This window comes from Pantoea sp. RG18 (assembly GCF_025910075.1).
Lineage (GTDB): Bacteria > Pseudomonadota > Gammaproteobacteria > Enterobacterales > Enterobacteriaceae > Pantoea > Pantoea agglomerans.
Map to the genome: position 1 here is coordinate 632,451 of NZ_JAPCIL010000002.1, position 113,340 is coordinate 745,790.

The window sequence follows — 113,340 nt, forward strand, 5'->3', positions numbered from 1 at the left end:
CGCGTAAACATCAATCGCCAGCGGCTGTGCCACATCTTCTGTCAGCGGGCGGTAACAGAGACCTGCCTGATTAAAGGTGCATTTTGACTGCGGCATCAGGGCGAACCCTTTTCCTCTGGCGATGTGCGACAGCATCAGCAGGGAATCGTCCGGCTCTCTCACCCGTTTCAGCGTGACGCTGAGCGTGGCGAAGTAGCGCTCGCATTTATCGTAAAACAGCGGATTGGCGCTGCGGGCAAACCAGAACAGCGGCAGATCGGCCAGCGCTTCCAGCGAGACCCGTTCCGCTACACTGGCAGGATGCGCCGACGGTATGGCTATCAGCAGCGGCTCACGGTAAACCCAGGCGTACTGAACGGTGTCTTCCGCATCCGACCCCTTTTCTCCGGTGAGTATTAAATCCAGACTGTTTTTGGCCAGGCTTTGCAAAAGCTGAGGGGAGGTCAGGCGGGGCATCTCCATCTCTTCGCTGGCATGAAAAGCGGCGAGCAGCCGGTTAAGTGGCGAAATCAGTTCAAAGTTCAGCGTGCGGGTCAGCCCGATGCGTAGTCGTGCCGCGGCGGGCTGCGCATCCTGCTTCAGGGCATTCAGCGCAGTCAGGATCGCTTCCGCCCTCGCGACCAGCGCACGGCCAGAATCGGTGAGCGTTACCTCATGGGTCGTGCGGTTGAACAGCGAGTGGCCCAGCAGATCTTCCAGACTCTGAATCTGACGGGTAAGCGGAGGTTGCGTCATGCTGAGACGTTCTGCGGCCCGGCGAAAATTCAGCTCATGCGCAACAGCCAGAAAGCACTGCAACTGTTTTATGGAGGGAAGGTGGCTGCTGATGAGGTGCGCGGCTACAGACATAACACCATCCTGCTGCGAAGATTTGGGGGATCAGAGCGGATATACGAATTCAGCAACGGAGAGGGAAACCCCTCTCCGTTTCAGAGATTACATGCGCTCGACGGTGTCGATGCCCAGCGTATCCAGACCTTGCTTCAGCGTCTTCGCGGTCAGCGCGGCCAGCTGCAGTCGGCTCAGACGGGTTGTGTCTGATTCTGCGGTGAGAATCGGGCAGTGCTCGTAGAATCCGGAGAACAGACCGGCCAGATCGTAGAGATAGGCACACATCACGTGTGGCGTGCCGTCACGAGCGACCTGCGTAATAACCTCTTCGAACTGCAGCAGACGGGTGGCCAGCTGCGCTTCACGCTCTTCGCTGATCACAATCTCTGCATCCAGCGAATCGGCATCAATGCCCGCCTTGCGGAACACGGAGAGTACGCGGGTATAGGCATACTGCATGTAAGGCGCGGTGTTGCCTTCGAACGCCAGCATGTTGTCCCAGTCGAAAATGTAATCGGTGGTACGGCTTTTTGACAGATCGGCGTATTTCACCGCGCTGATGCCAACCACTTCCGCCAGCGTTTTCACTTCCGCTTCGCTCATCTCCGGGTTCTTCTCACGCACCAGCGTGTAGGCACGCTGATAGGCTTCATCCAGCAGATCGGAGAGCTTGATGGTGCCGCCGCTGCGGGTTTTGAACGGACGGCCATCTTTGCCCAGCATCATGCCGAATGCATGGTGCTCCAGCGGCACTGATTCCGGCACATAACCCGCTTTACGGACGATAGTCCAGGCCTGAACCAGATGCTGATGCTGACGTGAGTCGATGTAATAGAGTACACGATCGGCTTTCAGCGTTTCGTAACGATATTTCGCACAGGCGATATCGGTGGTGGTGTAGAGGTAGCCGCCATCCTTTTTCTGGATGATGACGCCCATCGGTTCACCCTCTTTGTTCTGGAATTCATCCAGGAACACCACGGTCGCACCTTCACTCTCTACCGCTAAGCCTTTCTGTTTCAGATCGGAGACGATACCAGGCAGCATATCGTTATAGAGACTTTCACCCATAACATCGTTGCGCGTCAGCGTGACGTTCATGCGGTCATAGATTTTCTGGTTCTGACTCATGGTGATGTCGACCAGCTTCTTCCACATCTGGCGGCAATAGTCATCGCCGCCCTGTAATTTCACCACATAACTGCGCGCGCGCTCGGCAAACTCAGGATCTTCATCATAAGTGCGCTTGGCTTCACGGTAGAAGCCTTCGAGATCGGCCAGCGCCATCTCTGCATGATCTTCATTCTGCTGCTTTTCCAGGAACGCGATCAGCATACCGAACTGCGTTCCCCAGTCGCCAACGTGGTTCGCACGGATCACTTTATGCCCGAGAAACTCCAGCGTACGCACCGCCGCGTCACCAATGATGGTGGAGCGGACGTGGCCCACATGCATCTCTTTCGCAACGTTAGGCGCAGAGTAGTCGACGACGATAGTCTGGGGCTCGGCCAGTTGCACGCCAAGGCGCGGCAGACGCAGCGCTTCCCGGGCATGGCTGGCCAGCCAGTTGTGGTCAAGGAAGATATTGATGAAGCCCGGCCCGGCAATTTCGACTTTGCTGGCGATGCCGGTCAGGTCGAGGTGCTGAATCACCGTTTCCGCTAATTGTCGCGGTGCCTGTCCCAGCTTTTTCGCCACGGCCATAATGCCGTTGGCCTGATAGTCTCCAAACTGAACCCGGGCGGATTGACGAACCTGGGGTTCGCAATCGGCGGGTGCGCCGGCTAAAACCATTGCCTGACTGACTTTTGCGGAAAGAAGTGCCTGAATATTCACCGAGTTACCTTCATGTGCTGAGCAACGCCCGGACCAGAAAGCCGGGCTGTCATCATCTTGCCTGAGCGCATCGCGTCACGGAGAGGCAGAAACGGATGGGGCAGACAAAACGGAAAAAAATGAGGGGAAAAGTATACGTGAAATGTCAGTGGGCGTCAGCAGTTGGATGAAGCGGGGAAACAGAGCTGAATAAGATGTTTCCCTGAAGCATTAACGACGTCGCAGATGACGGCGTGGGTTCTTTACGCTTTTATCTTCACGCACCTTCCAATGGCGGGAGATTGCAAATCCCATCAGTGCGATCAGGACAGCGACAACGATGAGCATAGACATAGAGCCATTCCTTTTGGTTGTGTTAGGTCAAATTTATAGGAAGGCGGGGTGGGCTGCAATTGTTTGCCAGGTAAATGAGAGTTATCTTATTGTATTAAAGAAGTTGATAATAATCATGTATTTAACATGCTTTCATCAAGGAACTCATGGTCCTAAACAGGAGATAAATCCGAAATGAAAGATGTTATTATAAGGATTAGCGTTAAATTTCGGGCCAAATAAGATGAATCTTATCATTATGTGATGCTCAGCACGCGGCGCGCCAAAAGCCAGGCGGGTTATAAATGCTAAACAAATTGAGAGGAACTGGGGTAGTGACGAGAACTTTTCCGGCAGAATTGGATGATTTAAAGACAGATTTAGGACGTTTTGAAGAATCGTTGCAAAGTTTTGCGCAGCGGCTCGGTTTGCGTCTTACCGATCTGGAAGTGGACCATATCGCGGTGCGTTGCCATCAGGACACGACGGCGATGCGCTGGCAGCAAGGTTTGCAGCAGATTGGCACGCAGTTTTCGGCGGCGATGATCAACGGCAGACAGATTTGTCTGTTTAAACTCCATGACCCGCTGATTGTCGCAGGCAGGCAGATTGATGTGGTTGAACTGCCATGGCCGGGTGAAAAGCGTTATCGCCATGAAGGCTGGGAGCATATTGAGGTGGTGTTACGGGGCGATCATCAGACGCTGGGCGTGCGCGCGATGGCCTTGCTGTCAGATGAGGCGCTGACGCAGCCGGGTATTTCATTTAAAACCAGTTCACCGCAGGGCGAGAATGAGCGCCTGCCCAATCCGACCCTGGCGGTTACGGATGGGCAGACGACAATCAAGTTCCATCCGTGGCGACTGGAGGAGATTGTCGCCAGCGAACAGAACTAAAGGCGGGCAGCTAACGCACGCTTCAGGCGCGCAACGGCTTCGTCGAGCAGCGCGCGGGTACAGCCGAAATTGAGCCGGACAAACTGGTCATTGCCAAACTCACGTCCGGCGGTTAAGCCCAGCCCGTGCTTTTCAAAATAGAGCGCCGGGCTGGCCACACCCAGCGCGCTGGCGTCGATCCAGGCCAGGTAGGTCGCTTCCGGCGAGGCGAGTGACAGGCCGGTCATCTTATTGACCTGCGACACCAGCCAGTCACGGTTACTGCGCAGATAGGCATTCTGCGCATTCAGCCAGGGCTCACCCTCGCGCCATGCCGCTGCTGCTGCCGTGAGTGCCAGAATATCAACATCTGGCACAATGCCGCGTCGTACCCGGTTAAAGCGCGCGCGCAGCCCGGCATTGGGAATGATGGCGATGGAAGCTCCAAGACCGGCAATATTAAAGGACTTTGAGGGCGACATCAGCGTCACGCTACGCTGGGCTGCATCTTCGCTCAGTGAAGCAAAGGGTATGTGCTTAACGCCGGGTTCCAGCAGCAGATCGCTGTGGATCTCGTCGGAACAGACAATCAAATTGTGCTTCTGCGCAAATTCCAGCTGCGCCTGCAGTTCCTCGCGGCGATAGACGGTACCGCCCGGATTCTGCGGGTTGCACAGCATTAACAGCCGCGCTTTATCGTCCAGCTGACCTTCCGGCGCAGCCAGATCCAGCAGCCAGCGTCCCTCTTGCAGCGTCAGTGGCAGCGTGATCTGACCGCGCTCTGCCAGTTTTGCTGCACCGCGAAACGGCGGATAGATGGGTGTTGGCGCAATCGTCAGCTCGTCAGGCGCGGTGAAAGCGCGCACTGCCAGATTGAGCCCGCTTACGATACCCGGCAAAACCACAATCCATTCCGGATTAACGTGCCACTGATAGCGCGAGGCGAGCCAGGCTATCGCACTATCGATAAATTCAACTGGCGTGTCGCCATAGCCAAAAATCCCATGTTCGGCACGGGTTTTAATCGCATCGATGACGCAGTCAGGCGATCGGAAATCGGTGTCTGCCACCCACAACGGCAGAATGTCCTGGTCCGCATATTTGTTCCATTTAAGGCTATCGCTGTGACGACGGTCTATCCGTTGGTCGAAATTGAATGCCATAGTTAACTTTCCCGGTAAACTCATTCCAGCAGCCAGACTAACTGATGAATCTGCCTTGAACCAGAGTCATGTAAAGGAGAAGAGAATGACCACACTGGAAATTTGCTGCTATGGCGTGGATTGCGCTGTGACCGCACAACAGGCGGGCGCCGATCGGGTTGAACTCTGTGCCGCACCGCGTGAAGGCGGCCTGACCCCGTCGGCGGGGATGCTGAATGCCGCCCGGCAAGAAGTTTCGATTCCGGTTCATCCTATTGTCCGGCCACGTGGTGGCGATTTTTGTTACACCGCACGCGAATTTGAAGCGATGAAATCGGATGTGGCGTTAATCCGTGAACTCGGTTTTCCTGGTCTGGTGATTGGGATGCTGGATGAAGATGCTCACATTCATCATGGTCAGATGCGGCAGATTATGGCGCTGTGTGACGGCCTGGCCGTAACCTTTCATCGCGCCTTCGATCTCTGTCACAGCCCTAAGCGTGCGCTGGAAGAACTAACGGATTTGGGAGTGGCGCGTATTCTGACATCCGGTCAGCAGCAGAGCGCTGAAAACGGAATTGCATTACTCAGGGAACTAAATGAGGCCAGCACCGGTCCTATTATTATGGCGGGTGCCGGGGTACGTCTCAGCAACCTGCAAAAGTTTCTCGACATGGGGATTGATGAAGTTCACAGCTCGGCCAGCCGCCTTGTCGCGTCGCCGATGCGCTACCGCAAAGCGGGGGTCTCCATGTGTTCAGAAGCCGAGACTGACGAGTTCAGCCGCTACTGTGTAGACGGCGATGTGGTTGAGGCGATGAAAAGCGTGATGCAGATGAGCACCGTTCGGGTCGCCTGAACCACAACAGATTTTGCCGCGCAGCACGCCGATCATTGACGTGGTGTTTGCAAGTACCAAACCCCAGTATCCTTGCTGGGGTTCTTTTTGTGTAAAACACACTCCGTTCTGGCTAAATCGTTTTGCGCTTCTCTGGCATATTATTGATGTCAGAGGGATCTGAAATCTGGCTGCAGCGAAGTTATCACTCTTTCGCCTGGCTCGATAAAAATCACCTGCTCCTTATTAATCATTACATGTCATCCAGGACTTTCAGGCCCGGCAGCAACGTAATCACCCGCTTTATTCGTTATGCTGAAACCGTGTCGCCTCTCCGGTCCTTAAAACCTTAAAAGGCGATGCAGGCTGAAATCTTCACAGATTGCCGCTGTTCATCACCGCAGCGTTTACACTGAAAGCAACGTCGCCTGGAAAAGTATCCTATGAAACCCAATCCGATTGCTGCCCTGACTCTGATCCTGACTGCTCTCTGCAGTGGCAGCGCTGCGGCCAGCGCATGCAGCCCGAACAACGCTGCTGTGGCTAACAGCAATAACCTGATTTTGCTGGGCGGGAATGCGAAAGGCGCGGTGAAGCAGGTGGTTGCGGGTGAGTTTGGCAAAGATGTGAACTCGCAAAAGCGCGTACTGGGGCAGTTTGACGCCTGTGGCGATCTGACGGTTGCCGACGTCAGCTATGACAAAAGTGAGCGCAACGTTATTCTCAGTATGGAGCAACACATTGCCCGGGTGCAGGGCGGCTGGGTGGCGGAATATGCTTATCTGGTAAAAGTGCTGAAAGAGGGCAAAGAGGTGGTGGTCGATAACCGACAGGGGACGATTAACTGGCAGAAAGGTCAGCATGGCAACATTACCAGCGCCTCCGACAGGTTTACCAGCATGGGTAAAAGCGGCTTTACCGACACGACTTATCGCTATGATCGGCAGTTCCGGCTGGAGAAGAGCGTGGCGCGCGGCAGCGATCCCCTGACCAACGGTGAAAATCATTACCACTGGAATCCGCAGGGTCTGGTGACCCGCACCACATCGGCCCGCAGCACCGACAGTTATACCTACGATCCCCAATGGCGTGAAGTGCGGCTCAACGGCACGGCGACCACACCGCTGAGCACCATCCGGTCAGTAGATGAGTGTCAGTCCTGGGATCAGGTGGGTAACTGTACCCTGAGCTATCTGCACGAGACCGAAATCTTCACGCGCGGCACTATTGAGCGCCATCTCAGTTCCGCCTACAAATATGAGTACTGGGACCAGCCGGCGGCGGCGGAGTAAAAGGCGATCGGATGATCGCCTGTCGGGTGGTTATTTAACCGTCTGACTAAAGGCATCCAGCGCCAGCAGCGCGTTTGCAATATCTTCCGGTGAAAGGTTTGGATTAAGGTTTTTCAGCGTGTCGCCCTCACTGTTCGCCAGTGCACCCACTTTAACCAGATTCTCCCAGCTCTCATTTTCCAGATGCAGTTCCCGGAGCGTGGTCGGCATGTTGATCGAGCGATAGAAGCGGATATAGCGCGCAATGTCCTCATCCGGACGCTTCTCAAGCACCATCTGCGTCAGTGTGCCGTAGGCGACTTTCTCGCCATGGGTCAGATGGTGGATATCACCATCAATCGCGGTGAACCCATTATGAATAGCGTGCGCAGCTGCCAGCCCTCCGTTTTCAAAACCCAGCCCTGATAGCAGCGTATTCGCCTCAACCACCGCTTCCACGGCGGGCGTCACTCGTTTTTGGGTGACGGCAACATAGGCGCTGTAACCCCAGGTAAGCAGCGTTTCTTCACAGGCACGGGCAATCGCCAGTCCGGCAATTGTCGGATCACCATTGACCATCGATTTTGAATGCGAACGCGCCACCGCCTGCGCTTCAACCCAGGTCGCCAGGCCATCTGCAATGCCGGAGGCAAAGAGTCGTGCTGGCGCACTGGCGCAGACGGCGGTGTCCACCAGCACCAAATCAGGATTTTTGCTGTAGAAGCGATAGCTCTCAAATACGCCGCTATCAGAATAGATGACCGACAGCGCGCTACAGGGGGCGTCGGTGGAGGCGATCGTAGGCACGATGGCTACCGGCTGCTTCAGCTCATCCGCCACCGCTTTAACCGTATCCAGCGTTTTGCCGCCGCCCAGCCCGACAACCACGTTACAGCCCTGACTTTTCGCCAGCTGGCTCAGACGGGTGATCTCATTGCTCGACGCCTCGCCGTTGAACTGGTGCCAGTTGAAGGTAACGCCCGCCTTTTGCAGCGCCTGTTGGGCGCGTTCGCCAATCAATTTCCAGACGACATCATCCGCGACCAGGAAAGCGTTATCACCCAGTTCGGCCACGTAGGGACCCAGTTCATCCAGCACGCCCGCGCCCTGCACATATTTACGGGGTGAAGAGAAGATAAATTTACTCATAATCACAGCTCCTTAATATGAAGTTAAACCGCCCTTAGCCTGGCACACGCTGACGAACAGGGAGAGTGTTCAGGGTGAGATAATTCGACGGGCCTGTTACGCTGGCAGGACACCCATACGCTGCTGACCGGCTGTTACCTCCAGGGAGAACGCCATGACCACCACGCTGTTTTCATTTCTGTTTGCCATCACCATACTGACGCTGACGCCGGGCTTTGATACCGCGCTGGTGCTGCGCTCTGCAGTCGCTCAGGGCGCAAAGCGCGCCAGCGTGACGGCACTGGGTATCACGCTCGGCTGTCTGGTCTGGGGTGTTGCGGTGGGATTCGGTTTAGGCGCGCTGCTGCTGGCCTCCGAAATGGCCTATAACCTGCTTAAATGGCTGGGTGCCGCCTGGTTACTTTATCTGGGGCTGAAATTGTTGCTGAAACCCCGTCAGACAGCAATCGACACGCAACAACCGGCGCTGCAACAGGGCTATCTTGCCTGCTTCAGCCGCGGGCTGCTGGGCAATCTGCTAAACCCCAAAGTGGGGATCTTCTATGTGAGTTTTTTGCCACAGTTTATCCCGGCGGGGGCGTCGGTGGCGCTCTGGTGTAGTCTGATGGCGCTGGCACACATGCTGCTGGGGCTGATCTGGAATGCGGTACTGATTGGCGGCAGCCACTATTTCGCCGGTCATTTGCGCAAACCGCGGGTGCTGAAGGTGATGGATCGCCTGACCGGCTGTGTGTTTATAGGATTTGCGGCGAAACTGGCGTTGTCTCGCCGCTAGGGCATTACGGTTTGGTGGCGACCAGCACGGCGCGCAGAGGCGCCGGATAGCCCTCAACCGTTTTGCTGGGGTCATCGGGATCGAGGAATTCAGCCAGAGACTCGCTGGTCATCCAGTCGGTGCGGCGTTGCTCTTCAGTGGTAGTGAGGGCGAAATCGACAATCCGTACATCCACAAAGCCGCTTTTTTCCAGCCAGCTTTTCAGCGCTTCAGCTGACGGAATAAAGAAGACATTGCGCATCTGCGCATATCGCTCACCAGGCACCAGCACCTGATTTACATCGCCCTCAATCACCAGCGTCTCCAGCACCAGTTCGCCACCGCTGACCAGCTGATTCTTAAGCTGTAACAGGTGATCCAGCGGCGAACGGCGATGATAGAGCACGCCCATCGAGAACACGGTATCGAATGCCTGCAACACCGGTAACTGCTCAATGCCCAGCGGCAGCATATGCGCCCGGCGATCGTCGTTCAGCAGCTTACGCACCGCTTCGAACTGCACCAGGAACAGCTGCATTGGATCGATGCCAACCACCAGATGGGCACCCGCGCCAATCATCCGCCACATGTGATAGCCACTGCCGCAGCCCACATCGAGCACTGTGCGGCCGGCCAGTGGAGAGATGTGCGGTAGTACGCGCTCCCACTTCCAGTCCGAACGCCATTCGGTGTTGATGTGGGTGCCATAAAGGAAATAGGGCCCCTTGCGCCACGGCATCAGGTTGCGCAGTAATTTCTCAATACCCTGACGATGGCGATCGCTGATGTCATCGCGGTCGGCAGTAACGCTGTGCAGCAGGTCAAGCTTTTGAGGTTCCAGCAGCGGCAGATACTCCAGCGACTTGTACCAGTCGCGGAAGTGCCCATGCAGGTTTTCACGCTGCCACTCGCTGATTTGCGCCGGTAACACTTCCAGCCACTTCGCCAGCGGTCCCACCGCAATTTGCTGATAAAAACGGCCAAAGTCGATCATTTCAACGCCACCAGAGATCCAAAATTAAAGCACTGGAACCAGAGTTCGGCGTGCGAGAAACCGGCCTGTTTCAGACGGGCTTTATGAGCTTCAACGCTGTCAGTCAGCATCACATTTTCCAGCATGCTGCGTTTCTGGCTGATTTCCAGTTCGCTGTAGCCGTTGGCGCGCTTGAAGTCGTGATGCATGTTAAACAGCAGCTCACCGACTTCGGCATCTTCAAAACTGAATTTTTCTGACAGCACCAGCGCGCCGCCCGGTTTCAGTCCCTGCCAGATCTTTTCCAGCAGCGCCAGACGCGCAGGCGGTTCCAGAAACTGCAGCGTAAAGTTGAGTACCACCAGAGAGGCGTTCTCAATCTCAATGTCGCGGATATCCGCTTCCAGCACCGTTACCGGCGTGTCCGCGCGAAACGCATCAAGATGCCGACGACAGCGCTCCACCATCGCCGGGGAGTTATCCACTGCAATGATCTGGCAACCCGGCACCTGAATATTGCGGCGCACCGACAGGGTGGCCGCGCCCAGCGAGCAGCCCAGGTCATAAACCTTGCTGTCCGGGGTAACAAAACGTTCTGCCAGCATGCCAATCATCGAAATGATGTTGGAGTAGCCCGGCACCGAGCGCTGAATCATGTCAGGAAAGACTTCAGCTACACGCTCGTCAAAAGTCCAGTCGCCCAGTTTTGCAATGGGCGCTGAGAAGAGTTGATCGCGGTCAGACATATCGAAAATCCGAAGAGACGACGGAAAGGGCGCTATTCTCGCAGAAAGTGGGGCGGGCTGCACCCCTTAACCCAGGCCAGCTTAATGCAGCGTCAGCACCAGTTCCCACGGCATATAGATCAGGTTAAAAATCACCATGCCGCAGAGGGAAAACAGCGTCAGCAGCATGCCATATTTGCGGCCTGCCATTGCGCTGCTGCGCAAACCCCAGGCGTGCAGCAGGCGACTGATAAAGAACAGCAGACCCGTGAGATGCACCATCCAGATATCGGCGCCGTTCATCTCCATCATTACCAGCAGGAACAGCGCCAGCGGAATGGTTTCGATGGCGTTGCCGTGAATGCGAATCGCCATTTTCAGGTCATGGTAGCCGCCATCGCCATACGCCATACGGTAGAATCGGCGATAGCGGACCACGTCCAGCGTGAATTTCATCACCAGTAATGCACCCATCACCACATATAACGCGCTAACCATTGCCACCCCTGCGACTGTCCATAATGCTTCTATTCTAACGGGCGTGCAGCCCGCTGTCCTGGGCAGGAATCAAAACAGTGACGTCTGCTGCGGCCAGTCCGGTCCGCTACCTATGCCGGGATCGATCTGTTGTAGCTGCGGCCAGAGCGCCTGCACCAGCGGAAAGACCTGACCCATATCGGGCGTGTGCAGAAACAGCATGGCGTCGCCCTGTTGCTGCCAATCTGTCAGTTTGTCACGCCAGATCTGAAACAGCGGCACGCTCTCTTCCACACTGTCGCTGCCGATAAACCGCACCATCGGCTGCGAGCCGGTTCGCAATGCATGAGGCGGCACCCGGGGTTTTTGCGCGCGGGCCACCAGCGCGGCCGGACTTTGCGAGGTAGAGGCGTGAACCGGACGGCTGTCGAGCATCACGCGATTGATGCCGCGCGCCAGCAGGCCGCGATTCAGCGCCCGTTCAGCATCCCCTTTAGCGAAGAAAGCGGGATGGCGGACTTCGACGCCATAGTGAAAACGGCGCGGCAGGCTGTCGAGAAAGCACCACAGGTCGTCGAGCTGCGTCGGGGAGAAGCTGGCAGGCAGTTGCAGCCAGTACTGACCGATGCGATCGGCCAGCGGCTCCATCAGGCGCAGGAAATCGGTCAGCAGGTCGTCGCTGTGCTGCAGCGCCGCCTGATGGCTGATGGTATTAGGAAACTTAAAGCAGAAGCGAAACGCATCGTGCGTCATATCGCGCCAGCGCATCACCGTTTCCGGATTTGGCAGCGCATAGAGCGTGGTATTTCCCTCTACACAATGGAAATAGCGGGCATAGTCCGCCAGGCTTTCGATGCCCCAGCGTTTCCAGTGTGAATGCTGCCACTGGGGCAGGCCAATACGAAGTGTCACGCGCGCTCCTGGCTGCAGATTAAGATACCCCATTATCCGCTATGGTCAGGCTGGGGGGCAAATGCACAGAGGAAATCGGCGCTTTGGCGCGGATCTGCTTATCCTGTCTGGCTTTTTCCATTATAATGACCGCCATTTTTGCGACAGCATCGCAACAGGTAACGCGGCCGGATGCTGTCAGATGCAGCGGCGAAGTTAAAAGGATAGTGTTATGCGTACAGAATATTGCGGACAGCTCAATCTGTCTCATGTGGGTCAGCAAGTCACGCTTTGCGGCTGGGTAAACCGCCGTCGCGATCTGGGCAGTTTGATTTTTATCGATATGCGCGACCGTGAAGGCATCGTGCAGGTGTTTTTTGATCCCGATCGCCAGGACGCATTTAAGCTGGCTTCTGAACTGCGTAACGAATTCTGTATCCAGATCACCGGTACCGTACGTGCGCGTGATGAGAAGAACAAAAACAGCGACATGGCGACCGGTGAAGTGGAAGTGTTTGCCCAGGCACTGACCATTATTAACCGCTCTGAGCCACTGCCGCTGGACTCGAATCAGACCAACAGCGAAGAAGCGCGCCTGAAGTACCGCTATCTGGATCTGCGCCGCCCTGAGATGGTGACGCGTCTGAAAACCCGCGCAAAAATCACCAGCTTCGTTCGTCGCTTTATGGATGACGCAGGTTTCCTGGATATCGAAACCCCGATGCTGACCAAAGCGACGCCGGAAGGCGCGCGTGACTATCTGGTGCCAAGCCGGGTACATAAAGGCAAATTCTATGCGCTGCCGCAGTCACCTCAGCTGTTCAAACAGCTGCTGATGATGTCCGGTTTTGACCGCTACTATCAGATCGTTAAATGCTTCCGCGACGAAGATTTACGCGCCGATCGTCAGCCAGAATTTACCCAGATCGACGTGGAAACCTCCTTTATGACCGCGCCACAGGTGCGTGAAATCATGGAGCGTTTAATCCGCAATCTGTGGCAGGACGTGCAGGGCGTTGATCTCGGTGAGTTCCCGCAAATGACCTTTGCGGAAGCAATGCATCGCTACGGTTCAGATAAACCGGATCTGCGTAACCCGATGGAGCTGGTGGACGTCGGCGACCTGCTGAAAAACGTGGAGTTCCAGGTCTTCTCTGGCCCGGCTAACGATGAAAAGGGCCGTGTTGCCGCGCTGCGCGTACCGACCGGCGCACAGCTGAGCCGTAAGCAGATTGATGAATATGGCAAGTTCGTGGAGATTTACGGCGCCAAAGGTCTGGCGTGGATGAAGGTTAACGTCCGTGCTGACGGCCTGGAAGGCGTGCAGAGCCCGGTTGCCAAATTCCTGAATGCAGAGATCGTGGAAGGCATTCTGAGCCGCACCGGCGCTCAGGATGGCGACATTATCTTCTTTGGTGCCGATCGCGCCAAAGTGGTCGCGGATGCACTGGGTGCGCTGCGTCTGAAAGTGGGCCGCGAGCTGAACATCACTGATGAGAAAGCCTGGGCACCGCTGTGGGTAATCGACTTCCCGATGTTCGAAGAGGACGAAGAGGGCGGTCTGGCTGCGATGCACCATCCGTTCACGGCGCCAAAAGAGATGAGCGCAGAAGAGCTGGCCGCCGATCCAACCCGTGCCGTGGCGAATGCCTACGACATGGTGATCAACGGTTATGAAGTAGGCGGTGGTTCAGTGCGTATCCACAACGGCAAAATGCAGCAGACGGTGTTCAGCATTCTGGGTATCGAAGAGCATGAGCAGCGTGAGAAGTTTGGTTTCCTGCTGGATGCGCTGAAGTTCGGTACGCCACCGCATGCGGGCCTGGCCTTTGGTCTGGATCGTCTGACCATGCTGCTGACCGGCACCGATAACATTCGTGACGTCATTGCGTTCCCGAAAACCACGGCGGCCGCCTGCATGATGACCGAAGCGCCAAGCGAAGCCAATCCGGCTTCACTGCTGGAGCTCGGCATTCAGGTCGTTAAAAAAGAAAAGCCTGAGAATAAATAATGGGCTATAAACACCCGGTTTCAGTGCTGGTCGTCATTTCGGCGCGCGATACTGGCCGGGTGTTGATGCTGCAGCGGCGTGACGATCCCACGTTCTGGCAGTCGGTCACCGGCAGCCTGGAGGCGGGAGAGTCACCGCTGGCGACCGCGTGTCGTGAAGTGAATGAGGAAATCGGCATCGACGTGCTGGCCGAGCGGCTGGAGGTGGAGGATTGTCAGCGTCAGATCGACTTTGAAATCTTTCCCCATTTCCGCCATCGCTATGCCCCTGATGTCACCCATAATCACGAGCACTGGTTTCGCCTGCAACTGCCGACGGAGCGCGATGTGATGCTCACCGAGCATCTGGCGTTTCGCTGGCTGGCACCCGCTGACGCTGCAGCATTAACCCGATCATGGAGTAACCGCCAGGCAATTGAAGAATTTATCTGAATGCTCGCCATCGCCCGGTATTCCGGCGGCGGATAGATTAAATTTTATGAATCTGGTGAGTTTTAACAGGACTTCACCAACATATTGAACAGTCAGGCGTAATCGGCAACGTGAGGTTGTTCACCGCCCGCGCGATATCGTCAGCGTACGGTTGTACGTGAGGATGCTTCGCGAAGCTCGCCCTCGGGGCATTCAGGTTGTCAGTCACCTGTATGCGTACGGACGGTAAACAGGCTCGCAAGCAGGATAGCCTGCACCCTGTAAAAGATCGGAGAAAATTTAAAATGGCAGGACACAGTAAATGGGCAAACACCAAACACCGTAAAGCGGCGCAGGATGCCAAGCGCGGCAAAATCTTCACCAAAATCATTCGTGAGCTGGTGACGGCGGCCAAGCTGGGCGGCGGCGATCCGGGCTCAAACCCGCGTCTGCGTGCAGCAATGGATAAAGCGCTGGCGAACAATATGACGCGTGACACCATGGATCGCGCTATCGCGCGCGGTGTGGGCGGCGATGACAATGCCAACATGGAAACCATCATCTATGAAGGCTACGGTCCTGGCGGCTCGGCCATCATGATTGAATGCCTGAGTGACAACCGTAACCGTACCGTGGGCGAAGTGCGTCACGCCTTCACCAAAACCGGCGGGAATCTCGGCACCGACGGCTCCGTGGCTTACCTGTTCAACAAAAAAGGCGTGATCTCCTATGCGCCGGGTCAGGATGAAGATGCGGTGATGGAAGCGGCTCTGGAAGCGGGCGCAGAAGATGTGGTCAGCTATGACGACGGCGCGATTGATGTCTTCACCGCATGGGAAGAGATGGGCACGGTGCGTGATGCACTGGAAGCGCTCGGCCTGAAAGCGGACACTGCAGAAGTGGCCATGATTCCGACCACCAAAGCAGAGATGGATGCGGAAACCGCACCTAAACTGCTGCGTCTGATCGACATGCTGGAAGATTGCGACGATGTGCAGGAGGTCTATCACAACGGTGAAATCTCCGACGAGGTAGCGGAAACGCTGTAATGGCGTCTACCGTAATCACTTTAACCAAAGAGGCGTAATGTCGATTATCCTGGGTATTGATCCCGGCTCACGCATCACCGGTTATGGTGTTATTCGTCAGACTGGCCGCCAGCTCACTTATCTGGGCAGCGGCTGTATCCGCACTAATACCACCGAGTTGCCCGCCCGTCTGAAGCTGATTTATGCGGGCGTCTGTGAAATCATTACGCAGTTTTCACCCGACTTCTTCGCCATTGAACAGGTGTTCATGGCGAAGAATGCAGACTCCGCGCTGAAGCTGGGCCAGGCCCGCGGTGCCGCGATTGTTGCCGCGGTTAACCACGATCTGCCGGTGTTTGAGTATGCCGCCCGTCAGGTAAAACAGACCGTGGTTGGCATCGGCAGCGCCGAGAAAAGTCAGGTGCAGCACATGGTGCGAACCCTGCTGAAGCTGCCGGCGAACCCACAGGCAGATGCCGCCGATGCGCTGGCGATTGCCATTACGCACTGTCATGTGGCTCAGAATGCAGCTCGCATGAGTGACAGCAAGCTGGTGCTGACGCGCGGACGGTTACGCTCAGGTTAGCCGTCATCGCTCAGGTCTCACTCTCAGGCTGGATATTCATCCAGCCTTTTTTATGTTATAAAATCCGCCACATTCGTTAGTTAAGGAAGCGTTCAGGTGATAGGTCGTTTACGGGGCAATATTCTGGAAAAGCAGCCGCCACTGGTGCTGCTTGAGGCACACGGCGTCGGCTATGAAATTTATATGCCCATGACCTGTTTTTATGAGTTGCCTGAGCTTCAGCACGAAGCGGTGATTTTTACCCACTTCGTGGTGCGTGAAGATGCGCAGCTGCTGTTTGGTTTTAACAGCAAGCAGGAGCGCGCGCTGTTTCGCGAACTGATTAAGGTGAATGGCGTCGGACCTAAGCTGGCGCTGGCGATCCTCTCCGGCATGTCGGCGCAGCAGTTTGTGACCGCTGTTGAGAAAGAGGAGATCGCGTCACTGGTGAAACTGCCAGGCGTGGGCAAAAAGACGGCTGAGCGTCTGGTGGTCGAGATGAAGGACCGCTTCAAAGGAATGCACGGCGACCTGTTTGGCGGCGATTCTGCCTTTACGCTGACCACGCCGAGCGCCGAGCCGGAAACCAATGATGCGGAAGCCGAAGCTGTTGCAGCGCTGGTATCACTGGGTTATAAACCGCAGGAAGCGAGCCGTATGATCAGTAAAGTCGGTCGACCGGATGCGGATTGCGAAACCCTGATCCGCGAAGCGCTACGCGCCGCCATTTGAGGTAAGTCATGATAGAAGCCGACCGCCTGATCTCCGCTGCCAGTATCAGCGAAGAAGAGGTTATTGACCGCGCTATTCGCCCGAAGATGCTGACCGAGTATGTCGGTCAGCCGCAGGTGCGAGAGCAGATGGAGATTTTCATCAAGGCAGCGCAACTGCGCGGCGATGCGCTCGATCATCTGCTGATCTTCGGTCCGCCGGGACTGGGTAAAACCACCCTGGCGAACATCGTGGCCAACGAGATGGGCGTCAATCTTCGCACTACCTCAGGTCCGGTGCTGGAAAAGGCGGGCGACCTGGCGGCAATGCTGACCAACCTTGAACCGCATGACGTCCTGTTTATCGATGAAATCCATCGCCTCTCACCGGTGGTGGAAGAGATACTCTACCCGGCGATGGAAGATTATCAGCTGGATATCATGATTGGCGAAGGCCCGGCTGCGCGCTCAATCAAGCTCGATCTGCCGCCGTTTACCCTGATTGGCGCCACTACGCGTGCTGGCTCGCTGACCTCGCCGCTGCGCGATCGTTTTGGGATTGTGCAGCGGCTTGAGTTCTACCAGGTTAAAGATTTGCAGCACATCGTGGGCCGCAGCGCCGCCTGTCTGGGTCTGGCGCTGAGTGACGAAGGGGCGTTAGAGATCGCCCGTCGCGCCCGCGGCACACCGCGTATCGCCAACCGCCTGCTGCGCCGCGTTCGTGACTTCGCAGAGGTGCGGGCAAACGGTGACCTGAGCGGTGAAGTCTCCTGCAGCGCGCTGGATATGCTTAACGTAGATAGCGAAGGGTTCGATTATATGGACCGTAAACTGCTGCTGGCGATCATCGACAAATTTATGGGTGGGCCGGTGGGGCTGGATAACCTGGCTGCGGCCATTGGTGAAGAGCGGGAAACCATCGAAGATGTGATTGAACCCTTCCTGATTCAACAGGGCTTCATTCAGCGCACACCGCGTGGCCGGATGGCCACGCAGCACGCTTATCGTCACTTCGGCATTACGCGCGAAGAGTAACTAGACTGCTGGTTTCCGGACCATGCTGAAAATAAACAGGATGGCGGCGCAGAGCACCACTGACGGCCCGGCAGGGGTGTCGTAGAAGGCGGAGAAGGTCAGGCCGCCGGTGACGGCGAGCACCCCGATGACCACGGCGACGGCCGCCATGCCTTCCGGTGAACGCACAAAGCGACGAGCGGTTGCGGCAGGAATAATCAGCAGTGAGGTGATGATCAGCGCACCCACGAACTTCATTGCCACTCCGATAGTCAGCGCCGTGACCAGCATCAGAATCAGTCGGGTACGCTGGATATTGACGCCGTCCACCTGGGCCAGTTCCGGGCTGATGGTCATCGACAGCAGCGACCGCCACTGCCACGCCATCACCAGCAGCACGATCACCACGCCGCCACCCATCATCCAGAGGTCGTCTGGCGTCACCGCCAGCAGATCGCCAAACAGATAAGCCATCAGATCGACGCGAACGTTCTTCATCAGGCTGACCACCACCAGGCCCAGCGACAGCGCGCTGTGTGCCATAATCCCCAGCAGGGTATCGATAGCCAGATGTGGACGACGCTCCAGCCAGACCAGTCCCAGCGCCAGGCAGACCGTAACCAGAATCACCGCGTAGTAAGGATTCACGTTAAACAGCAGGCCAAAAGCCACGCCAAGCAGAGAGGCATGCGCCAGGGTATCGCCGAAATAGGACATCTTGCGCCAGACAACAAACGATCCCAGCGGACCGGCAGCCAGCGCTAACATCACACCGCCTATCCAGCCCGGTAATAACAACTCAATCATGATGGACCCTGTCCTTTGCGTAAAACGATACGTCCCTGAAGGTCGTGACGGTGATTATGATGATGACGATAAATCGCCAGCTCCTCCGCGCCGCGCGGACCAAACATGGCGATAAATTCCGGATGCTGCGATACCGCTTCCGGGGTGCCGGAACAACAGATGTGATGGTTAAGGCAGAGCACTTCGTCGGTTTTGGCCATCACCAGATGCAGATCGTGGGAGACCATCAGTACGCCGCAGTTCAGTTCAACGCGTAACTGATTGATAAGGTCATAGAGTGACACCTGACCATTCACATCCACACCCTGGGTAGGCTCATCGAGTACCAGCAACTGAGGCTGATTCAGCAGGGCGCGCGCCAGCAGCACACGCTGGGTTTCACCACCGGAAAGCTTTTGCAGCGGGGCGTTGAGCAGGTGACCCGCCTGCACGCGTTTCAGTGCCGGCAGGATCTCGGCGTTTTTGCTGCCACGAGTCAGACGCATAAAGCGTTCAACCGTCACCGGCAGGGTCGGGTCGATGTGCAGCTTCTGTGGCACATAGCCAATTCGCAGGCCGGGATCACGCTTAACGCTACCGGTGGTGGGAGCGAGCAGTCCCAGCACCACACGCACCAGCGTTGATTTTCCGGCACCGTTAGGACCCAGCAGGGTGAGGATGCGGCCAGGCTGCAGTGCCAGGCTGACACCGGATAACACATTGCGCTGGTTAAACTTTATCGAAACATTATCGAGTGTGACAAGTGAGGTCATAGTATTTACAGGTTGCACAGAATTTCGAATGTTATAATATCACATTCCACCTCATGGTCACGATGGAATGACGCAATATGTTACATAATAAAAAGGGCGCAATTTTCGCCTTAACTGCTTTCTCCGTTACAGCTTCGTTAACCCTTCCAGCTCAGGCGAATGTCGTGGCTTCACTCAAACCGGTAGGGTTTATCGCTGCGGCCATTGCCGATGGTGTCACACCGGTTGATGTTCTGCTACCGGACGGTGCCTCTGAACACGACTATTCCCTGCGGCCCTCAGATGCAAAACGCTTAAAAAACGCGGACTTAGTTGTATGGGTCGGGCCTGAAATGGAAGCCTTTATGGCGAAGTCTGCGGCTGAACTTCCGGCCCAAAAAAACCTCGCGATGGTGAACATCGACGGGGTAAAACCGTTATTGATTAGCGGTGGTGAAGATGAAGATGAACACACAGCGGAAAAATCCGAAGAACAGGAGGCCGATGCCCATCACCATCATCACGGCGAGTTTAATATGCACCTGTGGTTGTCGCCAGAGATTGCGCGCAAGACCGCGGTTGCAATCCATGGAAAATTATTGGAACTTATGCCGCAAGATAAAGCCAAACTTGACGCCAACCTCCAGCAGTTTGAGGTAGCTTTGGCGGACACGGACAAACGCGTTAGCGCACAACTCGCTCCGGTCAGAAATAAAGGATATTTCGTTTTTCACGACGCTTACACGTACTTTGAAAAACAATACGGTCTCTCGCCCACCGGGCACTTTACCGTCAATCCTGAAATTCAACCGGGCGCTCAGCGTTTACATCAGATACGAACACAGTTGGTTGAGCAAAAGGCGGTCTGCGTCTTTGCTGAGCCACAATTCAGGCCAGCAGTCATCGATGCTGTCGCCCGCGGAACGCAGGTGCGTAAAGGCACGCTCGATCCCCTGGGAACAGACATCAGCTTAGCCAAAGACAGCTATGTGAAATTCCTCTCACAACTGTCGAGCCAGTATGAAAGCTGCCTGAATGGAGCATGAGGAATAGGTAAAAGTGCAGCAGATAGCCCGCTCTGTCGCCCTCGCATTTAATAATTTGCCGCGCCCCCACCGCGTAATGCTGGGTTCTTTAACTGTAGTCACTCTGGCCGTCGCTGTCTGGCGGCCTTACGTTTATCATCCTTCGGATGATGTGACGCCCATCGTCAAAAACATTGAACTGGATAAGAACACCTTCCGCACGCTGTTGCCGGAAGCCAGTGAGCCTATCGATCAGAGCACACCGGAACCGGAAGAAGAATTGCCTGCGGACGATGTGGACACTGACGTGCCCGAAACGGCCGGTGTTCACGACTACACCGTTTCATCCGGCGATACCCTGAGCAGTGCCCTGAATCAGTATGGCATCGACATCAGTGACATTAATGCGCTGGTGATGAGCGATCGCGACCTGCGTAATCTGCAGGTTGGTCAGCAGCTGAGCTGGACGCTGGATGATGATGGCGGCCTGAAAACCCTGAGCTGGGAAATTTCCCGCCGTGAAACCCGCACCTATGAGCGCACCCCTAAAGGTGGCTTTAAGATGGATGCGGAGATGCAGAAGGGTGAATGGCGCAACAGCGTGATGCAGGGCGAAGTGCGCGGCAGTTTTGCCGCCAGCGCTCAGCGTGCCGGACTGAGCAGTGCCGAAGCCAGCGCCGTGATCAAAGCGCTGCAGTGGCAGATGGACTTCCGTAAGCTGCGTGCGGGTGACCAGTTCAGCGTACTGATGTCACGCGAAATGCTGGATGGCAAGAGTGCGCAAAGCCAGTTGCTGGGTGTGCGCCTGCGCAGCGGGGGTAAAGACTATTACGCTTTCCGCGCCGAAGATGGCAAGTTCTACGATCGCAGCGGCTCCGGTCTGGCGCGCGGCTTTATGCGCTTCCCGACGGTTAAGCAGTATCGTGTCTCCTCTAACTTTAATCCGCGTCGTCTCAACCCGGTTACCGGCCGCATAGCGCCTCATAAAGGCGTCGACTTTGCGCTGCCGATCGGTACGCCGGTGCTGGCAGTGGGTGATGGTGAAATAGTGGTGGCGAAGAACGGCGGTGCCGCGGGTAACTATGTCGCCATTCGTCATGGCCGTCAGTATATGACGCGCTATATGCACATGAAGAAAGTGCTGGTGAAGCCAGGTCAGAAAGTGAAGCGTGGCGACCGTATTGGACTGTCAGGCAACACCGGACGTTCCACCGGGCCGCATCTGCATTTTGAAATCTGGATCAATAATCAGGCGGTCAACCCATTAACGGCGAAACTGCCGCGGATGGAAGGCCTGACCGGTAAAGATCGCAGCGATTACATGGCACAGGTTAAATCCTGGTTGCCTCAGCTGGGTCTGAAGTAAGCGAATTTCGTCAAATCGCGCAAAAACCGACGGGTTTCCCGTCGGTTTTTTGCTATATGGCGCAGGATGATTGCAAATTTTCAGGTCGTCACTATCATTAGCCGGTCATTGCTTGAGGCGAGTGCATGGAAACCCGTAAAAAAAATAACACTGAATTTATTCCCGTTTTTGAACGTTCTTTTCTCAAACCTAAATACTGGGGCAGCTGGCTGGCGATTGGTGGTCTGGCCGCGATGGCGATGCTACCGCCGAAAGTACGCGATCCGCTGCTGGGTCGGTTAGGCAAATTCGCCGGTAAGCTGGCAAAGGGTGCACGGCGCCGTGCGCTGATTAACCTCTATTACTGTCTGCCGGAACTCAGCGAGGCGCAGCGTGCGACGCTGGTCGATGAGATGTTTGCGACTGCACCGCAGGCGATGGCAATGATGACCGAGCTGGTGCTGCGCGATCCGGCACGTATCCGTGAACGTGTAGAGTGGCATGGTCGTGAAATTATCGACCAGATGAAAGCGGAGCAGCAGAATGTGATTTTCCTGGTGCCGCACGGCTGGGCGGTGGATATCCCCGCCATGCTGCTGGCGTCAGAAGGTCAAAAGATGGCGGCGATGTTTCATAACCAGAGCGATCCGCTGATGGACTATGCCTGGAACACCGCACGCCGCGGTTATGGCGGACGGCTGCATGCGCGCAACGACGGTATCAAGCCCTTTATCAGCTCAATCCGCCAGGGCTACTGGGGCTACTACCTGCCCGATCAGGATCATGGCCCGGAGCAGAGTGAATTCGTCGATTTCTTTGCTACCTATAAAGCGACGCTGCCTGCGGTAGGACGACTGATGAAAGTGTGCCGCGCGCGTGTGGTGCCGCTGTTCCCGGTTTATAACAGCAAATCGCATAAGCTTGAGATTTATGTGCGTCCGCCGATGGACGATCTGCTGGAAGCCGACGATCACCAGCTGGCTCGCCAGATGAATGAAGAAGTGGAAGTGTTTGTCCGCCCGCATCCCGAGCAGTATACCTGGATCCTCAAGCTGCTGAAGACCCGTAAAGAGGGTGACATCGAGCCCTATTCGCGCAAAGATCTCTATCCGCGCAAATAGCAAAAAGGCCGCGAAAGCGGCCTTTTCTTATCACTTAATCGCTGGCTACAGGCGTATGCTCCCGTCGCTTTGAGCTTCTGAGCTGCCTGCTCAGGGCAAACCTGTGGCTGCGCTACCTGTTTATAACGCTTCCAGCCTGCTGCGACGTTTGCGCTCGCGCATAAACAGGATCACCAGGCCAAACCAGAGCACGCCGCTGATAAAGTTGACCAGGCAGAACCACAGCGTGCCGCCGCTGAAGTAGCCACTTTTCGCCAGCTCAATTCCCACCGCCAGCGTCATAATACTGATCATTCCCAGCATCGCTGCCACGCTGCCTTTGCCTTCGTTGCTGGCGTAGAGCGTCAGGCGATACAGTCCGGCATTGACCATGCCAGCACCAAAGGCGTAGAGACTCAGGCCAGCGGTTATCAGCAGATAACCGTGGCTGTTCATCAGGCTCGCCACCAGCGCCAGGCTCAGACCAATCAGAATCGGCCAGGCGGCGAACTTCACCGGCTGCTCAATCGGCACGCGTCCCGCCAGCTTACTCAGCGTCAGGTTACCGGCGATCATCGCCAGAAATACCGGCAGCTGCAACAGGGCGTACTGCATGCGTGACAGACCTTCGTCGTGCATCAGGATCACCGGCGAAAGAGCAACCCAGGTGAGGATCGGGATAAACACCAGCCCGATAGCGAAGGAACCAAACATCACCAGCCGGTCTTTCATCAGCCGGCCATAGTTGCGTGCAAGATTGGGCAGGGCGATGGAATGACTGCGGTCACCTGCGGTTTCGGGCATCACACGCCACAGCACCACAAAGGCGACCAGGCTGCAGGCGGCAAACAGCCAGAACATGCTGCGCCAGCTGCCAATGGTGAGCCAGGCTGCACCAGCAAGCGGACCCGCCAGCGGAGCCAGCAGCGCCACGTTGGCCATCAGCGCCATCATGCGCACCGCCAGCGCCTCATCGAAGGCTTCCTGAATTGCGGCATAGCCGACCGCGCCGATAAAGCAGAGGCTGATGCCCTGAATAAAGCGCAGGCTGACAAATTCCTCAATCGAGCTGACCCAGTGCATCAGCATGCAGGCGACGGCAAAAAACAGGATGCCGAAGAGCATCACCGGTCGCCGGCCAAACTTATCAGAGAGAGGACCCAGCAGCCATTGCAGCACCACGCCGCCAATCAGGTAAGCGGTCAGGGAGGTAGAGACCCATTCAGGGCCGACGGAAAATTCGCTGGTGACGATCAGCATGCCAGGCTGGATCATGTCATGAGCAATATAGGTGGCAAACTCGAACAGCACTAACGCCAGAGGAAAGAGTAAAATTCGGCCGGTAAGCTGGCTGATGGGGTGGAAACGGGCCATCTGGCCTCCTTGTCAGAAAAGAAAACGCGACTGCCAGGCAGTCGCGTCGTTTATTCTACACCGACAATGTAAACCCGGGCTCAATTAATCCACGCGCAGCACACGTGTGGTATTGGTGGTGCCGGTGGCGCCCATCACATCGCCCTGCGTCACAATGACCAGATCGCCAGAGACCAGGAAGCCTTTGTCGCGCAGCAGGTTAACCGCATCGTGTGCAGCAGCCACACCGTCGTTATTGCTGTCGAAGAACACTGGCGTCACGCCGCGATAGAGCGCGGTGAGATTCAGCGTGCGTTCATGGCGTGACATGGCAAAAATCGGCAGGCCTGAGGTGATACGTGAGGTCATCAGCGGGGTACGGCCCGACTCGGTCATGGTGATGATCGCGGTAACGCCCTGCAGGTGGTTCGCGGCGTACATGGATGACATAGCAATCGCTTCTTCGACATTGTCGAACTGCACGTCCAGACGATGCTTGGAGACGTTGACGCTCGGGATCTTCTCCGCGCCCAGGCAGACCTTCGCCATCGCTGAGACAGTTTCAGCCGGATACTGACCCGCTGCGGTTTCCGCAGAGAGCATCACAGCATCGGTGCCATCCAGCACGGCGTTCGCCACGTCCATCACTTCTGCGCGGGTCGGCATCGGGTTAGTGATCATCGACTCCATCATCTGCGTCGCGGTAATGATGGTGCGGTTAAGCTGGCGGGCACGACGAATCAATGCTTTCTGAATGCCGACCAGTTCCGGATCGCCAATCTCAACGCCCAGATCGCCACGCGCCACCATCACTACATCAGAGGCCAGAATGATGTCATCCATCGCTTCCTGGCTGGCGACCGCTTCGGCACGTTCCACTTTTGCGACCAGTTTGGCGTCACAACCTGCTTCGCGCGCCAGACGACGTGCCAGATTCATATCTTCACCACAGCGTGGGAAAGAGACGGCCAGATAGTCGACGCGGATTTTGGCGGCAGTGATGATATCCGCTTTATCTTTTTCGGTCAGCGCTTCAGCTGAAAGTCCGCCGCCCAGTTTGTTAATGCCTTTGTTGTTCGACAGCGGGCCACCCACGGTGACTTCGGTAAACACCTTCATGTCCTGAACTTCCAGCACTTTCAGCTGCACGCGACCATCATCCAGCAGCAGGATATCGCCCGGCACCACATCTGCCGGCAGGCCTTTGTAGTCGATCCCGACGCGCTCTTTATCGCCTTCGCCTTTACCCAGATTGGCATCCAGCAGGAAGCGGTCGCCGATATTCAGGAAAACTTTGCCTTCTTTGAAGGTTGAAACACGAATTTTTGGACCCTGGAGGTCACCGAGGATGGCCACGTGGCGACCCAGTTTTGCGGCAATCTCGCGCACTTTATCGGCACGGATCTGGTGATCTTCTGGCGTGCCGTGAGAGAAGTTGAGTCGTACAACGTTCGCGCCGGCAGCGATGATTTTTTCTAAATTATTATCACGATCGGTGGCCGGGCCGAGGGTTGTAACGATTTTGGTTCTTCTGAGACGTCTTGACATCGAGGACTCCGTAAACATTTAAGCGTGCCCTGGTCTGTGGACACAGCATGGTTATCTATTCTATATGATCGACGGGTTGTGATACGACTCACATTGTAAATGTGATGTTAATTTTTTTACTGATCATCCTTTTCCCGAATGGTGTGCTTTTCGTAACGCGACGCTTTCAACGCCTCTTTCACGCGTTTCAGGTTTTCCCGGAAGGGCGCACCCCGTTCCAGGGTGAAACCGGTCGCCAACACATCGATCACGGTCAACTGCGCCAGGCGCGATACCATCGGCAAATAGATATCCGTATCTTCCGGAACATCAAGCACTAAAGCTATCGCTGCTTCATGGGCAAGGGGAGAATCGGCAGAGGTGATGGCTATAACGGTGGAACCGTTTACACGGGCCAGGCGAGCCAGTTCTACCATATTTTTTGTGCGTCCAGTATGCGAAATGAGAACAAAAACGTCACCGGCTCGACTATTTATGCAACTCATGCGCTGGATCACAATATCGTCTGACCAGATGACCGGCAGATTAAAGCGCAGAAATTTGGTAAAGGCGTCATGCGCCACCACAGCGGAAGCCCCCAGCCCGAAAAAGGCAAGTTTGTCAGCCTGAGTAAGCAGGGTGACGGCCTGCTGCAGTTGGGCGCTATCCAGTTGATCCCGCACCCGCTGCAGCCCTGCCAGCGCCGAGTCAAAGATTTTGTGGCTGTAGTTCTCCACACTGTCATCGTCCTCCACGCCCCGGCTGACCCAGTTGCTGCTTTTCACCAGGCTCTGTGCCAGTTGCAGCTTAAAGTCGGGAAAGCCGCGCGCGCCCAGTCGATGACAGAAGCGATTTACCGTGGGTTCGCTGACGCACGCTTCGCGCGCCAGGGTCGCAATGCTGGAGTGCATCGCCGCCTGAGGCGCAGTCAGAATCTGCCGGGCGACTTTCTGTTCCGCATTGCTGAGCGCGGCGAACTGCGCGTCAATTTTTTCCAGCATATTCATAAGCCGATGACCATAATCACTTTTACCAATTTCAATTATCCCTGTCGTCAGAGTCGATTAACAGAGACTATATCGTGTCAGCACCTGCCAGGCGCAACGGCGGACAAGTCGATTGCCCTTTTTTTTGGGATACTTTGACCGGTGCCTGATTTTCCTGACACCAACAGACACAGAAAAAACCGGCAATACGCACGTGTCATCACACGCGCTTAGCACATCCGGTACAGAGTTAATGCGGTTGACCCGGCGAGTCGGTTTACCTGGCGCGGGGAAAAAAGTACATTGTGCTCAAAGAAAATAATAACCTGGACCCGGTGGCAGAGGATGCATCACCACCGGACTATCCTGCAACGAGGAGAGGAAAATGGCGGTAACACAAACAGCCCAGGCATGCGATCTGGTGATTTTCGGTGCCAAAGGCGATCTTGCACGCCGTAAACTGTTGCCTTCACTGTACCAGTTAGAGAAAGCGGGGCAGATCCACGAGGAAACCCGCATTATTGGTGTCGGCCGTGCCGAGTGGGATAAAGCGGGATACACCAAAGTGGTACGTGAAGCGCTGGAAACCTTCATGAAGGAGAAGATTGACGAAGCGCTGTGGGACAAACTCAGCAATCGTCTCGACTTCTGCAACCTCGATGTCAACGACACCACGCACTTCCCGAAACTGGGCAAGATGCTGGACCAGAAAAATCGCACCACCATCAACTACTTCGCCATGCCACCCAGCACCTTTGGCGCCATCTGTCAGGGTCTGGGCACCGCGAAGCTGAATGCTAAACCGGCGCGCGTAGTGATGGAGAAGCCGCTGGGTACCTCACTGGAAACCTCGCAGGAGATCAACGACAGCGTTGGTGAGTACTTTGATGAGAGCCAGGTGTTCCGTATTGACCACTATCTCGGCAAAGAGACCGTGCTTAACCTGCTGGCGCTGCGCTTTGCTAACTCTATCTTCGTGAATAACTGGGATAACCGCACCATCGACCATGTCCAGATTACCGTGGCCGAAGAAGTGGGTATCGAAGGCCGCTGGGGTTACTTCGATAAAGCGGGCCAGATGCGCGACATGATCCAGAACCACCTGCTGCAGATTCTGACCATGATCGCCATGTCGCCGCCGTCCGATCTCAGCGCCGACAGCATCCGTGACGAAAAAGTTAAAGTGCTGCGCTCGCTGCGCCGCATCGATCAGACCAACGTGCGTGAGAAAACCGTTCGCGGCCAGTACACCGCCGGCTTTGTGCAGGGCAAAAAAGTGCCTGGCTACCTGGAAGAAGAGGGTGCCAATAAGTCGAGCGCCACAGAGACCTTCGTGGCAATACGTGTCGATATCGACAACTGGCGCTGGGCGGGCGTGCCGTTCTACCTGCGCACCGGTAAGCGTTTGCCGACCAAGTGTTCAGAAGTCGTGGTCTACTTCAAAAACCCGGAAATGAACCTGTTTAAAGACTCCTACTCAGAGCTGCCGCAGAACAAGCTGACGATTCGTCTGCAGCCGGACGAAGGGGTTGATATCGAGATCCTGAACAAAGTGCCAGGCCTTGATCACAAGCACAAACTGCAGACCACCAAGCTGGATCTGAGCTACTCCGAGACCTTTAACCAGTCGCACCTTGCCGATGCTTACGAGCGTCTGCTGCTGGAGAGCATGCGTGGTATCCAGGCGCTGTTTGTGCGCCGCGATGAAGTGGAAGCCGCATGGACCTATGTCGATTCCATTATCGACGCCTGGGCTGCGGATGGTGACTCTTCCAAGCCGTATCAGGCGGGCACCTGGGGCCCGGTGGCCTCAGTGGCGATGATTACCCGCGATGGCCGTTCGTGGAACGAGTTCGAATAACGGAAGTGATGATGAAGCCCGCAACGCGGGCTTTTTTTTCGCCCTTAAACCGGGCCAGTCAACACGAATAAAATTGAACTGCCGTTTCAAAATGGTCGCAGGATGATAGACGCTCAGGAAGTTGATCATGTATGGTAGTGACGCAATTTACAGGGCAGGAGCCGATGCTCCATGACCGGGTCGCAATCCCGGTGTTATCAAGCAAGGGGAACTGATGAAAAACTGGAAAACGAGTGCAGAACAGATTCTGACCACCGGACCTGTGGTGCCGGTCATCGTTGTGAACAAACTGGAACACGCCGTGCCGATGGCAAAAGCGCTGGTGGCAGGCGGTGTCAGAGTGCTGGAAGTGACGCTGCGCACGCCAGTGGCGATGGATGCCTTACGTGCGATGATTAAAGAAGTGCCGGATGCGATCGTTGGTGCGGGAACGGTGATTAATCCGCAGCAGTTACAGGAAGTGACCGATGCCGGTGCGCAGTTTGTGATCAGCCCTGGCGTCACCGAGTCGCTGCTGAAAGCGGCCGTTGAAGGGCCGGTGCCATTGATTCCCGGCATCAGCACCGTTTCTGAGTTAATGACCGGTATGGACTACGGTCTGCGCGAGTTCAAGTTTTTCCCGGCAGAAGCAAACGGCGGCGTTAAAGCGCTGCAGGCGATTGGCGGACCCTTCCCGCAGGTGCGATTCTGCCCGACCGGCGGCATCTCTCCGGCGAACTACCGTGACTATCTGGCGCTGAAAAGCGTGCTGTGCATCGGCGGTTCCTGGCTGGTGCCCAACGACGCGCTGGAAGCGGGCGACTGGGATCGCATCACCCGCCTGGCACGCGAAGCTGTTGAAGGCGCGAAGTAAGTTATGGCGGTGAGCGTCTGCTCACCGCACACGTTTATCCCTGAACCGTGACCGCTGCTGCGCTGGCAACGGCACGCGCAATCGCCTGATCGGTGTTGTCACCGCTGGCGAGCGCCACGCCCAGACGACGCTGACCGCTGATTTCCGGCTTGCCGAACAGGCGCAGTTGCAGACCGGCACCCAGCGCCGCTTCGACATTCACAAACTGCACATTCTGGCTGGTGAGTTGCGGCAGAATAACGGCGGACGCTGACGGACCATACTGGCGAATCGCGCCAATCGGCAGACCGAGAAACGCCCGCACGTGCAGCGCAAACTCTGACAGATCCTGCGAAATCAGCGTCACCATGCCGGTGTCGTGAGGACGCGGCGAAACTTCGCTGAATACCACCTCATCACCGCAGACAAACAGCTCAACGCCAAACAAACCATAGCCTCCCAGCGCTTTAACCACCTGCGCGGCAACATCCTGTGCCCGTTGCAGCGCCACATCACTCATCTGCTGCGGCTGCCAGGATTCACGATAATCGCCATCCTCCTGACGGTGACCAATCGGCGCACAGAAATGAATGCCATCGACTGCGCTGATGGTGAGCAGGGTGATCTCGAAATCGAAGTCGACAACCCCTTCGACGATGACGCGTCCGGCACCCGCGCGGCCACCCTGTTGCGCATAGTCCCAGGCGTTATCGAGCTGGCTGGCATCACGGATAAAGCTCTGGCCTTTGCCGGATGAACTCATCACCGGCTTCACAATGCAGGGAAAGCCGATTTCGGTAGCCGCTTCATCAAAGCGCGCCTTGCTATCGGCAAAGCGATAGCGGGAGGTCGGCAGAGAGAGCTCTTCAGCCGCCAGCCGACGAATGCCTTCGCGGTTCATGGTCAGCCGGGCGGCACGGGCAGTCGGTACCACGCGCTGGCCTTGCTGCTCCAGTTCAACCAGCGTCTCCGTGGCGATAGCTTCGATTTCCGGTACGACAAAATCAGGCTTTTCTTCAGCAATCAGCGCAGCCAGTGCCGCGCCATCCAGCATGTTAATCACATGACTGCGATGGGCGACGTGCATCGCCGGGGCATCGGCGTAACGATCAACCGCGATCACTTCCACACCCAGACGCTGACACTCCAGCGCCACCTCTTTACCCAGTTCACCTGAACCCAATAGCATCACACGCGTTGCTGCCGGACGCAGCGCTGTTCCGAGAGTCGTCATACATTCACCTAAGCAGTCAAAATTCGCGCGCAAGTATAAACGAAAACGTTTGCGTTCTCATCTTTCGTCCATCTGACACGACCTTTTGCCTTACTTTTCCCGCTCTGACGTTTCCTGACATCCTTTTCGTCAGGATAGCGGACTGACATCTTAAAAGGAGTGGATGATGAATAACTGGTTGCAACAAATTCAGTCGGTACTGACGAAGAAGGGCGGTGAGGGCAAATCGGGCGGCGGCTTAAGCGACATGCTGGCGCCGGGTGCGCTGGGCGGCCTGGCCGGTATGCTGATTGCCAGTAAATCGTCGCGCAAACTGCTGACTAAATATGGCGGCAAGGCGCTGATTATCGGCGGTGGTGCGGCTGCGGGCGCGGTGCTATGGAACAAATACAAGCAGCGGGTCAGCGAAGCACACCAGAATGAACCTGACTTTGGCGTGGCGCAAACGCCGGTTAACCTGCGGGCCGAACGTCTGGTGACGGCGCTGGTGTTTGCCGCCAAAAGCGACGGGCACATTGACGATCAGGAACGTGCAGCGATTGAGCAGAATATTCATCAGTCTGGCTATGGTCAGGAAGCGGAACAGCTGATCCAGAAAGCGATGAACCGCCCGCTGGATCCGCAGTGGCTGGCCGCCGATGTGAAAAACGAGGAGGAGGCGCTGGAGCTCTACTTCCTGAGCTGTGCCGCCATCGACGTTGATCACTTCATGGAGCGCAGTTATCTCTCCGCGCTGGGCGACGCGCTGAAAATCCCCCAGGATGTTCGCGACGGTATCCAGCAGGATCTTGAGGCTGAGAAAGCCCGTTTACCCGCCAGTTAATCCCTCTGATATTCCGCTGGTGGGTCACAGGATGTGATCCGCCAGCGGCTGCTTCTCAACCTATACCTGGCTTCCCGCTGCTGAAGTGTTACGCTTACAGATCATTACGTTCACGGAGACGGATGGATGAAAGCACCCATCGCAAAAAAAATACCCCATGAGATGACGCTGCACGGCGAGACGCGCGTTGACGACTACTACTGGCTGCGCGACGACAAGCGCGAAAACAGCGAGGTCCTTGATTACCTGCGTGCCGAAAACAACTACGGCAAAAAAATCATGTCGTCACAGCAGCCACTGCAGGACCGGGTATTAAAAGAGATTATCGATCGGCTGCCGCCTGAAGATCACTCAGTGCCCTATGTGAAAAATGGCTACCGTTATCAGAGCCGTTATCAGAGCGGTAACGAATACCCGGCCTATTACCGCCAGCCCGCCGCGAGCGATGAGTCTGGCGAGTGGAGCCTGCTGCTGGATGCCAACCAGCGCGCCTCGCACAGTGATTTCTATACCATGGGCGCGCTGCATATCAGTCCGGATAACCGGGTCATGGCGCTGGCTGAAGATTTCCTGTCTCGCCGGCAATATGGCATCCGCTTCCGTAACCTGAAGAGTGGCAGCTGGTACCCTGAAGTGCTGAGCAACGCCTCTTCCAGCTTCGCGTGGGGTAATGATTCGCGCACCCTCTACTATGTGCGAAAACACCCGCAGACGCTGCTTTCTTATCAGGTGTGGCGACACGAACTGGGTACGCCGCAGTTCGACGACCAGCTGGTCTATGAAGAGCAGGATGACACTTATCATCTCAGCGTACATAAGACCACCTCCAAGCAGTTCATCATGATTGCCCTCTACAGCACCAACACCAGCGAAATTCAGCTGATTGATGCGAACTTCCCCGACGCGCAGCCCCATGTGTTTCTGCCGCGCCGCCGCGATCATGAGTACAGCATCGACCACTACGATCATCAGTTCTTCATTCGATCCAACCGGGAAGGCGAGAACTTCGGGCTGTACCGCAGCCGCTATCTGGACGAATCACGCTGGGAAACCCTGATCCCGGCACGGGAACAGGTGGTGATGGAAGATTTTCAGCTGTTTCGGGACTGGCTGGTGGTCGAGGAGCGCCAGCGCGGCTTGACCAGCCTGCGGCAGATCAACTGGGCCAGCGGTGAAACCAGCGGCATCGCCTTTGACGACCCGACCTATGTGACCTGGCTGGCCTACAATCCGACGCCGCGCACCAGCAAACTGCGCTACGGCTATTCATCGATGACCACGCCGACCACGCTGTTTGAACTGGATATGGATACCGGCGAACGCCGCATCCTCAAGCAGAGCGCGGTGAAAGGCTTTAACGCGGAAGATTACAAAAGCGAACACCACTGGATCAAAGTCAGCGATGGCACCGAAGTGCCGGTATCGCTGGTCTATCACCGCAAACACTATCAGCCCGGTCAGAATCCGATGCTGGTGTATGGCTACGGTGCCTACGGCAGTAGTATGGATGCCGATTTCAGCGTCAGCCGCCTGAGCCTGCTGGATCGCGGATTTGTCTATGCGCTGATACAGGTGCGCGGCGGCGGTGAGCTGGGGCAGCAATGGTATGACGGCGGTCGCCTGCTGAACAAAATGAACAGCTTCACCGATTTTATCGATGTCACTAACGCGCTGGTGGCGCGTGGCATCGGACACCCGGAACGACTCTATGCCATGGGTGGCAGCGCGGGTGGCTTACTCATGGGCGGGGTGATTAACCTGGCACCGCAGCGGTTCCACGGCGTGGTTGCCCAGGTGCCGTTTGTGGATGTGGTCACCACGATGCTGGATGAGTCGATTCCGCTGACCACCGGCGAGTATGACGAGTGGGGCAACCCCAACGATCCGGAGTACTATCGCTATATCCGCCAGTACAGCCCTTATGACAACATCGAGGCGAAAGCCTATCCCCACCTGCTGGTCACCACCGGCCTGCATGATTCGCAGGTGCAGTACTGGGAACCAGCCAAGTGGGTGGCGAAGCTGAGATCGATGAAAACCGACAATAACCTGCTGCTGCTCTGCACCGACATGGATGCGGGTCACGGCGGCAAGTCGGGGCGCTACAAAGCCTATGAAGGGATCGCGATGGAATACACCTTCCTGCTGGGGCTGGCGCAGGGCACCTTACCGCCAGCCCAGGATTACTGAGATTCGGTCAGGTACTTACGCAGCGCCTGCCGCAATGGCGGGCGCAGATCGCTGACGTTATCCAGCATCCACTTCAGATAGCCCGGATCCTTGCGCGCGACCACCGCGATCGCCTGGCCGCGGTATTTGCCAAAGGGCAGAACGTCGTCGCGCTGGGCTGCCGGTTGTGACCGCACAATCATCTCGGAGGCACTCCAGCCGGAGGTCTCCATAATACGAATCAGCAGTGCTGCCGTAACATAGCAGTCATAGAGCGCGCGGTGAGCATGCAGGTCGGCGGGCGGCGTGACATCCAGCTTCAGCGAATGACGCAGTGCCTGGTTGCCATATTTAATGCCCGGCCAGAGCTGACGCGCCAGCTGCATGGTGCAGATCCACTCTCCGTACATTTCCGGCAGCATCCGGCGATCAAAACTGGCGTTGTGCGCCACGTAAAAAGCACTGCCGTGATAGCGAGGGATCGCCTCTTCAATGGTCGGCTTACCGGCGACCATCGCTTCGGTGATGCGATGCACGGCCATCGCCTGACGGCTGATAGGGCGGTCGGGCAGGGTGAGATCGCTCATCGGATTCACAATCTGGCCGTTGACCACATCCACGGACGCCACTTCGACTACGCCACCCTGCAGACCGCAGGTTTCAGTATCAATAACGCGAAATATCATTGCTTCATCTTCGGTTCATAAGGAAGGCGCGACAGGCTGAGCGAGGCCTGGCGGTAGTGCATCAGACGCTGACGAAACCAGTCACGCAGCGCTTCGGGCTGCTCCTGCGCCACCATTTCGGCGACGATCGGCATGTTATAGCGCTCTTTAAACGCCACACCTGCTGCCGCCAAATCGACATTAATCTTGTCTTTCTCTTCCTGGGACAGCAGGGCAAGGTTATGGCTCATAATATTCTCCTGACGATAGCGGGCAAAAGTAATGTTTTCGGCGGTCTGAATCAAGGATAAAGGATCGCATCGCTGGCCTCGACAGTGCAAATACAGCAGCGTATCCTTTTGCCACGTTTATCGCCCTGGCGGCGGTTAAAAGGATGATCTTATGCATAAAAAACTGATTTCCCGCATGGTTATTGCGCTGGCGGCAGCCGGACTGATGACATTCAGTTCGCTGGCAGCGGCGCATGCGCATCTCCAGTCTTCAATCCCGGCGGCCAAAGCGCAGGTAACGACATCCACCGATGCGCTGACGCTGAACTTCAGTGAAGATATTGAAGCGGCATTCAGCGGCGTCACGCTGCTGGATAGTGAACAGAAGCCTGTCGCCACCGCTAAAGCCCGCGTTGAATCTGGCCAGAAAAACCGGCTGATTGTCGGCCTGTCTCAGCCGCTGCAAGCGGGCAGCTATCAGGTTAACTGGCATGTGCTGTCGGTGGATGGGCATAAAACCGCAGGAAGCTATCGCTTTAGCGTGAAGTAACTCCGGTGACCACCCTCTGGATCCTGTTACGCGCGCTGCATTTTGCCGCCGTGATGCTGCTGACCGGCAGCGCCTGTTACAGTGCGCTGCTGGCACCCAAACGCTATCGACCCCTGCTGGCGCTACGGTTAAACCCGCTGGTTAAAGGGAGCGCCTGGCTGGCGCTGCTGAGTGCGCTGGCGATGCTGGCCTGCCAGAATGTGTTGATGAGCGGCGACAGCACCAATCTGGCTGATGTCGATATCTGGCTGGCGGTGATTGGCACGCACTTCGGTGGCGTGTGGCTGTGGGAAATCCTGTTTAGCTTGCTGGCCGTTGCCGGTTTGTTACTGACCGGGCGGCTGCGTCAACCCGTGTTACTGCTGGCAGCCGTACTGCAACTGGCCTGCATGGCTCTGATAGGTCATGCCGCGATGCGCGATGGCTGGCCGGGATTGTTTCAGCAGCTCAATCATGCACTGCATCTGATTGCCGCGGCGTTCTGGACGGGCGGATTACTGCCTCTGTTGCTGTTGATGCGGGAGGCGCGCCAGATCGATCGCCGCACCGACGCTATCCGCACCATGATGCGCTTTTCGCGCTATGGTCATCTGGCGGTGGCGTTAACGCTGCTGAGCGGCCTGATAAACAGCGTGATGATCGTAGGCTGGCCGCTGACGTGGCAGGATTCACGCTACATTGTATTGTTGCTGTGTAAAGTGCTGCTGGTTGCCCTGATGGTGCTGGTGGCGCTGATTAACCGATACTGGCTGGTGCCGCGATTCCGCCTGGCTGGCAGCGGGACGCAGCAAAAATTTATTCGCATGACGCAGCTTGAACTGCTGCTGGCGTGTGGAGTGGTTGGGCTGGTCAGCGTATTTGCCACGCTGTCGCCAGCCTGAATGTGGTTTAAGAGAGAAAAGGGTAGTTATGTTGCTGAAGAAAGTGATCCCCGCAATCCTGTTGTTATCCGTATGCGGCCAGGCGCTGGCGGCACAAATCATTACCGTCAGCCGCTTTGAGATCGGTAAAGAGAAGTGGCCGTTTAACCGTGAAGAGGTGATGCTGACCTGCGAGAAAGATGGTGCGATGTTTGCCATCAATCCGAGCACGCTGATGACATACCCCCTGAACGATATCGCCGACACACTGTTCAAAAACAAACAGGTGAAAGCGCAGCCGATCAGCGTGATCCAGGCCGAAGATAAAGCGCATCCGGGCCAGATGATGAGTCTGCAGCCGATTGTTGAGCGCACCCAGGCGTTGTGCGGTAAATAAACCTGTCGGGTGCAGCACCGCGCTGCGCCCAACCCCTCTTTTTTGCCGTTGCGATCACAAACTGGTCCGGTTTATGCCCCTGCGCCTCCCGTTTGCTGGCAATTCCACCGCGCTGTTCTAATGTTAAATGGCAAGGCGACATCGCCTTCATAAATGCCAACTTTTAGCGCACGGCTCCTTGAGAGCCATTTCCCTGGACCGAATATAGGAATCGTATTCGGTCTTTTTTTGGTTGGTCATTAAAAACAGTAACTTATAGTAAAAACAATCAGTTAAACCCCTTCCTGTTACCTTCTGTGCTACTCTGCTGAACTCTGTGCCGCCACTTTGTCGCCACTCTCTAACCGCCAATGTTCGACATTAAACAGTGGCGTAACGTGCTTGAAATCATCTATTTTGAACTATAGTGGCGGCTATTTATTCTTGTAAGCGGTGCCTCTAACAACTTCACTTGTTGTCCAATACGAAGGCGCACTATTAGGATCGAGAACTACATATTGCGCGCCAGCTGTAGCAGCTTTATCTAATACTTCATTTAATGCATTTTGATAACCGGTATGCCTTGCTACCCCGGTCAGGGTAGAAGTGCCCGTTAAGTTAGCGACAAATTGATATTGTTTTGCATCTTCTGCGGAGATTATTTGCACGCGAGATGCTCTTTCCGACATGTTGGTAGCACAACCAGCCAGCATAGTAATGACTACCAAAACTGAACCTAACCTTCCAAGTTTCATTTAATCCCTTTTTTATCCTGAATAAACGTATGACCGATTATTCGCTCAGCAAATCAAATTTGCAATTGGGTTCAGCTTGATAGCGTCTTCGAGATGATCTGGCGCAAAGTGCGCATAACGCATTGTTACTCTGATATCTGAGTGTCCTAAGATGCGCTGCAGCACGATGATATTTCCCCCGGCCATCATAAAGTGACTGGCAAAGCTATGGCGCAGTACATGGCTCATCTGGCCTTCTGGTAATTCAATGCCGGCCAGGCGAATGACCCGATAGAACTGGCGATAGCACTCTGCAAAAAAACGGCCTTCTTTGTCTTTTAATTCGTTATAAAGGGCATTGCCGATGGGTACCGAACGGTTCTTTTTGCCTTTGGTATTGATGAAGGTAATTTTGTTTGGAGACAATTGTGAGGCTTTAAGATTCGCGGCTTCACTCCACCGGCACCCGGTTGAAAGGCAGATTTTGATAATCAGCGTCAGATCAGGGTTATCGTGAACTTTGCAGGCGGCAAACAGCTTTTGTATCTGGGCTTCAGTCAGCCATGCCATTTCTTTCTCTGGCTGATCAAATTCGCGTATATTTTTAAGTGGGTTGGGGTAGCTAATTTCGCCAAGCCGTTCCAGCTCATTAAAAAGAGCGCGAAGGAATGCATGCTCACAATTAATGGTACCCGGTGAGACCTTTAACGATTTATCACTGGTTTTGTATCCATTCTGTATGAGGCCCTGTAAACGTCGCTCCCGATAATGTGCCCAATCCTTCGAAGTGATAGAGGCAGCAACGGGGTTTCCCATGCCATTACAGATAATGTTGAGTTTGCCGAGTCGGCCTTTTCTGTCACTTAGCGAGCAACCGTGCAGTTTGTACCATAGCTCGATAAGTTCGCTAAGCTTGCGGTTATCCTCTTTCTCAGCCAGCCAGGGTTTAGCCTTCATTTCGTCCTGAGTGTATTGCTCAAAGGCAATGGCTTCAGCTCGGGTCCTGAACTGTCGTCTCACTCGTTTACCATCCCTTCCATTGAGATAGCACTCGCAGAGCCACTTACCTGTATTCAATTTCCTTATTGCCATGCAGCCCCCTTGATAAAAGGGGGTTAAATTACTGTATAAAAAACCAGTATTCAATGTTTGATTGTAGTTTTTCAAACATGAAAAAGCCCGTTGAGCGGGCTAAATTAGTGCAAAAGGGAAGGTTGCTGTTGGCTGGTGTAGAGTGGAACCTTATTGATTTGCCCAGGTGAGACAATCATTCCAGTAACGGTCTCATGCGTTTTGAATGTGCAGCTGCAATTAATATTCTGGCATTGGTGATAACGTTCTTTTGTTTCTTTTGAAACATAGCGGCTGCTTTTTGCGTGGGCTGCTGTCTGGCATAAAGGGCAGTGCATCATGATTATTATCCTCAAAAAAGGGCAGGGGAGAGTCACTTAGTTTGAATATGCAAATCGCGTTTTGCAAATTACACCCGAATTAAGCAGTTTCCGTTTCACCCTCTGTTTCTGACTGATATTCAATATCTGAAAGCAGCACTTCAAACTCAAGCGTGGTCGTATACCCGCTGCCGCTCAGGCTATGCGTCACTTTGCTGATAATCCACGGCTGCGCATCGATCACCGACTTAAAGCCGCTCACCCTGACCGGCGTCTCCGGGTACAGGTCGGCACGTCCCATCGCGAGCGTAAGCGAGAACTCAGCAACGCCGCGCTGCAGCTTATCCCACTTTGCTTTAGCTGCCCGCATCGCTGCCGCTTTCGTCGCATATACGGTCGTCAGCGTAAAAATGTTGTCTTCAGTCCCTGCGAGATAATCGCCCTCTCTGGCCTCCGGTGTTTTGGTCGCAGTCGTCTTTTTCTTTTTAGCGGCGGGGTGCTCCAGCGCGCGCAGGTGCTTTACCTTCGGTTTGCGCTTCACCTTAACTTTCTTTGGCTTCGGGTCTTTGGTATGCAGCCAGCTCGCAGAGACGCCCGTGTATGCGCCACGGTCGGCAATGCTGAAGCTGTGCCGGTCGCCATCCTGTCGCGTAATCGTCATCTGCGGGATTGGCTTGCCGCTGGCGGTGACGGCGTTACCGGGCCGGATAAACAGAAGCCGCCCGGCCTTTACTGCCGCAACAGCGCCATAAAGCGTGGCGAGCCGCGTCAGGAATTTAGCGTCAGTTTCCTGCGTCTGGTCGATGTGAGCCACGGCAATTCCGGCGAAGCCATCGGCCAGCATTGGCTTTAAGTTATTGCGCCCGGCTATCTGCGTCACAACTTCCCCCAGAGTGGTGTCGTGATAGGACACCTCCCGGCGGGAATTGAGCGAGCCACGGAAATCAGCGCTGCGGGCACGAATGGTCATGGTGTCCGGCGCGCCGTGGTGCTCTACCTCATCCACCGTGAAATTACCTTTTCCGAAAAGCGTCTGGCCTTTCCAGCCGAGAAACAGCGTTATCACTGCGCCGCGTACAGGCATAGCCAGCTGCCCGTCGGCGTCGTCCAGCTCAATATCCAGCTGGTCAGCCTCAAAGCCGCGATTGTCGGTCAGCGTCATCGAGATAAGGCGATCCCGGATATTGGTTGTGACGTCATTAGAGTTAACCTTCAGCATGAAATCCGGCGTCAACTGCGCCCCGGCCTGCACCGGCAGGCTGCTTATCCCGATCATCCGAGCAGCCCCCCTGCAGTTGAAATCAGGCTACCGGCCGCCGACTTCACGCCGTCAATTGCTGACGTGAGCTGCCCTGGCAGATTGCTTGAGCCGCTGATAAGCCCGTCAGCCTGTTTCTTCAGATCGCCAAACATAGAGGTAAGCGACTCATCCACGCGCTTAAGGCTCAGGGTAAACATGATTTTGCTGGCCGTTCCGTTGGGGTAGAACTCGCTGAAGGTGTTAGAAATACTCTCGATCACGTACATGCCGTAAATCATGCCACTGCCGCCAATCAGCGGCCACGCCATCCCCTCGTCGGCCATCAGGCGGACGGTCATCAGCGACACCGATCCGCCTGTGATTTCCGGGCGCAGCTCCCCGGATAGCGTGATTTTTTCATCGCCCGGCCCGATAAACTGCGCCGCCGGACGCTGCCCGAACCGGCTGTTAGTGGGCCAGCGGTAGTCGATATTCTGCTGCATATCCCCGTAAGGCAGGGTCTGTCGCATAAACGGCATCATGCCGTAAATCATCATCATCGTTTAATCCTCCCAGCCCATTTTGCTGCGGTTCTGCGCCTGGCGGTTGCGCTGCTCTTTTGCCTGGTGCTGCGCCATCAGCGCCATTGCGTCGTCTTTGGTCATACCCTCATGCATGTTGATTTCATACTGATAGGTATTCTGGCTGCGGTCGGTGAATCCGCCTCCGGCTGACGGGGCTGAAACCGGGCGGTAAGGCGCGCCACCATAGGCAATGTTGTATTGCAGCCCGCCGGTATCTGCGCCCGCACCGCCGGTCGCTACCGGGTCAGGAGACGGTACTTTGTCTTTCAGGCCATCGGATTTCGTGTCGATAATGCCGAGCTTATCCAGCACCCAGTTGATGCCACCCATAAGCTGATCAAGCGCATGGCTCGGAATTTTCAGCGCCTCGGCCAGCATGTTGCCGAACTTCTTACCCATATCTCCGGCGGCGGCAAGTTCGGTCTGTGTGGACTTCACCGGCTCCAGCAGTTTGCCGAACCAGTCCCAAAGCTCTTTGACCTTGCCACCTACCCACTCAAACACCGGCTTCAGCGAACCGAAGGAATCACTGATCGGCCCCATCGCTGCGGTAAACCCTTCGGCCATGCCTGCTATAAAGGCGCTGATAGGCTCCCAGTATTTGCGCACCAGTAGCGCCCCGGCCACGATTGCCGCCACGACGGCCACCACCGGCAGCGTGATAGCGCCGAGCGCGGCCGTAATAGCTCCGCCCGCGATGCTGAATGCCGTGCCGAGGAACCCCGCACCGGCAATCAGGGTATTCACGCCCGCAATCACCGGCCAGGCTACCAGCCCGATAGCGCCCAGCGCCCCGGCCAGCATCAGTCCGCCCATTACCACTTTTGCAATACCGCCTGCCAGCGCAGGGTTTGCTTTAATCCAGTTATCAACCGTCAGCAGCAGCGCCGCCGAGTCCTGGGTAAGTGCGCGCAGGCTGCCGTCGTTCTGATCAAAGAGATCGGTGCCAATAGCCTCATAAGCAGACTGCAGCTCTTTCAGGTCGCCGCCGAGGTTATCCTGCATGACCTGGACCAGCTCGGCCGTTTTACCATCAGAGGCTTTAAACGTGGCGGTCAGTTGATCGAGCTTACCGGTTGAGGCGGCGGTCATCAGCACGGCGGCCGATGAGCTGGCCTCCTCGCCGAAGATGGTTTTCATATACTCGGCGCGCTGGCCCGTTCCCAGCTTGTGACTATCAAAACTCGCCTGCATTTCTTTCAGGATGGTGAATATCGGGCGGGTATTTCCTTTGCCGTCAGCCGTTTTAATACCCAGCTCTTTGATAGCCTTGAATGATTCACCGGTAGGAGCCTGCAGCCTGCTCAGCACGGCGCGGCTTCCTGTACCTGCCATTGAGCCTGTGATTTTGGCATCGTGCAGAGCGCCGACCATTGCTGCCGCCTGTTCGATGCTGACGCCCGCGTTTTTTGCTACCGGGGCGACGTATGTCAGCGAGTCGCTAAGCCCGTCAAAGTCAGCGGCCGTTTTATTCATGGTCATCGACAGCACGTCGCCGATGTGTGCGACCTTATCGTTTGAGAGCTGGAAGGCTGATTTCATCCCCATCAGCAGCCCGGCGTTTTCCTCCATCGTGCGCTTGTTAGCCAGCGCCATGTTGAGCGTGACCGGCGTAACGGCCTGAACGGCAGCGGCATCGCCGCCGCCTTTGGCAATAACGATTTGCGCACCTGCCGCATCATCGGCAGAGGCGGCGGTTGTATCGCCCAGCTGACGCGCCTGCGCACGCAGGGCTTTCATTTCCTGCGATTCTTTTCCCACGCCGAGCACGGCCTGCAGCTCGGAGTTCTTCTGTGCGAAATCAAATCCCGGCATCAGCAGCGACGTAGCTGCCATGCCGCCAACCGTGGCGGCACCGATACCGGCCGCGCCCATGTTGCGCACCTTACCCGACAGCTCCTGCCCTTTGCGGTAGCGTTCGCTGGTCTGGTTCAGCCGCTCCTGCTGTGCATTCAGTCGCTGCAGCTCCATTTTCTGACGGCTCAGGCTGACCGTAGCCTGCGCCGAGGCGGATTTCAGGCGCTGCTGCTCGCTGCTCAGGCTTTTGGTGGAAATCCCCGCTGCGTTAAGTGCCTCGCGCTGCTGCTGCACCGAAAGGCGCAGGCTGTTGGACTTCGTCTGCAGCTCCGACGCTGCCTGGCGGGCCTTTTCCAGTGCGCGGGCCTGCTGTGTTGTCGGGCGCTCCGTGTTTTTAAACTGCACGGCCAGCGCCGCTACCTCCTGTTTTGCGTCTTTGAGGCTTTGCTGCGTGACGGCCAGCTGCGCACTGGCCTTGCGGAAGCCATCAATTTTCCCCGCCTGTGCATCCAGCTCCTTAATAGTCGTCTGCGTCTGGCGTATATCAGACGAAAGATTTTTGGCTGCGGTCTGTACGGTTTTGAAGGGGCGCGAGGCTTTGTCTACAGCATTCAGCAGCACCTGAACCTTGAGGTTATTGCTCATCCGGGGTTGCTCCGCTGCGGATAAAGGCTTTATGCCGCCAGCCCATCAGCTCGGCCAGCGGCATGTCGTACATCTCGGAAGGTTGCCAGTGAAATATCGTGGCAATGTCGGCCATCAGGTCATTGACTGTCAGGCCGTGCGGCCAGTCTATTCGTCCGACTTCGACTGCAAAAAACCAATCACCTTGCCGCCCAGCGCAATCAGGTCAACCGGATCGAGGGCGTTACATTCGGCCTTTGTCAGTGCTGGCAGGGTAATGCGGGGCAGCACGGTCAGCAGGGAATCAACATCCGACTGGCACAGATCAGCCAGGCGCACGCCGCGCAGACTACCGGCATTCGGCTTAATCAGCTCCACGCTTTTGATTTCGGTTTCGCCGCGCATCAGCGGGGTTTCAAACTCAACAACGTTATCTTTCTTTTCCATGATTATTCTCTGTTCACTGTAGTCATTTAAAGCCAGCGACGTGCGCTGGCGTCAGGGTTTATACCAGGCCGAGGTTTTTACGGCGCTGCTCAAGACGGTCAACACCGTTGACCTTCTCCACCATGTTGATGGTGTCGATTTCGATCAGCTCTTTGCCGTTAAAGGTCAGCTTGTAATAGGTATTTTTGGAGGTGATTTTGGTTTCGGTATCTTCACCCTGTTTGGCTTCGCCAAAATCAAACGACTGATGCTTACCGCGCACCTCAATCTCTACCGCGATTTCCTCGCCGGTATCGTCGCGCTGGTAAGAGCCGGTAAAGCGCAGGGGAACGTTGGAAGCCCCCCACTGCGTGAGAACCAGCTCATCCATACCTCCGATGCTCCATTCAACATCGAGCGCGTCATCTTCCAGACCGTTATCAATAAAGGCCGCGCCGCTCATGCCGCCCGCGCGGAACGGGTCGAGCTTGCGCGCCAGCTTCGGCAGGGTGACGGCGGTGACGACGCCCTGATAGCTGTTGGCGTCGTTAAAAAGGTTCATGCCCTTCAGTTTGCGTGGCAGTGCCATTTATACGGCTCCTCAGCTGTTTACGGATGCGGCGAAGTTCGCCAGATAGGTGTCGGTAATGCGCTGGCGCAGGGTTAAATCTTCCAGCGGCGGAACCGGCGTATAGTCGTAATCAATAAAGAGCTTGCCCGCCTTCAGGGTATCTTTATCGTTGGCGCTTTCGTCATACCAGGCAGACGCACCCAGCAAATAACCGGCGTTAACCAGCTCGCGGAATTTCGCATTGATGCCCGCGATAATCTCGCGCACCAGAACCGGCGTCAGCGGCTTATCAACCGCCCACATGTGCGCCTCGGCCATCGTGTCGGCCAGCACCTGCGCGGTGCGGGTGTAGTTCTCAAACTGAAACAGCGGGTCATCGCTGCAGGTGCGGTTACCCCAGAAGCGGAAACCGTCTTTACGGATCAGCGTCGTTACGTCGGCCTTGTTGAGCAGGTCGGCATCGGTGCCGGTCTGCTGCAGATCCCAGAACACTGATGCGGAAATGCCGGTCACGCCGTTAACGCCGACGTTGGACAGGGTTTTATGCCAGCCGGTGTCATTGTCGATTTTGGCGCGCAGGCCCAGCGCGCGGGCGGTCGCAAAGGCGGTATCGGATTTGCTGGTCGCAGTGTTCCAGGCGAGAAAGTCCGGCCAGATAACCATGATTTCGCGCTGGCTGAAGTTCTGACGGTAAAGGCGGGCTTCGGAAATGGTTTTGCATTCCCACGCTGAAACGTAGGCGAAGGCGCGCAGCTGCTGCGCAATGCTGGCAAGCGCGGTTGCCACCGCCAGTGAATCCAGCCCCGGCACGCCGAGAATGCGCGGCTTGACGTCGAGCTGGGTCTGCGCGGCGAGCAGCGCTTTCATGCCGGTATACTGGCCGTTTTCATCCGTGCCGCCGATGATATTGGACGTGGTTTCGGCTTCGTCGGCTCCTTCAGCGACGCGCACGACGACGGTCACGGGTTTTGACTGGTCAGCAATGGCCTGCAGCGCGGCAGCGAGCGTGCCTTTTTTACCGGCCTTGCCGACAGCGGCCTGCACGTTGGTGATAAGTACAGGCGTATTGAGCGGGAAAGTTGCCGCATCCGCATCCTGCGCGGTGCAGACCATGCCGACGATTGCAGTTGATACGGTTGTAATGGTGCGCGTGCCGTCGTTGACTTCGACGACGCGGACACCATGATGATAATCTGACATCTGATGCACTCCGTTTTGAGGGTGTGCCTAGATTGCTGTTACTTTTTAATAGATGCAGCTTTGGCTTGTTTGCTAAGATGTCATCAAACAGCTTTAAGGTAGTGCCAGAGCCCCTGGTCTTTTTAATCACAATTTCCTTTCAAAAAAAATTAAATCCATTAACATAACCGCACACTAAATTGCCCCCCAGCAGTCGATAATTTCGTCTTTTAATTCAAGGAAAGAAAAATGCGCAGATTCGTGGTTGTTATTTTATTTTTCATGACAGGATGCACATACCCTACTAGTTCCAGTAGCACTGAAATTACAAATAAAATTCCCGCATCAGAAAGCGGAAGTGCACAAGCAAAAGAAAATAGATCGCTTGAGGAATTGTATGATGGAATAAGAAACATATTCCAGGTGAAGCAAGATGCTAACATGAAAGAGATTTATAACTTAAAATTACAACTTATCGCACTGCAAAATAGCATAAACTACATGAGGTCTAAGGATATACCTACTTCTACATCTACTTCTATTCCTATTTCTGGCTCCACTGCTGCAGCAACTCCCGTGCAAAGAACGATTTACGAAAATGAAAATTTAAACTACAGGCTATTAGAAATAAATAATACATTGACCAATATAAGCAACACCCTTTTCAAACCTTATATGGAAAAAACAGTCGCCGATATTATAAAATCGATTCTGCCACCACTTGCAGCTATACTCATCTTTTTTTGGGGCCTTTTAAACTTAAGGATCACAGAGGCTCGAGCGAAAATGTCTTTTATATCCCCCTTAATTAACAAATCTTCTGACGCAATCACTGCGGCATATACGAAGAAAGAAAACTCGATCCCCTTGAATAATGGCGATATAACCCAAATAATAGAGCCCATTGTTCAAATAAAAGAGTTTCTAAATGAGGACGGTCTTGTAGAGTTGATCGTGGAATCTAATTATCAAACATTCAAACTAGCAATGATGAACATGCCTTCAAATATTATAACTGAAGTGAGAGGTCGAAATATACTCAACTCCTATTTAACTAGCGCTGCAGGTCAGCTCAACATTAACAATATACAGAGCATCTTAAATGATCAGTATAACGCGGCATTAAGTGAAGTTATTGAATACAAAAATAAAGGAGTAAGTTTAAACACATGGATCAAGCGCATTTCGATTATTGTAGCTTCCATTTCAATATTATCAGTATATATATACGTTAGCGCAGTATAACAATGCACTTCAAGGAGACGTGTTGCTTGATACGATTGAATCCGGTCTACAACCGACTCCTTTTATTGTCTATTTCTCTGAGAATGACTTTAACATCAGTAATTATAGCCGCATGTTCAGCAGGAAGGATTTTGCGTCAGCATCATGCGTAGAGCCAAAGATGCTTTCGTTTACAAACATTTGGCATACTGCATACTGCATGCGGCATAAAAGAATAAAAGTAAGCCCCGTTACCGGGGCTCAGTCGGGCGAAACGGGCCAGTCACTCAGCGGGGCTGAAATGTCGCTCTGGCTCAGACTGACACGGTATTTTTTCCAGGCCGTCAGGCGTTCGCTATCTCCCTCCTGCGCCATATCCAGCTCAGCCGCATCGGTAAGCATCTGTATTTTTTCGCTCGCATCCCGGATGCGGGCTGACAGGATAGCCCTGCTGGCTTCCTCGCTCAGCACGGGCACAAGCGGCGGCCCTTTAACAACCCTGCCCCTGATCAGCTGGCAGTCAGGCCCGACGGACTCAAATTCTGCCTGACTCAATTCGGCCAGGCCCTGCGTCGCATAGCTGTCAGCATCCGACTGCGTGAAAGCAATCAGCATCGCATCAATGTAAAGTCGCTCATTGACCGCCACAAAATAACGGCTTTCGTAAGCTGAAACCGGCTCCGTGCCGGATCCCTCAACAATGTCTGCTTTGTCTTCGCTCATTTTTATCACCAGATTGCCAGAAGGTTAACGTTAAGGGCGGAATCGTTGTTGTTGTAGATACCGGCGTTACCCGCGCCGACACCGGTTGACCATACCGCCGGATCGCCGTTGATGCCGGTTATGAATACGGCTGGCGGAGCCGTAAAGGCTGCCGGGTATGTCCAGATGACGTTGGTCTTTGCCGGGATGCTCAGGTTCTGGCGGCACCATTGCGCGCCGTTCGGCAGCTTAATCCAGGCACCGTTACCGTTAGTGCCCGCCTGGAACTGCCCGTAGGCGACGGCGCTGTTAGCGCTATTGCCGCCAGCCACTGCAAAGCCCTGACCTGCATCTCCCCCTTTAAATGCATAGCCTCCCAGCATGAAACCCAGCCGGGCATTACTGACTGCGCTGTTAGTTTCTCCGGAGTTTCTGACCTGAAAATCCTGATTCGCGTTACCGTTAAGAGCGGCTTTCTGCGCCAGCAGAGTATTAACCTGCCCACGGTTCACCGCATGGCCGTCTGCGGTGGCGTCTTTGACGGAAAACTGCTGATTAACGTTGCCTGCAAGCAGAGCGCGCGCAGCCAGCTGATTCATCATTGTTGCTGAAAAGTTCGGGTCGTTACCCAGCGCGGCCGCCAGCTCATTCAGCGTATCCAGCGCTTCTGGGGAAGAGGCAACCAGCTGCGCGATTGCCGCCTGTACAAAGGCCGTCGTAGCCAGAAGCGTAGAGCTGTTGCCCGCAGCGGGTGTCGGGGCTTTTGGCGTGCCGGTAAATACCGGGCTTTCTTTGGGCGCGTACTGTTTATGCGGATCGGCTGCGGCAATGTGCTTTGCCATCAGGTCATCCGCATAGGCTTTAACCTCAATTATGGCATTATCGACGTACTTGCGCGTTGCCAGCACGACTGATGGATCAATTTTCAGCGTCACGGCCGTTGTGCTGTTCACTATCAAAATCATGCGCACGGTCTGCGTGCGGCCGCTACCTTCAGCCAACTGGGGCTTATAGGTTTCCGGGCAGTTAGCAACGGCAATCAGCACGCCGTCGGCGTCATACAGGCCAATCTCGCGGATCCAGAAACCGCCCTCGCTTTCCGGGATAATCTGCTCGGCGATAATCTGGCTGCTGTTTGCCGCGTCAACGGTCAGCGAATTAAGCTGCGCGCGGCGCTTCTCGCCGATGAGCTTAGTCTGCGCCGCGTCAGGCGTCGGCAGCGTGCCGCCACCGTCCCCGACTCCCAGTGATGTGATATTCACTTTTGTGCCGAGCGCGGCGGCGTTCGCCAGCTTAGCCGCGCCCTGATTGGTCAGCAGGGCAAAATATTTTGTCGTCATGCGCTCACTTCCGTCAGGTCAATAAGATGCACCGCCACGCCGGAATAACCCGGCCCGCCGACGCTGATAAGTTCAGGGGTGTAGGGATAAACGGTCAGCTCATCCCCGCTGTAGCTGGCAACGGCAACCGGCAGCGCGCCGTTCGCGTCCAGATTGATAGACAGGCCGATAAGGTGACGGCTGCAGGGCTTCGCGTCGGCTATCAGGCGCTCCAGCTCGTTATACATCTCCTCTGTAATGCCGGTATCGAGTACGCCCACGTCAAGTCGGAACGTGCCTGGCGTCTCATTAGTTTTCCACCACTCGATTATTTTGATGAGATAGCCCAGCGGCTCAACGACGCGTCGGATAGCGCCTATCGTGCCCTTGTGCCGGTGCACGTACTGCGAGGCGGCAACCACGGCGCGCTTTGTCGATTCCGGCCAGGCTGAATCCCAGCGATCAACCGACCATGCCCACGCCAGATAGGGCAGAAGCTCCACCGGGCAGGTCTGCGGATTCCACAACTGACGCAGCGGCACGCTCATCGCGCCGGGGCTTGCCAGCGCCTCAGCGGCAGCAATCTCAAGCGCTGACGAGCTGGTCGGCAGCAGGCGATCACTCATCCGAGCCTCCCACGGTCAGCGTGTAACCCGTGCAGTAAGCGGCCTGCGTTTTATCGAGCACCACGTCAGCAGCAGGCTTAATCAGGTTAACGCGCTGCACGCCCTCAACGTGCATGGCGGCATACAGCGCAGACAGGCGAATGTCCCGGCCGAGACGCTTCTGCGCGGTAATGTAGGCGGCGAGCTTTGCCTCAGAGGCGGCGCGGACTGGCTCCGCTTCCGGTCCCGGATAGAGGTACAGCTCGGCCACGATTTCGTAATTCACAATCTTCGCTGACTGCACGCTCACCCGGTCGGCAACCGGGCGCACGTCTTCATCATTGAGCGCAGCGTTAACCACGGCCAGCAAATCGTCGCCCGCCACGCCGCTGCCCTCACGCGCGAGCACTGTCACCGTGACCACTGAAGGCGACGGGCTGATGGCTGATGCATCGGCTACGCGGCCGTCGGCGCTTCTGGCATGGTATTCATACGCGCCTGTCGGCCCCGCAACGCTAAGCCCCTCAAACGCCGAGGCGATACGCAGCCGGAAATCGTCGTCACTTTCCATCACGGCGGCGGTCGGTGGAATGGTTGTATTGTCGGCCGGGGTAATGGTCAGGCGGGTTACGCCATTATTCGCGCCGAGCTGGTCAAGGTCGCCATCCAGCGCATAAGCCACCATAACGGCCTTTGCCGCCTCGTTGATGCGCTGGCGCAGGATCAGCTCACGATAGGCGTTCTCCTGCAGCAGTTTAACGATGGGTTCTGACTCCAGCGTCAGCGTGCGGGCGACGGCCTCCTGCTGGTCAGCAGGATAAAGGGAAATCAGCGTCGCCTTTCGCTCGGCCAGCAGGGTTTCATAGTCCAACGCCTCCACCACGTCAGGCGCGGGCAGCTGGCTCAGGTCGATAGTTGCCATAGTCTCAGCTCACAGGAACGGTTAAGGAAAAAGGCTGCGCGCGGTCGGTGCGGTTGCCGGACAGCTCAACCACCATTGCGCCGTTGATATCCGACTCAAAGCTGATGGCGGTCAGCTTTATGCGCGGCTCCCATTTCAGGATCGCCATATAGCAGGCCGACATAATCTGCAGGCGCAGCGCCTCGTTTTGCGGCTGGTCAATCAGCGCGGATAAAAGCGAACCATACTGGCGACGCATCACCCTCGTGCCGAGCGGGGTCAGCAGAATGTCCCGCACTGACTGCCGGATGTGATCGAGGTCGGTCAGCGTGCCGCCGGTTTCGCGGTTCATGCCGATGTATTTAGCGGTTGTCATATCGGTTCCCCCGTCTGGCCGCCGCTGTCGCCAGGATGTTTATGCTTGTGCAGAACCTTGCCGTTTGAGGACAGACTGCCGCCGGTATGTGTAACGTCGCCTTTCATCGTGCCGCCCTTGGTGACTTCCAGCTGCGCAGTTTTGAGCAGCGTTGTGCATTCCACTTCCGGCGAGTCGAACAGGATTTTTACCGCCGCTTTAATAGTTGCGGTCTGTATGCCGGTCGCAGTCAGCGCGCCGTTTTCCGGCTCGTACTCGATCACCGCGCCGTCAGGAAATGACCAGTGCAGCGCATCGGCCGAGGCTGACGGAGCCGGGTTGTCATCCGAGAAAATGCCCGGCAGCACAAAGCCGGTATCAAGTTCGCCGCCGAGGCACAGAACAAGCACCTGCTCGCCCACTGACGGCGCATTCCAGGAGCGGGTTTTACCCGCGCGGGCGCTCAGCCAGTGCAGCCAGCCGGTTGTGTTTTTTCCCGTATCGACACGGCACAGCCCGCCGTCCAGATTGACGGCGGACACGGTTCCGATGCGGATCAGGTTGCGCAGTAGGCGCTGGATTTCGGAGAGTTGTTCATTCATGACATTGAGAATGCACTATACCTTAACGCACTCTCAATCTAGGTGTGTATGCTGATGGACTAACGAACTAATTATCTCAGTTTTCAATAGAGTCTGTTATAAATATTGAGAAAACCTCCTCCTGCGTAATCCTAGTTTCACCAGACCATACCGATACGAACATATGGTGAATCCCTTTATACCAAGTCCCTTCCCAGTGCCTAGCAAAATAATTGCCATCACCTTGATGTACTGCATCAACAAATTCTTGATGATTTGCGTTATCTTCCTTTTCACCAGCTTCTACACCTGTATTCTCAACACGAAACAAAAAACGCAACTTTCTATCTGGTACGCTCTTATATTTAGCCTTGAATGATATCCCTGTACTTTTCTTAATGCTTCTAGAACATCTTTCATATTCATCATGCGAGGGGCTATCTTTGGATTTTTTTAGAGTTGCACTAATTTGTAGAGTATCTGGGTAAGAGTCTATAGGGGTCAGTTTTTTATAAACTTCATGATTTATCAAAAATTGCCTATAATCTCTTGGCTGCCCATCCTTTTTCAAATAGTTTGGCCTGACAAACTCTTGCTTTTCGTAAACTCCAGACTTCATTTTCTCTAATACACTAATAAATGGCTCATCAAAGCCAAGAAGGTTTACAAAGTTATCTCCTACTAATATAGAGTTCTTCGGGGCTTTTTGCTGAAGCTTCGCTGCTACATCGACATGATATGAAGTTGCAGTAACCTCATGGGAACCATGATATCCATATTTCCCCCAGATGACGTCTTCATCTTTACCATAGTCGATGCCAATACGAATACCTATTTTATCTGCCCCCATATCAACAAGCCTCGGGGAAACTACTTTTTTTACCATCTCTATCAAGAACACAGAGCAATTTAATGCATCAATAGCATGGTCCATAACCAAACCATCATTTTGCTTTCTGTTACTTCTGAAGAAAGCCATAACTGCATCACCCATTATTCTATGAACATGACCGTCGAAAGAATCAATTGTTTCAATTGCGCAGCGAATAATGTCGTTTTTTATTCCGAACACCTCAAGTGGCGTATAAGTCACTCCAAGCTTAGTTGATCCTATTATGTCCATAAAAAGCGTAATAGCATAACCATGCCGCATTTCATTTTCATGTTCTATATCTTCGAAATCCGGGTGGCATCCAAAGCTTTTTTGCATCTGACCATGCTTTCCAAATTTGTGTCTTACTAAATTCTTGACTCCGTAACTTTCAGGCGAAGATGTATAACTTTCTAAACCTGCCATGGAATCGCTACTACTTGATTCGAAAAACGCCTCATTGGAATCACTTAAAACTTGGCTTTTAATAATGTCACTTGTATTTTTCTTTGAAAGCTTTGCATCGAGAGAACGACCCAGCCCTTTATAAATATCTTCAATAGACATTGTGCACCTCTATATTTGAGAAAAAATTATAACCAAGACCATTAACCCAATCGTCATTAAAGACAATATAATGCATTCAATGGATTTTTTTTGATTTTCGTATTTATCAATTAGAGCTTTCGATAAATTGAAATTTAATGAAGCTAAAGAACTAACCATCTCCGCAGGTTTCTTTTCGTTTATTGCATTGATGTATTCACTTACATTTTTGTAGTAATACAAAGTATCAACGAAAGAAAAAATATTTTTTTTATTAGAATGGTTCAGAAAAGGAATCACGCCCTTTAAACAGTGAAAAATGGCCATTAATATTAGAACTATAGATGCTAAAGCTATCACAGATAATACGTATTTATCTCCAGCATTAGTTAGCTTATTAAGAAACTTGTCATAGTTAAGTAAAATTGCTGCAAGTAGCGCAGATGATAAACTTAATAGAATGGTTGATTTAGTGTTGGCACTATTAATGTAACCATCTGTTCTTAAGATGATTTTTATCATAAGCTCAATTTTTTGCGCAGAATCATCTCTGCGGCTATCGATGAAGCGACCCAAAAAAACACCAGTCAATAGGATTAATCTTTAATGATATTAATGATCAACTCCTCAATTATGTCAAGTGTGCCTTTATTGATTCCTAGCAAGGGACGCGCCTCGTATTGCACCTCTTTCCCTTTACGTGACGGCCGGTCGCGCAGCCCGAAATGATGCACGCGGGCCATGCGCTGCACGTTGCCCGCAAACTCGATCACGGCCTCATTCGGGCTGGTCTGCGTCTTCATATATTTGGCGGTGCGCAGCTTTGCGAACATCTCGCGCTTTATCCGGCCCTGTTTGCTGCGCACCGGCTGTGTTTTACGGGGCTTAAACGGCGTACCGTCAGGTGCCCGCTGGCGCTTAATATTCTGCTGCTGACTCGCACGCAGCTTCTTCGCGATATTGCGCGCCATTTCTTTACGCGCCGGGGCTGACAGGCTGTTGATAAGCGCCTCCAGCCGGTCATTTACCAGCTGCAGTTCGCTCATGTCTGCCACTCGCTGACCAGCTCGCCCTTGACGTAAAGCTGCACCGGCCGGGCGTCATTCTCCGGCAGCGGGTTCTCGCCGACGTGGGTTACGTGCAGTCCGTCGTCGGCCTGCTTCACGATCACGCGCTCGCTCAGCTGCAGCTCAATGCTGATATCGCTGGCCGTGTCGCTGATAACGTCAGCCTGAAAGGTAAAGCCCGTCCGGCGATTTTCCTCGCTTGCCATAATGTCGGGTTCATTCGTGCGCAGCCATGCCAGCAGCGGCACGATCAGCAGGTCGATGTTACCTGCGTAGTCGGTAATGACCATGTTAAGCCGGTACTGGTACTCAAACGACAGCGAGCTGGCAAGCGTCGAGACAATGCGCCCGCTGTCGATAAACACGTTCAGCGCGTCAGGGTTTCGCTGCAGCTCCGGCACGCTGTCGGTCAGCGCCTGGCGCAGCTGTTGAGGTTTCAGCATCGTGTTGTTCCTGGCAGTCTTTGATTATTTCGACCTGCAGCCCGCAGGCGGCGAGTGCGGCCTCAAGCTGGCGATTATCCGCCGCCAAATCGCCCGCCGTTTTAAGGCTGTTTCCCGGCACCGGGCAGCTTGTCACGCGCGGACACCCAATCCAGATAATCTCTGGCGCTGCTGAAGGCCGGGCGGGTGTGCAGCCGGATAACATCGTCAGGCAGAGCAGCAGCAGACCAGTCACGCAGTATCGGATTCGCATCGGTTTCTCTCTGTATGGTCATTTCACGGTTAAGCGCGGCCGTGCTGGCACGCCCCTGCATCAGCCGCAGCTCGGCCTCGCGTTTCTGGCTGGCCCTTGCATCGGCATCCAGCCGGGCTATCGCCCTGTCGCGGCTCTCGATACCGGCCGACAGCGTACCGATAATGCGCTGTGCGCTGGTCAGATCGTCCTTCGCGACTTTCCACCGCCAGCCGGTCACGCCCAGCGCCAGCAACGCGACGGCCAGAAGCAGCGCTATCAGGCGCGTCATGTCGCACCCCGCAGGCAGTAGGCTGTCTCATTCGCGCGGCGGTTCTCCAGCCCGCGATTTCTCACGCCCTTAACGAACACCCAGCGCCGCAGCTCATTACAGGCATCAAGCCAGTGCTGCAGCCTGATGTAACGGGCAAAAGTCGAGCTACAGGCCGCGCGCACGCCGACGTTAAAGGCGAATGACACGGCCGTGTCATAGACCGGCTGTGGCATATCGCTGCGCATACAGGCATCGATCCCGCGCTCGATGCGCATCACGTCATACACCAGATTAACCGCCGCCTGTCGCTCACTGATCTGGCTTTGCGGCGTCACGCCCTCGGTATGACCGATGCCGTTCGTCCAGACTCCGGCGCTGCACTGATAGGGCGATGTGCGGCATCCCTCGGCGTTGGCGATGAGCGCAAGCCCGGCCTCGGACGTTTTCAGGGTTTTGAACTGTGGCAGCAGCGCGGCAATTGCCAGCACGGCCACCACGGCGCAGCGTTTAGCGGTCTGGCTCAAGGTTCACCCCCCGCAGACGCTGCAGCTCATAGGTTTTGCGGCGGTAATGCCAGTTGATAAAGAACGTCGCAACATTAGTAATGAGAGTGATAACGGCCACGCCGGAACCGACCATAAAGGCGATATCCTGTGGCGTATGACGGCCGAACCACATCAGGATGAGGCCAATCAGGTAGTTGATCACAGAACTGATTTTTTCCATTTTTAGTCCCACAGGTTGACGGTTTCACCTGCTGAAGATTCAGGCAGATCGGGCAGCGTCACTTCGCAGCCGTGCGGCAGCACCGGCCCGCTTTCGGCCAGGCCCGGATTAGCCGCATAAACCAGCCCGACGGCCTGCCCGGTACGCCCGTAATAGCGCTGGCAGATTTCGTCAACGGTATCGCCCTGCTGCGCGTAAACGTTCATCAGAGCAGATCCACAATGCAGCCAGGCTTACCGGCGATGCGGCTGATACTGAATCGCGCGTCGCGCCAGTACTCGTCGGCGCTCGCCTCGATTTCGCCTGCCTTTTTTGTGCCGCTGGCGTCGTAGCCGCGATAGCGCTCAACGATAGTCGCGGCGGTCAGCGCACCGACGGCGGCAAGGTAGGCCGTAATCTTTTCGCTCTCGCCGTCCAGCGATTCCGCAGGCACGTCGGCCAGCACCTTAAAGCCCGCCGCAATCTGCGCGGCGCGCCAGTCGTACAGCTCGGCGTTCACTTCAGAAATTGCCGTCTTCACGGCCAGGCGCAGGCGCTGCGCCGTGACCGTTCCCTCATAGCGCAGCGAATCGCGCAGCTGCTGCAGGTCAACGTCAGGCCAGAAAAACGTATTCTTTACCGGCGGCTCGGCAGCGTCTGCCGGTCGCGGGGCGGGGATAACAACCGTGTTATTCATAATCGGCCTTTGAATAGGTGGGCGGTGGAGGACGGCGCAGACACTGAAAGTGCGTTGCCGTCCTGCCGCCCGTGCGCGGGGTCGCGTTCGGTCAGCGGCTGGCGATGGCCTGTTTTTTCATCGCCGTTCCCAGCCGCTCAATGTCTTTTTTGACGCCGCAGCCGTCGTGCAGCTGATGCGCCCTTGCAAGGTGGGTCATCGCCTCCGAAGCCCTGCCCGCATCGCGAAGCACATACCCGGTTATCTTGTGCAGCTTGGCGCGCACCTGATCGGGCATGTCTTCGGATTCCGTCATCGCAATGGTTGCCAGCAGCGGGTCTACATCGACCGGCGCTTTTGCCGTCCAGGCGCGCGTTGCCGCGCTGGCCACTTCTTCGGCCAGCAGGTAAGGCAGGCTTGCGCGTTTAAAGCCGTCAGGCGACACAAGGCCATGCGTCAGCGCATACCGGGCAATCTCCAGCGCGCCGGGCACGTCGCCCGCATCGAGCCGCCAGATCATGACGGTCATCAGCACGGCATCCTGTGCGCCTTTGCCTTTCTCCAGCACGCCTGACACCCACGGCAGGTACTCAGGCAGCAGCTGACGCTTCATTTCCGCCTTGCGCTCGTTAGAGTGCACTTTCTTCAGGCGGCGCTTGTCGTCGTTCAGCTTGATGAGCATCTGCTCATAGCCGCTGGCGTGGCGCAGCGGGTTGTCGGCGTTCTGCGAGGCTTCGATAGCCTGCTGGCGCATGCGATGACGTCGGGCAGGGCTTAACATGCGTTACGCCTCCGTTTTTTCGGTGCCAGCAGCGCCGCTTTCTGCCGCTGCTTCCTGCGTTGTGGCTGCAGGTGCAGCGAACTCACCGACTTCGATGTTTTCAACCAGGCAACCGGCCGCGTAATCCTCGATCACGTAGTCCTCGTTAATGGACTCATAGTTTTCGATGCGGTCGCGCTTCGGCACTTCGTCAATCAGGCGGCGGTGCGTGCCTTCCTGCCAGTAAATCGACAGGTTATCGGTGCGGGTGATAAACATGGCGTCAGCCGGGAAGTAAGGCACGCGCACCGCTGGCAGGCCGCCGATACGTTTCTGACTGATAATGACGTCAGCGGCCAGCTGCTCGGTATTGGCCTGCGACTGGTTGACGATCGGGAAGTATTTATCAGCCAGCAGCTGACGGCCCACGATAACAACCAGCTCCGGGTCTTCCTGATACCACGGCTCGATCAGGGTGTTGGTGGCATCCATCACCAGCGCATCAAGGTTGGCGTAATCACCGTTTTTGCCGACGCGGATTTTTTCAGAGACGACGGTGCCGTTTTCGTCGGTGATTTTGCTCATCACGCGCGCCGGTGCATCGTTGCGGTACTTCTGCAGCCAGCCCACGGCCACGTCCTGCAGCATAGGGTTCTTAGCGCGGTTCGAGGTTTTGGCGCGGGTCACGCCGTTGAAGCCGATCATGATGCGGTCAAGCGCCTGGCGCTTCACGATGGCGTCACGCAGACGGGCCTGAAAATCTTCATAACGCGCCCACAGGTCGAGCGTGTTATAGCGGATATGAAAGTCGTAGTTGACCTGCACACATTCGTAACCCTGCTTATCCAGCGCGGCAAAATCAGCAGTTTCGCGCTCATCGCCGCCTGCCGTGTCGGTCACGCTGGCAATCGAGCCGGATACGCCGATCCCGATCTTCTCGCCCTTCATTTCGGACACCGGCACGATGTTGACACGGGTCAGGAAGTCGGAAGACTCCTGCACGCGGCTCATCAGGGTCTGCGTGACCGACGGCTCAACGGTAAATTTCTTGTTCATGTCGTCGGTTTCGACGCCGTTAAGCTCGGCGAGGCGGGTCATGAACTGGTTAAACTTAAAGCGGGTATTCTTACGCATTGGCGTTCCTGTTTATCTCTGTGTTGGGTTTTAACGTTCAGGCCACGCCTGATTAGCAGTCGGTCTGCGCGCCGGACTTCGGATCGCTGCCGGTTGCCGCCGGGCGGCGGGTAAAGCTGCCGTCGGTCTGCGATAGCTGGCCCTGCAGCGCAGCGAAAGCGGCGCGGTCTTCCCCGGCCTGCTGCTCGATGGCCTCCAAGCGCGCGCTGACGGATTGCTCCAGCGCCGACAGTTCCTGCGTCTGGCTCTCCGCATTCAGCTGCACCTGCTCGGCGACGGCCGTTACCGCTGCGCTGACGTCGGCGAACTGCTCGCCGCTGGCCTTTTTCTGGCCGGTAAACATGGCAGTGATACGCGTCAGAAGGGACGGTGAAGGCTCCGCCACTTCTTCAAACTCGATCACGGTTTCTTCAGCGGCGGTAAAGAGGTTGCCTTTATCCAGCTTGCGGGACGCCAGCGGGTTAACTTTGGCCGTGGCGCTGAAGCTCAGAATCTCAGTGCCGAGGCTTGCCGGGTCGTCGGTGACGGCCAGGCCAACGAGATACGCCTCGCCCGTGTCGGCGAACTCAGGGTTAACTTCAATGGAGGTGTAGATTTTCTGGCGCGCTTTGGTCAGCTCGACCAGCTCCGGCGTCGGATCGATATGCCCGTAAAGGGCCAGCTTGCCCTTGAGCGGGCCGTCGCCGATTTCTTCGGCCTCGACGGCGGTCACGTCGCCAAAGCGGCGAAACGTGCTGTCGGCGGCATAGCCCCGGATGTGCTCCATGTTGATACGTGCGCCGTACATTTCCGGGCTGTAGTTTTTCGCCATCTGCGAAATCCAGTCACGGGAAATGACGCGGCCGTCAGTGGTTGCGCCTTCAACTGCGATACGAAAACGCTTTGCTTTGATTGCTGCCATTAATCAGGCTCCGGTCAGGTGTTGGGTCGGTTCGGGGCCAGTTTCCCCGTCGCCACACAATCCCTCAACGAATGCCAGCCCGCTGATGCATCAGCAAACAGGGACAGCAGGCGCGCCATTTTCGGCACCGGTAGCCTTGCCGGTATGAAAACGACACCGACAACCATCATCAGCGATCCGCGCCGTCAGGCTGCGCTGCTTTACTGGCAGGGTTATTCCGTGCGCCAGATTGCGGAGACGCTCGGACAGAAAACGCCAACCGTGCAGAGCTGGAAACTGCGAGATGCGTGGGACAACGTTGCGCCCATCAGTCGCGTTGAATCCAGCATGGAAGCCCGGCTGATCCAGCTCATCATGAAAGAGGTAAAGGGGAATGGTGATTACAAAGAGATAGACGCGCTCGGCCGTCAGATTGAGCGCCTTGCCCGCGTTGAGCGATACCGCAGCAGCGGCAACGAGGCCGACCTAAATCCGAACGTGCGCAACCGCAACCGTGGCGAGCGCCAGCCGGTTGTTAAAAACGAGTTCAGCGACGAGCAGATCGACAAGCTGACTGGCGTGTTTATGGATAACTGCTTTGAGTATCAGCTCAACTGGCACCGCGCCGGGCTGACTCATCGCATCCGCAATATTCTGAAGAGCCGCCAGATTGGCGCAACGTTCTACTTTGCCCGTGAGGCGCTGATAGACGCGCTGACCACCGGGCGCAACCAGATTTTTCTCTCAGCCAGTAAGGCGCAGGCGCACGTCTTTAAGAACTACATTATCGACTTTGCCCGTCAGGCTGACGTTGACCTGAAAGGCGATCCCATCGTGCTGCCGAACGGCGCGCGCCTGATATTCCTCGGCACGAACGTGCGCACCGCGCAGAGCTACACCGGCAACCTCTATCTGGATGAGTATTTCTGGATCCCGAAATTTCAGGAGCTGCGCAAAGTTGCCAGCGGCATGTCGCTGCACAAGAAGTGGCGCACGACATACTTTTCCACGCCGTCGGCCCTGTCGCACAGCGCCTATCCGTTCTGGTCAGGCGAGCTGTTTAACAAAGGGCGGCGCAGCAAAGATGATCGCATCGAGATAGACCTGTCGCATTCTCACCTGGCGAAAGGCGCACTGTGCGGTGACGGGCAGTGGCGGCAGATCGTCACGGTTGAGGATGCGCTCACCGGCGGCTGCAACCTGTTCGACATTAACCAGCTGCAGCTTGAATACAGCCCGGCGGAATATCAGAACCTGCTGATGTGTGAGTTTGTCGACGACGAGGCGAGCGTGTTCCCGTTCGCCGAGCTGCAGAGCTGCATGATCGACAGCCTGGAAGAGTGGGAAGACTTTAACCCGTACCTGCCGCGCCCGTTTTCATTCCGGCCGGTCTGGATCGGTTATGACCCGTCGCATACGGGCGACAGCGCAGGCTGTGCGGTAATCGCGCCGCCGCTCGTTGCGGGTGGGAAATTCCGCGTGCTGGAGCGCCACCAGTGGCGGGGCATGGACTTTGCCGCGCAGGCGAAATCTATCGAGGACTTAACGAAAAAATACACCGTGGAATATATCGGCGTGGATGCAACCGGTATCGGCCAGGGCGTTTTCCAGCTGGTACGCCAGTTTTACCCGGCCGCGCGGGAAATCAAATACTCGCCGGAAGTAAAAACGGCAATGGTGCTCAAGGCAAAAGACACCATCAGCAGCGGGCGGCTTGAGTATGACGCCGGGGCGACGGACATCACGCAGTCGTTTATGGCTATCCGCAAAACCATGACGGCCAGCGGCAACCGCTCAACCTATGAGGCGAGCCGCAGCGAAGAGGCCAGCCATGCCGACGTCGCCTGGGCAATCATGCACGCACTGTTAAACGAACCGCTTACCGCAGCCAGCGGCAGCGCTAACCCCTCAATTCTGGAATTTTACTGATGAGCAAACGCAGAGGCCGCAAGGCTCACACCGCCACCGCGCAGCCGTTACAGGCTACCGCACCGCAGCAGCACGCCGAGGCGTTTACCTTTGGCGATCCGACGCCGGTCATGGATAAGCGCGACATTCTGGATTACGCCGAGTGCATCGGTAACGGGCGCTGGTTTGAGCCGCCGGTCAGCTTTAGCGGGCTGGCTAAGAGCCTGCGCTCGGCCGTGCATCACAGCTCGCCGATTTACGTAAAGCGCAACATTCTGGCCTCAACGTTTATTCCGCACCCGATGATGAGTCAGCAGGAGTTCAGCAAGTTTGCGCTGGATTATCTGGTCTTCGGTAACGCCTTTGCCGAGCTGCGCCGTAACAGCCTGGGTAAGCCGCTGCGCCTTGAAACCACACCGGCCAAATTCACACGCAGAGGCGTGAAGGATGGCGTTTATTGGTTTGTGAATGACTGGAAAGAGCCGCACGAATTTTCGGCCAGCAGCGTGTTTCACCTGCTGGAGCCGGATATTAATCAGGAGCTTTACGGCCTGCCGGAATACCTCAGCGCGCTTAACTCCGCCTGGCTGAATGAGGCGGCAACGCTGTTCCGCCGCAAGTATTACCAGAACGGCGCGCACGCCGGTTACATCCTGTATATGACCGACGCGGCGCAGAGCAGCAGCGACGTTGACCGGATGCGCCAGGCGATGCGCGACACGAAAGGGCTGGGTAACTTCCGCAACCTGTTTATGTACGCGCCGAACGGTAAGCCGGACGGCATAAAGATCCTGCCGCTCAGTGAAGTGGCGACGAAAGACGATTTCTTTAACATCAAGAAGGCCAGTCGCGACGACCTGTTAAGTGCGCACCGCGTACCGCCGCAGATGATGGGGATTATCCCCGACAACTCCGGCGGATTCGGTGACGCAGTGAAAGCATCGCAGGTCTTTGTTCGTAATGAGCTGACCCCACTGCAAGAAAGATTTAAAGAATTGAATAGTTGGTTAGAGCTCGAAGTTATTAATTTTAAAACTTATCAACTATAAAGGAAGGGGCACTGCCCCTTCCTTTATAAAAAATTGAAATGTCCTTTGAGAGCATCATCGTCATTTTTTATTTTATTAAAGTTCACTTCGTACAACTCAACATACAGTTTTATCATTTTTTCTCTCAGTTGTTTTTTTATCTCGAATTCTAACCCTAATCTTTTTGAAATTGACTCTAAGGTTATAGCCCCACTAGTAACTGGCTTGTTACTTAACCTTGGATCAGAGTCAAAAAGATCTAAAAATAATTCGTAACTCTTTTCAACAGACAAATCATCTGCTTTAAAAAAAGGTAAAAGCACAACTTCATCAAGATGATTTAAGCCTGAATCATTCAATGTAAAGGTATTCATCCACGAGTATTTTCGATATGGAATAGGTATACCGCTATATCGCAACCTTACTTTTTCATCCTTATCCTTATCCTTAACGGCAGTCAGATTGGTTTTTAATGAATTAGATAGATAAATGTAGAGATCATTAACTTCCTTATCATTAGGAGAACTCCAGCAATCAATATCGAATTTTTCGCACAAAGGTATCAACATTAACTTGATAGTATTTTCGCGCTCAATCTCGATCAAAAACTTAATGACGTTTGCGAACTTCGTATCAAAACATATGCTTTTAGATAACTCTTCATAAAAAGATGGTTTTTTATCAACGCTTAAGTTTTTTACGAATTCAGCAGCGTGATATTCCTGTATTGACTTATGGAGAAATACATATCTATTAAAACCATCTTTTTGAATCAAACATGTAACTTTTATAAAGTCCTGCAAAAGATCTTCAGGCTTATTTTTGTCGTTAAGTAATCCGTTCACCTTCATTGAAGACTCAACATATCTTGACAAGCTAATCTCAGTAAAATCTAAATTACTATCATTCAGTGACATAAAGCATAGCGCATTAAAACACTCAAAAGCTTCCTTGTAACTTAAGGGGGATGATTTTTCACGATCGTGATTTTTTATCTTATCATGCCGCAAATATAAAGTTACGAATAAACTCGAGTAGAAATCTACTGCACTTTCAGGAACAGAATCTAAATAAGGATAGCTCACATAAAACAAATTTACTAAGATTGGCAAATTCATTACTTCTGATAAATTATCATTTTTAGAGAGAGTTTCCAGTAAAGCTGGCATTAAGTCAGCATCAATTCCATTTTTTATATTCAGCTTGCTAATAATAGAAATGATGTCTTCTTTACTTAAAAACTCTACTTTGTAGTTTGTAATGTTTGGCTCATTGCAAATCCTAGTATCGGGCCGCGTTGTAGTTATCATCTGAGTAGATAATTGATTATTTATACTTAATATTTCATCCATGACTGTTGAAACATACTCAGAGTTTATTTCATCAAAGCCATCTAACATAAGGATAACCTTGTGACTCTTTAACAACTCAATCACGCTTTTTTCAGATGCAGCTATTCCACAGTCTAAAAGAATCATTTCTAAATATTTTTTCACCCCAACTTTTTCTGCTTTCCTAAGCTCTATAAAGAATGGGATTTTCTCGCCTATTTTAAGCTGCTCAATAAAAATCTTTCTTAAAATCGTACTTTTTCCCTGCCCAGCTATTCCAATAATATTGATGAAGTTACTATCCTGAATTAAAAACCCATCTTGAACGATAAGCTGGTTACTCTCAGAGCTATTTACTTCTTTTATCTTTAAAGGATGATAAACTTCGTTAAGATAAACATCACTTTCAGGACTTTGTATGGTTCTAATCTTTAATGTTCGAGACACATGCTTAATTAGAAAAGATGTATAACATTCATCTTTATTTAATTCTTCAATTATTTTCTTGCCGCCTAATAATTTTTTATCCCATTTAGAGCTTAAAACTTGCTCTAATAATAATTTGGTTGCAGTGCCTACGGTTGCCTTAATTAACTCTGAAACTAATGGATCCATGTTCGCTCCTAGGTTTAGTTTTAATAATAATCCAACATTATTATTACTCAAATTAAGAATAAAACGCTACTTAAACTATGCTCGCGCGCAATGCTATCCCCGCCACGCCTGCCCGCTTTATGTATCGCTTTTCATGCATGTGCATGTACTACCTCTGAGCGCGCCAGCTCTGGCCTTACAAACGCATAGCGATCCAATTTGGATCATGCGGATTCATGCAAGCATATGCATTTTGATGCAGAAGCAAAAAGCCACCTAAAAGGTGGCTAATGAACGGTAGAGAAGGGGCAATTAATCATTCAGCCTGGCAGTATATGGCAGCTTCGAAAACAGATGTGTCGATTGTGCCTGCCATGTCACTGATCATCGACAGTGCCATTTTTAATTCATCTTCTTTGCAGTGTGCGATCAGTGATATGTCAGCAACGAACTGAATGCGTGCAACCGTTTCACTTAGATTATCTATGTTCATCAAATGATTAACTCCTTCTAGTCAAAAAATACTGTATGTATAAACAGTATCACGGTGACTTCAAATCGTAAAGAATCGTGCGGATCAGATTAGTCCGACTGCCGTTTTATTAATCAGGCAGCTTTATGCCCCTTTTTCTCGCGAGCGCAATGAAGCGCTTTAATGGATTGGTATCTTTGCGCCGTCTATGGAACAGATAGCCGCTTGTACCGCTCCAGTAAGAAAGCTCCCCAACCCTGATTGTATGGCCTTTCATCATGCGGACAGCTTCACCGTCGGACAGTGTTAGCCTGGAGATCTCGAAGAAACTCTTTTTCAACGTTTCCCGTTCTGTGCAATGACTTAGTTCAGTGTGATATTTGTCCGGCTCAGGTTGCTCCTGCGCTGGCTTTTCTCTTAATTGCTTAATGATCCTTCTTCGCTCGGCGCGAGTAGGGGGCTTTGTGAAATCGATAGCTGCTTCAGAGCATGTTGGCTCCGTACAGTTATTGACAGAACTCCGAGAGGACGCGGGCGCGTCCTGAAATTCAAAACCCAAATCAACGGCACGTTTCGGGACAATCTTCCATTGCATCAGACGGGTTAAAATTGGCGTATCGTCGCCAACTTCAGTTGCGTAAACGCCCTTGATGCGCACGGTTTCCTCACCGTATTCATTAAAGTCTTCGCTTGCCTGATACCAGGTGCGCACAGCCAGCTCGTCGCGGCGCACGAACGGGCCTCCTTGCGCGTTAACGTATCCGGCCCAGTCTCCTGCATCAGCTGCGTCATGCGCGGCGGCAAACTCAACGCTCAGGCCGTGCGCGGTTTCGCTGTCAGCCATGCGGCGCAGTTCGCGGTAAACCGTGACCGGCGCGCCGCCCACAAACTGGAATTGCCGGATATGCCAGCGTGCCGCCCATGCGGAAACGGCCGAGGCGGTTTCCTTCAGGTCTTTGCCGCTTTCATCGTCTGTCTCGCCATCGAGCGCGTAGCCATCGATGTTCTTGGAAATGTATTTAGCAACGTAACCCGTCGCGCTACCTTTCTCCGGGTCGATAGCCTCGGCGTGAAAGCGGGCCTTAAGGGCTTTGTCGCTTGTCAGCTCGCTGCCGTCTTCCTGCCAGGCGTAGTCGCGCATAATCTCGCGCACGCGCTTAGCCTGCTCCGGGCGCATAAACATAAGCATGTGCCAGTGTGGGGTCGCGTCATGATGAGGCTCAGCAACACGGATCCCGAAGATGCGGATTTCTTCGCGGTGCAGCTTGGCGCGGATTTTCTGCCAGACGCTGCAGAGATAACGCTGCGTGTCGGCCGGGCTGGCACCGTTCCATTTGCGGTTACGATGCCCTGTTTTTATTGTGGCGTGATAGCGAGCTGGGGCGGTGAGGGTGTAGAACTCGCCGATAAAGCCCATTTCGTTGCAGATGTTTTCGAAGCCGCGAATGCGGGTCATCAGCTCGCAGCGGCGGATCGCCGGGTTAGCTACGCTGCCGTCGTATTTCTCGATCAGGCTAATGCGATTGCCTTCCTCGTCTTCCAGCTCCATTCCCTTTAAAAACTCACGGGTACGGCGCTTCTGCTCACGCCACTCAGAAACGGTCATGCTGCTGGCATAGGGGGTATGCTTTTTGCTGACGTTTGCCAGTGCGATTTGGAGATGTTCACGCCATGATGCGGCGACGCGACGCAGCCTGCCTTTCCACCATTTTTCCGTCTGCATACGCAGGATTGCTGGAGTAACTTCCTCCGGGTCAAAAAGGCGCGACGTGACCTTTTCCCACAGGGGAGGCGTCTGGCTCATCTCGCGGGTGATGGTGGCAGCAGTCATGTATATGCGGTGCGTGTATTTGTAGTCTGACTCGTCACTGGCCTGCGCGTGTGCCTGTACCAGCTCGGCCAGGATGAAATTAGCCATATCCCCAGCCAGCAAATCGACGTCGGCCCGAGCCATATCCGGCAGGCGGTTAAAGCGGCGCATCAGATTGAAAAGCTGGCCACCTGCTACCGCGGCATTGTCGCGCTGGGTTGCGTTACCGCCGAGTAAACTTAATGTGCTCCCCTTCATCACGCCGAGACGATATTGAGAATTAACGGTTTCAACGCGTGGCAATGTGCGCTCAACGAAAGTTTTCGCTAAGTACGCATTGGCACGATCAATACCCTGCGTTTTTTCCAGCTCACTAACCCGACGCCTTACATCAATCTGAATCAGCGCTGGCTGCTTTTCGAGTAATTCCTGCGCATGCACTAAAGCCGCAATCATCTGACTGCGGCAGTGCATTTCCTCATAGGTGGCATAAGGGCTGGCGATAGCTTCCCGTGGAGCATTCCACGGGTAAGCAAATTCCTCATGCATCAGGTATTACCCTGCCGGTGTTTACTGCACTGTTCCTCAATTTCCTGGCAGGAAACACAGCGAGTTACACCCAGATATGCGCGGCGGCGCTTTTCAGGAATTGGGGCATCACAGTCTTCACAAAATGAGGCGCTTATAGCAGGCGCGCGATTGACGATATTGGCGATGTTGCGAGCCAGCATTTCATCGGTGCGCTGCTGTACGATGTCCATTGAGTCAGTCATTAGTGCGCCTCCTCAATCTGAGCCTGGATTTTTTCTGCTTCCTGATTAAGTAGCTCGGCTGCTTCGACACAAGTTAATTCTTCATGGCGAATTTTCGAGGCCAGGATGTTAAGGCGGGATATCATGAGGTCAGCACGACCGCGACGTTCTTCGCGACGCGCATCATTCAGCATCATATCGAGTTCGATATAGCAACCAGGCTTAGTGGTACCAGATAATTTATTCAGCATGCGATTTTCCTTTATTCAGGCAAAGCGAATCCCGGCGGGTTTACGCCAATTAATTGCTTTGGGTTATTTAGTTCGAAATAGTCATTCGTTTGGGGAACAAACTCACAACGGCTTTCAGGTGGTTCATTGCGCGAATCACTGCGTTTCTTTCATCAGTAGTGAGATCAGAAAAATCGGCTGAGTGCCGGTCTTTACCGATGTTTGCCAGAAAGAAAATGGCACTTAAAGCACGCTTGTTATCCTGATAATTGCTGTCAGTAACATCGCGCATTCCAGCAATAAAACGGGCTACATCTTTTTCACAATTACCGCCCATCAGTTGCGCGCGAAGCAGTGCAACATGATTCAGCGCGGCAACACGTTGACCGGCTGTCAGTTCGACCAGCATGGAATCGCCTTCGATAGCCATGATTTGCCTCTCTTAGGTAATGCCTGTGCTTTTACTTCTGAATACGACGGAATAGCCGGGTTCCAGCGCTTACCGTTTTCTCCCATGATCCAGCCATGTCCGTATGACATGGATGGGCTTTGGCGTTTAAGCCTTGCTGCCAATGAGATCATAATTACCCTTCAACTCATGCCAAATGATGCACTGATACCGCTGATGGCATCGACGGTTGAGGACAGTGCCGGGTTAGCCTGAATACGCGCCTGTACCGCCATTGCAGCCAGTGTTAAGCAGCGAATACCGCTATTAACGTTTTGCAGCAGGCCACGTTTACAGTTGGCTGTCATAGGTTCTGTAGACGTTGCCCCAGCTGCTAACTGACCTACTTCTGCGGTGGCTTTCATGACATACAGGGGAAATTTTTCATCAGCGACTTCGTTTACCGGCACACAGGGGAGGCACTGGATTTGCGCCAGCAGGCCATCTACTAACGTTGCATCTTCAGTGACATCGGTAAGAGCTAAAACCTCTAAGACGGTAAGCTGATGCGGCTGTTCTGGATTCAGCTTGTTACGCAGAGTTTGCGCACGCATGCCGGACTGCTTAGCGACGTCTTCCATGTTGTGAGCTAACGCGAATTTGCGACAGGCATCGTCGTAATGGGTATGGGTAGAAACCTTGAAATCAAACATGCTCAGATCCTTCTTAACTTGCAAAATCAAGTTATGGTTTGATATAGCGGCATTTGATTGCCTGCTGGCGGTTCTTTTCACGCCATGCAGCAACATTGATAAGCGGATTGCCATGTTTGGTCATAGTGGTCTCTACCACTTCACCGGTCTTACGGTTGGTACGGTTCTGTGTATAGGTGAAAGATGGGGTAGGGGCGAGCAGCACTACGCCGTTAGCAATCCATTTTTCCAGCACTGACAGGCTGATACGGTTGGCTGCAGCAAAGTCCTGCTTAGACATTGTTGGGGATGTGGCGAGCGTGACGGCTTTGTTTACGGCGTCGTTCACTGCTTCGCTGATGGCTGGCATCAAAATCGCTGCGACATTGGCAATAAAATCTTGAGATTGCACTAAGTCAAATGCGTTCTGACTGTTTGCATTTTCAGTATGCATAACGCAATATCTCCAGTTAAATAACGTGTTCTACGGTGTTACATGTGGTGTGTACATACGTTAGATCACAATTGTGCTCATGTAAACTACTTTTGTGGTTGGTTATGTATGCCTAACTTAGGGGCAAATGCCCAAGAAGTGATTGAGAGGTTACTTTCGGCTTATGGTGTAACGACACAGCGTGCATTGGCTGAAGCCCTCAATGTTCCTTCAAATAACGTAAGTGCATGGTCTCAACGTAATAGCGTGCCGGGTAGCGCTATTATTAAGTGTGTGCTTGATACCGGCGTAGATCTGCAATGGCTTTTGAATGGAAAGCTTGCAAATGCAAACTTAGATCGAGCTGTAGACCTGCCTTCTGGCGAAGTTCTTTTGAAGGAAATCACATCCAATGGTGGTAAAGCAGTGCTGCGCAGAATCATGGATGCTTATGGTTTCACCCTTCAAAAGCAACTTTGCGAACTATTAGGAATTTCGTCGGGAACAGTCAGCACTTGGATTAGAAGGGACTATTTTCCTGGTGATGTAGTTGTTGCCTGCGCTTTAGAAACTGGAGTTGATCTTCAGTGGCTGGCAACAGGGAAGGGCATGCAACACTCTAAGTCAGTAGAGCAACTCACTGGGAATTTGATTCCTCACAAAACTTTAGTAACTGGTAATTTGCATGAGTCTGGACTCTGGGAAATAAACTTAAGTTTTATTTCTCATAATGTTTCCGAACCTGTTTTCATTTCAAGTAATAAGTCAGCATGGGTTGTAGACATGAATGTCGGTGAGCTAAGCAATGGCCGATGGTTGCTGGGTATTGACGATAAATACGACGTTTATGATGTTTCTATTTTACCTGGAAAGAAAATTAACGTGATGAGTAAGGGAAGTAATTTTACTTGTGGCGCTGATGAAGTGGATACCGCCGGGAAGGTGGTTTTAACGATGGATTATAATTTTTAAGGATATTAAATGGATACGGTTTTAGTTTTATGCTCGTTGGTTTTAGCTGGCTACGCTATTCGCAGTATTTGTATAAAGCAACAAAGCCTCGGTAAAAAAGTTGGGAAATCTATTTTCTCAGTTTGGTATTTTTTAACTGCCGGTGGTCTCGCTGTTGAACCTTCAGCTAATGCATTAGCTTCAATTATCATGATGATTATTGGCGCAGCAGTAGTATGGTACTGCAATCGAGACTATAAAAAACCGCACACCAATAGTAAGAACCTAATAAGTGAGCATTCTGATGCGCTTAAGGATTTTGAGTTATCCAATGGTAAAAAAGGAGGGGCCAAGGCTAAAGCATATCGTTCTGTAAACTATGCAAAAGGAAAGAGCGAAGAAATTAAAGCAGTCGCGTTTTCGTATGTTAATAGCAAAGGTGAAAGTAGTTTCCGCGATGTTGATGTAAAGAGTTTTGATGGTGAGTATGTTGAGGGTTACTGTTATTTATCACGTAAATTCAAAACGTTCAGGATAGATAGAGTGGAAGGTGACATAATCGTTCGAACTACTGGGGAGGCTTTAGCTTGCCACGAATGGGCTGAAGCTATGTGCCAGGGGGAATAATATATGGAATATATCAAAAAAATTTTGGTAATGGATATTGGCAATCAAGAAGAGTTATCGAATTCCTTAGCCATATACACTATGTTTCACCATCTTATACCTGAGTATAAATTTGTTTTTTCTTCACCAAAAGGCCCGTACCCTGGATTTGAATCTAATAAAAAGTTTAAAAATGGTGCGTCCATTAGGTCATTATTTAATGATGAGAATGTAATAGTTATGGATCCAGAGACTATAGGTGAGATGTTTAGTGAAAAAGGATGCTCAACTTTCAAAATTGATTATTCAATATCTCTAGATAGTCAGGCCTTAAGTTATCTTCAGCCTTATATTAATGGCAGAAAAGCAGGGCTTGATGACGACATCGAGGAGATATTTAAATTCATATCTCTTAAAGATACTCAAGTTGATTCTGTACTATATGAAATTGAAAATTTAAAAAATATGGATGATAGTGGCAATCATCACAAAATTTTTGACAAACTTTTAGGCTACGAATTTATAAAAAAATTTGATACTGAAAAATTTCACCAAACAGGTTGTTTAAGTAGCAAAGTATCAAAAGCTGAGCTTCTTCTTAATACGGACAGGCATTTTAGAAACATGCTTGGTAAAAATAAAAATCAAGAATTTAGAAAGGCTATATTGGAAAGGTATAACTGTATATATATTTACCTTCTTAAAATTAGCATAATCCAAATTGGATCTCCTTCAAGATCTTTTAAAAATAAGATGTTGGATGTTTTCAGATTTGCCCATGATAAAGCTTCTTTTTTTGCTACTCGAGAGTTAATTGTTGCGGCTGAGTTTTTTGAAAAAGGCACGAATTTCAAATTTTTTAATAAGATACACAGGAATTCGAAAAATATTTGGCAAGCTCTTAGAGGAATGACTTGGGACCTTGTTCATTTTAGGTACTTAGAGCAAGCAATAACTTTTGACATGGGAAATGGTGAAAGATATTTCTTCCCAGGCTTGCTTACTTGTGATAAGGGGTTCATTGAGGTTATGGAACTTACCTCTTTGAAGGCAGTGGCTTTTAATACTAATGGAGGGCCACCAATTCTTTTTTTCCACTCTAAGGACACGGAAAAGATTACTGCGAATTTACCAGAGTTATATGATTTTCATAAGAAACTAAGTACTAAAGAAAAAGTTGAACAAAGAGAAAATGTACGTAATTCGGCGGATTATAACTTAGCTTCAATTGTCACTGAACTTGAGACAGAACTGGCCACTGTTTCAAATGTTGCTTGCCCAAAGAATCTTACCTGAGACGGCTGGAGCCATCTTATCGCCATGATCGATTACAACTTGATGATTTATAAAGGATAAAATAGTATTCGGTCTTTTTTTGTTCTATGATTTATAAAGATTTTTCTGTGACTTTTACGAAATATCCCGAAATCACACTATTCAATCTATGCCATCACATATTCCTGATCGCTTGAATCACGATTGTTTTTTCTTCATAGAAAAGTTTTTTATGGTCGAATGGCCTTTAAAAAAAACTTCTTCGCTTCTCACATCAAATAGTCGAATTTCAGCGCGTCTCATCTCATGAAAATTCAGCAGGTCTGGCCCAATCTTAATACCTCTCATTTCGCGCGCTTCGACTAATACTCTCATTAATGCATCTGGGGCGTTACGTTGGATCAAGTCTTAATGACAAACATGCCGTTATTGATTTCGATAATGCAGACACAGTGACGTTAATCATTCATCCGATGTCCACTGAGTGAAGGTATGCTAGGGGACACAGCTCGTGCCGAGGGATTCACGTATTTATAGTTCTCTGACGGACGGATAGGCAAATTTCGGAGAGTGATCGTTTTATCTTAGTGTGGCACTATAATGCAGCCATTATCATGAACGAGGGATTGAGAATGATATCAGGAACAGCAGCAAAACAGGAACCTGGACGTTACTACACATTTGAGTCGAGATTGCCTCAGGGCGTTTTTTTTGAGATTCGCCCCAGCCATTTGCCAGGAAATGCAAAGCCCGTAACAGATGAAACCAGCGGTATGTGTATCGGTTACTCGGTCGCACAGGCTCCGGGTTTGTGGCAGATTTATGACGTTCAGGGGCATTTTGTCAGGCTGGAAGAAGCGCCACTTGAAACACCCCTGATTGATCCCACGGATATTGCCCTGTTTGGCCTAGGTATTTTTCGTATCCTTCGTACAGGGCGGGTGCTGTTTGAATCAGGGGCACGTGCCGCTGTTTATGCGAAGCTCAGTCAATCCACTATATCCTTTCTGCGCAGCAGACTGAAACTAGGGCTGCATGCACGTAACCTTAAAATGACTGAGGCTGCTGCAAAACACATGTATGAACCGGGTCGCTATGTCCCTCTGCAAATTCAGGAGCGAGCCATTCGATATGGCAAGAGAATGGCAGATCCCCGTAAAGGTGATGGCATGTTCAGATATGAAACCAGAATGTTCAAGCTACGCTTTAATAAGCAAACTCTGCAGTATGAGTACAAAGAATACACCCTCGAAGTTGTGGTGCGTGAATCAGACTGGACGATATCGCATTTCAAATATATGGATTAACTGAAAGGAAGGCTTTTATGTTTGATTTTCGCAATGAGGATTTCACCTTCGTGATTTCTCCTTTTGAAAGGATACCCGACAATGAAGCAGATCCTGCTGGGCACTTATGGGATTGGATCCAGTCATGGATAGAATTCTCCGTAAGCGGCGTGAAAGTACAGTTTCAGACTGAATTTACTGTAGGTGAGCTAAGAATTTTAAAGGATGAGTTTGCCGCGAATTATCAGGCAATAATCGCACAGCGCGAATTAAAACCTTTCATTTTTCGCAGCGAGCGTGGTCAGCTCAACATGGTTATCAGGAAAGTGACTGGTAAAGATGGTGTAATAGTAGAGTTTGATATTCGCCCGGAATCCCATGCCGACAGCGTTCAGGTTAAAGGCAGCTTTGGCCTTGATGAAAGCTATTTCCCCGACATTCTGAAGAGGCTGGATGAAATGATTCAATGGCAGAATTAAACATTTAGCCATTGAAAAGTTTTAACTGAAAGCTTTGGGCATAAAATGGGTCTTTATTCAGGTTTTTCCGTCCATGCAATATTCGATGCGGCAGTATCAGCACCTGTACTGCCAAACAGGGGGAAATTGCTGACGCTCTTTATGAGATTATGAATAAATGAAGCGTGCTATTTTATGGCTGATTCAGTCATTTTTATATTTAGTTCCTGCTGCAGTTATTGTGGCTGGCGTGTATATCTTCATCTGCTTTGTTCCGCAGTATGCAGCACTTCTTAGTTTTGCATGGGTTATCGTAGTTTCTTATGTGTATATTAAATTTAACCGATGGTATTGATAAAATCCTGACATATTAGTGAGCTTAAAATTTGAGTGGAAAAGCGAACGCAAAATAACCCTACTAGCTTAAGGTGCCCGGTCTGCATCCCAAAAACCCACTCCACTCTGCAAAAGCAGAAACAACCCTGCCAGCCTCGCACCCAAAGCTTACCTGTCATCTTGTCATCACCACGGTTTGGCTTATCCTTAAGTCTTCAATCAAAAGGAGTAACGTTTATGAAAGCGGCAATTGCTAACAGTGAACACAAGGTTGAAGTGGTTGAGAAGACGTTGCGTCCTCTCAAAACGGGCGAAGCACGGCTCAGGATGGAATGCTGTGGCGTATGCCATACCGATCTGCATGTGAAGAACGGTGATTTCGGTGATAAAACCGGCGTGACGCTGGGCCATGAAGGTATCGGTATTGTTGAGGAAGTCGCGCCAGATGTTACCTCACTCAAGCCAGGCGATCGTGCCAGCGTGGCCTGGTTCTTTAAGGGCTGCGGACACTGCCAATACTGTAACTCCGGTAACGAAACGCTCTGCAGAGAGGTCGTTAATGCCGGTTATACCGTCGATGGCGGCATGGCTGAAGAGTGTATCGTCGTTGCAGACTATTCGGTGAAAGTCCCCGACGGGCTTGATCCTTACGCCGCCAGTAGTGTCACCTGCGCTGGTGTCACCACCTATAAAGCGGTGAAAGTGTCCGAGGTAAAACCGGGTCAGTGGCTGGCGATTTACGGTCTTGGCGGGCTGGGAAACCTCGCCCTGCAGTATGCGAAAAATGTCTTTAACGCCAAAGTGATCGCGGTTGATGTGAGTGATGGGCAACTGGCACTGGCGAAAGAGATGGGCGCCGACCTGGTTGTAAACTCGGCCAGCGAAGATGCGGCTCGTTTTATTCAGGAACAAACCGGTGGGGCGCATGCGGCTGTGGTAACGGCGGTTGCCAAAGCGGCCTTTAACTCTGCTGTCGATGCGGTCAGGGCCGGTGGTCGGGTGGTGGCTGTCGGACTGCCGCCGGAAGCGATGAGCCTGAATATTCCACGTCTGGTGCTCGATGGCATTCAGGTAGTAGGATCGCTGGTCGGAACGCGTAACGATCTGGCGGAAGCTTTCCAGTTTGCGGCAGAAGGGAAGGTGGTGCCGAAGGTGACCAAAAGGAAGATTGGTGAGGTCAATGCCATCTTCGATGAGATGATTCAGGGCAAGATCCGCGGCAGGATGGTAATCGACTTTAGCGGTCAGTCTGCTGAATAATCCGTGCTGATAATCGCAGAAGCCCGCGCCGTGCGGGCTTTTTTATGCCTGTAAGGCCAGTTCTCTCCCTCTGAATGCGTAAGAGCACATTCGGTTAAAGCATTAATAAGCGCGGCTTTATGTTTCATGATGTGATTTTCACTTGAACTTTACCGGTAACATTATAGTTTATGGGGTGAAGTCTGATTACACACATCTGAAGGAGGGTTATTTATGGCTAAGCATCACTTACTCAAATCCATTGAAATTGCAGCGATTGTGCTGTTTGTCCTGATACTGGCGTATCTGGCTGTTACCGGTCTGCTGTCATCAACTGGCGTGGATCACGCCTGGCCTTATCCCAGTAAGTAACTGAGTGCCGCACCAGGGAAATTATAAATAATATAAATAGATAACCGATCCTGATACAGGACATAAAAAACCCCGCAATCGCGAGGTTAATCAGAAGTTACACCAGGCTTACTGAAAGCAGAATCAGCTCTCCGGTTTCCAGCGACAGGCTTTTCTTGGTTTCGAACATAAAGGCTTCCAGCGCCTCCTCGACATCATCGCCCTCGATAAAGGCGTGGGTCGTGACATGATTTTCACCCTCAGGCTTAATCACGTAAGAAACAAACCACTTCTTCTTTTGCATGATGCTTATCCTCTTCTGAATAGGTAAATGCCGCGCACCGGCAATACTGAGTTTTTCCGCCAGGGAATCAGCTGAACATAACTGGTTCTGTCCGACAAAGACTAATCAAGCGGGGTCGGATGCAGCAGGTCGATTACGTCATCAATTTCATTGCTGGCCGCATGGCGATCAAGGGCAACCGCATAGTAGCGTCCCTTGCAGTAGTGCTTTGTTACCGCCACCCGATGGCCGGTATCGCTGTCAGCTTCACCGCCGGTCAGGGTCTGCAGGTGGGGCGGGATAACCAGCTCACTCTCGAGTTGTTCTGCTTCAATGATCACTGCGCCACCGTCGGTGGATAGCAGCAGATGCTGAATGCTCATGTTCTCTCCTCTGAGTCAGATTGCTAACCGGCAAAGTGTAGTTCACCTCAGCGGGTGTGCTGACTTCCGCTCAGGTGAGGCCATGTGAAGCGGCAATAAAAAAGCCCCGAAGTCAGGGGCTTTTAAAAACAGAAGGGCCTGCGTTAAAACTCAGCTGGTCTGATCGGCCAGCTTCGGCTTCAGCACGCGCTTACCAATCTGAATGCCGGGCTTCTCAACATACTTATAGAGTAAAGAGGCCAGCGCATAGGTCACCGGGATAGCAGAGACGCAGACAATCAGGAAACGCATCATGTCGCTCTTAAACTCGATGTCGGTGTGATTGAGCAGCAGTGCGATCAGCGGGATTACAATCAGCAGATGCAGCAGGTAGACCGAAAACGACACGTCGCCCAGCCAGGTGCTGAGACGGTTGTTCAGCAGCTTACGCGGCAGAGCAATCAGCGTTGCCATCAGGCTGCCCTGCGGGTATTGCCACAGAATCGCCGTCATACCGACGATCATCAGCGCCTCCATAATCACCTGCAGCTTAATCGCGCCCAGGCCCATCGCCACGCTGGCGACCGGGCCGAGCAGCGCAAAAGCGACGTAGAGCAGGGATTTACGGCGGATCGCCTCGGCCAGCAGCATGCCCGACAGGAACATATTCAGCTTTATCAGGATCATTGAAGGCATCTCAAACGCCTCATAATAATCTGCCAGCACATACCGGCCAGCGCAGCAGAGCGCCATGATGCCAATCAGCGAGGCGGCATAACCAAAGCGCAGCGTCACCAACATGATGAACGGGAACAGCAGATAGAACTGCATCTCCAGCCCGATGCTCCAGTCAGGCAGCACAGTATTAAAACCATATTCGGGCAGCAGGCCGAACAGGAAACTGAAGTGGGTCAGGATGTTTGCCAGCGACTGGTCGTTGTAACGCGACGACTCTGTGGCGGTGCCGGAATAGAAATGAGCAATGGTGTCACGCATCTCGCCAAACCACGGGCCATAAATCAGGGCGATGATTAACAGCAGATAGTAGAGCGGGGCGATGCGGAAGAAGCGCCGGATCCAGAACTTCTTGATGGTCTCTGTGCTCTGCCACGGCTCTTTCTGCTGACGCTCGACGTAGTTTTTCGCCATCAGATAACCCGATAACAGAATAAACAGATCGACCCCGATGCCAGGGGATGAAATAAGCGTGATATGGCAATGAACCAGTAAGCTGATATGGCCAACTAATACCCAGAGAGAAGCGATGCCGCGTAATCCCTCCAGCTCCGTAGACCAACCTCGTGTTGCAGACATAACTATTCCTCGTTTTTATCCGACCTTCGGCGCTCACTAAGCCTCAAGGCAACAGATATGTAAACGGGCCTTTACAAAAGTAAGAAGATTCCGAGCACAGGTAAGTGGGGGAAATCAACCCAAACAGGGTGGGAAAGCACAGGAAGTTAAGGGCGTGCAGTGGCACACCCTTAATCAATATCACTGATTGAAATGGTGGATCAGGCCAGTTTTAACAGGATCATACCGGCCAGCAACAGGGTCAGGCCGGCCCAGCCTTTGCGGTTCAGCCGCTGGCCAAACAACACCCATCCGGCCGCGACAGTGGCGATAATCCCAAAACCGCCCCAGACCGCATAGGCGATCGAGAGATCGATACCTTTGACCGCCTGAGCGAGTGCGCTGAACGCGAGCAGGACACAGCAAAGTGAAAGCAGACCGTACAGCGGTTTCTTAAACCCATCAGAATATTTAAGGAATATGTTAGCGGCAATCTCCAGCACGATAGCCAGCGCCAGCCAGGACGCATGAACAAGATCAGCGATGAGCATGATTAACCTCCGCTGATGATTGGGTGCCGGTTTTGATCAACACAATTCCGACGATCAGCGTCACCAGCCCACAGATTTTCAGCGCTGACAGCGTTTCACCAAACAGCTGCACGCTGAATAACGTAATCAGCATGATGCCGATACCTTCCCACAGCGCATAAGCCACGCCCAGGGCGATACGTTTAATGGCGAAACTCAGCAGAATATAAGAACAGGCAATCATGCCCAGCATCATCAGGTAGCCGGAATGGCTGCCATTGAGGCTGGACCATTTCATAAAAAGGGTACCAATAATTTCCGTAACAATAGCGAGTGATAATAAAACCCAGGCGCGCATGGGTGCTCTCCAGCAACGATAAATGACGACCTGCAACAACGCACAACGTGCGGGCAGACTCAGAACAGTTCGAAGTGGTGAGGGGACTACAGGGCGTTACGCCAGTGCTGATCGGCGGCGTTCCAGCCAGAAAGGCAAGAGGGGGAATACAGGGGGTTTGACATGAACATTCTGCTCATAAAATTTACAACACATCCACATTGTTGCTTCTCATCAGTGGACGGATAGTGCCTCCGGTTAAATAGACGCTGGATTTATAGCATTCTGCACATCACCAAATCAACAGCAGATGCTGCTTTGTTTGATGTCTGTTAAGGTTTGATGATTTGAAAAGGGTGATGTGTGGAAAAGGATCTGTGGTAAACCGTAATAAAAAAAATAGCCGGGCAACAAAAGTGCCCGGCTATTATTAAGTGACGCTGTCACGTATTATTCTGCGCGCTGCGGAACCGTGCGAACGGGTGCATCACCCGCGACATAGTAAGCGGCGGTGCTGCGTGGCAACGGATCGCGTCCACGAATCTTATCGGCAATTTTCTCGCCAATCATGATAGTGGTGGCGTTCAGGTTACCGGTGATGATCAGCGGCATAATCGACGCATCCACAACGCGTAAGCCTTCCAGTCCATGCACACGACCTTCGCCATCAACGACGGACATCGGGTCGTTACCCATCTTACAGGTGCCGCACGGGTGATAGGCGGTTTCGCCGTGGTTACGCACGAACTCATCCAGTTGCTCATCTGTCTGGCAATCCAGTCCCGGACTGATTTCACGGCCACGGTACTTATCCAGCGCCGGCTGATTGATGATCTGGCGCGTGATGCGAATTGCATCGCGGAACTCATGCCAGTCCTGCTCATGCGACATGTAGTTGAACAGAATGGCCGGATGACGACGCGGATCGCGTGACTTCAGGCGTACATGACCGCGGCTTGGAGAACGCATCGAGCCAACGTGACACTGGAAGCCGTGGGCATCAACCGCGTTGGAACCGTTGTAGTTAATCGCCACCGGCAGGAAGTGATACTGGATGTTCGGCCAGCTGAACTCTTCGCGGCTGCGGATAAAGCCACCCGCTTCAAACTGGTTGCTGGCGCCGATACCGGTGCCGTTAAACATCCACTCCGCACCAATTTTCGGCTGATTCCACCACTTCAGAGCCGGATAGATTGAGACCGGTTCTTTACACTCATACTGAAGATACATCTCCAGATGGTCCTGCAGGTTTTCACCCACGCCCGGCAGGTCGTGAACCAGCGGGATGTCGAACTGTTTCAGCAGCTCAGGAGAACCCACGCCAGAACGCTGCAGGATCTGCGGCGAGGCGATAGCGCCGGCACACAGCAGCACTTCACGGCGCGCGGTCACTTTGTTAATGGTGTTGCTGTCGCCCTGCAGATACTCCACGCCGACCGCACGCTTGCCATCGAAGATGATGCGATCGGTGGTGGCATGCGTGATGATCTTCAGGTTGGCGCGGCCTTTGGCCATATCGAGATAGCCACGCGCGGTGCTGGAGCGACGACCGTTTGGTGTGACGGTACGATCCATCGGACCAAAACCTTCCTGCTGATAGCCATTAAGGTCGTCAGTGCGCGGATAGCCCGCCTGTACGCCCGCCTCAATCATCGCTTCAAACAGCACGTTATTGCCCGCTTTAGGCGTTGCAACGCACACCGGGCCGTCGCCGCCGTGGAAATCGTTCGGGCCGATATCGCGGGTTTCCGCTTTACGGTAGTAAGGCAGGCAGTCCAGATAGCTCCAGTTCTCCAGCCCAGGTTCGCTGGCCCAGTTATCGAGATCCATCGCGTTACCGCGGATATAACACATGCCGTTAATCAGTGATGAACCGCCCAGACCTTTGCCGCGACCACACTCCATGCGGCGATTGTTCATGTAAGGCTCTGGCTCGGTTTCATAAGCCCAGTTATAGCGTTTGCCCTGTAACGGGAAGGCGAGGGCCGCAGGCATCTGGGTGCGAAAATCAAAGCGGTAATCCGGGCCGCCCGCTTCCAGCAACAGGACGCTCACGTTGCTCTCTTCGGTCAGACGGGTAGCCAGAACGTTTCCTGCGGATCCGGCTCCAATAATAATGTAATCAAATTCCATTCATCGTTCCTCAGGTTAAGTGATTAAAAGACTGACTGAAAACGCGTCAGCTCAACCTGCACGGACTTCACCTGGGTGTAGCTCTGCAGCGTCATCAGGCCATTCTCACGGCCAATGCCGGAGTGCTTGTAACCCCCCACTGGCATCTCTGCGGCTGATTCGCCCCAGGTATTAATCCAGCAGATACCTGCTTCGATCTGATGAATCACGCGGTGCGCCTTATTGAGATCCTGCGTCACCAGCCCGGCGGCCAGACCAAATTCGGTGTCGTTGGCGCGGCGGATCACTTCTTCTTCACTTTCGTAGCTCAGGATCGACATGACCGGTCCGAAGATCTCTTCACGCACAATCTTCATCTCATCACGGCAGTCGGTGAATACGGTTGGTGCAACCCAGGCACCCTGGTCGAAATCGCCACCGGTCAGACGCTTGCCGCCACACAGTACGCGTGCGCCTTCAGCGATGCCGGATTCGATATAACGCATAACATTATCGCGATGGCTGAAGCTGACCAGCGGACCAAAGTTGGTCGCCGGGTCACGCAGATCGCCTGCCTGAATGCGGGCAACGCGTTCGCTGATTTTCGCCTCGAATGCGGCCTGCAGTTTTGCAGGAATAAAGACGCGGGTGCCGTTGGTGCAGACCTGACCGGAGCTGTAGAAGTTCGCCATCATGGCGATGTCGGCGGCCAGGTCGAGATCGGCATCATCAAAGATGATCAGCGGTGATTTACCACCCAGTTCCATGGTGACCTCTTTCAGCGTTGAACCTGCTGCATTGGCCATCACTTTTTTGCCGCTGACGACGCCACCGGTAAAGGAGACTTTGTCGATGCCAGGATGCTCAGTGAGCAACTGACCGGTGACCGAACCGATGCCCGGCAGCACGTTGAATACGCCATCCGGCAGGCCCGCCTCGGTGTAAATTTCCGCCAGCTTCAGGGCAGTGAGCGGGGTCATTTCACTCGGTTTGAAAATCATCGCGTTACCCGCTGCCAGCGCAGGCGCGGATTTCCACAGGGCGATCTGAATCGGGTAGTTCCAGGCACCGATACCAGCTACCACGCCCAGCGGTTCGCGACGGGTGTAAACAAAGGAGGTTTCACGCAGTGGGATCTGCTGACCTTCCAGCGCCGGAACCAGACCGGCGTAATACTCCAGTACGTCTGCGCCGGTGACGATATCGACCGCTGAGGTTTCGCTGTAAGGCTTACCGGTATCGAGCATTTCCAGCTCTGCCAGCTCATCATTACGCTCACGCAGAATATCGACGGCGCGACGCAGGATGCGCGAGCGCTCCATGGCGGTCATCGCGGCCCAGACTTTCTGGCCTTTTCTGGCGGCAGCAACGGCGCGATTGACATCTTCCTGGCCGGCGGCATGAACCTCTGCCAGCACTTCGCCGTTGACCGGGTTAATCGTCTGGAACGTTTCGCCAGACGCTGCGGCAACATAAGCGCCATCGATGTAGAGTTTCTGCTCGGTGAATCGGGACATGTTTTCTCCTTCCGTTATTCGTGCTCGCCAGCCAGTTGCTGACGGATGAATTGGGTGGTCAGTGTGAGGGCGATGACCGGGTTAAATGGCTTACCGCTCAGCGCGGCACGCAGCCACAGACCATCTATCAGGGCAGCCAGCCCATGTGCGGCCAGACGTGCCTTCTCCAGCGGCAGTTCACGCCGGAATTCGACCACCAGCGTTGAGTAGAGCCGCCGGCTGCTGACCCGCTCCAGGCGATTAAGCTGGGGCTGATGCATGCTGCTCGACCAGAAGTCGAGCCAGGCTTTCATCACTGCCGTGTGCACCTGGGTATCATCAAAATTACCCTCAACGATGGCACACAACCGCTGTTCTGCAGAGGCACCGGCCAGCGGTTCTAACCGCGACAGTACCGCCTCCCGCAGTTGACGCGTCACATCACGCATCGTGGCTTCCAGTAAGCCGTTCTTATCCTTGAAATAGTGACTGATGATGCCGGTGGATACCCCCGCCCGACGGGCGATCTGGGCGATAGTGGCATCATTAATCCCCACTTCATTAATCGTGCTCAGGGTCGCATCAATCAGTTGCCGACGACGTATCGGCTGCATCCCTACCTTTGGCATAGCTCCAGCTCCACCCTCAAATCGAGCCCCTATTTAAACTTTTTTTGATTGCACGTTCAATATAAAAAGAAAATTTGTTAGGATGCTGTTCTTTAAATGTAGCGAAAGCGAAACGGCAATGAGTGCTAAAATAGGCTGGTTTGCCTGAGCGATTAACAGGAAGTGACAGAACGAAACAGGGCCGCAAGGCCGGAAAGCCGTGGACGGCAAGACTTATCCATTGCGTATTTTCAGGACATTAACCAGAGGTAACCGATGAATAATCCACCTGCCGGTGAAAAAGACAGACTCAATCCCGTTGTATTTTATACCTCTGCCGGATTGATTCTGACGTTTTCACTCGTGACGATTCTCTACAGTGAACTGGCCGCGAGCTGGATCCTCAAGGCGGTAAACTGGGTTTCCGCCACCTTCGGCTGGTACTACATGCTGGCTGCCACGCTCTATATTGTTTTTGTGTTGTATATGGCCTGCTCACGCTTTGGTTCGATCAAGCTCGGGCCTGAGCACTCCAAACCCGAGTTCAGCGTCCTTAGCTGGTCCGCCATGCTGTTCGCCGCCGGGATCGGCATCGACCTGATGTTCTTCTCGGTCGCCGAGCCGGTGACGCAGTATATGCAGCCGCCGGAGGGGGCAGGGCAGACGATGGAAGCGGCCCGCCAGGCGATGGTCTGGACGCTGTTCCACTACGGACTGACCGGCTGGTCAATGTATGCGTTGATGGGCATCGCGCTGGGCTACTTCAGCTATCGCTATAACCTGCCGCTCACCATCCGTTCCGCGCTCTATCCCATCTTTGGTAAACGCATCTATGGCCCGATTGGCCACACCGTAGATATCGCCGCCGTGGTCGGCACCATCTTTGGTATCGCCACCACGCTCGGCATCGGGGTCGTGCAGCTTAACTATGGCCTCAAAGTGCTGTTTGATATCCCGGAAGGCCTGACCGCGCAGGCTGCGCTGATTGTCCTTTCCGTGGTGATCGCCACCATTTCTGTCACATCGGGCGTCGATAAAGGGATCCGTATTCTCTCCGAACTCAACGTGATCATGGCGCTGGGACTGATTCTGTTTGTGCTGTTCTTCGGCAACACCGAGTTCCTGCTGAATGCGCTGGTGCTGAACGTCGGGGATTACATCAACCGCTTCATGGGCATGACGCTCAATACCTTTGCCTTTGATCGTCCGACCCAGTGGATGAACAGCTGGACGCTCTTCTTCTGGGCATGGTGGGTGGCCTGGTCGCCATTCGTCGGCCTGTTCCTGGCGCGTATTTCGCGCGGTCGTACCATCCGCGAGTTCGTGCTGGGCACGCTGATTATTCCGTTTACCTTTACGCTGTTGTGGCTGTCAGTGTTCGGTAATGCCGCGCTGTATCAGATCATTCACGGCAATACGGAGTTTGCGCAGGAAGTGATGAACCATGCGGAGCGCGGCTTCTATAGCCTGCTGGCGCAGTATCCGGCGTTTAAACTCAGCGCCTCGGTCGCGACTATTACCGGTATGCTGTTCTACGTCACCTCGGCGGATTCCGGCTCGCTGGTGCTGGGTAACTTCACCTCGCGACTGAAAGACATCAACAGTGATGCACCGAACTGGCTGCGTATCTTCTGGTCTGTGGCGATTGGGGTACTGACACTGAGTATGCTGATGACCAACGGTATCACTGCCTTGCAGAACACCACGGTAATCATGGGGCTGCCGTTCAGCTTTGTTATCTTCTTTGTCATGGCGGGGCTGTTTAAATCCCTGAAGATTGAAGATCACCGTCGGGCCAGCGCCACGCGCGACACCGCGCCCTATCTGGCTCATGCGACCGATCGCCTGACCTGGAAGAAGCGTCTGTCGCGCCTGATGAACTACCCTGGCTCGCGTTATACCCAGCAGATGATGGAAAAAACCATCTATCCGGCGATGCAGGAAGTGGCGAAAGAGCTGGAGCTGCGGGATGGCCGGGTCACGCTGGAGAGCGTTGAGGCGGATGAAAGCAACCCGATTGGCTATCTGGATCTGCGCGTCCATCTGGGCGAGGAGCAGGACTTTATCTATCAGGTCTGGCCGCAGCAATATTCGATTCCGGGCTTTACCTATCGCGCCCGCAGCGGTAAGTCGACCTACTACCGGCTGGAAACCTTCCTGATGGAAGGCAGCCAGGGTAATGACTTAATGGATTACAGCAAAGAGCAGGTGATCATCGACATACTGGATCAGTATGAGCGACACCTGAACTTCATCCATCTCAACCGTGAAGCGCCGGGCAGCAACATCAGCTTCCCAAGCGCTTAAATCAGGGCCCGTCAGTGAGCAATTGCTGGCGGGCTTTTTTTTCGCTACCGTCGTCATGAACAATACCGCTTCACCTGCCGAAATCGACTATCTTTAGGGCTTTGCTGGCCTGATGCCTGAAAAGCGTAGACAGGGAGTCATATGGGAAAAATATTCAGTACGTTTCTGCCGCTCTATACCACTACGCTTCTGATGCTGCTGGGTTCCGGTTTACTGACTACCTACGTTTCGTTGCGGCTGGCCAGTGAGCAGGTTAATGGTGCGCTGATCGGCGCGATTATTGCGGCTAACTATATCGGGCTGGTGATTGGTGGCAAGGTGGGGCACAACCTGATTGCCCGCGTCGGCCATATCCGTGCCTACGTGGCCTGTGCCGGGATCATTACCGCCTCGGTTGTAGGTCACGGGCTGACGGACTTTATTCCGCTGTGGGTCTTTCTGCGTCTGATTATCGGGCTCTGCATGATGTGCCAGTACATGGTGCTGGAGAGCTGGCTCAACGATCAGGCGGAATCTTCCCAGCGCGGCATGATTTTCGGCCTCTATATGGTCGCCACCTACCTTGGACTCAGTGGCGGACAGGTGATACTGAGCCTGCAATCGGGGTTTGGGGTGAGCACGCTGCTGATTGTGGCGCTCTGTTTCGCGCTCTGTCTGGTGCCGATTGCACTGACTACCCGCACTCACGTCCGGCCCATGACACCGGCGCCGATGGAGCTGGGCTATTTTATCCGCACTATTCCCAAACTGCTCGGCACCACCCTGGTGACCGGCATGGCGATTGGCGCGTTCTATGGCCTGGCACCGGTTTATGGCAGCAGCAAAGGCTTCACCACCAGCCAGACCGGTTATTTTATGAGTCTCACGATTTTTGCCGGGCTGGTATCGCAGTTTCCGCTGAGCTGGCTCTCTGACCGCTATGACCGCCAGCGGCTGTTATTCATTATTGCCATGCTCTTTGCCGTGGCCTGCGTGCCGCTGGTGGTACTGCCGCATCTGACCTTCCACTGGATGATTGGCATCGCCTTTGCCGCCAGCATGATGCAGTTTGCGCTCTATCCATTACAGGTGGCGCTGGCCAACGATCAGGTCGCCGCCGATCGTCGTGTCTCGTTAACTGCCTGTCTGCTGATGGCGTTTGGTATTGGCGCCAGTATCGGCCCGCTGGTGGTCGGTGCGCTGATGCAGCCGCTGGGCAGCAATATGCTCTATCTCTTCTTTATGCTCTGTGCGCTGGTGATTGGCGGACTGAGTTATGTGCGTGCGCCGGGTCCGCTTCCGACGACCGAAGTACCGTTGCCGCATGTGGTGATGCCTGACAGTCTGGCGACCTCGCCATTGGGTGCCGCGCTGATCCCGACGCTGGAAGAGGAGGTGATTCATGCGTCGATGGGCGGTCAGGAGCCGGAAGAGGAGAGTGCTGAGTTCGATGACACAGCTGACGAAGAGGATTTGCCCGATGACCTTCCTGAGGATCAGCGGGACAAATAGCAGCGGCAAAGCACCGCTGACTGCACCATTAAAGCAGGATGTCCGGATCTGACACACTCTTGTCCGGTTGCTGGCTCGACATTCGGGTCAGCAACCGCGAAGCTGGCGCATACCGCTTTTTTAAGGAGTCACACCATGCTGGAACTTCGCCCCAATTGTGAACGCTGCGACGTTGATCTGCCGCCATCTTCTCTGGCGGCACGCATCTGCTCGTTTGAATGCACGTTCTGCGCTGACTGTGCTGAGCATCTCACTCATCTTTGCCCCAACTGCGGCGGTGAGCTGGTGCGCCGTCCGGTGCGTCCGGCAGAGAAACTGCAGAAATATCCGGCTAAAATGCGTAGCTGATCCCAAATGACTACAGATATGGTTGGGGCAGAATAGCCTGTCGCGCCTGATCGCTTTATGATGTATTTCGTCCCTGACAGAGCTACCACCTTTACTGAGTGCCGGAGATAAGCGCCGGGAGGGACGTACCTTTCATCTCTCTTTAATCGCTTCGTCCGACCCCTTGCACCCTTTCAGCCAGCCTCCTTTGCATTCTGCTTTCCAGCGCGTCATGCCAGTACAGGGTCAGCCCTGACTATACTCAGAAGATGGTTTCAGCAGACAAAGGCCGGGTGCAGCGATGTATTACCAATCCCTGAATGGCGCAGCGTGGCGACGGATCTGGGTGGTCGGCGATCTGCATGGCTGCCGCCGCGAACTGGATGCGCTGTTGCAGCAGCATCAGTTTGACCCGCAGCAGGACTTACTGATTTCGGTAGGTGACATCATCGATCGCGGTCCCGACAGCCTGGGTTGTCTGGCGCTGCTGGAGGAGCCCTGGTTTCGCTGCGTGCGGGGGAATCATGAGGAGATGGCGCTATCAGCATTACAGGGGCAGGAAATGGCGCTCTGGCAGATGAACGGTGGCGACTGGTTCTTTCGGCTGCGTGGTGCAGCATTGATTGCGGCGCGTCACGCGTTGCAGCGTTGCCGTGAGCTGCCGCTGATTCTCCATCTGCAACTCGATGAGCGAATTATTGTGATTGCTCATGCTGATTATCCGGCCCGGGAATATGCGTTGAATAAGCCACTCGACTGGCAGCAGGTGGTCTGGAGCCGTCAGCGGCTGGAGGCGATGGAGTCAGGCGAACGGGCGGGCATCCGTGGCGCAGACGCCTTTTACTTCGGACACACGCCGCTGAAACAGTCGCTGACGATTGCCAATCTGCATTACATCGATACCGGCGCAGTGTTTGGCAATCATCTGACGATGCTGCAAATAAAGTGACTCAGCGGAACAGGCGTCCGTCGCGCACAAGCTCCCGCGGATAGCTGTTCTTGATACGGCTGCCGACTTTTTTAGCCAGCCCCAGCGGCTGCTGCTGATAAGTGACAATCATCTCATTACGGGTAGGTTCCGTTTCCGGGTAGATATCCCGGCCGCGATACCACTCTTCCGCCTCTGCTGCGGTGAGCTCAAAAGTCTGCGCCGCATCCGGTTTTGCCAGCGCAATTACCGCTTCATGCTGCCAGCGATAGCCTTTAGCAAAGGTTTCTGCCAGCTTCAGGCCGATGCGCGAGAACCGCACTTTACCCAGCAGCGGGGTGACGGCCTTCGGGAACAGCCAGATCTCTTTATCACGCTGCCACAGCTCCAGCGACGCATCCCATTTAAGAGAGACAGCGGCGGCGGCCTGGGCTATCTCACTTTCCAGCTTGCGGCTGAGGTGGGAGAAGGGCAGTTTACCCACTTTGTAGCCCGGCAGCGGTAAGGGCTCGACCGACGCGGTTTTACACAGCCGCGCAACGAAAAAGCCTTCGCTGTCGAACATCTGCGGGAAGACATGCAGATAGCCCTCGGGCGTCGCGGCCTGTCCGGCACCCTCAAACAGCCCATCGAGCGCTACAACCTCAACAGCGTCCGGATAGCGCTCCAGCAGCCAGGCAATGACCTGCTGATTCTCAATCTGATTCAGGGTACAGGTGGAGTAAACCAGCGTGCCGCCGGGTTTGAGTGCATGAAAGGCACTGTCGAGCAGATCGCGCTGGGTCGCGGCGATCTCATGCGTACTTGCCAGCGTCCAGTTTTTCAGCGCATCAGCATCTTTGCGAATCACCCCTTCGCCGGAGCAGGGAGCGTCGAGCAGGATGGCGTCGAACTGTTCCGGCAGGGCTGGCCCGAAGACCCGCGCGTCAAAGTGCGTTAAGGCACTGTTGCTGACGCCGCAGCGGCTGATATTGGCGTGCAATACTTTTACCCGGCTGGAGGAGAATTCGTTAGCCAGGATAACGCCCTGATTGCCCATCCGCGCAGCAATCTGGGTCGTTTTAGAACCCGGTGCCGCCGCCATATCCATCACGGCGCTGACCTCTGACTGAGCATCAAACAGCGCGGTCACCGGCAGCATGGAGCTGGCCTCCTGAATGTAGAACAGGCCACTGAGATGCTCAGCCACGCTGCCCAGCGGCAGGCTCTCATCTTCCCGACTGATCCAGAATCCCTCTTCGCACCACGGCACCGGCGTCAGCTTCCAGTCATAATTAGCCGTCTGACTCAGAAAGTCAGCCACGCTGATCTTCAGGGTATTGACGCGAATACTGCGGCGCAGGGGTTGCTGACTATACGCAATAAATTGCGCGAGGCTCGCCTCATCGGGCAGGCTCTGGCGAATTAACGAGAGAAAATCGGCGGGGAAAAGCGAAGAAGCATCAGACACGGGCACATTCCAGTTAAAGCAAAGCCGGCAGTGTATCATGAGGAAAGGAAACGGGCAGCCAGGCTGCCCGTTTGAGGGAGTGAATAAGGCGTATGATCCCTGAGCCGGCGCTGACTTTAAACGCCTAAAAGGGCAGAACAGTCTGCCCGTTTGAGATAGCCTTTAGCGCGGAGACGGGATCGCCGTTCCCCAGTTACGCCAATCTTTCGGCGCTTCATCCTGCAGCAGGAAGTGTTTATCCGGATTCGCCTGTGGCGCCAGCGGCACCGTCGGCGGCGTCGCAAACTGAATGCCACCGCGAATAAACTGCTGGAAGGTCCCGGTTTTCACTACGCCACCCACCAGACCGAAGTCCAGGTTATAGCCGGATGCCAGCCAGAACACCGAGTTATTACGCACCAGATGCTGGTACTTCTTACTGATGCGCAGGGCGATCTGCACACGATCCGCCATATTACCCAGTGAAGTGCCGGTCACGGTACCCACTTCCACACCACGGAACAGCACCGGCGTACCCAGCGACAGTGAACCGGCCTCAGTGGCATCAACATAAATGTTCAGGCCATTAAGGTAGCGGGAGTCGGTAATGGTGCTCTCCTGCAGCTCAAACGTGCGCGCGGCGCCACCTTTACCTGGATCCACGTTGACGTAAGGCTGCAACAGGGTTTCCAGATGATTCACGCCGGTAGCGGAAATCTCCGGTGAGACCACCGAGAAACGGCTGCCGAGACGGGCGAAATCGTTGACATACTCCGGATAGAGTACCGCTTTCGCTACCACCTGATTGTTATCTTTGCTTAACGACAGTGACTCCACCTGGCCGACATTAATACCCAGGTAACGAATCGGCATCCCGGCAGAGAGCTTGCTGGCGTCATAGGTGTGCAGCGTAATCTGGCTACCCACCGCGCGGGCGGCGGTTTCAGACGGATAGAGGACGCGTTTGGCCCCTTTGGCCGACTGCGCACCACTCATATTGTCGAAACTGATCGCGCCTTTCAGCGCGCGGTTAAGCGGCGATGCCTGCACCGTCAGGCCGCTGCCGTTAAGGCTGACGCGTGCGCCACCCTCAGCCCAGAACACGCTTTCGCTGGTCAGCAGCTTGCGATACTCCGGCTGAATATGTACCGCAATATCAAAGGCGTCAGCGCGTGGCGTGACTTTGACAATCTCACCCACCTGAAATTTGCGGTAAAGCACGACAGAGCCGGCCTGCACGTCAGGCAGACTGTTGGCGGTCAGCATCAGCGTGGTAGAAGGGCCATCGCCGGTAATGCCTTCTTCCGCTTTTTCAGCATCCGCAAACAGCGGGTAAGCACTTTTTGGCTCACCCTTTTTGCCCGGATCCAGCCGGATACCGCCATCCACCCATTCACGGGCGCTGGCACCTAATACCTGCATGCCATCAAGACCGAACTTCACATCCAGCCGACTGTTAACGATAAATTTGCTGTCGCCATGCACCAGATTGCGATTTTCAGGATTGACCGCTACCACGAAATTCACGCCATTTTCATCCAGCGTACGCGACATCACCTGACCAATCTGCATACCATGCAGCATCAGCGGCTGGCCCTGATCGATACCATAGCTCTCTGGCGCGCTGAGTTTTACCGTCAGCACATTGGGCTTCTGCAGCAGAGTCTCATTGGACGCCAGCACGGTGTAGTGCTGCTGCGGCTCGCCTTCGCCCGGCACCAGTTCCAGCGTGTTGCCGGTCAGCAGCGCGCTGAGGCTGGTATCCGTCAGGCTGATTTTCGGACTGTGCATCTCAATGCGGGTGCCGCTGCGCATCAGACCGACAACAGAGGGATCAATCGTCAGCTCGCCGGTGACCTTGCCGCCATCCTGCAGGTTCAGTTTGGTCAGCGTGCCGACTTCCAGTCCCTGATACATCAGCGGGGTGCTGCCCGCCTTGAGATTGTTGCCGTTAGGCAGATCCAGTGTGATCTGCACGCCGCGCTGACTATGTGCCAGATCGGGGTAGAGCCGGTAATTCTGCTCAGCTTTGGCCGTTTCCGCACCCTGTGGCGAGTCAAACGCGATCGCGCCATTGACCAGCGCCGCCAGACTCTCCAGCTGCACTTTAGCCCCGCTCAGGCTGACGTCAGCATTCATGCCTGACACATTCCAGAAACGGCTGTTGGTTTTCACCAGATTGATAAAGCGACGGTCAATCAGCACATCAATCGACACGCCATCGGATTTGCTGTTAATGCTGTAGTCATAGACCCGGCCAACCGGAATTTTGCGGTAATAGACCAGCGAGCCGGTGTTGAGCGAGCCGAGATCGGGCGCATGCAGATGGATCATCAATTCGCCGGTATTCACCCGATACTTGGGCTGCGTATCCAGCGCGGTGAACGACTCGCTGGGTTTACCTTTACCCGGCATCATCCCGATGTAGTTACCACCGACCAGCGCATCCAGCCCCGACACACCCGCCAGCGAGGCTTTAGGCGTCACCAGCCAGAACTGCGTATCTTCACGCAGCGCATCGCGCATGTCGCTCTTGATGCTGGCTTTAATCTGAATGCTGCGATAATCATCACTGAGATTAATGCCCTGCACGGTGCCCACTTCCACGCCCTGATAGCGGATCGGGGTGCGACCCGGCACGATACCATCCGCCGTCTGGAAATTGATGGTGATGGTGGTGCCGCGCTCCTGATAATTGGTCCAGAGCAGCCAGCAGGCGATCAGCATCGCAATAATCGGCAGCAGCCAGAAGGGCGAAATTTTGCGCTTATTGCGCAGCGTTGCGTTAGTCGGTGTAGTCGGCGTTTCCTGTTGCATGTGCATCCCAGAGCAGGCGGCTGTCCAGCCACTCAACAGACATAATGGTCAGGATGACGGCCGCGCCAAAAAACAGCGCCGCCGGTCCCATGGTAAAAGCCAGCAGCTGATCACGGTTGACCAGCGACATGGTTAACGAAATGACAAACAGATCGAGCATTGACCAGCGGCCAACCCAGGTGACAAACCGCAGCAAGCGGATGCGGGTTCTCAGCCCCTGTTCACAGCGAAAATGAATGCTGAGCAGCAGAGTCAGCATCACCAGCACCTTGATAAACGGCACCAGAATACTGGCGATAAAAACAATCGCCGCCACCGGAATATTGCCTTCGCCCAGCCCCAGGATGCCGGAGAAGATGGTGTCCTCACGCCGTGAGCCATTAAGGTAGACCACGGAGATCGGCATCAGATTTGCGGGGATCAACAGCACAATCGATGCGATGAGCGCGGCCCAGGATTTCTGCAGGCTATGGCGGCGTCGGAAGTCGAGCGGCGTATGGCAGCGCGGGCAGCGGCCCCGTTCATCGGGTATGCTGGTGTTGTGACAGTTCAGGCAGACCTGCATATCGTCACGGGCCATATTGCCAGGCGTCTGTGGGTAGAAATGCTCCCACAGCTGCTCCATATTCAGATGGATCAGTGTCAGCACGCTCAGCACTGTCAGGGCGATGTAAGCCGCCAGCCCGTAGCCAATCTCCAGCGAAGCATAGTCCTGCACTTTAATTGACGCCACGGCGATGCCGATCAGATAGATATCGAGCATCACCCACTCTTTCAGCTTCTCCAGCATCAGCAGCACGGGACGCAGGTTCATGCCCAGCCGGTGGCCGATACCGAGATAACAGATACCCGCCACCAGCGTCACCGGCGCGCCGATGGTGCAGAACGCCACCATTGAGGCCGTCAGTACATCACCCTGCTGGGTCATCTGTATGATGCCTTCCAGTACGCTGGCATTGATGCGCATGCCAAGCAGCCGGATATCTACCAGCGGCAGGGAGAAAGCAAAGGGCATTAACACAATCATGGTGGCGGCCATCGCCATAAGACGGGTCATCGGCCAGTCGCGACCACTGAGAATTTCGGCGTTACAGCGTGGGCAATGTGCCGACTGATGAGATTTCACATCCGGTAAGGAAAAAAGGGTATCGCATTGCGGGCAACGCTGATAACGTGCGTGAGGCAATGTCTGGCTGATAGCGTGAATTTTCATAGGGTGATGCAATCTTCGCTCTTCAGAAGTAACAGATATCGGTCATAAAGACATTGTCTGTGTGCCTGTCTCGGGCATCACGCTTCGATCCACAGAATGCTAAGGGTATAGCAACTAACGCTATGATTCACCTTGTGGCTCTGGATATTTAAAACTTATTTTTAACGAACGGTCTTTAATGCCCCGTTCAGATGTCATTGGTAACGGTTAAATAATGAACAAAACTGCCTTTTACGCCGATTTGAATCGCGATATGCGCGCCTTACTGGCGGGAGAAACGGCGTTCCTCGCCGCGATGGGAAACTTTAGCGCGCTGCTGTACGAACGTCTCGATGGCGTGAACTGGGCTGGTTTCTACCTGCTGACGGAAGCGGATATGCTGGTGCTGGGCCCGTTCCAGGGCAAAATCGCCTGTGTGCGCATTCCGGTCGGTAAAGGTGTGTGTGGCACGGCGCTGGCAGAAGAAAAAGTGCAACGCGTAGATGATGTGCATGCCTTCCCGGGCCACATCGCCTGTGACGCTGCCAGCAATGCTGAGATTGTGATTCCTCTGAAAGTGAATGGCACTGTGGTTGGGGTGCTGGACATCGACAGCGTGGCGTACAATCGCTTTGACAGCGACGACGAATCGGGGCTGGTCACACTGACTGATGGGCTTTGTGAAGTGCTTGCGAACAGCGACTTAGAAAAATATCTGCAGCTGACGCGCAGCTAATCGACTGGATCACATGGCATTTAGCGATGTTGTCATTATAATGTCGCCTGTTCATGCCTGCGCTGGTCGGCAAACCCGTTGTAATCAGGAAATTTCATGGAAAATCAACCTAAGTTGAATAGCAGTAAAGAAGTCATCACTTTTCTGGCGGAGCGCTTTCCGCACTGCTTTAGCGCTGAAGGTGAAGCGCGTCCGCTCAAAATCGGTATCTTTCAGGATCTGGTCGAGCGTGTTCAGGGCGAAATGGGTCTGAGCAAAACACAGCTGCGTTCCGCGCTGCGTCTCTATACGTCAAGCTGGCGTTATCTGTACGGCATCAAAGCCGGTGCTATCCGTGTCGATCTCGACGGTAACGCCTGTGGCGTGCTGGATGAGCAACACGTTGAGCATGCACGCAAGCAACTGGAAGAAGCGAAAGCACGCGTCCAGGCGCAGCGTGACCAGCAGCGCGCCGCGCGTCGTGAAGCAGGCGAAAGCGAAGAGGGCGCGGCACCGCGTCGTCCACGCAAGCCCGCGGCACGTAAGCCTGCAGAAGGCGAAGCCGCGCGTAAACCGCGTCCGCAGACTACTGCACCGCGTGCGACCGCCTCACAGCATCGCAAGCCAGCCCCACGTCCGGAGCAGGAAGCCCGACCCATCACTGATACCTCAACTTTGCAACCCGGCCAGAGTATTAAAGTTAAAGCAGGCAAAAGTGCGATGGACGCTACCGTTCTTGAAGTATCAAAAGACGGCGTTCGGGTCCAGCTCGCTTCCGGCATGGCAATGATTGTGCGCGCAGAACACTTGCAGTTCTGAAACGGAGGCTAACCCCGGCATGAACACCCTTTTTAAAGTTGGACTTATTGCGGGCCTGCTATTAGCAGGCCCAACCTTCGGCGCGGAGAACATTACCCGCGCCGATCAGATTCCCCAGCTTCACGAAGATCCGCAGGATCCGACGGTCAGTGAGCGCGTAACCTCGCGCTTTACCCGTTCCCACTATCGCCAGTTCGACCTGGATCAGAACTTTTCAGCGAAAATTTTTGATCGCTATCTGAACATGCTCGACTACAGCCACAATGTGCTGCTGGCGTCAGATGTGGCGCAGTTTGCCAGCAAAAAAAACACCGTCGGCGATGAGCTGCGCAGTGGCAAGCTGGATCTCTTTTACGATATTTATAATCTGGCGCAGAAACGCCGTTTTGAGCGCTATCAATATGCGCTGACGGTGCTGGCTCGTCCGATGAATTTCAGCGGCAATGACACTATCGACATTGACCGCGCGAAAGCACCCTGGCCGAAAGATCAGTCTGAACTGAATGCGCTGTGGGATGCCAAGGTCAAATATGATCAGCTGAGTCTGAAGCTGGCGGGCAAAGATGATAACGAGATCCGCGACGTTCTGACCAAGCGTTACAACTTCGCTATCCGTCGTCTGGCCCAGAGCAACGGTGAAGATGTTTTCCAGCTGGTGATGAACGCTTTTGCCCGCGAAATCGATCCGCACACCAGCTATCTGTCGCCGCGTAACACCGAGCAGTTCAACACCGAGATGAGCCTGTCACTGGAAGGCATCGGTGCGGTTCTGCAGATGGATGACGACTATACGGTGATCAACTCGATGGTTGCAGGCGGCCCGGCCGCGAAAAGCAAAGCCATTACCGTTGGCGATCGCATCGTCGGTGTGGGTCAGCCAGGCAAGCCGATGGAAGATGTGATCGGCTGGCGTCTGGATGATGTCGTGGCAAAAATTAAAGGACCTAAGGGCAGCAAAGTGCGCCTGGAAGTTCTGCCAGCCGGTAAGGGTACTAAAACCCGTACTGTGACGCTGACGCGTGAGAAAATCCGTCTGGAAGATCGCGCGGTTAAATTGACCATCAAAAATGTCGGCAAGCAGAAAGTGGGCGTGCTCGATATTCCTGGTTTCTATGTCGGCCTCACCGACGACGTCAAAGTACAGCTGCAGAAACTGCAGAAACAGAACGTCGACAGTGTGGTAATCGATCTGCGTACTAACGGCGGCGGCGCGCTGACCGAAGCAGTCTCGCTTTCCGGTCTGTTTATTCCGAGTGGTCCGGTGGTTCAGGTACGCGACAACAATGGTCGGGTTCGTGAAGACAGCGATAACGACGGCGTTGTCTACTACAAAGGACCGCTGGTGGTGCTGGTCGATCGCTTCAGCGCCTCAGCTTCTGAGATCTTTGCTGCCGCGATGCAGGATTACGGTCGCGCGGTGATTGTTGGCGAGCCAACCTTTGGTAAAGGCACCGTTCAGCAGTATCGCTCTCTGAACCGCATCTACGATCAGATGCTGCGTCCGGAGTGGCCTGCGTTAGGCTCCGTTTCTTACACCATTCAGAAGTTCTATCGCATTAACGGCGGCAGTACTCAGCGTAAAGGCGTCACGCCGGATCTGCTGATGCCAACCGGCGTTGAAGCGGCTGAAACCGGTGAGAAATTTGAAGATAACGCACTGCCGTGGGACAGCATCAAAGCGGCGACCTATGTCAAAACCGGTGATGTGAAACCGCTGGTGGTGCAGCTGACTAAGCAGCATGCTGACCGCATTGCTCAGGATCGCGAGTTCCAGTACATCATGAAGGACATTGCCCGTTACAATGCCCTGAAAGATAAGCGCAACATCGTGTCGCTTAATCTTGCTCAGCGCGAGAAAGAGAACCACGAAGATGATGCGTCTCGTCTGGAGCGGATCAACGCGCGCTATCAGGCCGAAGGCAAAAAACCGCTGAAAAATCTGGATGAGTTGCCGAAAGATTATAAAGAGCCGGATCCCTATCTTGATGAGACGGTGAAGATCGCTAACGATCTTGCGCAGCTGGAGAAATCCCAGCCAGAGGCGCCAGCGGCTAAATAATCCGCTATTGCCAGAAAAAGCACCGCTCAGCGGTGCTTTTTTTTGTACTCAGAAAAGTTTCCAGTAAGCAATGATTAGCGCTGGTGAAGGAGCCTGAAGGCTGGGCTCCTCATCAGGCGTGTCACAATGTAAAGTTATGTCTTTTTAGGCACTTAAACGTTAAGGTTGCTTGAAAAGCAGCCCAATGCCCATAGGATATGGATCCGCGTATAGGCGCGTGAACTACTGAGGAAGATTAACAAAAATGATGCGTATTGCTCTTTTCCTGATGACCAACCTGGCTGTGATGTTGGTATTCGGGCTGATTCTCAGCCTGACAGGGATCCAGTCAAGCAGTGTTCAGGGCCTGATGATCATGGCAGGCCTGTTTGGCTTCGGCGGTGCGTTTGTTTCACTGCTGATGTCGAAGTGGATGGCACTGCGATCGGTTGGCGGTGAAGTGATTGAACAGCCACGCAACGAAACCGAGCGCTGGCTGGTGGATACAATTGGCCGTCAGGCACAGCAGGCGGGTATTGCGATGCCGCAGGTGGCGATCTATCACGCACCTGACATCAACGCCTTTGCGACTGGCGCACGGCGTAACGCCTCACTGGTTGCTGTCTCAACCGGTCTGCTGCAGAACATGAGCCGTGATGAAGCGGAAGCGGTGCTGGCACACGAAGTGTCCCACATCGCCAACGGCGACATGATCACCATGACGCTGATCCAGGGTGTGGTGAACACCTTTGTGATTTTCGTTTCACGTATTCTGGCGCAGATCGCGGCGGGCTTTATGTCCGGCAACCGCGATGGTGAGGAGAGCAGCAACGGCAACCCGCTGGTCTACTTTGCGGTGTCGATGGTGCTGGAACTGGTGTTTGGTATTCTCGCCAGCATCATCACCATGTGGTTCTCGCGTCACCGTGAGTTCCATGCCGATGCCGGTTCAGCGAAGCTGGTAGGTCGTGAGAAGATGATTGCGGCGTTACAGCGCCTGAAAACCAGCTACGAACCGCAGGAGCCGAGCAGCATGATGGCGTTCTGTATCAACGGTAAGGGCAAATCGTTCAGCGAGCTGTTTATGTCGCATCCGCCGTTAGATAAGCGTATTGAAGCACTGCGCAGCGGTCAGTATCTGAAGTAGCGTTAAGCAGAGCAAAAAAGGCGACCCTGGGTCGCCTTTTCTGTTTAGAAACCATAATCAGACTGAATCTGACAGCAATATCTTAGCTCAACATGCAGGGAACCCGGGCAGAGGAGGAAAGCGTCCCGCGCCATGGATGGTGCGGGCCGACCGTCATGGATGACAGAAGTCTTTCCGATCTGACCGGGTTCCCTGTGAAGGCTCGGCCTTACAGCGAATCGGGTCACACTCTGTCAGGTGGTCGCCTTTTCTGTTTCTGCCATCAGGCGCGGGTCTGCGTCATCCGTGACACACTGACCAGCGCGGCCACGGCGGCAAAGCTGCCCGCCAGCAGCAGCGAAGCGTGCGTCCCGCGTTCATCAAACAGATTAAACATCAGCGCGACCAGTGCAGCACCCATACTCTGGCCCAGCAGGCGCGCGGTGCCCAGCATGCCGCTGGCGCCGCCGCTGCGATGACGCGGAGCAGAGGTGACAATAGTGTGGTTGTTGGGTGACTGAAACAGTCCAAAACCGGCACCGCACAGCATCATACGCCAGATAATGTCGCCATCACCCGGGTTGGCCGGCAGCCAGGCGAGCAGAAACAGCCCCAGGGCGAACATGGCCAGCCCGATGCCGCCCAGCAGCCCGGCATGCACCCGTTCAATCAGCCGGCCGGCAATCGGCGCAAATACCATGGTTGCCAGCGGCCAGGGCGTCAGCAGTAAACCGGTTGCCACCTCATCACGCTGCAGGACGTTTTGCAGAAAGAAGGGCAGCGACACCATCGCCAGCATCTGCGCGCAGAACGAACAGACCGACGTTCCCATCGACAGGCTGAAAATCGGGATACGCAGCAGATCAACCGGCAGCAGCGGCACCGCCATGTTTAACTGACGACGAATAAAGAACCAGCCCACAACCAGCAGAGCAATGACCTCCGACAGCACCAGCAGATGACTCTGTCCCTGTGCAAACCCGCTCAGCGCAGAGATGATCAGACCAAAGAACAGGGCGTTCATGATCGCGCTGGGAACATCAAATTTCTGCGCCGTCGCTTTCTGCGGATTATCAGGCAGCGTGCGCAGCGCCAGCCAGAGCGCAATGGCACCCAGCGGGACGTTAATCAGAAACAGCCACTTCCAGCTTGCCACCGAAAGAATCGCTGCGGCGACCGTCGGGCCTGCCGCGGTTGAAACCGCCACGACCAGCGAGTTGATCGCCATGCCGCGTCCCAGATGACGCTGCGGATAGATAATGCGTATCAGCGCGGTATTCACACTCATCAGCGCTGCACCTCCTAATCCCTGCAGCACGCGGGCGAAAGTCAGCATGGTCAGGGTGGTGGAGAAAGCGCAGAACAGCGAAGTGGCAATAAACAGCGCCAGGCCCGCCTGATAGACGCGGCGATAACCCAGCATGTCGCCCAGAAAGGAGAGCGACAGCAGCGAGACGATAATCGCAATCTGATAGGCGTTCACTATCCAGATCGACTGCGCCGGGCTGGCATTCAGTTCGCGCGAGATAGTGGGCAGGGCGACATTGGCTATCGCGCCATCCAGCACCGCCATGGTCAGACCCAGCGCGATGGTGACGATTGCCATATAGCGCTGACGCGCGGGTAATCCATCCTGAGGAGGAGAGAGTGTCATAAGTTAATTACTAAAGAGGGTGAATATCATCATGCTAATGAAATTAACGCTGAAATGCAGCGATCGGACGGATAAAAAACTGTCTTTAAATATGACGTAATGGTTAAAGCATTGCTGCCTTCGTATGCCTCACTCTATACTGACAGTCCGTTCCATTTTTTTTGAAACAGGTTTAACAAGGTGCGCGATGTCCTCTGCTGAAAATGATAAACAGCCCGATTCCGTCTCTTCGGTACTTAAAGTGTTCGGCATTCTGCAGGCGCTGGGTGAAGAGCGCGATCACGGTATTACTGAGCTCGCGCAGCGCGTGATGATGTCAAAAAGCACCGTTTACCGTTTCCTGCAGACCATGAAGTCGCTGGGTTATGTCACGCAGGAAGGTGAGAGCGAGAAGTACTCACTGACACTGAAGCTGTTTGAGCTGGGCGCTAAAGCGCTGCAGAACGTCGATTTAATCCGCAGTGCGGATGTGCAGATGCGTGAGCTTTCGCGTCTGACCAAAGAGACCATTCATCTGGGGGCGCTGGAAGAGGACAGTATTGTCTACATCCACAAAATCGACTCCCTCTACAACCTGCGTATGTATTCGCGCATTGGCCGTCGTAATCCGCTGCATACCACCGCGATTGGAAAAGTTCTGCTCGCCTGGCGCGATCGCAGCGAAGTTGAGGAGATCCTGCGGGATGTCGAATTCAAACGGAGCACGGCCAATACGCTGTTAAGCGCGGAGGCGTTGATTACGGCGCTGGATCAGGTAAGAACGCAGGGCTATGGTGAAGATAACGAAGAGCAGGAAGAGGGCTTACGCTGCCTCGCTGTGCCGGTGTTTGACCGTTTTGGCGTGGTGATTGCGGGACTGAGCATCTCTTTTCCCACCATTCGCTTTTCAGAAGATGCCCGCCAGGATTACGTGGCCATGCTGCATCGGGCGGCGCGCACGCTCTCCTCAGAGATGGGCTATCACGACTATCCGTTCTGAAAACAGCGGGCCATGTGGCCCGCTGTTTTGTTAATTATCGATCACTTCTCCGCTTTTCTTCAGCAACGGACAATCAGTCACACCCACCACGCCACTGTCAGTATGCAGATACTGCGCACTGATCACACCGCGAGCGGTCAGATAGCTGCACTGCAGGCCAAGGCCGGCTGCATTTTTAGTACTGCCGGTTAATACGCCATAGCCGGTAAACAGCATCGCCAGCCAGATCACCGCCAGCAAGCCTACCGTACGAATAAACAGTTTCATTATGTCTCCTTGTGAAAGATACCTCAGCGCTCCACCTGGTGCCGCCGGTTATGATGATATCAGCATGCCTCGCTTTTCTGGTGGGATCGATCAGAGATAACTGAAACGGCAAATTCTGCATTGATGTTAACTCCATTATCTTTTGCGATGGCGACAGGTAGAATAGGCGGTTGCCATGTTCTGGCGTTTCCACTTAGTTTTACGAGGCAGTTATGAATGAGTTAGCCGCAAATTCGGGCCCACTGGTCAGCTATGGCCTGCTGGTCATTATTTTGATTGTGGCGTTTATCGCCTGGTTCTTTGTCAACCGCGCCAGCGTGCGCGCCGGTGAGCAAATCCGCTTACTGGAATCTTTGCTGGAAGAGCAGAAGAAACAGAATCAGCTGCTGCGCCGTCTGATTGAAATGCAGCCAGGGGCAGAGAGTAAAAAAACCGATGACGATCGCGAGAAACGCGATTTTATCCGGTTGATTCCGGAACGATAATCACAGCAGAGAGGCGGGATGGTCTGGAAAAATCCGTGGTATGACAGCAGCAAAGCGCATCACACGCCCGAGGGATTCTGCAATCCTGAACCGGAACGGCGCAAGCCGGGCGATCTGCAGCGCTGGCGCAGGGAGCGCAAAGCGCAGGGGCTGCCGCTGCCACCGCAGCAGGGCTACAGGGCTTTCACCGAACAGTGGTGGCAGCACGCTGATATCCGCGGCAGTGACGATCGCATCTGGTGGTTGGGTCATGCCGCCGTGCTGCTGCGGCTGAACCAGCAATATATCCTGATCGATCCCGCACTCTCGTCACGCGCCTCACCACTCTCTTTTGCCGGGCCGCAGCGAAAAACGCCCGCACCGCTTAGCATCGCTGATCTGCCGCGTCTGGATGTCGTGCTTATTTCACATAACCATTACGATCATCTTGATCGGCCGACGGTTAAAGCGATCGTCCGGCGTTTTCCGCAGGCGACCTTCATTGTGCCGCTGGGCCTGGAAAAATGGTGCAGGGCGCGGGGCGTGAAACAGGTCCATCAGCTCGACTGGTGGCAACAGTTTACTGTCGGCGACCTCTGTTTTGATGCGGTGCCGGCACGTCACTGGAGTATGCGAACGCCGCGTGATCGAAACCGTTCGCTCTGGTGCGGCTGGGTCGTGCGTTCTGCCTCCGTGCGCTTCTGGTTCTCGGGCGACAGCGGCTACAGCGATAGCCTGCCGGAGATTGCTGCCCGACTCGGCCCGTTCAGCCTGGCGGCTTTGCCGATTGGCGCTTATGCACCTGAATGGTTCATGGCGGGCCAACATATGAATCCCGATCAGGCGGTGGCGCTATGGCAGGCAGCAGGCAGGCCGCTGACGCTGCCCATCCACTGGGGCGTGTTCGAACTGGCCGATGAGTCGCTGGATGAACCACCCAAAGAACTGGCGGATGCGCTGCTGCGGGCAAACGAGCAAAAGGGCGGTTTCGCACCGTGGCGAATAGGCGAAAGCCGCGGGCTGAATAAGGATACCCAGGAATTATCCTAAAACCTCAGAGATAAACAAAGGCCCGATTTTTATTATCTGATATCAATTTTTCAAATCAAAAGTTAAATTCTTAATAAGTAAAATCGGGCTCAATGCTTTTATTTGGAGCAGGACGACTGTCTGGCTCCTGCTTTTGGTGCAAAAAAAGTGTTATCTGTACGAAATAAAAGGCGCTGTACAGGATTGAAGCCGGATTATTGATATTTTCAACTTTTCGCGCTTCGCTTATTCATTCTGTTATTGCCATATTTGTGAAATATTAATTTCTTATGGTATCCATTGGGTTAGACCCGGCAACAGAGGCCGGAGAGGGGTCTGGCCGGAGAGCGTGCTTAATTTGCATCGGCATTTGTAAGCGCCACAGAACAGGCAATGTGAGCCTTCTGGCAATTATGTGCGCAGGCTGGCTGAGGCCCTTAAAAATGGCTTGCCATTGTTTTTAGGATATGTGATAACAAATCCTGAGTTAAACGAGGTACAGTTCTGTTTATGCATGGCATCTTCTGTAAAGAAGTCTGTAAAGAAGAACGAGTAAAGACGTTGACGTTGAATACCGCTTCCTTGCCGAACCTTAATTAGTGCCTCATGCAGTAATGTCTCTGGTTTTTCTGTACGACAGCCTTCGGGCTAAATAAACATCTAAAGGAATTTGCAAAATGGCAAAGATTAAAGGTCAGGTTAAGTGGTTCAACGAGTCTAAAGGTTTTGGTTTTATCACCCCTGCTGACGGTAGCAAAGATGTGTTCGTACACTTCTCCGCTATTCAGGGCAATGGTTTCAAAACCCTGGCTGAAGGCCAGAGCGTTGAGTTCGAAATTCAGGACGGCCAGAAAGGCCCGGCAGCCGTTAACGTTACGGCTATCTGATTCAACTCCGCCTCGGTGCATTGCACCCTGACATGAAATCTCAAAGCCCTGGCTTCTCAGCCGGGGCTTTCTTTATGCTTCCGATGCGTAAACGTTAAGGTTACACTGCGCCGCGTTATCTGATGCCGGAGCACCCTATGTCCCTGATTTGCCCTCTTTGTCATTCTCCTCTCGCCTTTACTGCGCGCAGCTGGTGCTGCGAGAATCGCCATCAGTTTGATCAGGCAAAAGAAGGGTATGTCAATCTGCTGCCCGTTCAGCATAAACGGTCACGTGAACCGGGTGACAGTGCAGAGATGATGCAGGCACGACGCGAATTTCTTGAGGCAGGCTACTACCAGCCGCTGCGTGATCGGGTCGTCAGCCTGCTTGCGCCCGCGCTGAGCCAGCCGGAGTGCAAAATCCTGGATATCGGCTGTGGCGAAGGTTACTACACCGCCGCACTGGCTGACGCAGCAGGCGAGGATGGGCAGGTCTATGGGCTGGATGTCGCCAGAATGGCGATCCGGCTGGCAGCAAAGCGCTATCCGGCCGTGCGCTTCTGCGTCGCCTCCAGCCAGCGCTTACCCTTTGCCGATCACGCCCTGGATGCGGTTGTCCGAATCTACGCACCCTGCAATGAAGCGGAACTGGCGCGCGTGCTGAAGCCGGGTGGCCTGGTATTGACCGTGACACCGGGCCCGCATCATCTGCAGCAGTTCAAGGCACTGATTTACCGCGAAGTGCAGTTGCATGTGCCGGAGCAGAAAGCGTATCCCGGATTCCGCCAGGTGGAGCAGCATGCGCTGCGTTACCCGATGGCATTAACCGGCGCAGCCGCGACGACCCTGCTTCAGATGACGCCGTTCGCCTGGCGAGCGCGTGAAGAGGTCTGGCAGACCCTGCAGCAGAGCGAGCAGTTCAGCTGCGACGCAGACTTTACCCTGACTGTGTGGCAGCGCGACTAGCGCGCCTCGACCAGGGTGTTATAGATGCGCTCCAGATCGTCGAGTTGCTGTACCGCGATCAGCAGCCGACGCTGTTCCAGCTGAATCACCAGAATGCCATCCTCAGAGAGATTCATGCCCTGAATTCGCCGGTAATCGATCCAGACACCGGCGTAAAACAACCCCTCACTTTTCATCAGCAGCGTTGGCTTTCGCAGCCAGAATAACCAGAACGCCAGAAAACTCAGCACCATCAGCAGTGAGGTGGTGAGCTGCGGGCCGTGATGGCTGACGTTGTTCCACAGCAGGATCAGCAGCAGGCCGATGAAAATCAGGCTATCCAGCTTATGCTGCCTGCGCAGCGCAACCCGTAAGCGGGTCGGGCCGTGGCGACGCGGCAGAATCGCCTCATGATAAATGGCAAACCCCATCAGGGCGGCAATACAACACGCAATCAGCGCATCGGTTAATGACATCACAGCTACCTCAAACAGGGTGAGCTCAGCCGGTTGTGGCTCAGCTCACCACGCTTAAAAGCCGGGAGCACAGGCTCCCGGCCGGGTGAAATTACAGACCGAGCAGGCCGATCCAGTAACCAAAGATACCGATGGCAAAGAAGCCGACGATAATCCACAGCGCGTTCACTTTACGGCGTAACAGCCACATACAGCCAAAGGTCAGCAGCAGCGGCACCACGCCCGGCATCAGCTGATCAAGGATCGACTGTACAGTGGTGACGGTGGTTTTACCGGTCGAGTCGGTAATACGTGACACCACCAGCGGGATGTTAACGTGTGTCCACTTGTTGACCAGCGCCCCCATGACAAACAGGCCGAGAATCGACGCCCCCTCCGTGAGTTTCTGCAGGAAACCGCCGCCCATATCACTGACGATATCTATCCCTTTGCGATAGCCATAGGCCACGCCGTAGTAGCGGGTTAGCAGACGTGCCAGGTTAAACAGCACAAAGAAGAGCAGCGGACCCAGCAGACTGCCACTCATGGCGATACCGGCTCCCAGCGCGGCAAACACCGGGCGCACCGTACCCCAGAAGATCGGGTCGCCAACACCGGCCAGCGGTCCCATCAGGCCGACTTTAAGGCCGTTAATCGCGCCATCGTCGATCGGGGCGCCGTTAGCACGCTGCTCTTCCATCGCCATAGTCACGCCCAGAACCGGCGCGGCCACATAAGGATGGGTATTAAAGAACTCCAGATGACGCTTGATCGCCTGCTTACGATCATCATTGTTCTCAGGATAGAGACGGCGGATCACCGGCACCATTGAGAAGCAGAAGCCCAGCGCCTGCATGCGTTCAAAGTTCCATGAACCCTGGAACAGGTTAGAGCGCAGAAAGACGGCGCGAACATCACCGGGTGTCAGTTTCTTTTCGACTTTCGTAATATCAACCATGTGCTCACCTGTTCCTTAATCGAGTTCGTTATCAAGATCGTTTGCGGTCGCAGCACCTGTTGGTGCTCCCGCCACACGGTTGTATTTCGGGCTGAGCTGAATGTAGAGCACCGCCATGACCACGCCAATGACGCCCAGCGCCACCAGATTAAAGTTGGTGAAGGCTGCGGTGACGAAGCCCAGGTAAAAGAACGGCATCAGGTAGCCTGCGCGCATCATGTTGATGACCATCGCATAACCGACCACCACAATCATGCCACCGGCGATATTCAGGCCGTTGGTCACCACGTCCGGAATAGAGCTGAGTAAGGCGTGAACCGCACTGGTGCCGACCGAAATCGCCACAATCAGCGCCGGGATAGCGATACGCATCGCCTGTAACAGCAGGGCAGAGACGTGGATCCAGGAGATGGCCGTGAGGTTACCTTTCTCTGCGGCTTTGTCAGCCGCATGCTGGAAGGCGACGGTCAGCGTACGCACGATAATGGTCAGTACCTGTCCGGCGGCGGCCAGCGGAATCGCCAGCGCAATACCGGCACCCACACTTTGACCGCCAGCGATAACCAGGATGGTCGAGATAATGGAGGCGAGGGCGGCATCAGGCGCAACGGCGGCACCGATGTTCATCCAGCCCAGCGCAATCATCTCCAGCGTACCGCCGATAATAATGCCGGTTTTCATATCACCCAGCACCATACCAATCAGGGTACAGGCCACCAGGGGACGGTGAAACTGGAACTCATCCAGAATCGACCCCATACCGGCAATACAGGCGACAATAAAAATCAAAATAATTTGTAGCGAGGTTATTTCCATCATACTTCTTGTCCTCAGCAGGATAACCAGGAGCCCGGAAACGCAGGCGCATAAGTGCTTCTGTTACGCGTTAACTTTCGCGATCAGATCCATCATTTTCAGTTTCTGGTCACTGGAAACTTTACGCACTTCCAGTTCAATATTGCGTTCATTGAGTTTGCGGAATGCGGCAATATCTTTTTCATCGACCGAGACCGCATTATTGACCTGAGTTTTCCCCTGGCGGAACGCCATACCGCCGATGTTGACGGTTTTAATATCGACACCCTGTTCCACCACGCGCAGTACATCGGTGGGATTGGTAAACAGCAGCATCACGCGATCCTGACCATACTTCGGGTTGTTCCACACCCGCACCATCTTATCGACATCCACCACATGGGCCGTGACGCCGGGCGGAGCGACCTGCGTCAGCAGAGTCTTGCGCACATGATCGTTGGCCACTTCATCGCTGACTACGATAATGCGCTGAACGTTGGTCTCTTTGGTCCAGCGCGTTGCCACCTGCCCATGAATCAGACGGTCATCAATGCGTGTCAGCCCGATTTTCATGTGGTCACCAGGCGCCATCGGCTTAGCCGGTTGCACCGCAGCGGCCGGTTTCACCGCGGCTGGCGCCGGCGCTTCTTCTTTGGCTTTCAGGGCTTTGACGCCTTCACGGCCGGTCTCCACCGCCACGGCGACCAGCTCGTCAAAACCGGGATTGTCATCGCGCGCCATCAGGGTTTCGACCAGCATCGGGATATTGACCCCGGCTATGACCTCATACTGCGGTTTGTCGACCACGATGCGACTGGCCGCATTAAACGGACTGCCACCCCAGGTATCAACTAAAAACAGGACTCCCTGCGTCGTATCAAGTTCTGCCAGTCGTGCCTGATATTTTTCAATCAGCGTTTCTGCATTTTCACCGGGGACAAAATCTATCCAGCCGACATTGTCCTGCTCGCCCAACAGCATTTCTGCTGTTTTCAGCAGTTGTTCCGCTGCCCAGCCGTGTGTACCAATTACTATCGCAATGGTCACGTGCTACCTCCGTTCGCTAGAGATGCTCATCTGAGTCAATGAACTGTATTGAATTGCTTTGATGATCTGTTTAACCGGATGATTCGAATTATCGGTATAGCGTCGAAAAAACATGGGTTAACTACGTCAAGGCGGTAAAGTCGCGATTTATTTTAGTGATCGAAAAAATAAATTATGTGATGTCTGTCAGCTATTCATCCTGTGAAGTGGCCAGTAACCCTTTTTATGCGCCTGATCATCCGTCAGGCAGATTGTAAAAATAAGAAAATTTTTTGACGCACTTCGCCGACCTGATACATTAACGTTCTGTTTATTACTCAGGAGTAACGGGCTTCAGCCCACCTTTATGGATCGTCACCGACGTCGCTTAATCTGTTCTTTGCGCCTGCTGGCGCGTCACCCTTCGCCTCACGGCGTTTTCACCGCTTTCCCGACTACCTGCATGTCACGCATTGCTGCGCTGATAAGCAGCACCGCGATCTGTTCCCTGTTCTGGAGTCATAAATAATGGAATTTTTATTCGACCCCTCAATCTGGGCGGGTTTACTGACGCTCGTGGTGCTGGAAATCGTACTCGGCATTGATAACCTGGTGTTTATTGCCATCCTGGCCGACAAACTGCCGCCGAAGCAGCGTGATAAAGCTCGCCTGATTGGCCTGTCACTGGCGCTGGTCATGCGTCTGGGTCTGCTGTCGCTGATCTCCTGGATGGTGACGCTGACGACGCCTCTCTTTAGCGTAGGCGGTTTCAGCTTTGCCGGTCGTGATTTAATTCTGCTGGCGGGTGGTCTGTTCCTGTTGTTTAAGGCGACCATGGAGCTGCACGAGCGGCTGGAGAACCGGCAGCTCGACGGATCCGGTAATCGGGGATATGCCAGTTTCTGGGCTGTCGTGACGCAGATCGTGGTACTGGACGCGGTCTTCTCGCTGGATGCTGTGATTACCGCCGTGGGTATGGTGAACCACCTGCCGGTGATGATGACCGCCGTGGTGATTGCGATGGGTGTGATGCTGCTGGCATCTAAGCCGTTAACCAATTTTGTTAACGCGCATCCGACTGTAGTGGTGCTCTGCCTGAGCTTCCTGCTGATGATCGGTCTGTCGCTGGTGGCAGAAGGCTTTGGTTTCCATATTCCTAAAGGCTACCTCTATGCGGCGATTGGCTTCTCGATTCTGATTGAGCTGTTCAACCAGGTTGCACGTCGTAACTTTATCCGCCATCAGTCAAATCGCCCGATGCGTGAACGCACCGCCGAAGCGATTTTACGCCTGATGGGGGGCCGCAACCGTGCCCAGACCGCCAGCAATGGCAACACCAGCAGCAGCGAAGAGGCTGCGCTGGCGGAAGCGATGCCGCAGGAAGCGTTTAAAGATGAAGAGCGCTATATGATTAATGGCGTGCTGACGCTGGCTTCCCGCTCGATTCGCAGCATCATGACGCCGCGAGGTGAAATCTCCTGGGTCGATGCGAATCGTCCGGTAGATGAGATTCGCGGTCAGCTGCTTGATACCCCACACAGCCTGTTCCCGGTCTGTCGGGGTGAACTGGATGAAATTGTCGGCGTAGTGCGAGCCAAAGAGCTACTGGTGGCGCTGGAGCACGGTGTGGATGTGGCGACTTTTGCGGCCAATACACCGACTATCGTGGTGCCGGAGACGCTGGATCCGATCAACCTGCTTGGCGTGCTGCGTCGTGCCAAAGGCAGCTTCGTGATTGTCACCAATGAGTTTGGTGTGGTTCAGGGTCTGATTACGCCGCTGGACGTGCTGGAAGCGATTGCGGGTGAATTCCCGGATGAAGATGAAACGCCCGATATTATTGCGGATGGTGATGGCTGGTTAGTGAAAGGGGGGACCGATCTGCACTCGCTGCAGCAGTTGCTCGACTTCCATGAGCTGGTCGACCCGACAGAAGACCACGCCTCGCTGGCGGGCCTGCTGATTGAGCAGAAAGGGCAGTTACCGCTTCCTGGCGATGTGATTGATATTACTCCGCTGCACTTCCAGATTATCGAAGCGACCGACTACCGTATCGATCTGGTGCGGGTCACTAAAGATAAACCGCATGATGAGGATGAAGAGGGCTAATCGTTCTCGTTGATGCAGCGGCGCTGCCGGGCTTACCGGCCGCGCTGAATTCTCCGACAGCCGCTGGCTCATTGCCGCGGCTGTTTTTTTGTCTGTGGCGTAAGGTCATCAGGCAGGGCGAAACGGGGCTCAGGCGATTGTCACCTGCGGGCATCAGCCTGATGCTGCGCCAGCCACGCCGGGAAATCCTGCAGCGGCATCGGGCGGGCAAAATAGTAGCCCTGCAGATGATCCACGCCGCGTTCGCGCAGATAGGCCGCCTGCTCAGCCGTCTCCACGCCTTCGGCCACCAGACTGATATTCAGGCGCTGGGCCAGCGAAATCACCATATCCGTCACCGTGGCATTAATCGCGTCAGTGCCGATGGCTGCGGTGAAAATCTTGTCGATTTTCAGCACATCTGGCTGCAGATCTTTCAGGTAGGAGAGCGAGCTGTGGCCGGTGCCAAAATCATCAATCGCCAGCCGGACACCGATGTCATGCAGTTGCGCAATCACCGACTGGTCCACGACCGGCAGGGCATCGCGCTCGGTGAGCTCTACTACCAGTTTCGGCACCGGATTGGCAGGCCACCACAGGTTGTGCAGATCTTCCAGAATGGCGTGGTCGCGGAAGTGGCTGGCGGCAACGTTAATGGCGATATGGAACGCGGGATCGTCGGGCAACTGCGGTAACTGTCTCACCACCTCATTCAGTACAAAGCGCGTCAGCGGTTTGATCAGGTTCTGTCGCTCGGCCAGGGGAATAAAGACATCCGGTGCAATCCAGCCCTGACGGGGATTATGCCAGCGCAGCAGTAACTCAATACCGTCGCACTCACCGCTTTTAGTGTTGATCAGCGGCTGGCAATAAACCATAAATTCACGGGCCGTAATGCCATAACTGATTTGCCAGCTCAGGCTCATACGATTTGCGGTCGCCAGCCAGATGATGTAACCCATAAGCAGGCTCAGCAGCAGCGCCAGCGGGAGCTGTGAGGGAAGCGTCGCCAGCGCCAGGCGGGTCGGAGAGGGGCCATAGAGGGTAAGCGTAAACGGATAGCGCAGCGAGCCCTGCTCATAGCTCACTTCATCATCTGCCGGCACCGTGGGCTCGATCAGTGGATTGCCATACTCCAGGCTCTCCCCGTTGACGTTAAAGACAGCGCGTTCCACCCAGGGCAACTGCGGCTCCAGCAGATAATTGCTCATCATTTCGATGTTGATCACCTGCAAAATCCCGGAGCGGTTATCCAGGCTCTTTGGCGTCCACAGCAGTAAAATGGGCGAGCCTTTCAGCAGATACTCATCGGTTGCCAGCGTCATGCGCTGACTGTTAAAGGCTAAGTCAGGGTAAGTCTGGCTAAAGGGGATGGTGCGCGGCCCATAAATACTGGAGCAGTAGAGCACGTCGTTATCCACCAGCAGAATCGCCCGGACCGTCTGCAGGGAAGAAATTTTTTCGATGAGTGGAAAGCGAACATCCTGACAGGGAACGCCGACCAGACCCAGCGTATTATTGGCTGAAACCTCCAGCGGTGAAAACATCCGGTCAAACCGCATAATCGCTTTATCGGCGAAATCCGTCGCCTGCTGCTCGATACGTGACTTCTCTTCGATATAGCGAAAGGCCAGGGTTAATATCAGCACCACGGTGGCGATCGACAGCGCTATCAGCACACGCTTGCGTCTGAATTGTCCAACAGATTGCTGGGCCATAAACATCTGTATTCACCTTCCCAAAAAGCCAGTAAAAAGCAAAACACAACGGGGTGAGTATCGGCACGGTCAGATCAACATTGAGGCCGGAATGCAGAAAAGCGGGTCTGGAAAGTTGCGTAAGCCGGACGGCTGCGCGGAAATCACTCTACCGGTTAAACCTGCGCTGAGATAGCGCAGGATGCGGATTTTATTACGTTTGCACGTTTTTTAGTCAGTTAATCGTTTCGCTTAATCACACTGAACTTTAATCGCCAGACCGCCACGCGAAGTTTCACGATATTTGGCGTTCATATCTTTGCCGGTTTCATACATTGTCTCGATAACCTTATCCAGCGAGACGCGGGGTTCGCTGGTGCGCCTAAGTGCCATGCGCGCCGCGTTAATCGCTTTAACCGAGGCGATAGCATTGCGCTCAATGCAGGGCACCTGAACCTGACCGGCTACCGGGTCACAGGTCAGTCCAAGGTTATGTTCCATGCCGATTTCAGCCGCCACGCAGACCTGCTCCGGACTGCCGCCCAGCAGTTCAGCCAGACCGGCCGCCGCCATAGAACAGGCGACACCCACTTCACCCTGACAGCCCACTTCCGCGCCTGAAATAGAGGCGTTCATTTTGTACAGCACGCCGATGGCGCCAGAGGCGAGGAAATAGCGCAGGAAAATGTCGGGTGTCACCGGCTCAATGAAGTGATCGTAGTAAGCCAGCACCGCAGGCACGATACCGCAGGCACCGTTAGTTGGCGCGGTCACCACGCGGCCTCCCGCGGCGTTCTCTTCGTTAACGGCCAGCGCATACATATTGATCCAGTCGATTACAATCATCGGATCGCTTGAGTGCTTGTCAGAGGAGGTCAGCAGACGACGCAGGGAGGCGGCGCGACGCGGCACGCGCAGTGGCCCTGGCAACACGCCTTCGGTATTCAGACCGCGATCGATACAGGCCTGCATCGTCTGCCAGATGTTAGTGAAATAGGCATGGATCTCATCGCGGCTGTGCAGCGCCAGCTCATTTTTCATCACCAGACCTGAGAGTGACAGGCCGGTTTCACGACAGTGAGCCAGCAGATCTTTGGCGGAGTGGAACGGCCAGGGCACAGAGACTTCATCCAGTGCCGACTGCCCGAAGTGCTCTTCATCAACAATGAAACCACCGCCAACGGAGTAATAGGTTTTTGACAGAATCAGCAGGTCGCCCGCAAACGCGAGCAGGCGCAGGCCATTTTCATGCAGGGAGAGGTTTTCACTGCGAAATACCATGCCCCCTTCACGCGGGAAATCCACTTCATGTGCGCCTTTCGCCAGCAGCAGTCGCTCACGCTGCTCAACATCTTTAATAAAGGCGGGGATCGCATCGATATCCACCGTATCCGGCGATTCACCCGCCAGACCCATAATGATGGCGATATCAGTGTGATGGCCTTTGCCGGTCAGAGAGAGAGAACCGTAAACATCCACGGCGATCCGGGTGACCTCCTGCAGCTTTTCCTGTTCGCACAGCAAATCCACAAACTGTTTACCTGCTTTCATCGGGCCGACAGTATGCGAACTTGAGGGGCCGATGCCCACTTTGAACATGTCAAAAACACTAATCACAGGTGACACTCCTCACAATTATTCTCAGTCTGCCGGGGCAGTTTATGGCGCCCATAGTAATGGTCATGCACCAGGAAAGAGCAGCTTTTCGCATGAAATAAACTTATCAAAACTTATAGAAAAAATTATAGTGCAGCGCGCCAGTAACCTGACGGGCCGGAGAGAGAAAAACGAGAAAGGTTTCAGAATGCGATCTGAGTACTCAGTGAGCGGATAATACCCGCGGTCATGCCCCACACCAGATAATCCTGATAGCGCGACAGCCAGACCGGGTGGCGAACGCCAGCCCGATGCACCTCCAGCGCGCTGTAGCGGCTGAGCTGCAAAGCCTCGGCCAGCGGCATCTCAAAGGCGCTGCTCACCTCATCCGGATTAATCGTTAATCGCAGATCGGCCGGAATGATCCCCAGTACCGGCGTCACCTGAAAGCCGGTGCTGCTGGTCACGGCGGGCAGTGCGCCTAATACCTCGACCTGATGCGGCTCAATGCCAACCTCTTCCTGTGCTTCACGCAGTGCTGTGGCGATGAGCGATGCGTCAGTGTCATCCTGCATCCCGCCGGGAAAGGCGACCTGTCCGGCATGTTTGCGCAGGGCGTGTGAGCGCTGCGTCAGCAACAGACCGGGTTCAGGCCGTGCCACAATCGGCACCAGCACCGCCGCATGGCGCCCGGATAGCAATTGTGTGCTGCGGGCTGGCTGCTGCAACAGAAAACGGCTGCGAAAATCATCAAGCGTCAGGGCCAACTGAACCTCCGGTTTGTTCCAGTGCCGGTAAGATCCGGCTGACTTTGTCGAGTGTTTCCTGATACTCCGCTTCGGGATCGCTGTCTGCAACAAGCCCGCCGCCCGCCGCACAGTAGAGCTGCTGACCTTCAGCGATCAGCGTGCGAATGGTGATGCTGGTATCCATCCGGCCACACAGGCTGAGATAACCGATGCTGCCGCACCAGGCATTGCGCCGCTGCGGCTCCAGTTCATCAATAATCTCCATCGCGCGAATCTTGGGCGCACCGGTAATCGAGCCGCCCGGAAAACAGGCGCGCAGCAGATCGGTGGCCTGCAGAGTATCAGGCAGCTGCGCCCGCACCGTGCTCACCAGGTGGTGCACGGCGGGGAAGGGTTCAACCACAAACAGTTCAGGCACCGTGACCGAGCCAGGTAGCGCCACGCGGCCAATATCGTTGCGCAGTAAATCGACAATCATCAGGTTTTCGGCCCGATCTTTTTCTGCATGGCGCAGCGACTCAGCCTGTTGCGCATCAGCAATCGGATCGTCACAGCGTGGCCGGGTACCTTTAATCGGTCGGGTTTCGATCTGTTTATTATTCAGCGACAGAAAGCGCTCCGGCGACAGGCTGAGGATCGCGCTCTCCGGCAGACGCAGAAAAGCGCTGAACGGCGCGCGGTTAGCCGCATTGAGTATACTGAACGCCTGCCACTCATCACCCTGGTAACTGGCCTGAAAGCGCTGCGCCAGATTAACCTGATAACAGTCACCCGCCTGAATATAGGCCTGAACCGCCGCAAAACGCGCAGCGTAATCTGCATAGCTCAGGTTGGAGCGCCAGCGGCTGGTCAGTGAAAAGGGCACGGCCTCGCGCGCCGGCCATTGCGCCAGCCAGGCGGCGCGTTCTTCCGCGTTCTTTAATGCCACCAGCGTCAGGGTCTGCTGATGATGATCGGCAATCAATGCCCAGTCATAGATACCCACCACCATGTCAGGCGTGGTGAGATCGGCTGCGGCCTGCTGAGGCAGGGACTCAAACCGGCGGCCCAGATCATAACCAAACAGGCCCAGCGCACCGCCCTGAAACGGCAGGGCATCGCTGGCAGCCGGCGTCACGCCCAGCGCATCACACTGCTGCTGCACCAGCAGCAGGGGATCGGCGGTTGATTCGGTCGTGCCGGTCGGGTCGCTGAGCGTAGTCATCGCACCGCGGGTCACCAGGGTGGCGCGGGGATCGGCGGTCAGAATATCAAAGCGGTTGTCGCTGTGGTTCGCCTGCGCGGAGGAGAGCAGCATCGCCCAGGGCAGATGG

Annotated in this window: 120 protein-coding genes (2 of these 120 running past the window's edge); 44 read left to right on the forward strand and 76 right to left on the reverse strand. The window is 54.3% G+C overall.

The genetic code is table 11. From position 1 onward, the window contains the following. The 3 genes from OK409_RS03295 to OK409_RS03305 all read right to left on the reverse strand — a co-directional run. Window positions 1-849, reverse strand: the 5' portion of a protein-coding gene (locus OK409_RS03295; protein WP_264366744.1) for a LysR family transcriptional regulator. Its footprint begins 87 nt before the window's first position; only the first 849 of its 936 coding nucleotides appear in the window; it begins with the start codon at window positions 847-849; the stop codon falls past the left edge of the window. Window positions 850-936: 87 nt separating this feature from the next. Further along, entirely contained in the window at window positions 937-2,667 is a 1,731-nt protein-coding gene (gene argS, locus OK409_RS03300; RefSeq protein ID WP_010258588.1) for an arginine--tRNA ligase, read from the reverse strand. Between the two features lie 210 nt (window positions 2,668-2,877). Next, the gene (locus tag OK409_RS03305) at window positions 2,878-3,000 is read right to left on the reverse strand and encodes a hypothetical protein (protein ID WP_009089698.1); all 123 of its coding nucleotides are present in this window, start codon (window positions 2,998-3,000) and stop codon (window positions 2,878-2,880) included. Between the two features lie 314 nt (window positions 3,001-3,314). Between OK409_RS03305 and OK409_RS03310 the strand changes: the two genes are divergently transcribed. After that, window positions 3,315-3,875 carry a VOC family protein gene (locus tag OK409_RS03310; RefSeq protein ID WP_061703859.1) on the forward strand — a complete coding sequence of 187 codons (561 nt, stop codon included), beginning with the start codon at window positions 3,315-3,317 and terminating at the stop codon, window positions 3,873-3,875. On the opposite strand, the gene OK409_RS03315 is transcribed toward OK409_RS03310, so the two are convergent. Beyond that, complete coding sequence (locus tag OK409_RS03315) at window positions 3,872-5,017, reverse strand: MalY/PatB family protein (RefSeq protein WP_264366745.1); 1,146 nt, start codon at window positions 5,015-5,017, stop codon at window positions 3,872-3,874. The genes OK409_RS03310 and OK409_RS03315 overlap by 4 nt on opposite strands. 85 nt (window positions 5,018-5,102) lie before the next feature. Here OK409_RS03315 and cutC point away from each other — a divergent pair, with 85 nt between their 5' ends. Both cutC and OK409_RS03325 read left to right on the forward strand, forming a co-directional pair. Then, window positions 5,103-5,855: a copper homeostasis protein CutC gene (cutC, locus tag OK409_RS03320; protein ID WP_010258601.1), complete on the forward strand. Its 753-nt coding sequence runs from the start codon at window positions 5,103-5,105 to the stop codon at window positions 5,853-5,855. 422 nt (window positions 5,856-6,277) lie between these two features. Beyond that, the gene (locus tag OK409_RS03325; protein ID WP_179257351.1) at window positions 6,278-7,126 is read left to right on the forward strand and encodes a hypothetical protein; all 849 of its coding nucleotides are present in this window, start codon (window positions 6,278-6,280) and stop codon (window positions 7,124-7,126) included. Between the two features lie 30 nt (window positions 7,127-7,156). On the opposite strand, the gene OK409_RS03330 is transcribed toward OK409_RS03325, so the two are convergent. Then, complete coding sequence (locus OK409_RS03330; RefSeq protein ID WP_010670808.1) at window positions 7,157-8,254, reverse strand: glycerol dehydrogenase; 1,098 nt, start codon at window positions 8,252-8,254, stop codon at window positions 7,157-7,159. A 154-nt stretch (window positions 8,255-8,408) separates the two neighbouring features. Here OK409_RS03330 and OK409_RS03335 point away from each other — a divergent pair, with 154 nt between their 5' ends. After that, entirely contained in the window at window positions 8,409-9,029 is a 621-nt protein-coding gene (locus OK409_RS03335; RefSeq protein ID WP_052270585.1) for a LysE family translocator, read from the forward strand. A 4-nt stretch (window positions 9,030-9,033) separates the two neighbouring features. On the opposite strand, the gene cmoB is transcribed toward OK409_RS03335, so the two are convergent. From cmoB to OK409_RS03355, 4 genes are all read right to left on the reverse strand, one after another. Continuing rightward, window positions 9,034-10,002, reverse strand: coding sequence for a tRNA 5-methoxyuridine(34)/uridine 5-oxyacetic acid(34) synthase CmoB (cmoB, locus tag OK409_RS03340; RefSeq protein ID WP_010258611.1), 969 nt, complete (start codon window positions 10,000-10,002; stop codon window positions 9,034-9,036). Continuing rightward, window positions 9,999-10,727, reverse strand: a complete 729-nt coding sequence (gene cmoA / locus OK409_RS03345) for a carboxy-S-adenosyl-L-methionine synthase CmoA (RefSeq protein ID WP_010258614.1) — start codon at window positions 10,725-10,727, stop codon at window positions 9,999-10,001. The genes cmoB and cmoA overlap by 4 nt, the downstream gene beginning before the upstream one ends. An 81-nt stretch (window positions 10,728-10,808) precedes the next feature. Next, a complete protein-coding gene (locus OK409_RS03350) occupies window positions 10,809-11,204 on the reverse strand; it encodes an MAPEG family protein (RefSeq protein WP_264366746.1) in 396 nt (131 codons plus the stop codon). 69 nt (window positions 11,205-11,273) lie between these two features. Next, complete coding sequence (locus tag OK409_RS03355; RefSeq protein WP_022625514.1) at window positions 11,274-12,095, reverse strand: DUF72 domain-containing protein; 822 nt, start codon at window positions 12,093-12,095, stop codon at window positions 11,274-11,276. A 211-nt stretch (window positions 12,096-12,306) separates the two neighbouring features. On the opposite strand from OK409_RS03355, the gene aspS reads away from it, so the two are divergent. The 6 genes from aspS (at window position 12,307) to ruvB (ending at window position 17,833) form a co-directional block, all read left to right on the forward strand. After that, complete coding sequence (aspS, locus tag OK409_RS03360; protein WP_010670804.1) at window positions 12,307-14,085, forward strand: aspartate--tRNA ligase; 1,779 nt, start codon at window positions 12,307-12,309, stop codon at window positions 14,083-14,085. Then, entirely contained in the window at window positions 14,085-14,516 is a 432-nt protein-coding gene (gene nudB / locus OK409_RS03365) for a dihydroneopterin triphosphate diphosphatase (RefSeq protein ID WP_010258628.1), read from the forward strand. The genes aspS and nudB overlap by 1 nt, the downstream gene beginning before the upstream one ends. Window positions 14,517-14,800: 284 nt before the next feature. Next, the gene (locus tag OK409_RS03370; RefSeq protein ID WP_010258633.1) at window positions 14,801-15,544 is read left to right on the forward strand and encodes a YebC/PmpR family DNA-binding transcriptional regulator; all 744 of its coding nucleotides are present in this window, start codon (window positions 14,801-14,803) and stop codon (window positions 15,542-15,544) included. A gap of 37 nt (window positions 15,545-15,581) precedes the next feature. After that, a complete protein-coding gene (gene ruvC / locus OK409_RS03375; RefSeq protein ID WP_003849205.1) occupies window positions 15,582-16,109 on the forward strand; it encodes a crossover junction endodeoxyribonuclease RuvC in 528 nt (175 codons plus the stop codon). 96 nt (window positions 16,110-16,205) lie between these two features. Next, window positions 16,206-16,820 carry a Holliday junction branch migration protein RuvA gene (ruvA, locus tag OK409_RS03380; RefSeq protein WP_010670803.1) on the forward strand — a complete coding sequence of 205 codons (615 nt, stop codon included), beginning with the start codon at window positions 16,206-16,208 and terminating at the stop codon, window positions 16,818-16,820. Window positions 16,821-16,828: 8 nt separating this feature from the next. Continuing rightward, on the forward strand, window positions 16,829-17,833 hold the full coding sequence (gene ruvB, locus OK409_RS03385) for a Holliday junction branch migration DNA helicase RuvB (RefSeq protein WP_010258640.1): 1,005 nt from the start codon (window positions 16,829-16,831) through the stop codon (window positions 17,831-17,833). Here ruvB and znuB read toward each other — a convergent pair whose 3' ends face one another. Both znuB and znuC read right to left on the reverse strand, forming a co-directional pair. Next, the gene (znuB, locus tag OK409_RS03390) at window positions 17,834-18,619 is read right to left on the reverse strand and encodes a zinc ABC transporter permease subunit ZnuB (RefSeq protein WP_264366747.1); all 786 of its coding nucleotides are present in this window, start codon (window positions 18,617-18,619) and stop codon (window positions 17,834-17,836) included. It abuts the gene before it with no gap. Further along, window positions 18,616-19,371, reverse strand: coding sequence for a zinc ABC transporter ATP-binding protein ZnuC (gene znuC / locus OK409_RS03395; protein ID WP_022625516.1), 756 nt, complete (start codon window positions 19,369-19,371; stop codon window positions 18,616-18,618). The genes znuB and znuC overlap by 4 nt, the downstream gene beginning before the upstream one ends. 77 nt (window positions 19,372-19,448) lie before the next feature. Between znuC and znuA the strand changes: the two genes are divergently transcribed. The 3 genes from znuA (at window position 19,449) to lpxM (ending at window position 22,841) form a co-directional block, all read left to right on the forward strand. Beyond that, on the forward strand, window positions 19,449-20,396 hold the full coding sequence (znuA, locus tag OK409_RS03400; protein WP_033757918.1) for a zinc ABC transporter substrate-binding protein ZnuA: 948 nt from the start codon (window positions 19,449-19,451) through the stop codon (window positions 20,394-20,396). A 13-nt stretch (window positions 20,397-20,409) separates the two neighbouring features. Next, on the forward strand, window positions 20,410-21,741 hold the full coding sequence (gene mepM, locus OK409_RS03405) for a murein DD-endopeptidase MepM (RefSeq protein ID WP_010258653.1): 1,332 nt from the start codon (window positions 20,410-20,412) through the stop codon (window positions 21,739-21,741). Window positions 21,742-21,866: 125 nt separating this feature from the next. Continuing rightward, window positions 21,867-22,841, forward strand: coding sequence for a lauroyl-Kdo(2)-lipid IV(A) myristoyltransferase (gene lpxM, locus OK409_RS03410; RefSeq protein WP_033771998.1), 975 nt, complete (start codon window positions 21,867-21,869; stop codon window positions 22,839-22,841). 120 nt (window positions 22,842-22,961) lie between these two features. Here the strand turns inward: lpxM and OK409_RS03415 are convergent, their stop codons facing one another. The 3 genes from OK409_RS03415 to OK409_RS03425 all read right to left on the reverse strand — a co-directional run bounded on the left by OK409_RS03415 (window position 22,962) and on the right by OK409_RS03425 (window position 26,707). Continuing rightward, window positions 22,962-24,194: an MFS transporter gene (locus tag OK409_RS03415; protein WP_022625519.1), complete on the reverse strand. Its 1,233-nt coding sequence runs from the start codon at window positions 24,192-24,194 to the stop codon at window positions 22,962-22,964. 84 nt (window positions 24,195-24,278) lie between these two features. Further along, a complete protein-coding gene (pyk, locus tag OK409_RS03420) occupies window positions 24,279-25,721 on the reverse strand; it encodes a pyruvate kinase (RefSeq protein ID WP_033757915.1) in 1,443 nt (480 codons plus the stop codon). A 116-nt stretch (window positions 25,722-25,837) separates the two neighbouring features. Beyond that, window positions 25,838-26,707: a MurR/RpiR family transcriptional regulator gene (locus OK409_RS03425; protein ID WP_179257355.1), complete on the reverse strand. Its 870-nt coding sequence runs from the start codon at window positions 26,705-26,707 to the stop codon at window positions 25,838-25,840. 364 nt (window positions 26,708-27,071) lie between these two features. On the opposite strand from OK409_RS03425, the gene zwf reads away from it, so the two are divergent. Continuing rightward, window positions 27,072-28,547: a glucose-6-phosphate dehydrogenase gene (gene zwf / locus OK409_RS03430; protein WP_154210030.1), complete on the forward strand. Its 1,476-nt coding sequence runs from the start codon at window positions 27,072-27,074 to the stop codon at window positions 28,545-28,547. A 214-nt stretch (window positions 28,548-28,761) separates the two neighbouring features. Then, window positions 28,762-29,400, forward strand: a complete 639-nt coding sequence (locus tag OK409_RS03435) for a bifunctional 4-hydroxy-2-oxoglutarate aldolase/2-dehydro-3-deoxy-phosphogluconate aldolase (RefSeq protein WP_010258674.1) — start codon at window positions 28,762-28,764, stop codon at window positions 29,398-29,400. A gap of 34 nt (window positions 29,401-29,434) precedes the next feature. On the opposite strand, the gene purT is transcribed toward OK409_RS03435, so the two are convergent. Continuing rightward, window positions 29,435-30,613 (reverse strand): formate-dependent phosphoribosylglycinamide formyltransferase, encoded by a 1,179-nt coding sequence (gene purT, locus OK409_RS03440; RefSeq protein WP_187505630.1) that lies wholly within the window; start codon window positions 30,611-30,613, stop codon window positions 29,435-29,437. Window positions 30,614-30,779: 166 nt separating this feature from the next. Between purT and OK409_RS03445 the strand changes: the two genes are divergently transcribed. Further along, entirely contained in the window at window positions 30,780-31,436 is a 657-nt protein-coding gene (locus OK409_RS03445; RefSeq protein ID WP_010258682.1) for a tellurite resistance TerB family protein, read from the forward strand. 126 nt (window positions 31,437-31,562) lie between these two features. Beyond that, on the forward strand, window positions 31,563-33,626 hold the full coding sequence (locus OK409_RS03450; protein ID WP_010670796.1) for a prolyl oligopeptidase family serine peptidase: 2,064 nt from the start codon (window positions 31,563-31,565) through the stop codon (window positions 33,624-33,626). Here OK409_RS03450 and exoX read toward each other — a convergent pair. Together exoX and OK409_RS03460 are read right to left on the reverse strand one after the other, a co-directional pair. Continuing rightward, complete coding sequence (exoX, locus tag OK409_RS03455; protein WP_022625523.1) at window positions 33,620-34,291, reverse strand: exodeoxyribonuclease X; 672 nt, start codon at window positions 34,289-34,291, stop codon at window positions 33,620-33,622. The genes OK409_RS03450 and exoX overlap by 7 nt on opposite strands. Continuing rightward, window positions 34,288-34,521 carry a DNA polymerase III subunit theta gene (locus OK409_RS03460; RefSeq protein ID WP_010258692.1) on the reverse strand — a complete coding sequence of 78 codons (234 nt, stop codon included), beginning with the start codon at window positions 34,519-34,521 and terminating at the stop codon, window positions 34,288-34,290. The genes exoX and OK409_RS03460 overlap by 4 nt, the downstream gene beginning before the upstream one ends. Window positions 34,522-34,672: 151 nt before the next feature. Here OK409_RS03460 and copC point away from each other — a divergent pair, with 151 nt between their 5' ends. Genes copC through OK409_RS03475 form a run of 3 tightly spaced genes read left to right on the forward strand, consistent with a single transcriptional unit; the run spans window position 34,673 to window position 36,307 of the window. Beyond that, on the forward strand, window positions 34,673-35,050 hold the full coding sequence (copC, locus tag OK409_RS03465; protein WP_033769230.1) for a copper homeostasis periplasmic binding protein CopC: 378 nt from the start codon (window positions 34,673-34,675) through the stop codon (window positions 35,048-35,050). A 5-nt stretch (window positions 35,051-35,055) separates the two neighbouring features. Continuing rightward, entirely contained in the window at window positions 35,056-35,931 is an 876-nt protein-coding gene (copD, locus tag OK409_RS03470) for a copper homeostasis membrane protein CopD (RefSeq protein WP_264366749.1), read from the forward strand. Window positions 35,932-35,959: 28 nt separating this feature from the next. Next, complete coding sequence (locus OK409_RS03475) at window positions 35,960-36,307, forward strand: YebY family protein (protein WP_010670792.1); 348 nt, start codon at window positions 35,960-35,962, stop codon at window positions 36,305-36,307. 413 nt (window positions 36,308-36,720) lie between these two features. Here the strand turns inward: OK409_RS03475 and OK409_RS03480 are convergent, their stop codons facing one another. The 10 genes from OK409_RS03480 to OK409_RS03525 all read right to left on the reverse strand — a co-directional run bounded on the left by OK409_RS03480 (window position 36,721) and on the right by OK409_RS03525 (window position 44,853). Further along, window positions 36,721-37,041: a hypothetical protein gene (locus OK409_RS03480; RefSeq protein ID WP_132499918.1), complete on the reverse strand. Its 321-nt coding sequence runs from the start codon at window positions 37,039-37,041 to the stop codon at window positions 36,721-36,723. A 45-nt stretch (window positions 37,042-37,086) separates the two neighbouring features. Beyond that, window positions 37,087-38,112, reverse strand: coding sequence for a tyrosine-type recombinase/integrase (locus tag OK409_RS03485; RefSeq protein WP_264366750.1), 1,026 nt, complete (start codon window positions 38,110-38,112; stop codon window positions 37,087-37,089). 104 nt (window positions 38,113-38,216) lie between these two features. Then, window positions 38,217-38,432: an ogr/Delta-like zinc finger family protein gene (locus OK409_RS03490; RefSeq protein WP_069026604.1), complete on the reverse strand. Its 216-nt coding sequence runs from the start codon at window positions 38,430-38,432 to the stop codon at window positions 38,217-38,219. A gap of 79 nt (window positions 38,433-38,511) precedes the next feature. Beyond that, window positions 38,512-39,687, reverse strand: coding sequence for a phage late control D family protein (locus OK409_RS03495; RefSeq protein WP_264366751.1), 1,176 nt, complete (start codon window positions 39,685-39,687; stop codon window positions 38,512-38,514). Beyond that, window positions 39,684-40,211 (reverse strand): phage tail protein, encoded by a 528-nt coding sequence (locus OK409_RS03500; protein WP_192033513.1) that lies wholly within the window; start codon window positions 40,209-40,211, stop codon window positions 39,684-39,686. The genes OK409_RS03495 and OK409_RS03500 overlap by 4 nt, the downstream gene beginning before the upstream one ends. A 3-nt stretch (window positions 40,212-40,214) precedes the next feature. Further along, complete coding sequence (locus tag OK409_RS03505) at window positions 40,215-42,677, reverse strand: phage tail tape measure protein (RefSeq protein ID WP_264366752.1); 2,463 nt, start codon at window positions 42,675-42,677, stop codon at window positions 40,215-40,217. Then, complete coding sequence (locus OK409_RS03510) at window positions 42,667-42,792, reverse strand: GpE family phage tail protein (RefSeq protein WP_071778604.1); 126 nt, start codon at window positions 42,790-42,792, stop codon at window positions 42,667-42,669. Before OK409_RS03510 ends, OK409_RS03505 begins: the two co-directional genes overlap by 11 nt. A gap of 32 nt (window positions 42,793-42,824) precedes the next feature. Further along, on the reverse strand, window positions 42,825-43,103 hold the full coding sequence (locus tag OK409_RS03515; RefSeq protein ID WP_031594560.1) for a phage tail assembly protein: 279 nt from the start codon (window positions 43,101-43,103) through the stop codon (window positions 42,825-42,827). A 58-nt stretch (window positions 43,104-43,161) separates the two neighbouring features. Next, window positions 43,162-43,671: a phage major tail tube protein gene (locus OK409_RS03520; protein WP_264366753.1), complete on the reverse strand. Its 510-nt coding sequence runs from the start codon at window positions 43,669-43,671 to the stop codon at window positions 43,162-43,164. A gap of 12 nt (window positions 43,672-43,683) precedes the next feature. After that, a complete protein-coding gene (locus tag OK409_RS03525) occupies window positions 43,684-44,853 on the reverse strand; it encodes a phage tail sheath protein (protein WP_086905990.1) in 1,170 nt (389 codons plus the stop codon). A 228-nt stretch (window positions 44,854-45,081) separates the two neighbouring features. On the opposite strand from OK409_RS03525, the gene OK409_RS03530 reads away from it, so the two are divergent. After that, window positions 45,082-46,077 carry a hypothetical protein gene (locus OK409_RS03530; RefSeq protein ID WP_264366754.1) on the forward strand — a complete coding sequence of 332 codons (996 nt, stop codon included), beginning with the start codon at window positions 45,082-45,084 and terminating at the stop codon, window positions 46,075-46,077. Between the two features lie 240 nt (window positions 46,078-46,317). Here OK409_RS03530 and OK409_RS03535 read toward each other — a convergent pair whose 3' ends face one another. The 19 genes from OK409_RS03535 to OK409_RS03625 form a co-directional block, all read right to left on the reverse strand. Then, window positions 46,318-46,779 carry a tail fiber assembly protein gene (locus OK409_RS03535; RefSeq protein WP_264366755.1) on the reverse strand — a complete coding sequence of 154 codons (462 nt, stop codon included), beginning with the start codon at window positions 46,777-46,779 and terminating at the stop codon, window positions 46,318-46,320. Window positions 46,780-46,784: 5 nt separating this feature from the next. Next, window positions 46,785-48,098, reverse strand: coding sequence for a phage tail protein (locus OK409_RS03540; RefSeq protein WP_264366756.1), 1,314 nt, complete (start codon window positions 48,096-48,098; stop codon window positions 46,785-46,787). After that, complete coding sequence (locus OK409_RS03545) at window positions 48,095-48,703, reverse strand: phage tail protein I (RefSeq protein ID WP_264366757.1); 609 nt, start codon at window positions 48,701-48,703, stop codon at window positions 48,095-48,097. The genes OK409_RS03540 and OK409_RS03545 overlap by 4 nt, the downstream gene beginning before the upstream one ends. Further along, the gene (locus tag OK409_RS03550) at window positions 48,696-49,604 is read right to left on the reverse strand and encodes a baseplate assembly protein (RefSeq protein WP_264366758.1); all 909 of its coding nucleotides are present in this window, start codon (window positions 49,602-49,604) and stop codon (window positions 48,696-48,698) included. Before OK409_RS03550 ends, OK409_RS03545 begins: the two co-directional genes overlap by 8 nt. A 4-nt stretch (window positions 49,605-49,608) precedes the next feature. Next, window positions 49,609-49,959 carry a GPW/gp25 family protein gene (locus tag OK409_RS03555; RefSeq protein ID WP_264366759.1) on the reverse strand — a complete coding sequence of 117 codons (351 nt, stop codon included), beginning with the start codon at window positions 49,957-49,959 and terminating at the stop codon, window positions 49,609-49,611. Further along, window positions 49,956-50,540: a phage baseplate assembly protein V gene (locus OK409_RS03560; RefSeq protein WP_264366760.1), complete on the reverse strand. Its 585-nt coding sequence runs from the start codon at window positions 50,538-50,540 to the stop codon at window positions 49,956-49,958. Before OK409_RS03560 ends, OK409_RS03555 begins: the two co-directional genes overlap by 4 nt. Window positions 50,541-50,616: 76 nt before the next feature. Further along, entirely contained in the window at window positions 50,617-51,957 is a 1,341-nt protein-coding gene (locus tag OK409_RS03565; RefSeq protein WP_264366761.1) for an adenylate/guanylate cyclase domain-containing protein, read from the reverse strand. 9 nt (window positions 51,958-51,966) lie between these two features. Then, window positions 51,967-52,512: a hypothetical protein gene (locus OK409_RS03570; RefSeq protein WP_264366762.1), complete on the reverse strand. Its 546-nt coding sequence runs from the start codon at window positions 52,510-52,512 to the stop codon at window positions 51,967-51,969. Window positions 52,513-52,532: 20 nt separating this feature from the next. After that, window positions 52,533-52,982, reverse strand: a complete 450-nt coding sequence (locus OK409_RS03575) for a phage virion morphogenesis protein (protein ID WP_264366763.1) — start codon at window positions 52,980-52,982, stop codon at window positions 52,533-52,535. Further along, window positions 52,979-53,446, reverse strand: a complete 468-nt coding sequence (locus tag OK409_RS03580) for a phage tail protein (RefSeq protein WP_264366764.1) — start codon at window positions 53,444-53,446, stop codon at window positions 52,979-52,981. The genes OK409_RS03575 and OK409_RS03580 overlap by 4 nt, the downstream gene beginning before the upstream one ends. Continuing rightward, entirely contained in the window at window positions 53,379-53,651 is a 273-nt protein-coding gene (lysC, locus tag OK409_RS03585) for an Rz1-like lysis system protein LysC (RefSeq protein ID WP_264366765.1), read from the reverse strand. The genes OK409_RS03580 and lysC overlap by 68 nt, the downstream gene beginning before the upstream one ends. Then, a complete protein-coding gene (gene lysB, locus OK409_RS03590; RefSeq protein ID WP_264366766.1) occupies window positions 53,548-53,970 on the reverse strand; it encodes an Rz-like lysis system protein LysB in 423 nt (140 codons plus the stop codon). Before lysB ends, lysC begins: the two co-directional genes overlap by 104 nt. Then, entirely contained in the window at window positions 53,967-54,476 is a 510-nt protein-coding gene (locus OK409_RS03595; protein ID WP_264366767.1) for a lysozyme, read from the reverse strand. Before OK409_RS03595 ends, lysB begins: the two co-directional genes overlap by 4 nt. Beyond that, entirely contained in the window at window positions 54,460-54,678 is a 219-nt protein-coding gene (locus OK409_RS03600; RefSeq protein WP_064704197.1) for an HP1 family phage holin, read from the reverse strand. The genes OK409_RS03595 and OK409_RS03600 overlap by 17 nt, the downstream gene beginning before the upstream one ends. 2 nt (window positions 54,679-54,680) lie before the next feature. After that, on the reverse strand, window positions 54,681-54,884 hold the full coding sequence (locus OK409_RS03605; protein WP_031592803.1) for a tail protein X: 204 nt from the start codon (window positions 54,882-54,884) through the stop codon (window positions 54,681-54,683). Further along, a complete protein-coding gene (locus OK409_RS03610) occupies window positions 54,884-55,354 on the reverse strand; it encodes a head completion/stabilization protein (RefSeq protein ID WP_150043895.1) in 471 nt (156 codons plus the stop codon). Before OK409_RS03610 ends, OK409_RS03605 begins: the two co-directional genes overlap by 1 nt. 91 nt (window positions 55,355-55,445) lie before the next feature. Then, complete coding sequence (locus OK409_RS03615) at window positions 55,446-56,114, reverse strand: terminase endonuclease subunit (protein WP_187484194.1); 669 nt, start codon at window positions 56,112-56,114, stop codon at window positions 55,446-55,448. A 3-nt stretch (window positions 56,115-56,117) separates the two neighbouring features. Beyond that, complete coding sequence (locus OK409_RS03620; RefSeq protein WP_264366768.1) at window positions 56,118-57,227, reverse strand: phage major capsid protein, P2 family; 1,110 nt, start codon at window positions 57,225-57,227, stop codon at window positions 56,118-56,120. Between the two features lie 52 nt (window positions 57,228-57,279). Continuing rightward, a complete protein-coding gene (locus OK409_RS03625) occupies window positions 57,280-58,128 on the reverse strand; it encodes a GPO family capsid scaffolding protein (protein ID WP_264366769.1) in 849 nt (282 codons plus the stop codon). A gap of 144 nt (window positions 58,129-58,272) precedes the next feature. Between OK409_RS03625 and OK409_RS03630 the strand changes: the two genes are divergently transcribed. Both OK409_RS03630 and OK409_RS03635 read left to right on the forward strand, forming a co-directional pair. Continuing rightward, window positions 58,273-60,036 carry a terminase ATPase subunit family protein gene (locus OK409_RS03630; protein ID WP_264366770.1) on the forward strand — a complete coding sequence of 588 codons (1,764 nt, stop codon included), beginning with the start codon at window positions 58,273-58,275 and terminating at the stop codon, window positions 60,034-60,036. After that, on the forward strand, window positions 60,036-61,064 hold the full coding sequence (locus tag OK409_RS03635) for a phage portal protein (protein ID WP_264366771.1): 1,029 nt from the start codon (window positions 60,036-60,038) through the stop codon (window positions 61,062-61,064). The genes OK409_RS03630 and OK409_RS03635 overlap by 1 nt, the downstream gene beginning before the upstream one ends. 23 nt (window positions 61,065-61,087) lie before the next feature. Here OK409_RS03635 and OK409_RS03640 read toward each other — a convergent pair whose 3' ends face one another. The 9 genes from OK409_RS03640 to OK409_RS03680 form a co-directional block, all read right to left on the reverse strand. Continuing rightward, the gene (locus tag OK409_RS03640; protein WP_264366772.1) at window positions 61,088-62,989 is read right to left on the reverse strand and encodes an NACHT domain-containing protein; all 1,902 of its coding nucleotides are present in this window, start codon (window positions 62,987-62,989) and stop codon (window positions 61,088-61,090) included. A gap of 295 nt (window positions 62,990-63,284) precedes the next feature. Then, the gene (locus OK409_RS03645) at window positions 63,285-63,461 is read right to left on the reverse strand and encodes a hypothetical protein (protein WP_182685716.1); all 177 of its coding nucleotides are present in this window, start codon (window positions 63,459-63,461) and stop codon (window positions 63,285-63,287) included. A 109-nt stretch (window positions 63,462-63,570) separates the two neighbouring features. Further along, a complete protein-coding gene (locus OK409_RS03650) occupies window positions 63,571-65,799 on the reverse strand; it encodes a replication endonuclease (protein ID WP_264366773.1) in 2,229 nt (742 codons plus the stop codon). Then, entirely contained in the window at window positions 65,799-66,023 is a 225-nt protein-coding gene (locus OK409_RS03655) for a TraR/DksA family transcriptional regulator (RefSeq protein WP_264366774.1), read from the reverse strand. The genes OK409_RS03650 and OK409_RS03655 overlap by 1 nt, the downstream gene beginning before the upstream one ends. Beyond that, window positions 66,023-66,253: a DUF2732 domain-containing protein gene (locus OK409_RS03660; RefSeq protein ID WP_264366775.1), complete on the reverse strand. Its 231-nt coding sequence runs from the start codon at window positions 66,251-66,253 to the stop codon at window positions 66,023-66,025. Before OK409_RS03660 ends, OK409_RS03655 begins: the two co-directional genes overlap by 1 nt. Before the next feature lie 67 nt (window positions 66,254-66,320). Continuing rightward, window positions 66,321-66,662 carry a DUF5347 domain-containing protein gene (locus tag OK409_RS03665; RefSeq protein WP_264366776.1) on the reverse strand — a complete coding sequence of 114 codons (342 nt, stop codon included), beginning with the start codon at window positions 66,660-66,662 and terminating at the stop codon, window positions 66,321-66,323. Further along, window positions 66,626-66,814, reverse strand: coding sequence for a phage filamentation protein Fil family protein (locus tag OK409_RS03670; protein WP_150038211.1), 189 nt, complete (start codon window positions 66,812-66,814; stop codon window positions 66,626-66,628). The genes OK409_RS03665 and OK409_RS03670 overlap by 37 nt, the downstream gene beginning before the upstream one ends. Before the next feature lie 9 nt (window positions 66,815-66,823). Next, complete coding sequence (locus OK409_RS03675) at window positions 66,824-67,333, reverse strand: phage regulatory CII family protein (RefSeq protein WP_264366777.1); 510 nt, start codon at window positions 67,331-67,333, stop codon at window positions 66,824-66,826. A 31-nt stretch (window positions 67,334-67,364) separates the two neighbouring features. After that, window positions 67,365-67,766, reverse strand: a complete 402-nt coding sequence (locus OK409_RS03680; protein WP_003854592.1) for a hypothetical protein — start codon at window positions 67,764-67,766, stop codon at window positions 67,365-67,367. Window positions 67,767-67,874: 108 nt separating this feature from the next. Here OK409_RS03680 and OK409_RS03685 point away from each other — a divergent pair, with 108 nt between their 5' ends. The 7 genes from OK409_RS03685 to OK409_RS03715 all read left to right on the forward strand — a co-directional run bounded on the left by OK409_RS03685 (window position 67,875) and on the right by OK409_RS03715 (window position 74,268). Further along, window positions 67,875-68,717, forward strand: a complete 843-nt coding sequence (locus tag OK409_RS03685; protein ID WP_264366778.1) for a phage repressor protein CI — start codon at window positions 67,875-67,877, stop codon at window positions 68,715-68,717. 9 nt (window positions 68,718-68,726) lie between these two features. Next, window positions 68,727-69,323: a WYL domain-containing protein gene (locus OK409_RS03690; protein WP_264366779.1), complete on the forward strand. Its 597-nt coding sequence runs from the start codon at window positions 68,727-68,729 to the stop codon at window positions 69,321-69,323. A 3-nt stretch (window positions 69,324-69,326) separates the two neighbouring features. Beyond that, window positions 69,327-70,598 (forward strand): hypothetical protein, encoded by a 1,272-nt coding sequence (locus OK409_RS03695; RefSeq protein WP_264366780.1) that lies wholly within the window; start codon window positions 69,327-69,329, stop codon window positions 70,596-70,598. A gap of 593 nt (window positions 70,599-71,191) precedes the next feature. Further along, on the forward strand, window positions 71,192-71,884 hold the full coding sequence (locus OK409_RS03700; protein ID WP_231905517.1) for a hypothetical protein: 693 nt from the start codon (window positions 71,192-71,194) through the stop codon (window positions 71,882-71,884). 17 nt (window positions 71,885-71,901) lie between these two features. Further along, entirely contained in the window at window positions 71,902-72,342 is a 441-nt protein-coding gene (locus tag OK409_RS03705; protein ID WP_061703867.1) for a hypothetical protein, read from the forward strand. Window positions 72,343-72,894: 552 nt separating this feature from the next. After that, a complete protein-coding gene (gene adhP, locus OK409_RS03710) occupies window positions 72,895-73,917 on the forward strand; it encodes an alcohol dehydrogenase AdhP (protein ID WP_010258714.1) in 1,023 nt (340 codons plus the stop codon). Window positions 73,918-74,130: 213 nt separating this feature from the next. Beyond that, entirely contained in the window at window positions 74,131-74,268 is a 138-nt protein-coding gene (locus tag OK409_RS03715) for a hypothetical protein (RefSeq protein WP_010258717.1), read from the forward strand. Window positions 74,269-74,365: 97 nt separating this feature from the next. Here OK409_RS03715 and OK409_RS03720 read toward each other — a convergent pair whose 3' ends face one another. The 8 genes from OK409_RS03720 to betI form a co-directional block, all read right to left on the reverse strand. Then, window positions 74,366-74,551 (reverse strand): hypothetical protein, encoded by a 186-nt coding sequence (locus tag OK409_RS03720; protein ID WP_031591405.1) that lies wholly within the window; start codon window positions 74,549-74,551, stop codon window positions 74,366-74,368. Window positions 74,552-74,652: 101 nt separating this feature from the next. Continuing rightward, on the reverse strand, window positions 74,653-74,913 hold the full coding sequence (locus tag OK409_RS03725; protein WP_122888806.1) for a hypothetical protein: 261 nt from the start codon (window positions 74,911-74,913) through the stop codon (window positions 74,653-74,655). A 150-nt stretch (window positions 74,914-75,063) separates the two neighbouring features. After that, window positions 75,064-76,206, reverse strand: a complete 1,143-nt coding sequence (locus OK409_RS03730) for an acyltransferase family protein (RefSeq protein ID WP_010258734.1) — start codon at window positions 76,204-76,206, stop codon at window positions 75,064-75,066. Between the two features lie 200 nt (window positions 76,207-76,406). Further along, window positions 76,407-76,736, reverse strand: a complete 330-nt coding sequence (gene mdtI / locus OK409_RS03735) for a multidrug/spermidine efflux SMR transporter subunit MdtI (protein WP_010258739.1) — start codon at window positions 76,734-76,736, stop codon at window positions 76,407-76,409. After that, a complete protein-coding gene (gene mdtJ / locus OK409_RS03740) occupies window positions 76,723-77,073 on the reverse strand; it encodes a multidrug/spermidine efflux SMR transporter subunit MdtJ (protein ID WP_010258741.1) in 351 nt (116 codons plus the stop codon). Before mdtJ ends, mdtI begins: the two co-directional genes overlap by 14 nt. A gap of 429 nt (window positions 77,074-77,502) precedes the next feature. Then, window positions 77,503-79,185 (reverse strand): choline dehydrogenase, encoded by a 1,683-nt coding sequence (gene betA / locus OK409_RS03745; protein WP_010258743.1) that lies wholly within the window; start codon window positions 79,183-79,185, stop codon window positions 77,503-77,505. Window positions 79,186-79,208: 23 nt separating this feature from the next. Next, window positions 79,209-80,681 (reverse strand): betaine-aldehyde dehydrogenase, encoded by a 1,473-nt coding sequence (betB, locus tag OK409_RS03750; protein ID WP_010670776.1) that lies wholly within the window; start codon window positions 80,679-80,681, stop codon window positions 79,209-79,211. Between the two features lie 14 nt (window positions 80,682-80,695). After that, window positions 80,696-81,289 carry a transcriptional regulator BetI gene (betI, locus tag OK409_RS03755; RefSeq protein ID WP_010258750.1) on the reverse strand — a complete coding sequence of 198 codons (594 nt, stop codon included), beginning with the start codon at window positions 81,287-81,289 and terminating at the stop codon, window positions 80,696-80,698. Between the two features lie 255 nt (window positions 81,290-81,544). Here betI and OK409_RS03760 point away from each other — a divergent pair, with 255 nt between their 5' ends. From OK409_RS03760 to OK409_RS03775, 4 genes are all read left to right on the forward strand, one after another. Continuing rightward, complete coding sequence (locus OK409_RS03760) at window positions 81,545-83,575, forward strand: choline transporter (RefSeq protein WP_052270535.1); 2,031 nt, start codon at window positions 81,545-81,547, stop codon at window positions 83,573-83,575. A 141-nt stretch (window positions 83,576-83,716) separates the two neighbouring features. After that, a complete protein-coding gene (locus tag OK409_RS03765) occupies window positions 83,717-85,066 on the forward strand; it encodes an MFS transporter (protein ID WP_010670774.1) in 1,350 nt (449 codons plus the stop codon). 135 nt (window positions 85,067-85,201) lie between these two features. Continuing rightward, window positions 85,202-85,414: a DUF1272 domain-containing protein gene (locus OK409_RS03770; RefSeq protein WP_010258758.1), complete on the forward strand. Its 213-nt coding sequence runs from the start codon at window positions 85,202-85,204 to the stop codon at window positions 85,412-85,414. A gap of 280 nt (window positions 85,415-85,694) precedes the next feature. Further along, window positions 85,695-86,342, forward strand: coding sequence for a metallophosphoesterase (locus OK409_RS03775; RefSeq protein ID WP_010258760.1), 648 nt, complete (start codon window positions 85,695-85,697; stop codon window positions 86,340-86,342). 1 nt (window position 86,343) lies between these two features. Here the strand turns inward: OK409_RS03775 and rsmF are convergent, their stop codons facing one another. From rsmF to yebS, 3 genes are all read right to left on the reverse strand, one after another. Next, the gene (rsmF, locus tag OK409_RS03780) at window positions 86,344-87,771 is read right to left on the reverse strand and encodes a 16S rRNA (cytosine(1407)-C(5))-methyltransferase RsmF (RefSeq protein ID WP_264366781.1); all 1,428 of its coding nucleotides are present in this window, start codon (window positions 87,769-87,771) and stop codon (window positions 86,344-86,346) included. A 162-nt stretch (window positions 87,772-87,933) separates the two neighbouring features. After that, a complete protein-coding gene (locus OK409_RS03785) occupies window positions 87,934-90,567 on the reverse strand; it encodes a PqiB family protein (RefSeq protein ID WP_010258767.1) in 2,634 nt (877 codons plus the stop codon). After that, window positions 90,536-91,780, reverse strand: coding sequence for a membrane integrity lipid transport subunit YebS (gene yebS / locus OK409_RS03790; RefSeq protein ID WP_022625536.1), 1,245 nt, complete (start codon window positions 91,778-91,780; stop codon window positions 90,536-90,538). The genes OK409_RS03785 and yebS overlap by 32 nt, the downstream gene beginning before the upstream one ends. A gap of 214 nt (window positions 91,781-91,994) precedes the next feature. Here yebS and OK409_RS03795 point away from each other — a divergent pair, with 214 nt between their 5' ends. The 4 genes from OK409_RS03795 to htpX all read left to right on the forward strand — a co-directional run bounded on the left by OK409_RS03795 (window position 91,995) and on the right by htpX (window position 96,478). After that, a complete protein-coding gene (locus tag OK409_RS03795; RefSeq protein ID WP_264366782.1) occupies window positions 91,995-92,495 on the forward strand; it encodes a GAF domain-containing protein in 501 nt (166 codons plus the stop codon). A 96-nt stretch (window positions 92,496-92,591) separates the two neighbouring features. Then, on the forward strand, window positions 92,592-93,293 hold the full coding sequence (gene proQ / locus OK409_RS03800) for an RNA chaperone ProQ (RefSeq protein WP_010258776.1): 702 nt from the start codon (window positions 92,592-92,594) through the stop codon (window positions 93,291-93,293). Window positions 93,294-93,312: 19 nt separating this feature from the next. Then, window positions 93,313-95,352, forward strand: a complete 2,040-nt coding sequence (gene prc, locus OK409_RS03805; RefSeq protein ID WP_052270531.1) for a carboxy terminal-processing peptidase — start codon at window positions 93,313-93,315, stop codon at window positions 95,350-95,352. A 244-nt stretch (window positions 95,353-95,596) separates the two neighbouring features. After that, on the forward strand, window positions 95,597-96,478 hold the full coding sequence (htpX, locus tag OK409_RS03810) for a protease HtpX (protein WP_003852678.1): 882 nt from the start codon (window positions 95,597-95,599) through the stop codon (window positions 96,476-96,478). 262 nt (window positions 96,479-96,740) lie between these two features. On the opposite strand, the gene OK409_RS03815 is transcribed toward htpX, so the two are convergent. Continuing rightward, window positions 96,741-98,111 (reverse strand): MFS transporter, encoded by a 1,371-nt coding sequence (locus tag OK409_RS03815; RefSeq protein WP_022625538.1) that lies wholly within the window; start codon window positions 98,109-98,111, stop codon window positions 96,741-96,743. 187 nt (window positions 98,112-98,298) lie between these two features. Between OK409_RS03815 and kdgR the strand changes: the two genes are divergently transcribed. After that, window positions 98,299-99,090 (forward strand): DNA-binding transcriptional regulator KdgR, encoded by a 792-nt coding sequence (kdgR, locus tag OK409_RS03820; protein WP_010670769.1) that lies wholly within the window; start codon window positions 98,299-98,301, stop codon window positions 99,088-99,090. Between the two features lie 30 nt (window positions 99,091-99,120). Here kdgR and OK409_RS03825 read toward each other — a convergent pair whose 3' ends face one another. Next, the gene (locus tag OK409_RS03825; protein WP_010258788.1) at window positions 99,121-99,357 is read right to left on the reverse strand and encodes a YobH family protein; all 237 of its coding nucleotides are present in this window, start codon (window positions 99,355-99,357) and stop codon (window positions 99,121-99,123) included. A 212-nt stretch (window positions 99,358-99,569) separates the two neighbouring features. On the opposite strand from OK409_RS03825, the gene OK409_RS03830 reads away from it, so the two are divergent. The 4 genes from OK409_RS03830 (at window position 99,570) to rlmA (ending at window position 102,684) form a co-directional block, all read left to right on the forward strand. Next, entirely contained in the window at window positions 99,570-99,842 is a 273-nt protein-coding gene (locus OK409_RS03830; protein ID WP_010258793.1) for a YebO family protein, read from the forward strand. An 18-nt stretch (window positions 99,843-99,860) separates the two neighbouring features. Continuing rightward, the gene (locus OK409_RS03835; RefSeq protein WP_182504254.1) at window positions 99,861-100,871 is read left to right on the forward strand and encodes an MBL fold metallo-hydrolase; all 1,011 of its coding nucleotides are present in this window, start codon (window positions 99,861-99,863) and stop codon (window positions 100,869-100,871) included. 656 nt (window positions 100,872-101,527) lie between these two features. Next, entirely contained in the window at window positions 101,528-101,737 is a 210-nt protein-coding gene (gene cspE, locus OK409_RS03840; RefSeq protein ID WP_003852684.1) for a transcription antiterminator/RNA stability regulator CspE, read from the forward strand. Window positions 101,738-101,874: 137 nt separating this feature from the next. Further along, window positions 101,875-102,684 (forward strand): 23S rRNA (guanine(745)-N(1))-methyltransferase, encoded by an 810-nt coding sequence (gene rlmA, locus OK409_RS03845; protein ID WP_022625540.1) that lies wholly within the window; start codon window positions 101,875-101,877, stop codon window positions 102,682-102,684. On the opposite strand, the gene OK409_RS03850 is transcribed toward rlmA, so the two are convergent. From OK409_RS03850 to manX, 4 genes are all read right to left on the reverse strand, one after another. Then, entirely contained in the window at window positions 102,681-103,139 is a 459-nt protein-coding gene (locus OK409_RS03850; protein WP_022625541.1) for a DUF986 family protein, read from the reverse strand. The two genes, rlmA and OK409_RS03850, sit on opposite strands and share 4 nt — an antisense overlap. Before the next feature lie 91 nt (window positions 103,140-103,230). Then, the gene (locus OK409_RS03855; RefSeq protein ID WP_010260523.1) at window positions 103,231-104,076 is read right to left on the reverse strand and encodes a PTS mannose transporter subunit IID; all 846 of its coding nucleotides are present in this window, start codon (window positions 104,074-104,076) and stop codon (window positions 103,231-103,233) included. Between the two features lie 15 nt (window positions 104,077-104,091). Beyond that, window positions 104,092-104,892, reverse strand: coding sequence for a PTS mannose/fructose/sorbose transporter subunit IIC (locus tag OK409_RS03860; protein WP_010670765.1), 801 nt, complete (start codon window positions 104,890-104,892; stop codon window positions 104,092-104,094). A 63-nt stretch (window positions 104,893-104,955) separates the two neighbouring features. Then, a complete protein-coding gene (gene manX / locus OK409_RS03865; protein WP_052270527.1) occupies window positions 104,956-105,918 on the reverse strand; it encodes a PTS mannose transporter subunit IIAB in 963 nt (320 codons plus the stop codon). 507 nt (window positions 105,919-106,425) lie between these two features. Between manX and OK409_RS03870 the strand changes: the two genes are divergently transcribed. Next, on the forward strand, window positions 106,426-108,006 hold the full coding sequence (locus OK409_RS03870) for a TerC family protein (RefSeq protein WP_010260533.1): 1,581 nt from the start codon (window positions 106,426-106,428) through the stop codon (window positions 108,004-108,006). Window positions 108,007-108,146: 140 nt separating this feature from the next. Here the strand turns inward: OK409_RS03870 and OK409_RS03875 are convergent, their stop codons facing one another. The 4 genes from OK409_RS03875 to pabB all read right to left on the reverse strand — a co-directional run. Then, a complete protein-coding gene (locus OK409_RS03875; RefSeq protein WP_033787658.1) occupies window positions 108,147-109,709 on the reverse strand; it encodes an EAL domain-containing protein in 1,563 nt (520 codons plus the stop codon). Between the two features lie 225 nt (window positions 109,710-109,934). Further along, window positions 109,935-111,299: an L-serine ammonia-lyase gene (locus tag OK409_RS03880; protein ID WP_010260538.1), complete on the reverse strand. Its 1,365-nt coding sequence runs from the start codon at window positions 111,297-111,299 to the stop codon at window positions 109,935-109,937. Window positions 111,300-111,481: 182 nt separating this feature from the next. Continuing rightward, window positions 111,482-112,045 (reverse strand): CoA pyrophosphatase, encoded by a 564-nt coding sequence (locus tag OK409_RS03885; RefSeq protein WP_010670763.1) that lies wholly within the window; start codon window positions 112,043-112,045, stop codon window positions 111,482-111,484. After that, window positions 112,029-113,340: the 3' portion of an aminodeoxychorismate synthase component 1 gene (pabB, locus tag OK409_RS03890; protein WP_264366783.1), read on the reverse strand. The gene runs 68 nt beyond the window's last position; only the last 1,312 of its 1,380 coding nucleotides appear in the window; its start codon lies beyond the right edge, outside the window; it ends in the stop codon at window positions 112,029-112,031. The genes OK409_RS03885 and pabB overlap by 17 nt, the downstream gene beginning before the upstream one ends.

Bases quoted from the DNA above. Each gene is read 5' to 3' on its own strand.
- htpX (WP_003852678.1), top strand. From the start codon at position 95,597: ATGATGCGTATTGCTCTTTTCCTGATGACCAACCTGGCTGTGATGTTG.
- mdtI (WP_010258739.1), bottom strand. From the start codon at position 76,736: ATGCTCATCGCTGATCTTGTTCATGCGTCCTGGCTGGCGCTGGCTATC.
- OK409_RS03670 (WP_150038211.1), bottom strand. From the start codon at position 66,814: ATGATCTCATTGGCAGCAAGGCTTAAACGCCAAAGCCCATCCATGTCA.
- OK409_RS03875 (WP_033787658.1), bottom strand. From the start codon at position 109,709: ATGTTTATGGCCCAGCAATCTGTTGGACAATTCAGACGCAAGCGTGTG.
- OK409_RS03675 (WP_264366777.1), bottom strand. From the start codon at position 67,333: ATGTTTGATTTCAAGGTTTCTACCCATACCCATTACGACGATGCCTGT.
- OK409_RS03690 (WP_264366779.1), top strand. From the start codon at position 68,727: ATGGATACGGTTTTAGTTTTATGCTCGTTGGTTTTAGCTGGCTACGCT.
- OK409_RS03560 (WP_264366760.1), bottom strand. From the start codon at position 50,540: ATGAATGAACAACTCTCCGAAATCCAGCGCCTACTGCGCAACCTGATC.
- OK409_RS03495 (WP_264366751.1), bottom strand. From the start codon at position 39,687: ATGATCGGGATAAGCAGCCTGCCGGTGCAGGCCGGGGCGCAGTTGACG.
- proQ (WP_010258776.1), top strand. From the start codon at position 92,592: ATGGAAAATCAACCTAAGTTGAATAGCAGTAAAGAAGTCATCACTTTT.
- OK409_RS03655 (WP_264366774.1), bottom strand. From the start codon at position 66,023: ATGACTGACTCAATGGACATCGTACAGCAGCGCACCGATGAAATGCTG.
- OK409_RS03725 (WP_122888806.1), bottom strand. From the start codon at position 74,913: ATGAGCATTCAGCATCTGCTGCTATCCACCGACGGTGGCGCAGTGATC.
- OK409_RS03540 (WP_264366756.1), bottom strand. From the start codon at position 48,098: ATGACGACAAAATATTTTGCCCTGCTGACCAATCAGGGCGCGGCTAAG.
- lpxM (WP_033771998.1), top strand. From the start codon at position 21,867: ATGGAAACCCGTAAAAAAAATAACACTGAATTTATTCCCGTTTTTGAA.
- OK409_RS03505 (WP_264366752.1), bottom strand. From the start codon at position 42,677: ATGAGCAATAACCTCAAGGTTCAGGTGCTGCTGAATGCTGTAGACAAA.
- OK409_RS03445 (WP_010258682.1), top strand. From the start codon at position 30,780: ATGAATAACTGGTTGCAACAAATTCAGTCGGTACTGACGAAGAAGGGC.
- OK409_RS03625 (WP_264366769.1), bottom strand. From the start codon at position 58,128: ATGGCAGCAATCAAAGCAAAGCGTTTTCGTATCGCAGTTGAAGGCGCA.
- OK409_RS03695 (WP_264366780.1), top strand. From the start codon at position 69,327: ATGGAATATATCAAAAAAATTTTGGTAATGGATATTGGCAATCAAGAA.
- copC (WP_033769230.1), top strand. From the start codon at position 34,673: ATGCATAAAAAACTGATTTCCCGCATGGTTATTGCGCTGGCGGCAGCC.
- OK409_RS03700 (WP_231905517.1), top strand. From the start codon at position 71,192: ATGAACGAGGGATTGAGAATGATATCAGGAACAGCAGCAAAACAGGAA.
- OK409_RS03545 (WP_264366757.1), bottom strand. From the start codon at position 48,703: ATGAGTGATCGCCTGCTGCCGACCAGCTCGTCAGCGCTTGAGATTGCT.
- lysC (WP_264366765.1), bottom strand. From the start codon at position 53,651: ATGTTATCCGGCTGCACACCCGCCCGGCCTTCAGCAGCGCCAGAGATT.
- OK409_RS03460 (WP_010258692.1), bottom strand. From the start codon at position 34,521: ATGAGCCATAACCTTGCCCTGCTGTCCCAGGAAGAGAAAGACAAGATT.
- OK409_RS03500 (WP_192033513.1), bottom strand. From the start codon at position 40,211: ATGATGATGATTTACGGCATGATGCCGTTTATGCGACAGACCCTGCCT.
- OK409_RS03640 (WP_264366772.1), bottom strand. From the start codon at position 62,989: ATGGATCCATTAGTTTCAGAGTTAATTAAGGCAACCGTAGGCACTGCA.
- OK409_RS03325 (WP_179257351.1), top strand. From the start codon at position 6,278: ATGAAACCCAATCCGATTGCTGCCCTGACTCTGATCCTGACTGCTCTC.
- OK409_RS03610 (WP_150043895.1), bottom strand. From the start codon at position 55,354: ATGAATAACACGGTTGTTATCCCCGCCCCGCGACCGGCAGACGCTGCC.
- OK409_RS03425 (WP_179257355.1), bottom strand. From the start codon at position 26,707: ATGAATATGCTGGAAAAAATTGACGCGCAGTTCGCCGCGCTCAGCAAT.
- ruvC (WP_003849205.1), top strand. From the start codon at position 15,582: ATGTCGATTATCCTGGGTATTGATCCCGGCTCACGCATCACCGGTTAT.
- OK409_RS03315 (WP_264366745.1), bottom strand. From the start codon at position 5,017: ATGGCATTCAATTTCGACCAACGGATAGACCGTCGTCACAGCGATAGC.
- exoX (WP_022625523.1), bottom strand. From the start codon at position 34,291: ATGATATTTCGCGTTATTGATACTGAAACCTGCGGTCTGCAGGGTGGC.
- OK409_RS03480 (WP_132499918.1), bottom strand. From the start codon at position 37,041: ATGAAACTTGGAAGGTTAGGTTCAGTTTTGGTAGTCATTACTATGCTG.
- OK409_RS03660 (WP_264366775.1), bottom strand. From the start codon at position 66,253: ATGCTGAATAAATTATCTGGTACCACTAAGCCTGGTTGCTATATCGAA.
- OK409_RS03370 (WP_010258633.1), top strand. From the start codon at position 14,801: ATGGCAGGACACAGTAAATGGGCAAACACCAAACACCGTAAAGCGGCG.
- OK409_RS03860 (WP_010670765.1), bottom strand. From the start codon at position 104,892: ATGGAAATAACCTCGCTACAAATTATTTTGATTTTTATTGTCGCCTGT.
- mdtJ (WP_010258741.1), bottom strand. From the start codon at position 77,073: ATGCGCGCCTGGGTTTTATTATCACTCGCTATTGTTACGGAAATTATT.
- purT (WP_187505630.1), bottom strand. From the start codon at position 30,613: ATGACGACTCTCGGAACAGCGCTGCGTCCGGCAGCAACGCGTGTGATG.
- OK409_RS03650 (WP_264366773.1), bottom strand. From the start codon at position 65,799: ATGCATGAGGAATTTGCTTACCCGTGGAATGCTCCACGGGAAGCTATC.
- OK409_RS03515 (WP_031594560.1), bottom strand. From the start codon at position 43,103: ATGGAAAAGAAAGATAACGTTGTTGAGTTTGAAACCCCGCTGATGCGC.
- pyk (WP_033757915.1), bottom strand. From the start codon at position 25,721: ATGTCAAGACGTCTCAGAAGAACCAAAATCGTTACAACCCTCGGCCCG.
- OK409_RS03450 (WP_010670796.1), top strand. From the start codon at position 31,563: ATGAAAGCACCCATCGCAAAAAAAATACCCCATGAGATGACGCTGCAC.
- OK409_RS03580 (WP_264366764.1), bottom strand. From the start codon at position 53,446: ATGCTGAAACCTCAACAGCTGCGCCAGGCGCTGACCGACAGCGTGCCG.
- OK409_RS03665 (WP_264366776.1), bottom strand. From the start codon at position 66,662: ATGGCTATCGAAGGCGATTCCATGCTGGTCGAACTGACAGCCGGTCAA.
- lysB (WP_264366766.1), bottom strand. From the start codon at position 53,970: ATGACGCGCCTGATAGCGCTGCTTCTGGCCGTCGCGTTGCTGGCGCTG.
- OK409_RS03575 (WP_264366763.1), bottom strand. From the start codon at position 52,982: ATGAGCGAACTGCAGCTGGTAAATGACCGGCTGGAGGCGCTTATCAAC.
- OK409_RS03350 (WP_264366746.1), bottom strand. From the start codon at position 11,204: ATGGTTAGCGCGTTATATGTGGTGATGGGTGCATTACTGGTGATGAAA.
- OK409_RS03715 (WP_010258717.1), top strand. From the start codon at position 74,131: ATGGCTAAGCATCACTTACTCAAATCCATTGAAATTGCAGCGATTGTG.
- OK409_RS03605 (WP_031592803.1), bottom strand. From the start codon at position 54,884: ATGAACGTTTACGCGCAGCAGGGCGATACCGTTGACGAAATCTGCCAG.
- betI (WP_010258750.1), bottom strand. From the start codon at position 81,289: ATGCCAAAGGTAGGGATGCAGCCGATACGTCGTCGGCAACTGATTGAT.
- zwf (WP_154210030.1), top strand. From the start codon at position 27,072: ATGGCGGTAACACAAACAGCCCAGGCATGCGATCTGGTGATTTTCGGT.
- OK409_RS03510 (WP_071778604.1), bottom strand. From the start codon at position 42,792: ATGGCCGACATTGCCACGATATTTCACTGGCAACCTTCCGAGATGTAC.
- OK409_RS03330 (WP_010670808.1), bottom strand. From the start codon at position 8,254: ATGAGTAAATTTATCTTCTCTTCACCCCGTAAATATGTGCAGGGCGCG.
- OK409_RS03680 (WP_003854592.1), bottom strand. From the start codon at position 67,766: ATGCATACTGAAAATGCAAACAGTCAGAACGCATTTGACTTAGTGCAA.
- znuA (WP_033757918.1), top strand. From the start codon at position 19,449: ATGTTACATAATAAAAAGGGCGCAATTTTCGCCTTAACTGCTTTCTCC.
- adhP (WP_010258714.1), top strand. From the start codon at position 72,895: ATGAAAGCGGCAATTGCTAACAGTGAACACAAGGTTGAAGTGGTTGAG.
- cutC (WP_010258601.1), top strand. From the start codon at position 5,103: ATGACCACACTGGAAATTTGCTGCTATGGCGTGGATTGCGCTGTGACC.
- OK409_RS03550 (WP_264366758.1), bottom strand. From the start codon at position 49,604: ATGGCAACTATCGACCTGAGCCAGCTGCCCGCGCCTGACGTGGTGGAG.
- OK409_RS03305 (WP_009089698.1), bottom strand. From the start codon at position 3,000: ATGTCTATGCTCATCGTTGTCGCTGTCCTGATCGCACTGATGGGATTT.
- OK409_RS03525 (WP_086905990.1), bottom strand. From the start codon at position 44,853: ATGTCAGATTATCATCATGGTGTCCGCGTCGTCGAAGTCAACGACGGC.
- OK409_RS03720 (WP_031591405.1), bottom strand. From the start codon at position 74,551: ATGCAAAAGAAGAAGTGGTTTGTTTCTTACGTGATTAAGCCTGAGGGT.
- OK409_RS03485 (WP_264366750.1), bottom strand. From the start codon at position 38,112: ATGGCAATAAGGAAATTGAATACAGGTAAGTGGCTCTGCGAGTGCTAT.
- OK409_RS03830 (WP_010258793.1), top strand. From the start codon at position 99,570: ATGAATGAGTTAGCCGCAAATTCGGGCCCACTGGTCAGCTATGGCCTG.
- OK409_RS03760 (WP_052270535.1), top strand. From the start codon at position 81,545: ATGAATAATCCACCTGCCGGTGAAAAAGACAGACTCAATCCCGTTGTA.
- OK409_RS03600 (WP_064704197.1), bottom strand. From the start codon at position 54,678: ATGGAAAAAATCAGTTCTGTGATCAACTACCTGATTGGCCTCATCCTG.
- OK409_RS03615 (WP_187484194.1), bottom strand. From the start codon at position 56,114: ATGTTAAGCCCTGCCCGACGTCATCGCATGCGCCAGCAGGCTATCGAA.
- OK409_RS03835 (WP_182504254.1), top strand. From the start codon at position 99,861: ATGGTCTGGAAAAATCCGTGGTATGACAGCAGCAAAGCGCATCACACG.
- OK409_RS03855 (WP_010260523.1), bottom strand. From the start codon at position 104,076: ATGGTTGATATTACGAAAGTCGAAAAGAAACTGACACCCGGTGATGTT.
- znuC (WP_022625516.1), bottom strand. From the start codon at position 19,371: ATGACCTCACTTGTCACACTCGATAATGTTTCGATAAAGTTTAACCAG.
- kdgR (WP_010670769.1), top strand. From the start codon at position 98,299: ATGTCCTCTGCTGAAAATGATAAACAGCCCGATTCCGTCTCTTCGGTA.
- cmoB (WP_010258611.1), bottom strand. From the start codon at position 10,002: ATGATCGACTTTGGCCGTTTTTATCAGCAAATTGCGGTGGGACCGCTG.
- OK409_RS03520 (WP_264366753.1), bottom strand. From the start codon at position 43,671: ATGGCACTGCCACGCAAACTGAAGGGCATGAACCTTTTTAACGACGCC.
- OK409_RS03795 (WP_264366782.1), top strand. From the start codon at position 91,995: ATGAACAAAACTGCCTTTTACGCCGATTTGAATCGCGATATGCGCGCC.
- znuB (WP_264366747.1), bottom strand. From the start codon at position 18,619: ATGATTGAGTTGTTATTACCGGGCTGGATAGGCGGTGTGATGTTAGCG.
- OK409_RS03685 (WP_264366778.1), top strand. From the start codon at position 67,875: ATGCCTAACTTAGGGGCAAATGCCCAAGAAGTGATTGAGAGGTTACTT.
- OK409_RS03815 (WP_022625538.1), bottom strand. From the start codon at position 98,111: ATGACACTCTCTCCTCCTCAGGATGGATTACCCGCGCGTCAGCGCTAT.
- OK409_RS03770 (WP_010258758.1), top strand. From the start codon at position 85,202: ATGCTGGAACTTCGCCCCAATTGTGAACGCTGCGACGTTGATCTGCCG.
- OK409_RS03765 (WP_010670774.1), top strand. From the start codon at position 83,717: ATGGGAAAAATATTCAGTACGTTTCTGCCGCTCTATACCACTACGCTT.
- OK409_RS03630 (WP_264366770.1), top strand. From the start codon at position 58,273: ATGAAAACGACACCGACAACCATCATCAGCGATCCGCGCCGTCAGGCT.
- ruvB (WP_010258640.1), top strand. From the start codon at position 16,829: ATGATAGAAGCCGACCGCCTGATCTCCGCTGCCAGTATCAGCGAAGAA.
- OK409_RS03535 (WP_264366755.1), bottom strand. From the start codon at position 46,779: ATGAGCGAAGACAAAGCAGACATTGTTGAGGGATCCGGCACGGAGCCG.
- OK409_RS03825 (WP_010258788.1), bottom strand. From the start codon at position 99,357: ATGAAACTGTTTATTCGTACGGTAGGCTTGCTGGCGGTGATCTGGCTG.
- OK409_RS03555 (WP_264366759.1), bottom strand. From the start codon at position 49,959: ATGACAACCGCTAAATACATCGGCATGAACCGCGAAACCGGCGGCACG.
- OK409_RS03620 (WP_264366768.1), bottom strand. From the start codon at position 57,227: ATGCGTAAGAATACCCGCTTTAAGTTTAACCAGTTCATGACCCGCCTC.
- rlmA (WP_022625540.1), top strand. From the start codon at position 101,875: ATGTCCCTGATTTGCCCTCTTTGTCATTCTCCTCTCGCCTTTACTGCG.
- cmoA (WP_010258614.1), bottom strand. From the start codon at position 10,727: ATGTCTGACCGCGATCAACTCTTCTCAGCGCCCATTGCAAAACTGGGC.
- OK409_RS03775 (WP_010258760.1), top strand. From the start codon at position 85,695: ATGTATTACCAATCCCTGAATGGCGCAGCGTGGCGACGGATCTGGGTG.
- OK409_RS03565 (WP_264366761.1), bottom strand. From the start codon at position 51,957: ATGTCTATTGAAGATATTTATAAAGGGCTGGGTCGTTCTCTCGATGCA.
- OK409_RS03645 (WP_182685716.1), bottom strand. From the start codon at position 63,461: ATGAACATAGATAATCTAAGTGAAACGGTTGCACGCATTCAGTTCGTT.
- aspS (WP_010670804.1), top strand. From the start codon at position 12,307: ATGCGTACAGAATATTGCGGACAGCTCAATCTGTCTCATGTGGGTCAG.
- OK409_RS03850 (WP_022625541.1), bottom strand. From the start codon at position 103,139: ATGTCATTAACCGATGCGCTGATTGCGTGTTGTATTGCCGCCCTGATG.
- betA (WP_010258743.1), bottom strand. From the start codon at position 79,185: ATGGAATTTGATTACATTATTATTGGAGCCGGATCCGCAGGAAACGTT.
- OK409_RS03785 (WP_010258767.1), bottom strand. From the start codon at position 90,567: ATGCAACAGGAAACGCCGACTACACCGACTAACGCAACGCTGCGCAAT.
- prc (WP_052270531.1), top strand. From the start codon at position 93,313: ATGAACACCCTTTTTAAAGTTGGACTTATTGCGGGCCTGCTATTAGCA.
- OK409_RS03530 (WP_264366754.1), top strand. From the start codon at position 45,082: ATGCGCAGATTCGTGGTTGTTATTTTATTTTTCATGACAGGATGCACA.
- OK409_RS03870 (WP_010260533.1), top strand. From the start codon at position 106,426: ATGGAATTTTTATTCGACCCCTCAATCTGGGCGGGTTTACTGACGCTC.
- nudB (WP_010258628.1), top strand. From the start codon at position 14,085: ATGGGCTATAAACACCCGGTTTCAGTGCTGGTCGTCATTTCGGCGCGC.
- OK409_RS03705 (WP_061703867.1), top strand. From the start codon at position 71,902: ATGTTTGATTTTCGCAATGAGGATTTCACCTTCGTGATTTCTCCTTTT.
- OK409_RS03475 (WP_010670792.1), top strand. From the start codon at position 35,960: ATGTTGCTGAAGAAAGTGATCCCCGCAATCCTGTTGTTATCCGTATGC.
- OK409_RS03435 (WP_010258674.1), top strand. From the start codon at position 28,762: ATGAAAAACTGGAAAACGAGTGCAGAACAGATTCTGACCACCGGACCT.
- yebS (WP_022625536.1), bottom strand. From the start codon at position 91,780: ATGAAAATTCACGCTATCAGCCAGACATTGCCTCACGCACGTTATCAG.
- OK409_RS03415 (WP_022625519.1), bottom strand. From the start codon at position 24,194: ATGGCCCGTTTCCACCCCATCAGCCAGCTTACCGGCCGAATTTTACTC.
- OK409_RS03635 (WP_264366771.1), top strand. From the start codon at position 60,036: ATGAGCAAACGCAGAGGCCGCAAGGCTCACACCGCCACCGCGCAGCCG.
- betB (WP_010670776.1), bottom strand. From the start codon at position 80,681: ATGTCCCGATTCACCGAGCAGAAACTCTACATCGATGGCGCTTATGTT.
- OK409_RS03335 (WP_052270585.1), top strand. From the start codon at position 8,409: ATGACCACCACGCTGTTTTCATTTCTGTTTGCCATCACCATACTGACG.
- OK409_RS03490 (WP_069026604.1), bottom strand. From the start codon at position 38,432: ATGATGCACTGCCCTTTATGCCAGACAGCAGCCCACGCAAAAAGCAGC.
- OK409_RS03730 (WP_010258734.1), bottom strand. From the start codon at position 76,206: ATGTCTGCAACACGAGGTTGGTCTACGGAGCTGGAGGGATTACGCGGC.
- cspE (WP_003852684.1), top strand. From the start codon at position 101,528: ATGGCAAAGATTAAAGGTCAGGTTAAGTGGTTCAACGAGTCTAAAGGT.